The sequence below is a fragment of the Paenarthrobacter sp. AR 02 genome, assembly GCF_021538675.1.
Taxonomy (GTDB): domain Bacteria; phylum Actinomycetota; class Actinomycetes; order Actinomycetales; family Micrococcaceae; genus Arthrobacter.
The window spans coordinates 1,132,928-1,244,999 of the sequence record NZ_JAJUKH010000001.1 but is presented as its reverse complement, the minus strand read 5'-3'; the positions used below and the strand labels follow the sequence as shown (position 1 = coordinate 1,244,999).

General features: G+C 62.9%; 114 protein-coding genes, 1 tRNA gene and 1 pseudogene (2 of these 116 cut by a window edge). 50 read left to right on the top strand and 66 right to left on the bottom strand.

Going from position 1 to position 112,072, the window contains the following annotated elements:
* The 3 genes from LRQ04_RS05840 to LRQ04_RS05830 all read right to left on the bottom strand — a co-directional run.
* On the bottom strand, positions 1-1,393 hold the 5' portion of the coding sequence (locus LRQ04_RS05840; RefSeq protein ID WP_235518317.1) for an FG-GAP-like repeat-containing protein. The gene continues 1,280 nt to the left of window position 1, outside the view; only the first 1,393 of its 2,673 coding nucleotides appear in the window; its start codon is at positions 1,391-1,393; its stop codon lies beyond the left edge, outside the window.
* Between the two features lie 376 nt (positions 1,394-1,769).
* On the bottom strand, positions 1,770-1,919 hold the full coding sequence (locus LRQ04_RS05835) for a hypothetical protein (protein ID WP_235518314.1): 150 nt from the start codon (positions 1,917-1,919) through the stop codon (positions 1,770-1,772).
* A gap of 337 nt (positions 1,920-2,256) precedes the next feature.
* Complete coding sequence (locus LRQ04_RS05830; protein ID WP_235518312.1) at positions 2,257-2,811, bottom strand: hypothetical protein; 555 nt, start codon at positions 2,809-2,811, stop codon at positions 2,257-2,259.
* A gap of 229 nt (positions 2,812-3,040) precedes the next feature.
* Here LRQ04_RS05830 and LRQ04_RS05825 point away from each other — a divergent pair, with 229 nt between their 5' ends.
* Complete coding sequence (locus LRQ04_RS05825; RefSeq protein ID WP_235518311.1) at positions 3,041-7,477, top strand: RHS repeat domain-containing protein; 4,437 nt, start codon at positions 3,041-3,043, stop codon at positions 7,475-7,477.
* Positions 7,478-8,228: 751 nt separating this feature from the next.
* Here the strand turns inward: LRQ04_RS05825 and LRQ04_RS05820 are convergent.
* The 3 genes from LRQ04_RS05820 to LRQ04_RS05810 all read right to left on the bottom strand — a co-directional run bounded on the left by LRQ04_RS05820 (position 8,229) and on the right by LRQ04_RS05810 (position 11,050).
* Positions 8,229-8,465, bottom strand: a complete 237-nt coding sequence (locus LRQ04_RS05820; RefSeq protein ID WP_235518697.1) for a recombinase family protein — start codon at positions 8,463-8,465, stop codon at positions 8,229-8,231.
* Between the two features lie 442 nt (positions 8,466-8,907).
* Entirely contained in the window at positions 8,908-9,999 is a 1,092-nt protein-coding gene (locus LRQ04_RS05815; RefSeq protein ID WP_235518309.1) for a helicase-related protein, read from the bottom strand.
* Between the two features lie 277 nt (positions 10,000-10,276).
* On the bottom strand, positions 10,277-11,050 hold the full coding sequence (locus tag LRQ04_RS05810) for a cyclopropane-fatty-acyl-phospholipid synthase family protein (RefSeq protein ID WP_235518307.1): 774 nt from the start codon (positions 11,048-11,050) through the stop codon (positions 10,277-10,279).
* Positions 11,051-11,211: 161 nt separating this feature from the next.
* Between LRQ04_RS05810 and LRQ04_RS05805 the strand changes: the two genes are divergently transcribed.
* A complete protein-coding gene (locus LRQ04_RS05805; RefSeq protein WP_235518305.1) occupies positions 11,212-11,448 on the top strand; it encodes a hypothetical protein in 237 nt (78 codons plus the stop codon).
* Positions 11,449-11,471: 23 nt separating this feature from the next.
* Here the strand turns inward: LRQ04_RS05805 and LRQ04_RS05800 are convergent, their stop codons facing one another.
* On the bottom strand, positions 11,472-11,759 hold the full coding sequence (locus tag LRQ04_RS05800; RefSeq protein ID WP_211710084.1) for a MoaD/ThiS family protein: 288 nt from the start codon (positions 11,757-11,759) through the stop codon (positions 11,472-11,474).
* A 7-nt stretch (positions 11,760-11,766) separates the two neighbouring features.
* Positions 11,767-12,993, bottom strand: a complete 1,227-nt coding sequence (locus LRQ04_RS05795; protein WP_235518302.1) for an exo-alpha-sialidase — start codon at positions 12,991-12,993, stop codon at positions 11,767-11,769.
* A 256-nt stretch (positions 12,994-13,249) separates the two neighbouring features.
* Here LRQ04_RS05795 and LRQ04_RS05790 point away from each other — a divergent pair, with 256 nt between their 5' ends.
* Entirely contained in the window at positions 13,250-14,455 is a 1,206-nt protein-coding gene (locus LRQ04_RS05790) for a GGDEF domain-containing protein (RefSeq protein ID WP_235518301.1), read from the top strand.
* Between the two features lie 52 nt (positions 14,456-14,507).
* On the opposite strand, the gene LRQ04_RS05785 is transcribed toward LRQ04_RS05790, so the two are convergent.
* The gene (locus LRQ04_RS05785; protein WP_235518299.1) at positions 14,508-15,503 is read right to left on the bottom strand and encodes a S1C family serine protease; all 996 of its coding nucleotides are present in this window, start codon (positions 15,501-15,503) and stop codon (positions 14,508-14,510) included.
* 534 nt (positions 15,504-16,037) lie between these two features.
* On the opposite strand from LRQ04_RS05785, the gene LRQ04_RS05780 reads away from it, so the two are divergent.
* On the top strand, positions 16,038-16,817 hold the full coding sequence (locus tag LRQ04_RS05780; protein WP_235518297.1) for an isocitrate lyase/phosphoenolpyruvate mutase family protein: 780 nt from the start codon (positions 16,038-16,040) through the stop codon (positions 16,815-16,817).
* A 59-nt stretch (positions 16,818-16,876) separates the two neighbouring features.
* Here the strand turns inward: LRQ04_RS05780 and LRQ04_RS05775 are convergent, their stop codons facing one another.
* Positions 16,877-17,800: a LysR family transcriptional regulator gene (locus tag LRQ04_RS05775; protein ID WP_235518296.1), complete on the bottom strand. Its 924-nt coding sequence runs from the start codon at positions 17,798-17,800 to the stop codon at positions 16,877-16,879.
* 179 nt (positions 17,801-17,979) lie between these two features.
* Between LRQ04_RS05775 and LRQ04_RS05770 the strand changes: the two genes are divergently transcribed.
* Positions 17,980-18,321: a hypothetical protein gene (locus LRQ04_RS05770; protein ID WP_235518293.1), complete on the top strand. Its 342-nt coding sequence runs from the start codon at positions 17,980-17,982 to the stop codon at positions 18,319-18,321.
* A 95-nt stretch (positions 18,322-18,416) separates the two neighbouring features.
* On the top strand, positions 18,417-19,451 hold the full coding sequence (locus tag LRQ04_RS05765; protein ID WP_235518292.1) for an LLM class flavin-dependent oxidoreductase: 1,035 nt from the start codon (positions 18,417-18,419) through the stop codon (positions 19,449-19,451).
* Here LRQ04_RS05765 and LRQ04_RS05760 read toward each other — a convergent pair.
* On the bottom strand, positions 19,448-19,648 hold the full coding sequence (locus LRQ04_RS05760; protein WP_235518290.1) for a hypothetical protein: 201 nt from the start codon (positions 19,646-19,648) through the stop codon (positions 19,448-19,450). The two genes, LRQ04_RS05765 and LRQ04_RS05760, sit on opposite strands and share 4 nt — an antisense overlap.
* Positions 19,649-19,759: 111 nt before the next feature.
* Between LRQ04_RS05760 and LRQ04_RS05755 the strand changes: the two genes are divergently transcribed.
* Positions 19,760-20,260, top strand: coding sequence for a universal stress protein (locus tag LRQ04_RS05755; protein ID WP_235518288.1), 501 nt, complete (start codon positions 19,760-19,762; stop codon positions 20,258-20,260).
* A 315-nt stretch (positions 20,261-20,575) separates the two neighbouring features.
* Here LRQ04_RS05755 and LRQ04_RS05750 read toward each other — a convergent pair whose 3' ends face one another.
* Genes LRQ04_RS05750 through LRQ04_RS05735 form a run of 4 tightly spaced genes read right to left on the bottom strand, consistent with a single transcriptional unit; the run spans position 20,576 to position 25,586 of the window.
* On the bottom strand, positions 20,576-21,967 hold the full coding sequence (locus LRQ04_RS05750; RefSeq protein WP_235518287.1) for a GntP family permease: 1,392 nt from the start codon (positions 21,965-21,967) through the stop codon (positions 20,576-20,578).
* 23 nt (positions 21,968-21,990) lie between these two features.
* On the bottom strand, positions 21,991-22,626 hold the full coding sequence (locus LRQ04_RS05745; RefSeq protein ID WP_235518285.1) for a bifunctional 4-hydroxy-2-oxoglutarate aldolase/2-dehydro-3-deoxy-phosphogluconate aldolase: 636 nt from the start codon (positions 22,624-22,626) through the stop codon (positions 21,991-21,993).
* On the bottom strand, positions 22,623-24,260 hold the full coding sequence (locus tag LRQ04_RS05740) for an amidohydrolase family protein (protein ID WP_235518284.1): 1,638 nt from the start codon (positions 24,258-24,260) through the stop codon (positions 22,623-22,625). Before LRQ04_RS05740 ends, LRQ04_RS05745 begins: the two co-directional genes overlap by 4 nt.
* 6 nt (positions 24,261-24,266) lie before the next feature.
* A complete protein-coding gene (locus tag LRQ04_RS05735; RefSeq protein WP_235518283.1) occupies positions 24,267-25,586 on the bottom strand; it encodes an alanine racemase in 1,320 nt (439 codons plus the stop codon).
* A gap of 171 nt (positions 25,587-25,757) precedes the next feature.
* Between LRQ04_RS05735 and LRQ04_RS05730 the strand changes: the two genes are divergently transcribed.
* The 3 genes from LRQ04_RS05730 to LRQ04_RS05720 are packed head-to-tail and all read left to right on the top strand — an operon-like array spanning position 25,758 to position 27,960.
* Entirely contained in the window at positions 25,758-26,801 is a 1,044-nt protein-coding gene (locus LRQ04_RS05730) for a sugar kinase (RefSeq protein WP_235518282.1), read from the top strand.
* Positions 26,798-27,559 carry an IclR family transcriptional regulator gene (locus LRQ04_RS05725; protein WP_235518281.1) on the top strand — a complete coding sequence of 254 codons (762 nt, stop codon included), beginning with the start codon at positions 26,798-26,800 and terminating at the stop codon, positions 27,557-27,559. Before LRQ04_RS05730 ends, LRQ04_RS05725 begins: the two co-directional genes overlap by 4 nt.
* Positions 27,556-27,960, top strand: a complete 405-nt coding sequence (locus LRQ04_RS05720) for a RidA family protein (protein WP_235518280.1) — start codon at positions 27,556-27,558, stop codon at positions 27,958-27,960. The genes LRQ04_RS05725 and LRQ04_RS05720 overlap by 4 nt, the downstream gene beginning before the upstream one ends.
* A gap of 84 nt (positions 27,961-28,044) precedes the next feature.
* Here the strand turns inward: LRQ04_RS05720 and LRQ04_RS05715 are convergent, their stop codons facing one another.
* Together LRQ04_RS05715 and LRQ04_RS05710 are read right to left on the bottom strand one after the other, a co-directional pair.
* Complete coding sequence (locus LRQ04_RS05715) at positions 28,045-29,358, bottom strand: LssY C-terminal domain-containing protein (protein ID WP_235518279.1); 1,314 nt, start codon at positions 29,356-29,358, stop codon at positions 28,045-28,047.
* 67 nt (positions 29,359-29,425) lie between these two features.
* Positions 29,426-30,403, bottom strand: a complete 978-nt coding sequence (locus LRQ04_RS05710) for an NAD(P)-dependent oxidoreductase (protein WP_235518277.1) — start codon at positions 30,401-30,403, stop codon at positions 29,426-29,428.
* 127 nt (positions 30,404-30,530) lie between these two features.
* On the opposite strand from LRQ04_RS05710, the gene mtr reads away from it, so the two are divergent.
* Entirely contained in the window at positions 30,531-31,955 is a 1,425-nt protein-coding gene (gene mtr, locus LRQ04_RS05705) for a mycothione reductase (protein ID WP_235518275.1), read from the top strand.
* A 120-nt stretch (positions 31,956-32,075) separates the two neighbouring features.
* On the opposite strand, the gene LRQ04_RS05700 is transcribed toward mtr, so the two are convergent.
* Positions 32,076-32,429 carry a YciI family protein gene (locus LRQ04_RS05700; RefSeq protein WP_235518273.1) on the bottom strand — a complete coding sequence of 118 codons (354 nt, stop codon included), beginning with the start codon at positions 32,427-32,429 and terminating at the stop codon, positions 32,076-32,078.
* 373 nt (positions 32,430-32,802) lie between these two features.
* On the opposite strand from LRQ04_RS05700, the gene treS reads away from it, so the two are divergent.
* Positions 32,803-35,082 carry a maltose alpha-D-glucosyltransferase gene (gene treS / locus LRQ04_RS05695; RefSeq protein WP_374198917.1) on the top strand — a complete coding sequence of 760 codons (2,280 nt, stop codon included), beginning with the start codon at positions 32,803-32,805 and terminating at the stop codon, positions 35,080-35,082.
* Between the two features lie 13 nt (positions 35,083-35,095).
* On the opposite strand, the gene LRQ04_RS05690 is transcribed toward treS, so the two are convergent.
* From LRQ04_RS05690 to LRQ04_RS05680, 3 genes are all read right to left on the bottom strand, one after another.
* Positions 35,096-35,761, bottom strand: coding sequence for a hypothetical protein (locus tag LRQ04_RS05690; protein WP_235518271.1), 666 nt, complete (start codon positions 35,759-35,761; stop codon positions 35,096-35,098).
* Positions 35,758-36,282, bottom strand: coding sequence for an RNA polymerase sigma factor (locus LRQ04_RS05685; RefSeq protein WP_235518268.1), 525 nt, complete (start codon positions 36,280-36,282; stop codon positions 35,758-35,760). Before LRQ04_RS05685 ends, LRQ04_RS05690 begins: the two co-directional genes overlap by 4 nt.
* Before the next feature lie 172 nt (positions 36,283-36,454).
* Complete coding sequence (locus LRQ04_RS05680) at positions 36,455-36,991, bottom strand: GNAT family N-acetyltransferase (RefSeq protein WP_235518266.1); 537 nt, start codon at positions 36,989-36,991, stop codon at positions 36,455-36,457.
* A gap of 150 nt (positions 36,992-37,141) precedes the next feature.
* Here LRQ04_RS05680 and LRQ04_RS05675 point away from each other — a divergent pair, with 150 nt between their 5' ends.
* Positions 37,142-39,157: a glycoside hydrolase family 3 protein gene (locus LRQ04_RS05675; RefSeq protein WP_235518265.1), complete on the top strand. Its 2,016-nt coding sequence runs from the start codon at positions 37,142-37,144 to the stop codon at positions 39,155-39,157.
* Here LRQ04_RS05675 and LRQ04_RS05670 read toward each other — a convergent pair whose 3' ends face one another.
* Positions 39,158-40,168 (bottom strand): YdcF family protein, encoded by a 1,011-nt coding sequence (locus LRQ04_RS05670; RefSeq protein ID WP_235518264.1) that lies wholly within the window; start codon positions 40,166-40,168, stop codon positions 39,158-39,160.
* Between the two features lie 142 nt (positions 40,169-40,310).
* Between LRQ04_RS05670 and LRQ04_RS05665 the strand changes: the two genes are divergently transcribed.
* A complete protein-coding gene (locus tag LRQ04_RS05665; RefSeq protein ID WP_235518261.1) occupies positions 40,311-40,748 on the top strand; it encodes a VOC family protein in 438 nt (145 codons plus the stop codon).
* Between the two features lie 11 nt (positions 40,749-40,759).
* Here the strand turns inward: LRQ04_RS05665 and LRQ04_RS05660 are convergent, their stop codons facing one another.
* Genes LRQ04_RS05660 through LRQ04_RS05630 form a run of 7 tightly spaced genes read right to left on the bottom strand, consistent with a single transcriptional unit; the run spans position 40,760 to position 47,472 of the window.
* A complete protein-coding gene (locus LRQ04_RS05660) occupies positions 40,760-41,407 on the bottom strand; it encodes an alpha/beta fold hydrolase (RefSeq protein WP_235518260.1) in 648 nt (215 codons plus the stop codon).
* Positions 41,408-41,423: 16 nt separating this feature from the next.
* Positions 41,424-41,828, bottom strand: coding sequence for a rhodanese-like domain-containing protein (locus LRQ04_RS05655; RefSeq protein WP_235518259.1), 405 nt, complete (start codon positions 41,826-41,828; stop codon positions 41,424-41,426).
* Entirely contained in the window at positions 41,825-42,640 is an 816-nt protein-coding gene (locus LRQ04_RS05650; RefSeq protein ID WP_235518257.1) for an IclR family transcriptional regulator, read from the bottom strand. Before LRQ04_RS05650 ends, LRQ04_RS05655 begins: the two co-directional genes overlap by 4 nt.
* The gene (locus LRQ04_RS05645; RefSeq protein ID WP_235518256.1) at positions 42,641-44,251 is read right to left on the bottom strand and encodes a beta-N-acetylhexosaminidase; all 1,611 of its coding nucleotides are present in this window, start codon (positions 44,249-44,251) and stop codon (positions 42,641-42,643) included.
* Positions 44,248-45,156, bottom strand: coding sequence for a carbohydrate ABC transporter permease (locus LRQ04_RS05640; protein ID WP_235518255.1), 909 nt, complete (start codon positions 45,154-45,156; stop codon positions 44,248-44,250). The genes LRQ04_RS05645 and LRQ04_RS05640 overlap by 4 nt, the downstream gene beginning before the upstream one ends.
* Complete coding sequence (locus LRQ04_RS05635; RefSeq protein WP_235518253.1) at positions 45,153-46,145, bottom strand: carbohydrate ABC transporter permease; 993 nt, start codon at positions 46,143-46,145, stop codon at positions 45,153-45,155. The genes LRQ04_RS05640 and LRQ04_RS05635 overlap by 4 nt, the downstream gene beginning before the upstream one ends.
* A gap of 34 nt (positions 46,146-46,179) precedes the next feature.
* The gene (locus LRQ04_RS05630; protein ID WP_235518252.1) at positions 46,180-47,472 is read right to left on the bottom strand and encodes an extracellular solute-binding protein; all 1,293 of its coding nucleotides are present in this window, start codon (positions 47,470-47,472) and stop codon (positions 46,180-46,182) included.
* Between the two features lie 269 nt (positions 47,473-47,741).
* Here LRQ04_RS05630 and LRQ04_RS05625 point away from each other — a divergent pair, with 269 nt between their 5' ends.
* From LRQ04_RS05625 to LRQ04_RS05615, 3 genes are read left to right on the top strand one after another with little or no spacing between them, the layout of a single operon-like run.
* Positions 47,742-48,107 (top strand): metal-sensitive transcriptional regulator, encoded by a 366-nt coding sequence (locus tag LRQ04_RS05625; RefSeq protein WP_235518251.1) that lies wholly within the window; start codon positions 47,742-47,744, stop codon positions 48,105-48,107.
* A gap of 49 nt (positions 48,108-48,156) precedes the next feature.
* Positions 48,157-48,390 carry a heavy-metal-associated domain-containing protein gene (locus LRQ04_RS05620; protein ID WP_026541102.1) on the top strand — a complete coding sequence of 78 codons (234 nt, stop codon included), beginning with the start codon at positions 48,157-48,159 and terminating at the stop codon, positions 48,388-48,390.
* A 9-nt stretch (positions 48,391-48,399) separates the two neighbouring features.
* Positions 48,400-50,679, top strand: a complete 2,280-nt coding sequence (locus LRQ04_RS05615; RefSeq protein WP_235518249.1) for a cation-translocating P-type ATPase — start codon at positions 48,400-48,402, stop codon at positions 50,677-50,679.
* Positions 50,680-50,706: 27 nt separating this feature from the next.
* On the opposite strand, the gene LRQ04_RS05610 is transcribed toward LRQ04_RS05615, so the two are convergent.
* Positions 50,707-50,979: a DUF2277 domain-containing protein gene (locus tag LRQ04_RS05610; protein ID WP_211710125.1), complete on the bottom strand. Its 273-nt coding sequence runs from the start codon at positions 50,977-50,979 to the stop codon at positions 50,707-50,709.
* A gap of 157 nt (positions 50,980-51,136) precedes the next feature.
* Between LRQ04_RS05610 and LRQ04_RS05605 the strand changes: the two genes are divergently transcribed.
* Positions 51,137-51,400 carry a WXG100 family type VII secretion target gene (locus tag LRQ04_RS05605; RefSeq protein ID WP_018779397.1) on the top strand — a complete coding sequence of 88 codons (264 nt, stop codon included), beginning with the start codon at positions 51,137-51,139 and terminating at the stop codon, positions 51,398-51,400.
* 67 nt (positions 51,401-51,467) lie between these two features.
* On the opposite strand, the gene LRQ04_RS05600 is transcribed toward LRQ04_RS05605, so the two are convergent.
* Entirely contained in the window at positions 51,468-52,502 is a 1,035-nt protein-coding gene (locus LRQ04_RS05600) for a DMT family transporter (RefSeq protein ID WP_235518248.1), read from the bottom strand.
* Between the two features lie 71 nt (positions 52,503-52,573).
* On the opposite strand from LRQ04_RS05600, the gene LRQ04_RS05595 reads away from it, so the two are divergent.
* The 4 genes from LRQ04_RS05595 (at position 52,574) to LRQ04_RS05580 (ending at position 58,656) form a co-directional block, all read left to right on the top strand.
* Entirely contained in the window at positions 52,574-53,122 is a 549-nt protein-coding gene (locus LRQ04_RS05595) for a CGNR zinc finger domain-containing protein (protein ID WP_235518246.1), read from the top strand.
* Between the two features lie 154 nt (positions 53,123-53,276).
* Positions 53,277-56,018: a SpaA isopeptide-forming pilin-related protein gene (locus tag LRQ04_RS05590; RefSeq protein ID WP_235518244.1), complete on the top strand. Its 2,742-nt coding sequence runs from the start codon at positions 53,277-53,279 to the stop codon at positions 56,016-56,018.
* 89 nt (positions 56,019-56,107) lie between these two features.
* The gene (locus LRQ04_RS05585; RefSeq protein WP_235518242.1) at positions 56,108-57,592 is read left to right on the top strand and encodes a SpaH/EbpB family LPXTG-anchored major pilin; all 1,485 of its coding nucleotides are present in this window, start codon (positions 56,108-56,110) and stop codon (positions 57,590-57,592) included.
* 107 nt (positions 57,593-57,699) lie between these two features.
* On the top strand, positions 57,700-58,656 hold the full coding sequence (locus LRQ04_RS05580; RefSeq protein ID WP_235518239.1) for a class C sortase: 957 nt from the start codon (positions 57,700-57,702) through the stop codon (positions 58,654-58,656).
* On the opposite strand, the gene LRQ04_RS05575 is transcribed toward LRQ04_RS05580, so the two are convergent.
* The 4 genes from LRQ04_RS05575 to LRQ04_RS05560 all read right to left on the bottom strand — a co-directional run bounded on the left by LRQ04_RS05575 (position 58,653) and on the right by LRQ04_RS05560 (position 61,634).
* Positions 58,653-59,102 (bottom strand): hypothetical protein, encoded by a 450-nt coding sequence (locus tag LRQ04_RS05575; RefSeq protein ID WP_235518238.1) that lies wholly within the window; start codon positions 59,100-59,102, stop codon positions 58,653-58,655. The two genes, LRQ04_RS05580 and LRQ04_RS05575, sit on opposite strands and share 4 nt — an antisense overlap.
* A gap of 180 nt (positions 59,103-59,282) precedes the next feature.
* Positions 59,283-59,630 carry a hypothetical protein gene (locus tag LRQ04_RS05570; protein WP_235518236.1) on the bottom strand — a complete coding sequence of 116 codons (348 nt, stop codon included), beginning with the start codon at positions 59,628-59,630 and terminating at the stop codon, positions 59,283-59,285.
* A gap of 69 nt (positions 59,631-59,699) precedes the next feature.
* Positions 59,700-60,284, bottom strand: a complete 585-nt coding sequence (locus tag LRQ04_RS05565) for a DUF308 domain-containing protein (protein ID WP_235518235.1) — start codon at positions 60,282-60,284, stop codon at positions 59,700-59,702.
* A 9-nt stretch (positions 60,285-60,293) separates the two neighbouring features.
* Positions 60,294-61,634 carry an MATE family efflux transporter gene (locus LRQ04_RS05560; protein WP_235518234.1) on the bottom strand — a complete coding sequence of 447 codons (1,341 nt, stop codon included), beginning with the start codon at positions 61,632-61,634 and terminating at the stop codon, positions 60,294-60,296.
* Positions 61,635-61,676: 42 nt separating this feature from the next.
* On the opposite strand from LRQ04_RS05560, the gene LRQ04_RS05555 reads away from it, so the two are divergent.
* Positions 61,677-62,264 (top strand): antibiotic biosynthesis monooxygenase, encoded by a 588-nt coding sequence (locus tag LRQ04_RS05555; protein WP_235518232.1) that lies wholly within the window; start codon positions 61,677-61,679, stop codon positions 62,262-62,264.
* A gap of 69 nt (positions 62,265-62,333) precedes the next feature.
* On the top strand, positions 62,334-62,768 hold the full coding sequence (locus tag LRQ04_RS05550; RefSeq protein ID WP_235518231.1) for a DoxX family protein: 435 nt from the start codon (positions 62,334-62,336) through the stop codon (positions 62,766-62,768).
* A 143-nt stretch (positions 62,769-62,911) separates the two neighbouring features.
* Here the strand turns inward: LRQ04_RS05550 and aztD are convergent, their stop codons facing one another.
* A complete protein-coding gene (gene aztD, locus LRQ04_RS05545; RefSeq protein WP_235518230.1) occupies positions 62,912-64,225 on the bottom strand; it encodes a zinc metallochaperone AztD in 1,314 nt (437 codons plus the stop codon).
* A 112-nt stretch (positions 64,226-64,337) separates the two neighbouring features.
* Between aztD and LRQ04_RS05540 the strand changes: the two genes are divergently transcribed.
* From LRQ04_RS05540 to LRQ04_RS05525, 4 genes are all read left to right on the top strand, one after another.
* Positions 64,338-64,739, top strand: a complete 402-nt coding sequence (locus LRQ04_RS05540; RefSeq protein ID WP_235518229.1) for a hypothetical protein — start codon at positions 64,338-64,340, stop codon at positions 64,737-64,739.
* Positions 64,736-65,062 (top strand): PEP-utilizing enzyme, encoded by a 327-nt coding sequence (locus LRQ04_RS05535; RefSeq protein WP_235518228.1) that lies wholly within the window; start codon positions 64,736-64,738, stop codon positions 65,060-65,062. The genes LRQ04_RS05540 and LRQ04_RS05535 overlap by 4 nt, the downstream gene beginning before the upstream one ends.
* Positions 65,062-65,628, top strand: coding sequence for a hypothetical protein (locus LRQ04_RS05530; RefSeq protein ID WP_235518226.1), 567 nt, complete (start codon positions 65,062-65,064; stop codon positions 65,626-65,628). Before LRQ04_RS05535 ends, LRQ04_RS05530 begins: the two co-directional genes overlap by 1 nt.
* A gap of 73 nt (positions 65,629-65,701) precedes the next feature.
* Positions 65,702-66,682, top strand: coding sequence for an acyl-CoA thioesterase (locus LRQ04_RS05525; RefSeq protein ID WP_235518225.1), 981 nt, complete (start codon positions 65,702-65,704; stop codon positions 66,680-66,682).
* 67 nt (positions 66,683-66,749) lie between these two features.
* Here LRQ04_RS05525 and LRQ04_RS05520 read toward each other — a convergent pair whose 3' ends face one another.
* The 4 genes from LRQ04_RS05520 to LRQ04_RS05505 all read right to left on the bottom strand — a co-directional run bounded on the left by LRQ04_RS05520 (position 66,750) and on the right by LRQ04_RS05505 (position 70,824).
* Entirely contained in the window at positions 66,750-67,403 is a 654-nt protein-coding gene (locus LRQ04_RS05520; protein ID WP_235518223.1) for a GntR family transcriptional regulator, read from the bottom strand.
* Positions 67,404-67,514: 111 nt separating this feature from the next.
* Complete coding sequence (locus LRQ04_RS05515; protein ID WP_235518221.1) at positions 67,515-68,534, bottom strand: transketolase family protein; 1,020 nt, start codon at positions 68,532-68,534, stop codon at positions 67,515-67,517.
* Complete coding sequence (locus LRQ04_RS05510) at positions 68,531-69,424, bottom strand: transketolase (RefSeq protein WP_235518219.1); 894 nt, start codon at positions 69,422-69,424, stop codon at positions 68,531-68,533. Before LRQ04_RS05510 ends, LRQ04_RS05515 begins: the two co-directional genes overlap by 4 nt.
* Before the next feature lie 62 nt (positions 69,425-69,486).
* On the bottom strand, positions 69,487-70,824 hold the full coding sequence (locus LRQ04_RS05505) for an MFS transporter (protein ID WP_235518218.1): 1,338 nt from the start codon (positions 70,822-70,824) through the stop codon (positions 69,487-69,489).
* A gap of 203 nt (positions 70,825-71,027) precedes the next feature.
* Between LRQ04_RS05505 and LRQ04_RS05500 the strand changes: the two genes are divergently transcribed.
* The 4 genes from LRQ04_RS05500 to LRQ04_RS05485 are packed head-to-tail and all read left to right on the top strand — an operon-like array spanning position 71,028 to position 74,920.
* Positions 71,028-71,870 carry a sugar phosphate isomerase/epimerase gene (locus LRQ04_RS05500; protein WP_235518215.1) on the top strand — a complete coding sequence of 281 codons (843 nt, stop codon included), beginning with the start codon at positions 71,028-71,030 and terminating at the stop codon, positions 71,868-71,870.
* 29 nt (positions 71,871-71,899) lie between these two features.
* Positions 71,900-72,673: an SDR family NAD(P)-dependent oxidoreductase gene (locus tag LRQ04_RS05495; RefSeq protein ID WP_235518214.1), complete on the top strand. Its 774-nt coding sequence runs from the start codon at positions 71,900-71,902 to the stop codon at positions 72,671-72,673.
* Positions 72,674-72,709: 36 nt separating this feature from the next.
* A complete protein-coding gene (locus LRQ04_RS05490; protein WP_235518213.1) occupies positions 72,710-74,452 on the top strand; it encodes a dihydroxyacetone kinase family protein in 1,743 nt (580 codons plus the stop codon).
* Positions 74,453-74,461: 9 nt separating this feature from the next.
* Complete coding sequence (locus LRQ04_RS05485; protein ID WP_235518209.1) at positions 74,462-74,920, top strand: ribose-5-phosphate isomerase; 459 nt, start codon at positions 74,462-74,464, stop codon at positions 74,918-74,920.
* A 103-nt stretch (positions 74,921-75,023) separates the two neighbouring features.
* Here LRQ04_RS05485 and dnaB read toward each other — a convergent pair whose 3' ends face one another.
* On the bottom strand, positions 75,024-76,409 hold the full coding sequence (gene dnaB / locus LRQ04_RS05480) for a replicative DNA helicase (RefSeq protein WP_235518206.1): 1,386 nt from the start codon (positions 76,407-76,409) through the stop codon (positions 75,024-75,026).
* 593 nt (positions 76,410-77,002) lie between these two features.
* Between dnaB and LRQ04_RS05475 the strand changes: the two genes are divergently transcribed.
* The gene (locus LRQ04_RS05475; RefSeq protein WP_235518692.1) at positions 77,003-77,473 is read left to right on the top strand and encodes a hypothetical protein; all 471 of its coding nucleotides are present in this window, start codon (positions 77,003-77,005) and stop codon (positions 77,471-77,473) included.
* Between the two features lie 7 nt (positions 77,474-77,480).
* Entirely contained in the window at positions 77,481-78,050 is a 570-nt protein-coding gene (locus LRQ04_RS05470) for a hypothetical protein (RefSeq protein WP_235518205.1), read from the top strand.
* Between the two features lie 6 nt (positions 78,051-78,056).
* On the opposite strand, the gene LRQ04_RS05465 is transcribed toward LRQ04_RS05470, so the two are convergent.
* The 5 genes and pseudogenes from LRQ04_RS05465 to LRQ04_RS05445 all read right to left on the bottom strand — a co-directional run.
* On the bottom strand, positions 78,057-78,401 hold the full coding sequence (locus LRQ04_RS05465) for a zf-TFIIB domain-containing protein (RefSeq protein ID WP_235518204.1): 345 nt from the start codon (positions 78,399-78,401) through the stop codon (positions 78,057-78,059).
* Positions 78,402-78,478: 77 nt separating this feature from the next.
* Positions 78,479-79,105 (bottom strand): FMN reductase, encoded by a 627-nt coding sequence (locus LRQ04_RS05460; protein ID WP_235518202.1) that lies wholly within the window; start codon positions 79,103-79,105, stop codon positions 78,479-78,481.
* A gap of 92 nt (positions 79,106-79,197) precedes the next feature.
* Positions 79,198-80,151, bottom strand: coding sequence for an alpha/beta hydrolase (locus tag LRQ04_RS05455; RefSeq protein ID WP_235518201.1), 954 nt, complete (start codon positions 80,149-80,151; stop codon positions 79,198-79,200).
* A 58-nt stretch (positions 80,152-80,209) separates the two neighbouring features.
* The gene (locus LRQ04_RS05450) at positions 80,210-80,575 is read right to left on the bottom strand and encodes an alpha/beta hydrolase (protein ID WP_235518732.1); all 366 of its coding nucleotides are present in this window, start codon (positions 80,573-80,575) and stop codon (positions 80,210-80,212) included.
* Positions 80,576-80,697: 122 nt separating this feature from the next.
* Positions 80,698-81,024, bottom strand: a pseudogene (locus LRQ04_RS05445) (alpha/beta hydrolase); the annotation flags it as partial.
* 398 nt (positions 81,025-81,422) lie between these two features.
* Between LRQ04_RS05445 and LRQ04_RS05440 the strand changes: the two are divergent.
* On the top strand, positions 81,423-82,673 hold the full coding sequence (locus LRQ04_RS05440) for a CaiB/BaiF CoA-transferase family protein (protein ID WP_235518200.1): 1,251 nt from the start codon (positions 81,423-81,425) through the stop codon (positions 82,671-82,673).
* The gene (locus LRQ04_RS05435; RefSeq protein ID WP_235518198.1) at positions 82,670-83,611 is read left to right on the top strand and encodes a hydroxymethylglutaryl-CoA lyase; all 942 of its coding nucleotides are present in this window, start codon (positions 82,670-82,672) and stop codon (positions 83,609-83,611) included. The genes LRQ04_RS05440 and LRQ04_RS05435 overlap by 4 nt, the downstream gene beginning before the upstream one ends.
* Here LRQ04_RS05435 and LRQ04_RS05430 read toward each other — a convergent pair.
* Together LRQ04_RS05430 and LRQ04_RS05425 are read right to left on the bottom strand one after the other, a co-directional pair.
* Positions 83,608-84,057 (bottom strand): SRPBCC family protein, encoded by a 450-nt coding sequence (locus LRQ04_RS05430; protein WP_235518197.1) that lies wholly within the window; start codon positions 84,055-84,057, stop codon positions 83,608-83,610. The genes LRQ04_RS05435 and LRQ04_RS05430 overlap by 4 nt on opposite strands.
* 83 nt (positions 84,058-84,140) lie before the next feature.
* On the bottom strand, positions 84,141-84,434 hold the full coding sequence (locus LRQ04_RS05425; protein WP_235518195.1) for a DUF4287 domain-containing protein: 294 nt from the start codon (positions 84,432-84,434) through the stop codon (positions 84,141-84,143).
* Between the two features lie 119 nt (positions 84,435-84,553).
* On the opposite strand from LRQ04_RS05425, the gene LRQ04_RS05420 reads away from it, so the two are divergent.
* Complete coding sequence (locus LRQ04_RS05420; RefSeq protein ID WP_235518194.1) at positions 84,554-85,486, top strand: hypothetical protein; 933 nt, start codon at positions 84,554-84,556, stop codon at positions 85,484-85,486.
* A 7-nt stretch (positions 85,487-85,493) separates the two neighbouring features.
* On the opposite strand, the gene LRQ04_RS05415 is transcribed toward LRQ04_RS05420, so the two are convergent.
* Together LRQ04_RS05415 and LRQ04_RS05410 are read right to left on the bottom strand one after the other, a co-directional pair.
* Positions 85,494-86,231: a GAF and ANTAR domain-containing protein gene (locus LRQ04_RS05415; protein ID WP_235518193.1), complete on the bottom strand. Its 738-nt coding sequence runs from the start codon at positions 86,229-86,231 to the stop codon at positions 85,494-85,496.
* Positions 86,232-86,287: 56 nt separating this feature from the next.
* On the bottom strand, positions 86,288-87,205 hold the full coding sequence (locus LRQ04_RS05410) for a diacylglycerol kinase family protein (RefSeq protein ID WP_235518192.1): 918 nt from the start codon (positions 87,203-87,205) through the stop codon (positions 86,288-86,290).
* Between the two features lie 171 nt (positions 87,206-87,376).
* Between LRQ04_RS05410 and LRQ04_RS05405 the strand changes: the two genes are divergently transcribed.
* The 3 genes from LRQ04_RS05405 to LRQ04_RS05395 are packed head-to-tail and all read left to right on the top strand — an operon-like array spanning position 87,377 to position 89,838.
* Positions 87,377-87,586: a hypothetical protein gene (locus tag LRQ04_RS05405; RefSeq protein ID WP_235518190.1), complete on the top strand. Its 210-nt coding sequence runs from the start codon at positions 87,377-87,379 to the stop codon at positions 87,584-87,586.
* Positions 87,587-87,626: 40 nt separating this feature from the next.
* Positions 87,627-88,304 carry an ABC transporter ATP-binding protein gene (locus LRQ04_RS05400; protein ID WP_235518189.1) on the top strand — a complete coding sequence of 226 codons (678 nt, stop codon included), beginning with the start codon at positions 87,627-87,629 and terminating at the stop codon, positions 88,302-88,304.
* 4 nt (positions 88,305-88,308) lie between these two features.
* A complete protein-coding gene (locus LRQ04_RS05395) occupies positions 88,309-89,838 on the top strand; it encodes a DUF6297 family protein (RefSeq protein WP_235518188.1) in 1,530 nt (509 codons plus the stop codon).
* Positions 89,839-89,846: 8 nt separating this feature from the next.
* Here the strand turns inward: LRQ04_RS05395 and LRQ04_RS05390 are convergent, their stop codons facing one another.
* The gene (locus LRQ04_RS05390; RefSeq protein ID WP_235518185.1) at positions 89,847-90,698 is read right to left on the bottom strand and encodes a PhzF family phenazine biosynthesis protein; all 852 of its coding nucleotides are present in this window, start codon (positions 90,696-90,698) and stop codon (positions 89,847-89,849) included.
* 58 nt (positions 90,699-90,756) lie between these two features.
* Between LRQ04_RS05390 and LRQ04_RS05385 the strand changes: the two genes are divergently transcribed.
* Positions 90,757-91,179: a DUF1801 domain-containing protein gene (locus LRQ04_RS05385; protein ID WP_235518183.1), complete on the top strand. Its 423-nt coding sequence runs from the start codon at positions 90,757-90,759 to the stop codon at positions 91,177-91,179.
* Positions 91,180-91,279: 100 nt separating this feature from the next.
* Here LRQ04_RS05385 and rplI read toward each other — a convergent pair whose 3' ends face one another.
* From rplI to rpsF, 4 genes are all read right to left on the bottom strand, one after another.
* Complete coding sequence (gene rplI / locus LRQ04_RS05380; RefSeq protein WP_211710215.1) at positions 91,280-91,732, bottom strand: 50S ribosomal protein L9; 453 nt, start codon at positions 91,730-91,732, stop codon at positions 91,280-91,282.
* 18 nt (positions 91,733-91,750) lie between these two features.
* Positions 91,751-91,990, bottom strand: coding sequence for a 30S ribosomal protein S18 (gene rpsR, locus LRQ04_RS05375; RefSeq protein WP_003800144.1), 240 nt, complete (start codon positions 91,988-91,990; stop codon positions 91,751-91,753).
* A 128-nt stretch (positions 91,991-92,118) separates the two neighbouring features.
* Entirely contained in the window at positions 92,119-92,703 is a 585-nt protein-coding gene (locus LRQ04_RS05370; protein ID WP_211710216.1) for a single-stranded DNA-binding protein, read from the bottom strand.
* 50 nt (positions 92,704-92,753) lie between these two features.
* Positions 92,754-93,059: a 30S ribosomal protein S6 gene (gene rpsF / locus LRQ04_RS05365; protein WP_011776755.1), complete on the bottom strand. Its 306-nt coding sequence runs from the start codon at positions 93,057-93,059 to the stop codon at positions 92,754-92,756.
* A 230-nt stretch (positions 93,060-93,289) separates the two neighbouring features.
* Here rpsF and LRQ04_RS05360 point away from each other — a divergent pair, with 230 nt between their 5' ends.
* Positions 93,290-93,628 (top strand): YnfA family protein, encoded by a 339-nt coding sequence (locus LRQ04_RS05360; protein ID WP_235518182.1) that lies wholly within the window; start codon positions 93,290-93,292, stop codon positions 93,626-93,628.
* Between the two features lie 110 nt (positions 93,629-93,738).
* Here the strand turns inward: LRQ04_RS05360 and LRQ04_RS05355 are convergent.
* Positions 93,739-93,821, bottom strand: a tRNA-Leu gene (locus LRQ04_RS05355).
* A gap of 157 nt (positions 93,822-93,978) precedes the next feature.
* Between LRQ04_RS05355 and LRQ04_RS05350 the strand changes: the two genes are divergently transcribed.
* Positions 93,979-94,638, top strand: a complete 660-nt coding sequence (locus LRQ04_RS05350; protein WP_235518180.1) for a DUF1345 domain-containing protein — start codon at positions 93,979-93,981, stop codon at positions 94,636-94,638.
* 83 nt (positions 94,639-94,721) lie between these two features.
* Here the strand turns inward: LRQ04_RS05350 and LRQ04_RS05345 are convergent, their stop codons facing one another.
* Positions 94,722-96,137: an amino acid permease gene (locus LRQ04_RS05345; protein WP_235518177.1), complete on the bottom strand. Its 1,416-nt coding sequence runs from the start codon at positions 96,135-96,137 to the stop codon at positions 94,722-94,724.
* A gap of 224 nt (positions 96,138-96,361) precedes the next feature.
* Positions 96,362-97,669: a M18 family aminopeptidase gene (locus LRQ04_RS05340; protein ID WP_235518172.1), complete on the bottom strand. Its 1,308-nt coding sequence runs from the start codon at positions 97,667-97,669 to the stop codon at positions 96,362-96,364.
* Between the two features lie 177 nt (positions 97,670-97,846).
* Here LRQ04_RS05340 and LRQ04_RS05335 point away from each other — a divergent pair, with 177 nt between their 5' ends.
* The 3 genes from LRQ04_RS05335 to LRQ04_RS05325 are packed head-to-tail and all read left to right on the top strand — an operon-like array spanning position 97,847 to position 99,838.
* Positions 97,847-98,296, top strand: a complete 450-nt coding sequence (locus LRQ04_RS05335) for a hypothetical protein (protein ID WP_235518170.1) — start codon at positions 97,847-97,849, stop codon at positions 98,294-98,296.
* Positions 98,293-99,033, top strand: coding sequence for a cyclase family protein (locus LRQ04_RS05330; protein ID WP_235518168.1), 741 nt, complete (start codon positions 98,293-98,295; stop codon positions 99,031-99,033). Before LRQ04_RS05335 ends, LRQ04_RS05330 begins: the two co-directional genes overlap by 4 nt.
* A gap of 25 nt (positions 99,034-99,058) precedes the next feature.
* Complete coding sequence (locus LRQ04_RS05325) at positions 99,059-99,838, top strand: IclR family transcriptional regulator (protein WP_235518166.1); 780 nt, start codon at positions 99,059-99,061, stop codon at positions 99,836-99,838.
* On the opposite strand, the gene LRQ04_RS05320 is transcribed toward LRQ04_RS05325, so the two are convergent.
* From LRQ04_RS05320 to LRQ04_RS05310, 3 genes are all read right to left on the bottom strand, one after another.
* A complete protein-coding gene (locus tag LRQ04_RS05320) occupies positions 99,835-100,605 on the bottom strand; it encodes an IclR family transcriptional regulator (protein ID WP_235518165.1) in 771 nt (256 codons plus the stop codon). The genes LRQ04_RS05325 and LRQ04_RS05320 overlap by 4 nt on opposite strands.
* A gap of 35 nt (positions 100,606-100,640) precedes the next feature.
* Positions 100,641-101,783, bottom strand: coding sequence for an alanine racemase (gene alr / locus LRQ04_RS05315; protein ID WP_235518164.1), 1,143 nt, complete (start codon positions 101,781-101,783; stop codon positions 100,641-100,643).
* An 80-nt stretch (positions 101,784-101,863) separates the two neighbouring features.
* Positions 101,864-103,306, bottom strand: coding sequence for an amino acid permease (locus LRQ04_RS05310; RefSeq protein ID WP_235518163.1), 1,443 nt, complete (start codon positions 103,304-103,306; stop codon positions 101,864-101,866).
* 287 nt (positions 103,307-103,593) lie between these two features.
* Between LRQ04_RS05310 and LRQ04_RS05305 the strand changes: the two genes are divergently transcribed.
* From LRQ04_RS05305 to LRQ04_RS05295, 3 genes are read left to right on the top strand one after another with little or no spacing between them, the layout of a single operon-like run.
* Positions 103,594-104,640 carry a homoserine dehydrogenase gene (locus tag LRQ04_RS05305; protein ID WP_235518162.1) on the top strand — a complete coding sequence of 349 codons (1,047 nt, stop codon included), beginning with the start codon at positions 103,594-103,596 and terminating at the stop codon, positions 104,638-104,640.
* Positions 104,633-106,063 carry an aldehyde dehydrogenase family protein gene (locus LRQ04_RS05300; RefSeq protein ID WP_235518161.1) on the top strand — a complete coding sequence of 477 codons (1,431 nt, stop codon included), beginning with the start codon at positions 104,633-104,635 and terminating at the stop codon, positions 106,061-106,063. The genes LRQ04_RS05305 and LRQ04_RS05300 overlap by 8 nt, the downstream gene beginning before the upstream one ends.
* Positions 106,060-107,448, top strand: a complete 1,389-nt coding sequence (locus LRQ04_RS05295; protein WP_235518160.1) for an aspartate ammonia-lyase — start codon at positions 106,060-106,062, stop codon at positions 107,446-107,448. Before LRQ04_RS05300 ends, LRQ04_RS05295 begins: the two co-directional genes overlap by 4 nt.
* A gap of 1 nt (position 107,449) precedes the next feature.
* Here LRQ04_RS05295 and LRQ04_RS05290 read toward each other — a convergent pair whose 3' ends face one another.
* The gene (locus LRQ04_RS05290; protein WP_235518158.1) at positions 107,450-107,899 is read right to left on the bottom strand and encodes an Lrp/AsnC family transcriptional regulator; all 450 of its coding nucleotides are present in this window, start codon (positions 107,897-107,899) and stop codon (positions 107,450-107,452) included.
* 245 nt (positions 107,900-108,144) lie between these two features.
* Here LRQ04_RS05290 and LRQ04_RS05285 point away from each other — a divergent pair, with 245 nt between their 5' ends.
* Positions 108,145-108,519 carry an HAD hydrolase-like protein gene (locus LRQ04_RS05285; protein ID WP_308194878.1) on the top strand — a complete coding sequence of 125 codons (375 nt, stop codon included), beginning with the start codon at positions 108,145-108,147 and terminating at the stop codon, positions 108,517-108,519.
* Here LRQ04_RS05285 and LRQ04_RS05280 read toward each other — a convergent pair.
* The 4 genes in view from LRQ04_RS05280 to LRQ04_RS05265 are tightly spaced (at most 9 nt apart) and all read right to left on the bottom strand, a layout consistent with a single transcriptional unit that may run on beyond the window.
* Positions 108,513-109,205: a response regulator transcription factor gene (locus tag LRQ04_RS05280; protein ID WP_235518157.1), complete on the bottom strand. Its 693-nt coding sequence runs from the start codon at positions 109,203-109,205 to the stop codon at positions 108,513-108,515. The two genes, LRQ04_RS05285 and LRQ04_RS05280, sit on opposite strands and share 7 nt — an antisense overlap.
* On the bottom strand, positions 109,202-110,491 hold the full coding sequence (locus tag LRQ04_RS05275; RefSeq protein ID WP_235518156.1) for a sensor histidine kinase: 1,290 nt from the start codon (positions 110,489-110,491) through the stop codon (positions 109,202-109,204). Before LRQ04_RS05275 ends, LRQ04_RS05280 begins: the two co-directional genes overlap by 4 nt.
* Before the next feature lie 9 nt (positions 110,492-110,500).
* Positions 110,501-111,352 carry an ABC transporter permease gene (locus LRQ04_RS05270; protein ID WP_235518155.1) on the bottom strand — a complete coding sequence of 284 codons (852 nt, stop codon included), beginning with the start codon at positions 111,350-111,352 and terminating at the stop codon, positions 110,501-110,503.
* A gap of 2 nt (positions 111,353-111,354) precedes the next feature.
* On the bottom strand, positions 111,355-112,072 hold the 3' portion of the coding sequence (locus tag LRQ04_RS05265) for an ABC transporter ATP-binding protein (protein ID WP_235518154.1). The gene runs 227 nt beyond the window's last position; only the last 718 of its 945 coding nucleotides appear in the window; the start codon falls outside the window, past its right edge; the stop codon is at positions 111,355-111,357.

Below are 112,072 nucleotides of genomic sequence, written 5' to 3'. Positions count from 1 at the left end.
CCAGGATGTCCCCGCGGCCGTCGCCATCGAAGTCCGAGATTCCGGTGATGGCGTCGAAAATGTTCCATCCCGAGCCAACTTGGCGGGGATTGTCCAAGCGGTTGCCCGGCAAGCCCGCGTAAAGCATCAGGCTCCCGTCCGGCTCCCTGGACAGCACGTCGGCCAGTTTGTCGCCGTCGAAATCGCCCGCGGAGAAGCGGACTTTCGCAGTTAGTCTCGGATCAGCAAAGATAGTCACCGACGCCGATGTCTTGCTGACCGCGTTAATGGTCACCTGGGTCCCGGTGTACGTCGTGAATGTACTGCCCGCCTGCCATGCGTGGTTTTTGGCGTAATAAGGCTCGGTAAAGGGAACCGTTGACGGCATCAGGATCAGCGACGACGCAATGGTGGCACCGCCCCGCTGGACAACCTTTACGCCCATGTTGCCCTGCGGCCTGCCGGCGTCGCCCAAGTAGCTGTCGTAGCCGGCGGGTTCCCTCAACTCCAGGTAATAGACCTCTTTGCTGATGGGGTCGGTGAACTTGATGGCGCGTTGCGCATCGGTGCCGCCCCAGGGCTTCAGCGTGTAGGTCTTGGCCCCCGTTGCCACTCCGACGTCCCTGATTTCATCGCCACGCCCCAGTTTGGCGTAATCCCAGAACGTTGAACTGACCACGGGTTGGGCGTACTGCGCCGCGCCCATGAGGTCGGTGGTGTCGCCGTACTCGCGGATGTAGCAGGACGGGTCGGTGAAACGTCCGTCGCTGTTAACGCCGACGTCGGACGCGCCACTGCCGCACTGCAGTGCGTCTGCGTGCATCAGGCCGATGACGTGACCGAACTCGTGGCTCATCACGTTGTTCGAGAAGTCGCTGAGCTGCGGCATGAGAACCCGACCACTGTAGGCTCCGCTGCTGTACCCGGCGCCCAACGCGTTGCCGGACAGCGTGGACGTGGGGATGAAGATCACCAGCGCGGTGTACGGACTCGCCGACCATTGAAGTTCGCTGGTGATGGTGGAGATGATGGTGCCGTAGCTGTCCGTTGAGCGGGCCTTCGACTGGAAGCCCTCCACCCTGCTGTTGACGGTCATGGAGAGCTTGTTGTCCGTCATGGCCTTCCAGTAATTACTGGTGGACACCACGGCCTTTTCGGCCCCGGCCATGGAAACAGGGTTGCCGTTGTCTGCCAGCTTGGCCGTCACCAACCGCACACGGATGTCTCCGCTGGGCCCGGTGGCCGCCACCGTGTTGTCCGGCGCGGTGTCCAACGGCGAAGCGTCGGGTCCCTCGAAAGTATGGTCCGAGTGCGGCGTTCCCTCCACGAACCGGACATTCGGGTTGTCCGGCCCCGGAACCGGCACGGCCGTAGCCGGAGCCTGAACGAAAAACAGGCCAGTGGCAAAAACCATTAGACCTGTGGACAAAGCGATGGATCGCCGCAAAACTCCCATTGATTCTCCTGGGGAACGGAGCCTGTGGCCCCTGTGAGTCTCAAGAGCCACAGTCAGGTTACAGGCGGCTCGACAGTACCCTGTGCACATGCGGGCGTAACGTCGGCGAGTCTTGGGAGCTTCGGGCGGCACGCTGCGCCATCGCACATGCAGTCGCCGTAGGCGCCAAGATCTTAGAGCACATCCCTGATGATCCTCGACTCTTGGATGACTTGGGGTCGAGGTTGCTTTGAATCACTGTTCGGTACTTCGCGGCCGAGGGCCAGCAGACCAGCTCGGAGTAGATTTTCAAGCGGGATCTCCCCGTAAGGTTCCTTTAGTAGGAAGACGGGGGCTACATGCGCGTGGCGGATTTCAGGCTTCGAGTCACCGAGAAGCAGTACACGTTGGCACCAGCCTCGTTGAGCACTTCACCGACGTCTGAATCGAACTCCAATGTTTCCCAGCGCGGCTCGTCCTCGCCCTCTCGCAGCTGTCCGTGCATCCATTTATCACATGTAGAACCGAGGTGTTCGCCGACTGCAACCAGATCCCGCGGTGTCCCACTTCTTCCTACACGCTAGGCAATCACCCTAAGCGGGCCTCCCTGCTCTGGCGCGGTTTCGCTGTCCCACTTCCTTGGAAGTGGGACGCCTCCATTGGGACAATCCCCCACCCATTCGAATCCGCAAGATCCCGCGAAACAAAGCCGTCCCGTATGTAGTCCCAAAAGTCATGCAACAAATCCCTGTTACAGAGACAACTTTCGGTACGGTTCAAATCGGGTACGCAAGGGGCTCAACTACAACGCCCGTAAAGTGGGCGCCCTGGGCTGGGATTGATCAGACGCGGGCCTGCTCCATCGCTGCTGTTAGTCCTTCGACGTCCTCGACGTCGTAGAAAGCAACTGTTTGTCCCATGCCAAGGCGGAAAACGTCCATGCCCGTGTTTTGATACAGGCTTAGGAGCCCCCCGAAACTCTGGTACCCGAACGTGACGCTGATGTGGCGGCCGTCCTTGGTCATGTCTACTTTGGTGGGGATTCCGACGATGGGAGAATCACTGATCGATCTCTCCCCGTGGCAGACGATGGCTCTCGAGCTTGTGAGCGCGTAGACGGTTGCGAGCTTTCGTCTCTTTTTGACGATGAAACGGCCGAAGATGAAATACAGGCCCACAAGAACGAACGGTATGCCCCAGATGATGAAGAGTGGCTGCCTGACGACCGTAATGGCGGCGACCTCCCAAACAATCGCGAACCCTCCCCAGAGGATGCTGAACGGCACGAAGAACGCGTCCGCCGCGGTGAAGTGAACCTTGGGATCGGGCTCTCCGACCCACAACAGCTGCTCACCAGTGCCCAATTTCGGAAGAATGCGGTTTCGTGGATCGGTCATATTCCGAATTCTTGCACAGCAACCTTCCAATGGAGGCACTACGGAATTTGAGACCAATGACTCCTCGCACAATGACCCGCCGCCAGCCCCATGCTCGACCAGAAATGGTAGGGAGTCCTGGTCGGTCATAAAGAATAATAAGGCTACGTATTGCCTTCTGGGTGCGGGCCTGTGATGATCGTCCTTGTGCGCTCATCGGGGCGCAGGCATTTTATTGGGGGATAATTTCATGACCGGTCTACGGTCACTTTTCGCTGCCTTTGTTGTCTCGTTATTGGCCGTAGCCGGGCTCGCAGCCCCTGCCATGGCATCGCCCGTGGCGGTACCGGCGGCGCCTACGACCGTCCCGGCCGCGGTGCCGGCCCTGGCTCCTGCGGCCCTTCCCACGGTGGTGACCGACGCTTCCCAGGCTGGTGTGTTTGTCCCGGCCCAGGGCCGGTTGGTCGATACCCGTGATGGCTCCGGGGGTGTGGCCGGCCCGGTCGCAGCGAACACGTGGACACCGATCCAAGTGCTGGGGCAGGCTGGTATTCCCGCATCGGGCGCGAAGGCCGTGGTTCTGACGGTCACGACGGTCGCTTCCCCGGCGGATGGGTGGACGCAGCTGGCCTCCAACACGGACCGGCCAACGGCGCAGACCTACAACCTGTACAGCGGCTACAACGACACGTTGTCGAACACCTCGATCGTCACGATCGGCTCCGATGGGAAGATCGCGCTGCGGACCTCGGTGTCCCAGCATTACGTGATCGAGGTCCAGGGCTATTTCACCTCCGGTGACACGGTCGCCCCGGGTGGGTTCGTTTCTGTCCCTAACAAGCGCGTGGTCGACAGCCGGGACGGGACCGGCGTCACGGCCGGGGCATGGAACAACGACGACGTCAAGACCGTGAACCTGAAGAACGTTGGCGGGATCCCCGATACCGCTGGGGCGGTGTTCGCGAACGTCATCGTGGTCAGCGCCGATCCGAACAACCTCACCCCCACTTTGTACCCGTACCGGCCCGACGGCACGGACCCGAACGCTCCGCTGCACTACCGCGGTGGCGAGACCACCGGCGTGGGAACCACCCTGGACTTGAACGCCGAAGGTGACATCACCTTCCGGGTCGGGTGGAGCACCTCACCGATCCACGTCATCATCGATGTGCAGGGCTACTTCGACGGCCAGGCAAGCGACAGCACCTACCATTCCCTGAACACCCGCCTGTACGACAGCCGCAACACTGCCGTCGTCCCGGCCGGCGGCACGGTCCAGGTCCAGGTCGCCGGAGTGAACGGCCTCCCCGCCGCGGGTCCGGAACTGGCTGGTGTGACGATGAACATCACCGCCATCAACCCGAGCACCAGCACCGACACCGGCTGGTTCCGGGTCTTTCCCTCCGATGAGACGGAACCGCCGCTGAGCTACGTGAACTACGCCGAACCCGGCGACAAAGTCTCGAACGTGCTGATCGTCAGGCCCGGCACCACGGACGGGAAAATCAACGTCAAAAACATGGGCGTCGCACCGGCCCACTTCCTCATCGACACCCAGGGCTGGTTCACCAACGCCCACCTCCTCCCCCCGGCCACCGGACCAAATGGGGCCGTGTCCGGCCAGCGCGGGGCAGCGTCCATGGTCAACCACACCCTCTCCGACACCGCTTCCGTGGGTTGGAACCCCACCACCGGCAACACGGTCCTCACCGGCTCGCTGCTGCACCTGCGCGGCGTCGGACAGGACCTGAACCTGGGCTGGCGGTACAACAGCTACAACGACGCCCGGCCGACACTGAGCCTGGGCCGGCTCGAAGCCGCCCTGCGGGTCAACTCCACCACGAACGCCGTCACCTACACAGCCCCGGATGGCGGCTGGTACACCTTCGCCTCCAACGGGACAACCTGGACCATGCCCCCGGGCCTGAACGCGTCCCTGACGAAACCAAACCCCAACGAATACCGGATCCGGTTCAACGACACCGGCGTGACCAACGTCTACACCGACGACGGGGCGAACTACTCCCTGGCCCGGACCATCGACGCGAACCTCACAAACCCGAACACCATCACCTACGGGCACGTCAACGGCGTCCTGAACACCATCACAGACACCCAAGGCCGGGTCCTGAAGTTCCTCTACGAGGACACCCGTAACCTGAACCAGCCCTCCAAAGTCACCGACACCTCCCTGAACCGCTCCGTCACCCTCGAGTACAACGGCGGCCAGGGCCGGCTCTCGAAGATCACCGACGCCACCGGCACCACGACGGCGTTCACGTACAACACCGCCGGGAAGCTCTCGACCTACACCGACGGCAAAACAGTGAAGACCTCCTTCACCTACGACACCGCAAAACGCACCGCGACGATCACCTACGGCACCGGAACCACGGCCCAAAGCGTCTGGACCCCCGCCTACCCGTCCTCGACGACGACAACGCTGAAGGACCCGAACGGCAAGACCGCCACGTACACCTACAACGCGGCCAAGCAGATCACCAAGGTCCTGGACGCCAACGGCAACGACGTCCAGTCCACCTTCGACGGGCACGACAACCGACTCACCTCCACCGACGGGCTCGGCAAAACCACCACCAGGGCGTACAACGCGAACAACAGCCTCACCAAGATCACCTCACCCCTGGGCGGGGCATCCGGCACCGCCGGGGAAATCTCCTTCACCTACGCCTCCCTGTCCGGTGACCCGCTCTCGAACTACCGGCCCAACGCAGCCACGAACAGTGAAGAGAACACCTCCACCATCACCTACGACGCGAACACCAGCGCCGTGAAGCAAACAGCATCAGCCGGGGCAGTGAACGAACAAACAATCATCAAGAACTACTACCAGGGCGACACCCTGGGAACCACCTGTGGCGCCAAGCCCGGATCCCTGTGCAAGACCATCGACGGGAACGGCAACACCACCACCTACAGTTACAACGCCGCCGGAAACCCTGTCACGATCACCCGGCCGGCACCGCTCGGCGCTGTGACGAACACCTTCGATGCCGCCGGCCGGGTCGCAACGGTCAAGGACGGCAAGAACCAGACCGCCACCTACACCTACGACAACAACGACCGCATCACCGAAGTCCGCTACGGTGCCAGCTGCATCACCTCCACCTGTGTGGCGTACACCTATGACGCGAATGGGAACCTTACCCAACGCGTGGACGCGGCCGGCACCACCACATACGCCTATGACGCGCAGAACCGGGCGACGGGTAAGACCATCGGCGGCACCACCACGACCGTGACCTACGACGGGGCATCGAACATCCTGGCCTTCGTGGACCCCACCGGTACGGTCACCTACAAATACGACGCAGCCAACCGGCTCGCGTCCCTGGCAGAGCCCGGCGGGTCCTGCCCCGCAACACCGGCGTTCCCGAACAGCACCAAATGCACCGGCTTCGGATACGACAAAAACAACCGCCGCATCTCCACCAGCTACCCCAACGGCGTCACCAACACCACCGGCTATGACAACACCGGCAAAATCATGTCCATCACAGCGAAGAACAGCAGCGGCACCGTCCTGACCAAACGCGACTACACCTACACCACCACCCCATCCGGGAAGGAAGGTGGACTCCGCAAGACCATGGCCACCGAAGTAGCCGGCTCGCTGACCACCTACGGGTACGATGTCCAGAACCGGCTCACCAGCGCCACCCAAGGGGCCACGGTGGAGGGCTGGACGTACGACAAGAACAGCAACCGCATCAGCGCCTCCAAAACCGGTGTAGCCACCCAGTACTCCACGTATAACGCCGCGGACCAGCTGTGCTGGACCGCGACCACGAACGGCGCCTGCAGCACCGCGCCCACCGCCGCCACGTCGTACTCCTACGACGCGAACGGCAACACCACGGCGGCTGGTACGACCACGTCAGCGTTCAACGTCTTCAACCAAGTCACCTCCACCACGGTCGGCGCCACGACGACGAACTTCGCCTACGCCGGGCTCCGCAACGACGAACGCACCAGTGCCGGATCCACGAACTTCCTCAACGGATCCCTCGGCATCACTACCCAAACCACCGCAGGAGCGACCACCGCGTTCCTCCGCGACCCGGACGGTGGCCTGGTCAGCATGCGCACCGGCACCGGGGCAAGCCTCTACTACACCACCGATGCCCTCGGCTCCGTCATCCTCCTCACCGACAACACCCAGGCAAAAACCGCAACCTACAGCTACGACTCCTGGGGCAACACCACCGCCACCGGCACCCAAGCCGGGGCGAACCCCTGGCAATACGCCGGCGGCTACAAAGACACCCCCACCGGCTACACCAAATTCGGCGCCCGCTACTACAACCCAACCACCGGACGCTTCACCCAACCCGACCCATCCGACCAGGAACAAAATCGCTACCTCTACGGGGGTGCCAGCCGAGTAGCCAACACGGATCCCACCGGACTCCAATACGGTGACTCAGGAGACCCGTTGCCTTGCTCACCTGCCAATACTGCGACCTGTGCTGGATTCTCGCCTCCACTGATCAGTTCACCCGCCGATACCTTCGGATGTAGGCTCACTGCCATCTCGTGGTTTTTTGGGCCGGCAGCCCTACCACGCGTAGGGGGCCTTCTGTTTGGAGAGGCAGCAAACTGGGCAGCCGGCGTTATCGGAATCAGTGGTTTCGCTGGGGGCGGTCTCTGTTACGGCGGTCTTTGAGCTCATAGGTATCCGACGCTGATTTAGCGGACAAGATCAGGAGTAGATTGAAAACTTCAAGAAAAACTAGCGCGGAAAACCGACGCGATCGATTCTTTGCCGGTTCCGTCATTGTGCTTCTGTCAGTCATAAGCATTTTCTTTCTACTGCCGCAGATTATTTCGCCAGGCCCCTACCCAGTTCTCTTTTCATCGGTGTTCTGGCTACTGGCGCTTGTCGGAGCTTGGCGCCTATTTAGGGATCCTGAATATGTGGTGACGACTAAGACCTGGAAGATTGTGTCATTCGCTGGGTGCGCACTTTTGGCCCTCGGATGGTCGACGGCCGACGTCTTGGTAAGGCACTCGATCACTGTCCCTGGCTTATCAGCGGGGTTCATCGGTTACTTCATCTTTTTCCTGCTGTTTGAAAAGGAGGTACGCGCCCGCACCGCTTCAAACGACGGGGATCCCCTCCCGACGTCTTGAACGTGTCGTTATCGTCGTCTCGGAAGCGCGTGCTCGGGTCTGACAGAAGTTGCTTCTCTTGGCATCGCAGGGACGGGCTTGGCAGTGCCAAGAGTTGACGATCCTGCCGCTTTCCTGTGGATGGACGATTACTGTTGCTGGCATTGGTGTATTTTGCCCACGAGCCTCAAGAGCCCATGCCCAGGTAACGGTATACGGTCGTCGACTAGCCCCAATGATCTTTCCAATCTCTGATGGCTTGAGGCCACGGGCATTCAGCTCATACCCTCTTGACCTTCTCGTGGTCAGAAGTGACCTCCCTGTCGGCTGTCCTTTCTTCCGTTTGCAGCTGCAGCGGCCATGCCGGTCTTCGTCCGCTCGGAGAGTTGGTCTGGTTCCAGCTGGGCGAACGCGGAAATGATGGCGACCATTGCCTGAGCCATAGCTCCCTCAACTTCACTGGCCGGGTCAGTGGCGATGCCATCCCGTAGCGAACGGAACCTGATCCCACGCGCCTTAAAGTCATCTAGTAGCTCGAGCAAGTGTCTGGTGTTGCGTCCCAATCGGTCCAACTCCGGACGGCTGACCCGGGCACCGCTGATCCTTGGTCTTTAAAGATCTCGCACACCACCTGCCTCCAGTTCGCGGATCTGAAGATCAGTCTTTCGGTCCGCCAGGCTAACGAGGGCATATCCGAGGCGCACCATCGCTCTCCGTCTTATCAAAGGACAAAACTGATAATTCTGAGAATACGTCAGTGAGACACTTTGTTCGGACGAGGGAGGTGTAGTAGATCCGCGAGTCGGAATCGTCCTCAACGGTCGGCTTTTCGGTTCTTATCAAAGGATCCATTGATGGTATGACCACACAGAGGGCCATCACGGTGCGACTCGTACGTACATGCCTTGTCAGCCGGACAACACTTATCCTTGATCGGCGTTTTGCTGGCACGATGAGGGACCGGCTAACGGGCGGTCAGGGTGGTTAGGTTAGGTGCGACCGATCGCTTGAGCCACCGTTGCCCAGCAAAGTTGAGCAGGATTGCAGCTGAGACGACTTGCTTCCGCAGCGTCGGGCCTGTTGTCGAGGGTTTGGCCCCCGATGGTGGCTTTGAAGGCGTCCGCGGTGGTGTCCACTGTCCGTTCGACGGCGGCGTGGATCAGGGGCAGGTCTTGGGCTGCGGCGTCCGCTGCGGCTTGTTCTCCGCGTTTGGTGTGGTTTCACCGCGACCAGGTTGCGGTTGTAGGCCCGGTCCAGGCGGGACAGGCGGGCGAGTTCCTGGTCCGCGACGGCCTTTTCCAGGACGAGCGGGTTGCCGCTGGTGATGGCTTTGGCTTGGGCGAAGTTCAGGGTGTTGTCCCCGATGTCTTCGATTTCCCGGACGTCCAGGCGTCCTCGCATGATCTGGTTGATGAACCGGGATTTGCGTTCCAGGCCTTGCCACATGAAGGAATCGAAGGATTCCTTGGTGACGACCTGGGAGATGCGGACCTCGGGGTTCTGGTTGCCTTGGCGAAGGATGCGGCCGTGGCGTTGCTCGACGTCGGCGGGCCGCCAGGGGGCGTCCATGTCCACCAGGTGCACGGCACGTTTTTGGATGTTGGTGCCGACACCCATTTTTGAGGTTGATCCGACGAGGACGGCCATCTGTCCGGAACGGGCGGCTGCGAAGAGCCGGCCTTTCTCGTTGTCGTTTTTGGCTTCGTGGATGAACCGGACCATGTGTTCGGGCACTCCGCGCCGGCGGAGCTGGTCTTTGAGTTCGCCGTAGACGTTCCACTTCTCCGAGGGGGTGCCGAAGGCGCAGAACACCAGTTGCAGGGCACCGGGAACCGGGTCGGGTTCCCCGGTGGAGGGGTCGGTGTAGATGCGGTCTTTGAATTCTTCGTACACGCTGGCCAGCAGCTCGGCGGTGGCGGTGATCTTGGTGGGTCCGTGCTGGAACAGTGCCGGATCCACGAGCCTCATGTCCACGGCGGCCTTGCGGCCGTCCGAGGAGACTTTGAACATGTTGTCTTCCTCGGAAGCCACGAGGCGCTGCTGGATGGCGCCGATGCGGTTGCCGATGTCCTGCACCGACCTGGTGGACCAGCCCGCCGGCTGGTTCGGAAAGCATCCGTGCCAGAGCGGCGCGCTGGTGCGGACGCGGGGAGAAGTCTTTGGCCATCCTGGGCAGCGTCAGCCGCGCCCCCTCGGTGCTGTAGTCCCGGAGAACGACGGAGTTGAAGCGCCCGATGTCCCCGCCAACGAGCCGATTGCACGTTCGGGGTTTCCTCCCACGCCCACTCGCTGAAACGCTCCTGCAGCAACAGCACTTTTCCCTGGGAGGCCGGGGTTGAGGACCCCGCCCTCGTTACCCCCTAAGGCAGAAGTACGCCACCCCGAGGACGCCCCTGTACCCCTCTTCATAAGCAGCGCGCTGTTCCTCATATTGTCGACGGACCTGCTCTGCGGCGGGATGGTCGTCATCGTGTGCTTCCAACCAGCGGGTAAACCTGCCACGGAATCCGGCCTCGAAGACGTCCCACTCCTGAATGCTGGCCAGGTCCTCGTCTACCACTTCGAAACCAGCGGCCAGGATCTGCTCCCGCAAGTCAACACGGCTCAGGAACTCGTCATCGCGTCCCGCCAGAGGTGCGGTGGCGGCCGGATGAGGCGGTGACGACCAGATCGCCTCGCCGTAGACGAGCCGCCCGCCGGGAAGCACCAGGGCTCGAAGTGCGCGCAGCGCGGCTGCGTAATCGAGCGGCTTTGCGTCCTCCACAGGCGGCCCCCAGATCTGGCTCGCACCGATGCAGATCACTGCATCTGCGCGGCGATTCCGGACCTCCAGCCCCGGCATCGAATCGAACGTCGCCCTGTCGAGGAGTCCACGTTCCAATGCTTGTTGCCTCGCGCGGTCGATGGACTTGGACGAGGCGTCCACTCCGTGTCCCCGTGCCTGCGGGGCCGACGCCAAAACCCGAAGGAGCAATTCGCCCCAACCGCAGCCCATATCCAGGACCTCAGCGGGCGCGGGGTCGGACAGGAACGCCACAAGGTGCGCGGCGCGTTCCTCGGAGAGCGGAGTAAGCCAGGTCAGTGACTCGTAGAGGGGCGGCATTTCAGGCGAAGTAACGTGGGTCACCAAATGATGCTCTCACGGTCAGGGGCGCCACCCACCGCGAAACGCAACTACCCCGGAAAGCTAACCGGACCCTAACCACGCGGAAATACGGTGGCAACATTGCCGCGCCACACTGGAATAGCCGGCAAGTGCAGGCGCCCAGCTCCAGCCAGGAGGACACCATGCTGAAGGAAGTCCCAACTCACACAACACGTATACGCGCGATCAGCCAGCTCCACCGCGGAGACGAGATCGAAGCCCGCCTGTCGGTCGGCCCCGCCTACGATGACGTGGTCATCCGCCGCGGACGGGTCCAGGAAACGGCGCCGGGAATCGGTGTCGTCTGGATCATGGATCACGCTTCAGGCATGAGAAAAGCAATCAATACCGATGAATGCAGTGTTTGGCGCGTCGCCTGAACAGGGCTGGACCCCAACGCTCTTCAGCCGCCGGCCACGGACTGGATAATCAAGACCTCCTGGCCAGCCGCAACCTCCGTATCAAGCCCCTTCAGACGCCGGACTTCATCCCCGTTCACGTATATATTCACGAAACGGCGAAGCGCCCCGGTTTCATCACGCAAGCGCCTGGCCAGCACCGGATACTCTCCGGTGACTGAGTCCAGCAACTGTCCCACGGTCACAGCCCCGTCGGCGGACGCAGTCAGATAGGACTGTCCGCCGACGAGCGGCTGCAGGACGCCAGGCAACAGGACCGTAAAGTCAGCCACAGCGGACCTAACCAGGTACCGGGGCGTCGGGTTGGTCTTCGGGAGACACAGCCGTCTCGGCAGCCGCATCCACAATGACCGCGGCCTCCGCCAGCACTGTTGCTTCCGCTGCAGCCAGCGGGGCTTCCGCCCCTGCCGGGTTTCCAACCACGACGGCGGCACGCACGCTAAGTACGTCCGGCAAGTGTGCTGCCACTTCAGTGAAGGTCACGCCCTCATCGTCGCTGGCGTAGACGGTGCCGCCGCGGGTGCCGAAATACACGCCAACAGGCTCGGCCGTGTCCACCGATGCGGCGTCACGGAGGACCGCGTTGTATTCGTGGTCCGGGAGTCCGGCGTGGAGTTCCGTCCACGTATTTCCTGCATCATGGGTCCTGTGCACGCTGAGCTTGCTGTCCGGCGGGATACGTTCGCCGTCGGCTTTGAGGGGAATCACCCAGGCCGTACCCTCGCGCCGGGGATGCGTCAGCATCACGAACCCGAAGTCCGCGGGCAGGCCCTCGGCAATGGAATTCCAGTTCTCGCCGTCATCATCGGTCCGGTATACGCCGTGATGGTTCTGCGCATAAAGACGACCGTCGACGGCGGCGTCCGCAGCGATCTTGTGGACGCACTGGCCGAACTCGGGGTTGGGGTCGGGCATGAAGTAGGCCGATATCCCCTTGTTCCGGGGCTCCCAGGAGGCACCGCCGTCGAGCGATCTGTAAACGCCGCCGGTGCTCATGGCGACGTGGACCTTCTCCCCGCTCGGATCCACCACGATCGAGTGTGCCGCCGCGCCGCCATAGCCTGCACCCCACTCACTGCGATGGGGGTGGTCCCACAGTCCGCGGTTCAGCTCGAAGTGCTGGCCGCCGTCGGTCGATTTCCACAGCGAAATCGGCTCGCAACCGGCCCACACGACGCCTGGCCGGGAGTCGGCGTCGGGGTGGATCTGCCAAATGCGTTCCAGGGCCGCGTCAGTATCTTCGGGGAATTTGATGGCACCTTGTTCGGGCTCGGTCCATGTGGCGCCAAGGTCGTCGGAATGGACAACGGTGGGACCCCAATGTTCGGAGCGCACCCCCACCATGATCCGCGTTTTGCCGTCCCGGGTGTCTATTCCGATGCTTGGTATCTCACTCATCAGGAAATGTGGGCCGGAAAGGGACCATTCCTTGCGGTCCGTGCTGGTTGCCAGCCACAGGCCCTTCTTGGTCCCGATCGCTAAGAGGTAACTCTCTGGGGTAGCCATGAACCCATGCAACCATCCGCTGGATGGGGAGGGCAATGGTTTTTTCGAGGGAGGGTGCCTCTCCAGGCAGGGAAACTGCAGAGCGGCTCGCCGGGCCTATTCACTGTTGGGGAAAAACATGCTTGACTGATGACTTTGCGGCCGAATTCGGTCGCAGCAACAATCTTGGGGGATTAAAATGAAACACGGAGATGGCTGCCAATGATAATTCTGACTGGGAGCTCCTTGGTTACTGGCCGGTAGTGGGGCTGCGTTTATGAATTCGCTTGCATTGCAAGAGGGAACCATCGTCCTGGACCCCTTCGCCGTCCGAATCGTCCTTGGCTTGGTGACCTTGGCGCTGATTGTCATCTCGTGCCTTACCTCGCAACGGAAACGCACCCCGTACGCCGACTGGTGGCGGGCAGCCCTCTTCCTGTTTTTCGTGGGAAACGCCGCTTTCCTGTTAAACGGCACATCTTTACAATGGTGGGCCAACCCGGCGGGTAAGTTCCTGGTGGTGGCGGGCGCCTTCTGCGTCTGGGCGGGAGCGCGCACCCTCCGCGACCGAAAGGCCGCATTATGGCAGCTCCTGCCGGGACCCCTGCTGGCAGGAGCGGCCTCCATTCTGGATGACCCAGCTTCAAGCGTGTGGTCCGGCGGGATGGCTTATCTGGCGATGACCACCGCCGGAATCGCTTTTGCCGCAATTGAACTGTGGTTCACAAAATCAGCCCGGTCCAGAATCACCAAGTTTCTGTCCATCATGGCTGGGCTGACGGCCGCCTATTACCTGCTGCGCACCCTTACTTACATTTTGTACGGTGCTGAAAGCTGGCTGTTCCAGACATATTTCGGTTACGCTCCTGCAGCCTTGGTGCACCTAATGCTGCTGGTCGCGGTGTCATCCACCATGAATACCCTGAGCAACAGGCAACTCATCCGGCGCCTACGCGAGCGCGCGGAACGGGACCATTTGACGGGACTGCTCAACAGGGGTGCCTTCCTGGATTTGGCTGCCCGGGAACTTGCGCGCTCTTCACAGGACCGCGGCGCTGCCCTCATCCTGGCCGACCTGGACAACTTCAAGGCCGTCAACGACGAATATGGACATTCGGCGGGGGACGCCGCCCTCCGCGCCTTCGCCAAGGCCAGCTCAGCCGCCGTCAGGTCAACGGACCTCATTGGACGCTACGGCGGGGAGGAGTTCATCCTTTTCCTGCCTGGAGCCTCGCAACAAAGGGCCGAAGCCATCGCCTCGGATATCAGCGAGCGCCTGGCTGCGATGGACGGCACCGATGGCCTGCCCTTCCCGACGGTCAGCTACGGCGTTACCTCCACGGGAGCGGGGGCTCCGGACCTGGCGCTCATGATCAACGTGGCGGACGCCGCCCTGTACAGCGCCAAAGCCCAAGGCAGGAACCGGGTTGTGGGAGCGGACCCTTTGGACGCTGAATCGGCAGAGGACAAGGCAACACCGTAGGCATCGGATCTGGTGAGCGGCACGCACCCCTGAATGCGTGCCGCTCACAGCCCTAGCAGGCAGTCGGTTCCCCGAACGGCAGTGAGGTTCCGGCTATGCGCCAGAGGGAGCCGTCCCAATGCATCGCATACTGGATCCGCCAATTCGAGCAGGTCTGGCCGTTCCTGCCATGGGCCGCGTCCTGGATGGTCTGAAGGACTACGTTGGCGTTCAGGTCATCCGGGGACTGTGTATTGGTGACGTTGTAAAGTTCGGCGTTGGTCCAGTAGGACGAACCCAGCCCTTCGCTCCACTTGACCGAGTCTCCAAAGGTGGCCTGGAGTTCGGGGGTGAGAATCTTGAAGGCCGCGGCGTAAGCACCTTGGTTAATGCCTTGCCCGTGAAGAATCAAGCTCTGCCCTACGCTGCGGGCCTGATCGTGATTCGCCGAGACCGTGAAGGGGAAGAACCCGGAACCCGGTGCCGGTGCGTTGCCGCATTCGTCGAAGGCCACTGGCGTAGCCCGGGATTTCCATTCGTTGACCGCTGCGGAAACACGGGGTGCTGTTACTGCATAGGCGATTCCTTCTGCCCTGCCGTAGCCTTCGGGCTCAATGGTGACCACTACACCGGAAACCTCCCCGTCCTGGGTGATGAGCGGCCCTCCACTGTTGCCATGATTGATGGCGGCGTCTGTCTGGATAAGGTTCGGGAGAGTGCGGTCACCGATGTGTTGCTCGACGTCGAGCGCGCTCACCGTTCCCCTGGTCAAGGTGAACGGATGACCCAGGGGAAATCCGAGTGCCGCCACATCGCTCCCAACCGGGGGCTCGCTGCTTCGTAGTTGAAACTGATGCCCTTCCACAGGGCTTCGGGTTTTAACAACCGCGATGTCCGCCACGTCGTTCTTGCCGAGAACCGTGGCGTCTACGGAGGTCCGGCCGAAGGCGATGCTGATCGCGGATGCGTCACGGACAACGTGGGCGGCTGTGACCACCAGGTCCGGTCCCACAAGGAACCCCGTACCCGTTTGACCGGCGTCGCACGTCGTGACGGTCAGCTGCCCCACGCCCGACTGCACCCGGGCAACCACGTCAGGCCAAGCTCTTGGCTCAGGAGACGTACTGGGGGTCGTGTCAGCAGCAGAGCTTCCATTCGAGGTCGGAGTGCTCGGGGAAGGGCTGGGGACTTCCTGGCTGGTTGCTTGTGGTGGTGAAGAAGCTTGCGGAGACGGACTGGAGCCGCCAGTACAGCCCGTTGCCACAAGACACAGGCTTAGGGACGCTATGACAGTGCAACGGACAAAGGGGCTTGGTGTGCTGTTCATCAAGTACCTCCTGACGCTGAGCGCGGAGCAGCGGCATGGGCAGGATCCCCCCGCAACTGCGCACTCAAAAGAAAAAGTCGGGTAAGCCGCCGTCGTAAAAGATTGATCATGGAATGGATATGCGAGACCCATGATGCAAAATCGACGGCCGTTTACTCGACTCGTGTTTCCCAGCAAGCACATCGTAACGCCGGAAAAGCCGGCCAAGGAGAAACCGCCACGCCATAGGCCTAGGCTGAACGTGGCAAGATTCCCAGCCCACGACGGAGGAAACCCATGACAGAAGCAAACACCAACTCACGTGCGCAGCAGTTGAAGGCCCTGCACGAGGCTCCGGAAATCCTCAGCGTTGTCAACGTGTGGGATGCCATCAGTGCCTCCACGGTGGCAGCTCTTCCAGAGACCAAAGCCATCGCGACAGCCGGCCATTCCATTGCCGCCGCCTACGGCTATGCCGATGGGACCATGCCGCTGGACGTGGCGCTCAGCGGGGTGGAGCGGATCGTCAAAGCCGTGGACCTTCCCGTCACAGCCGACCTGGACGACGGATATGAAGACCCTGCCGAGACCATCCGCCGGGCCATCGCCATTGGTGTTGTCGGCGCGAACGTCGAGGACCGGTTGCGCCCCTTCAACGACGCCGTTGCCCGGGTTCAGGCGATCATCAAGGCCGCCGAGGAGGAGGGCATTGCCTTCCAACTGAACGCACGCACTGACGCGATCGTCCGCGGCGGCGACCGCCCCATCAAGGACAGCCTCGACGACGCCATCGCCCGCGGCCGGGCGTTCCTCGACGCCGGTGCTGCTTTGGTTTTCGTCCCGGGCGCACTGAACCGTGAAACCATCGAGCCCCTGGTTGAAGGCCTGGGACACGGAAAGCTCTCCGTGATTGGCGCGCCGGGAGCCCTTCCGGCGAACGAATTGCAGGAGCTCGGCGTTGCCCGCGTCTCCTACGGCCCGTTCACGCAACGCGTCGCCTTGCGCGCTCTCCAGGACCTGGCCATTGACCTCTACGGATCGGGTGTCATCCCTGCTGACACTCCTGCCTTGAACTAACCGCAGCAGCAAAAGCAACAACCGGGTCCCGCCGCATCACCACGCGGCGGGACCCGTCTTTATGAGCCGGCCCGGGTATCGAAAGCGGCCGCTGATTCCCGGAGAAGTCGAGCAACGGTGTCCAGGGGCAAACTCGTTGCCCTTCGCCGGTCGAACCTGCGCAGGGCAATGTGCCGGGTACCCAAACCAGGGACATCCAGGATGTCCACGTTGTCCTGGACCACGCCGGTCAGTGCCAAAGTGGGAACAATCGCGACACCCTCGCCGGCGGCAACCAGTGCGAATGCGGTGAGCGTGTCCTGGTACTGATGGACCGTCTCAATACGGGCACCGGTGGTGTGGCGAAGGCGCCCCAGCACGGCGTCGTTGGCTGCGGACGGCTCCACCCCAAGCCACGGCAGATGCAGCCGGCTGAGGTCGATGCTGTCCGTGGCCAGCAAGGATCCTGCCGGCACCACCAACTTCCACGGTTCATCGAGCAAGGGCTCCTCGACCATTCCGGCAGCAAGCGGGTGCTGGACCGCGGCCGCCGAATCCTGCTCGATGACCACCGCATCGAGCTGCCGTTGCCTGAACAGGCGCATGAGTGCTGGAAAACTGTCTTCCACGATCCTGATCTGCAATTCGGGGTACTGGCTGCGCCACTCGGGCAAGCGTGGAATCACCACGGTCCGCATGAAACTGGTGAATCCGCCGATGCGCACCACGCCTGCCACCTGGGCTTCCCCTTGCATCCGTGCCCGGGCAACATTGAGCGCTCGTTCGATCTCTTCGCCGGCTTCTGCCACCGCCAGTCCAGCTGGAGTCAGGACCGAGCCTTTGGGGGTTCGCATGACCAATGCCTGCCCTGCTTCGCTCTCAAGTTTGCTGAGTTGCTGGGACACTGCGGACGGCGTGATCCGCAGTTCATCGGCAGCGGCAAGAACGCCTCCAGTGCGCGCCACAGCAAGGAGGACAAGCAGCCGACGCGGGTCCATTTCCATGTTAAGAAATCCTAAATACGGGATTCAGCGGAATGCAATTGATCTAAAGAAGAATCTCCAGCAATATCTATCTCAGAGCTGCTGTTCAGCCCAACGAAGGATGAACCAGGGCAGACCCAAATCCAAGAAATTACGCCATCGGCAACCCCAGCCGGGCGCTTCATCCTGAAAGGAATCCGATGGAACTGCTGTGGGAAATGACCGGTTGGGCTGGCGCTGCCGCGATGCTCGGGTCGTACCTGTCGGTGTCCATGGGTTGGTTGAAGCCGGGCATCAGCTTCCAGACCGCGAACCTCTTCGGATCATGCGCTTTCATCATCAATGGCACGCTGCACGGAGCCTGGCCGTCGGTAGCCACCAACGTGGCGTGGTTCCTCATTTCAGCGGTGGCACTGCACCGCCTGCGGGCAGCGCAACAGCCTGCCCGCGTGGAGGTTCCGGAGCAGCGATCACCGCTGACAACCGACACTGGCACCCACCTGGTCATTCCGGTCCCCCAAGCAGTGGTGAACTGCCCCTAGCTTGCGGCATCACACAAGGTAACCTCCCGCCGTCGTCGTACTGTCCACCGCATAAGGTGGGCAATAACCGCTGACCGACAGCTAAGGAGAGCCCCATGCCCGCCCCCGAACGCCCGTTGAAAAAGCTGGGATTCCTCACCATCGGACTGTTCGATCCCGCGGACCCGGCCGCAGGCCACCAGTCCACGCTGGACATCATCGAGCTGGGCGAGAAATTGGGCTTCGACAGTGCCTGGTTGCGTCACCGCCACCTGCAGTTCGGCATCTCGTCGCCCGTCGCAGTGATGGCTGCGGCCAGCCAGCGCACTTCCAGGATTGAGCTCGGCACCGCCGTCACTCCGCTGGGGTGGGAGAACCCCTTGCGACTCGCTGAGGACCTGGCAACTGTGGACATCCTGGCGGGCGGGCGTATCAATCCGGGGCTGAGCGTGGGCGAACCCATGAACTTCGACACCATAAAGCATGAGCTCTACCCCGACTCTGCGGACGTCGAAGACTTCAGCTATGCCCGCGTCGAACGGCTGGCACGGCTGATCGCAGGGGAAAAGGTCCGGGAGTTCTCCGGTAAGCAGGGTGTGGTGGAGGAGTTCTCCAACCGCGTGGAGCCGCACTCCCCCGGGTTGCGGGACCGTCTTTGGTACGGAGCGGCCAGCCTGAAATCGGCCCTGTGGGCCGGCGAAAACGGCTTCAATTTGCTCTCCAGCAGCGTGGTCTTTCCCTCCCCCGATGAAGAGCCGGACTTCGCCCGCGTCCAGCAAAAGCAGATCCGCTCCTACCGTGAGGCCGCCGCGGCACAGGGGCACAAGCCGGCGCGGGTCTCGCAGGGCCTGGTGGTGATCCCCACCGATTCGGCATCGGCAACGCAGCGGGAGAAATACCAGCGCTACGTCGATGAGCGCACACCCCGCACCAGTGCGCCGCAAGGGCCCAAGGGCATGCTGTTCGCGAAGGACCTCATAGGCACCAGTGAGCAGATCGCCGAGCAGCTGTACGCGCACGCCGGCTTCCAGGAAGTCGACGAAGTCGCGTTTGCCCTGCCATTCAGCTTCGACCACGAGGACTATGTCCAGATCCTCACCGATATTGCAGGCACGCTCGCCCCGGCACTTGGATGGCGCCCGGAAGGCTAGTCCACGAACTCCGACTGCGTCTGGATGAACGTCCAATCGGCGTCGGTGAGCACTCCGCTCACCTTGTCCGGATGCGGGCCGCCCGCCTCGGCAATGTGCTGCAGCACCTGCAAGGGGAGTTCGTCGGCGCGCAGGTTCTCGCGCAGCCACTCCTTGCTGTCCAGGTGCAGATCAAGCCACCACATGTAAATTTCCATCGCAGACCACCCTCCTAGAATTAACCGTAGGCCCGGGCAAACAGTGTCTACAAGAGCCAACGGCGGCCGGATGACCTGTTCAACGCCACGCTGCGGCGCAACAATGAGGGTATGGCTGCGGAAGATTTCAGCGGACCGATTCCCTTGGTGGTGGGCGTGCTGCCGGACCAGCATGTGGAAGTCCTCCAGACCGCACGCACCTTGGCCGAACAACTCGGCGTGCCGCTGGTCTGTGCGTACGTGGACGAGGCCAGCTACCTCGTCGAATGGGATCCGGCGCGTGACGCGCACCGATTGTCGTTGCACCCCGAGAAGGACCAGGCCGACGTCGAGGCTGTTCGCGGTGATTTGGGCAAGCTCATCGGCGACGCGCTGGACGGTGGCACCGCCGACTGGACCCTGCGTCTTCTTGCCGGTGATCCGGCCCGCGCCCTTGGCCGGCTCGCGGAGGACATCAAAGCGTCGATGATCATTGTGGGCACCCCGGAGCCTGGTTTGGGGCACCGCATTTCCGAGGCCCTCAACGGTTCTGTGGCCGCTTGGCTCAGCCACCACCAGCGCCGCCCGGTGCTGATCGTGCCGCAGAAAAAGAGGACGGAAGGGGGCCGTTGAAACTAAAGCGAAAGTAGTTATTCGAGGTGGTGGCAATGGGGTCCCGGGCAACGTAGAGTAATTACTGCAGGCCGGTGAAAGCCCCTGCTCAAAGGCTGCTCCGGAGTGCGTATCCCCCAATAACGCACTCCGGAGCTCTTTTGTTTAAGCCCGGGTTTTCTGCCCGTGCGGCCACCACCTTCTTTGACGCAGAAACGGCCCCGACACACCCATGATCAGGTGTGTCGGGGCCGTTTTGGTCTCAAAGCTGGTGGGGCCGGCACGGCTCGCAGGATGAAGAGCACGACGCCGGCACCCACCTTGGGTGAGGAAAGGTCACCTCACGAAGGTGTACAGCAATGCCGCCATCCCGAAGCCCACAATGGACAGCACGGTCTCCAGCACGGTCCACGTCTTCAAAGTGTCCTTAACGGACATGTTGAAGTACTTGGAAATGATCCAGAACCCACCATCATTCACGTGGCTGGCGATGATGGAGCCGGAGGAGATGGCCACCACGATCAGCGCGAGCTGCGGCTGCGAGTAGCCGGTAGCCAGGCTGGGCGCCAGGATGCCGCCCGTGGTCACGATCGCCACCGTTGCCGAACCCTGCGCGATACGCATCCCTGCACTGATCACGAAGGCGGAGAGGATGATCGGCAGGCCGGCCTGGGACAGCGAATCCGCCACGGCCTTGCCTACACCGGTGGCCGACAGCACCGCTCCGAAGAACGCACCGGCGCCCACAACCAGCAGGATCATGCCCACGGGCCGCAGCGACGAGCCCGTAATTTCGCTGAGCTCGGCGGAGGTCATGCCGCGGCGAATGCCCAACAACCACATGGCGAGGAGCACGGCGACGGTGAGAGCGATGGCCGGGTTGCCAAAGAACTGCAGGATGTCCCGGAAAACACCGGCGGGAGCGAAGATGTTGCCGAACGTGCCGCCGAGGATGAGGATCATGGGCAGACCGATGGCAAGCAGGACCAGGCCGATGGACGGTTCGTCGCCCTTGGCGGTGTCCGATTCGGCAACGATCCGGTCCTCGGGCACGTTCACCATGACGCGCTTGCCGATGTAGGTGCCCCACAAAATACCGGAGGCGAACCAGGCAGGAATACCGCAGATCAGGCCCATGAGGATGATCCAACCAAGGTCAACGTGGAACAACCCGGCAGCGGCCACAGGACCGGGGTGCGGGGGCAGGAAAGCGTGCGTCACTGACAGGCCTGCCAGCAACGGCAGCGCGTACAGGGCCAAGGACTTGCCGCCGCGGATAGCCGCGACGTACACCAGCGGCGCCAGGACGAAGATGCCGATGTCGAAGAACACCGGGATACCCAGCACGAAGCCGGTGATGCCCATGGCCAGCGGGGTGCCCTTTTCGCCGAAGATCTTCACAAGCCTCGCCAGCAGCACCTCGGCGCCACCGGACCGCTCCAGGATGGCACCAAGGACGGTACCCAGGCCAATGATCACTGTGATGTGGCCAAGGATGCCCGCGAAGCCCTTCTCAATCAGGGCGTCACTGCTCTTGGTGGCCGAACCGACCAGTGCCTCCACGGAGATCCCGCCAACCAAGGCTACGATCACACCCGTTCCCACCAGGGCGATAAACGGCTCGAGCTTGACCTTGATGATCAGGAACAGCAGAAGGGCTATGCCTGCGCCCGCCAGGAGCAGCAGGCCGGCGGTGTCGTGCCGCAGCCATTCAAGGAAGTCATTCATGGGCGTATCTTTCTGGGTGAGTCCTACTTGAGGGTGCCGGTGAAGGCGGCGGCACGTGCCGCGATGTCTGCCCAGTCGCCTGCAGCAATTGCCGCGGGCGGGACTACGCTGGTGCCGCAGCAGACTGCGGCAGCACCGGCGTCGAGGTAGCTCTTGGCGTTGGAGGCATCGATGCCTCCCGAAGGCAGCAGGCGGATCCCGGGGTAGGGGCCCTGCAAGTCCTTCAAATACGCCGGTCCGAGCTGCCGGGCGGGGAAAATCTTGACGGCTGCAGAACCCAGGTCCAGGGCCTGCGCCACCTCGGTGGGAGTCATGGCGCCGAGGCTGAAGGGGATTCCCGCGGCCGCGGCGACGGCGGCGACCTCGGGCCGCAGGCCTGGCGTCACCAGGAACTGCGCGCCGGCGTCGATCGCTGCCCGGGCCTGGTCGGCGGTCATCACCGTTCCGATTCCGACGGCGGCACCGTGATCCGCCGCGGTTTCCGCCGCGCGCTTGACGTGCTTGAGCGCATCCGGGGTGGTGAACGTCAGCTCAACACTGCGGATGCCGCCGTCGGCCAGTGCCCTGCAGAGGTCCGCTGCGTCCGTGATGGAGGGTGCGCGAACCACGGCAAGGGTGCGGTCTGCTTCAAGCTGCTGGAGGAACTGTTCGGGGGTCATAGCTGTCCTTCTCGGGTGAGGCCGTCGCTGTGGCGGCGGAGGGCGCGTCCGGCGCGGGCGCCGGTAGGCTGGCCGCCGTCGATCGCGGCCGCGCCGTTCACGAAGACGTAGTGGATGCCGCTGGCGGCTTGGCGGGGGTTCTCGAAAGTGGCTTCGTCCCGGATTGTTTCCGGGTCAAAGAGCACGACGTCGGCCGCGTAGCCTTCGCGGACAAGTCCCCTGTTGTGGAGCTTGAGTCGCGCGGCAGGCCGGCCACTGAGGTGATGGACCATTTCCTCTAGCCCCAGCAGCCCCAGGTCGCGGGAGTAATGGCCGAGGTAGCGGGGGAACGTGCCCCAGGCACGCGGATGCGGCTTGGCACCGACCAGGAGGCCGTCGCTGCCGCCGGTGTGGGTGCGATGCTTCATGATTGCCTGCACGTTTTCTTCGTGGCCCACATGCTGCAGGATGCCGGTGCCGAGGCGGTCTTCCATGAGGATGTGCACGAAGACGTCGAAAGGCTCCTGCCCCGTTGCCGTTGCGATGTCCCTGATGGTCTGGCCCACGAAGCCTGCGAGCGCCGGGGTCTGGACGCCGCTGATTTCCAGGGTGTCCCACTCGGCAACCACGCCGTGGCAGCCGTCCGAGCCGTAGATTTCCACGGCCTCACGGATTCGTGCGCGGGTTTCCGGGTCGGCCAGCCGGGCCAGGGTGGCATCGGTCCCGCCCGACGACGCCCAACTGGGCAGGATGGCGCTCAGCGTGGTGGCACCCGGGAGGTACGGGTAGGTGTCCAGGGTGATGTCCACACCTTGGTCGAGAGCGGAGTCGATCAGGTCAAGCAGTTCGCCGGCGCGGCCCTTGTTCTCCGCGAAGTTCATGGTGGCGTGGGACAGGTGGAGTGCGCAGCCCGTGTCCCGGCTGAGGGCGATCATCTCGGCGTAGGCGTCCAGCGCACCCTTGCCGTAGGAGCGGTGGTGCGGCGCGTAGAAGCCGCCCAGCTCACCCACTGTCCGGCACAGGCCGGCGAGTTCTTCGGTCTGCGCGTACATGCCCGGGGTGTAGGTCAGCCCGGAGCTCATGCCCACGGCGCCTTCCTGCATCGCCGTGCGGATGACGTCCTGCATCTGCTGCTGTTGCTCCGGGGTGGGGTCACCCTCGGCGAAGCCCATCACCATGGCCCGCACGGTTCCTTGGGGCACCAGGTAGGCGGCGTTGGTGGCGATGCGGCCGCCGTGTTCTTCCTCGTCGAGCCGGTCGAGGTACTCCCCCACTGTTCGCCAGTTCCAGTCGAAATCGGCCGGGTTGTCATTCCAGCCAGCGATCTTCTCCCGGACACCTGCCAGCGTGGCGTCATCAACCGGTGCGTAGGACAATCCGTCCTGGCCGAGGAGTTCCGTGGTGACGCCCTGGCTGACCTTGGCGTAGTGGTCCCTGTTGACCAGCAGTTGCAGGTCCGAGTGCGCGTGCATGTCGATGAATCCCGGACTCAGCACCATGCCGGTGGCATCGATGACGCGGTCCGCTTCCGCAGCGGTGAGGGTCCCGGCGTCGGCGATGGTGGCAATCACCGGACCATCCAGGAGGACGTCCGCAGGGCGGCGGTCCTCTCCGGTTCCGTCCACCAGGGTGGCGTTGCTGATCAGGGTCTTCATGGCGTCCTAGAAGAAGGTGTGGATAAGGTCGACGACGGTTTGGTCACCTGTGCTGTCTGCGGATGCAGCGCCCGCGAGGACCGGGATGATGGTCCATTTGTCGAACGCGGTGCACGGGTGGGACAGGCCCAGGCGCACCACGTCGCCGGGGCGCACGGTGGTGGTTTTGGGATCAAAGGTCATGAAAGAGTGCTGATCGTTGACGGACGTGATGTCAGCTCCGACCAGCGGCGTCATGGGGCCACCCAGGGCCGGCCCGATGAGCTGTGGTTCGGGCAGGCCCTCATCGAAGGGGAGGTCACGCTTGCCGGCATCCAGGATGGCCAGGCCGGGCTCTGTTTGGGAGACGACGCGCGCCCAACCGTGCATTCCGGCGGTGAACGGCTGACCACCTTCGCGGGAGAACGGGGAGATCCCGCGGTAGAAGCCGTCGTCGTGGATGATGTAGGCGCCGCTGCGGATCATGAGGTCCACGCGCTTGCCTGTGGACGGCGAGCCCTCGCTGATGCACGGGGACAGGACCGCCACCACGTCGTCGAAGTATGCGCTCCCGCCGGCCGTGAGGATCACGGAATCCGTGCCGTACAACCCGTCCGCGAGCAGGTTCTCGTGAAGCAGCCGCATCTGGGCGAGGTAGCCGCGGACGGCGGCCAGTCCGGCGTCGTCCGCTGTGTGCGCGAGCGAGCCTTCGTATCCGCTGACCCCCACCAGGCGCAGGTTGGGCGAGGCAGCAATGGCGCGGGCCACCTCCATGGCAGCGTCCACACCGCGGGCGCCGGTCCTGCCGCCGTGGGCACCGAGTTCCACCAGGACCTCCAGGACGGCGTCGCTGCCGGCCAGGGTCCGGTTGATGATGTCGACAGTTCCCAGGGAGTCGATCCAGGACAGGATCCGGGTGTCCGGGGACGCCTCTGCCACCCACTTAATCGCGTGCGGATCCGTGAGGCTGTTGGCGAGCTGCAGGTTCCGGACTCCAAATCCGCGGGCCACGCGAAGCTGGGCGAAATTGGCCAGCGTGATGCCCCATGCGCCGCGGTTCAGCTGCTCGGTCCAGAGCTGCGGGGCCATGGTGGTTTTCCCATGCGGGGCAAGGAGCACACCCTTTTCGGCGCACCAGCTGGCAAGACGGTCGGCGTTGGCGGTCAGCGCCGCTGCGTCGAGGGTCAGCAGCGGGGTTTGGAGGTCTGCCAGTGAGTGCTGGGCGGCCAGGAAGTCCGCGTGGGTGGTCCCGTTTTCGCTTGCCGGCACGGCTTTGTGGCGCCAGTCGAGGCGGCGTTCGGCAAGGTCCTTCACGGCGGAGGCCGAGATGGCTTCGGAGGTGTTCACGCGTTTCGTTCCCTTCGCGGTGCTGCGATAGTGCGGCTGCGGGATGGTGACCGCTTGTTCTTGCGTTGCGTATTTTGCAACGCTGGTTGCAAACCTGATGGTGATATGTCTAACATGGTGGCGGATCGAGAGTCAAGGCCGCCTGGCGGCACGAACAAGTGCGGGAGAACGATGCTTTCAGCTGTATGCGTTGGCGAAACCATGGCCATGCTTACCCCTGTCAACGCCGTTCCTCTGCACCTCGCAACCGAACTGCACTTCGGGATTGGCGGCGCTGAATCCAACGTCGCCATGGGCCTCGCAGCCATGGGCCTGGACACGCATTGGGTCAGCCGCGTGGGCCGCGACGGCTTCGGCACCCGCATCCTGGACGAACTCCGCGACCACTACGTTGGGGTCTCCGGCGTCGAGGTCGACCCCATGCGTCCCACGGGCCTGTACGTCAAAGTGCCGGCGCAGGATTCAGCCTCCGACGGCGGCAGTTCCGTTTTGTACTACCGGCAAGGCTCTGCGGCCTCGGCCATGGGACGGGACACGCTCGCCAACCCGGAGGTGTCCTCGCTGCTGGAGGACGCTGCACTCATTCACCTCAGCGGGATCACTGCGGCCCTCTCCCCCGAATGCCTCTCCCTGCTTGAAGCCATCCTGACCGCACCCCGGAACGGCCGCACCATCAGCTTCGACGTCAACTGGCGTTCCGCCTTGTGGGCCGGCCAGGACCGCTCCGTCCTGCAACGATTGGCGAACCTCGCCGACGTCGTGTTGGTAGGCAAGGACGAGGCCGAGCACGCCTTCGGCACCACTGACGAAGCCGAACTCCGCCGCCTGATGCCAGACCCGGACGTGCTGGTCATCAAGAACGAGGCGATCAGCGCCATCGCGCTCACCCGTTCGGACACCGACCCGGGTGGCTCGGCTAGCCCGGGCGGCAGCCGGGAAGAGGTTCCCGCCTTGTCCGTTGCCGTCGTCGAGCCCGTTGGCGCCGGCGACTCGTTCGCCGCCGGTTACCTCAGCGGCATGCTGTTCGGGCTCGGCCAAAAGGAGAGCCTGCGCCGGGGCCATGTTGCCGCGGCCTGCACCTTGACCGTCCATGGCGACCGCGGACCGCTTCCGGACGCCGCGGAACTCGCAGCCATCCTCGATTCTTCGGATGACGCCTGGGCTGCTATCCATGTTGAAGACGGACAATTCAGCAAACGGAGCGTGACACCTTGAGCCAGAGCCTCATGCGGGCCATCGACCTGCTCGGCGAACTCGCCGCCAAACCCGCAACCCTGGACGAACTCGCGTCCAAGGCCGCCGTGCACAAGACCACCGTGATGCGGCTCCTGCACGCCATGGAGGAGAAACGCTTCGTGGTCCGGGACGAGGACCAGCGGTTCATGCTCGGCTCCAAGCTGTTCGAGCTGTCCTCGCTTGCGCTGGAGCAGCGGGACATCCGCCAGGTGGCGCACCCGCACCTGGCCGAGCTCAACGGAAAAACGGGGCACACGGTGCACCTCGCCGCCTTCGAAGGGAGCGAGGTGGTGTACATCGACAAGTTCGAATCGCACCACCCCGTCCGCATGTACTCGCGCATCGGCCTGACTGCATCGCTGCACTCGGCCGCCGTGTCCAAAGTCCTCCTCGCCGACATGCCGCGCAGCCGGCAGGAAATGATCGCGGCGGGGCTGGACTACATCAAAGTTACCGAGAACACTTTGACTTCGCCGGAGGCCTTGCTGGCCGAACTTGAGCGGGTCAAGGACCAAGGCTGGGCCCACGACAACGCCGAGCACGAAGCGTTCGTGCACTGCATCGCGGCCCCCATCCGCGACGCCAGCGGAGCCGTCGTAGCCGCAGCATCTTGTTCGGTACCGGTAGTCATGCTCAGCTATGAAGGCCTGCTTGAGCTGCTGCCCGACCTTAAAGCCAGCACCGAGGCCATCTCCAACGACCTCGGCTGGATCAGCCACGAAAGGAACTCAGCATGAGTGAAAAGACCGTAGTACTGACCGAAAACGCCCCCGCCCCGGCGCACGTATTCTCCCAGGGCATCAAGAAGGGCGGCATGTTCCAGGTTTCCGGCCAAGGACCCATGGATCCCGCCACCAACCAGTACATCGGCGAAGGCGACGTCCGCGTGCAGACCCGCCGCACCCTGGACAACGTCAAGGCCATCCTCGAAGCCGGCGGATCCTCCGTTGAAGACGTCCTCATGTTCCGCGTCTACCTCACCACCCGCGACGATTTCGCCGCCATGAACGAGGTCTACGGCGAATTCATCCGCGAAAACGTCCCCTCCGGCCAGCTCCCGAGCCGCACCACGGTTTTCGTAAACCTGCCGCACGAGGTCATGCTGGTGGAAATCGACGCCCTGGCCGTCACCGCCTAGCACTACTCCGTCGCTGCCCCGCTCTTCCGTCGTTGCCCAGCAACGGAACTGCGGGGCAGCCACGTCCGACGGCGGCACTCACCTTTACGAGGGAACCCGCCGCCCAACCACCGACGTCGGTACCGCCGGAACACGCTGCCGTTTGGCGTACACCCTGGCCCGTTGGCTCGACAACGCCAGGAGCACCAGGATGTCCGTCGCCAGGCCGGACAGGCCGGCTTCGAGCGTGAGGTTGGCGCTCCCCGTGGAGTAGTCAACGGCCTGGGCCAGGATGGAGATGGAGCTCAAACCCATCGCAATCACACGGGCACCATTGCTGCCCAGGAAGATCCGCCACGCAAGGAATACTTCGCCGAGTCCGAAGAGCAGCACCACAACCGCCACGGTGACCAGTGCCGCCGTCGTGGTTTGTGGGTCTGTTGAGCCGTCATCAAAAGTGATGCCGTCAACGTCACCGCCCGAGGCCAGCAGGATGAAGGCCAGCACGAAGGCTGCCAATGACCTCGCTACAACCAATGCTGCGCCCACCATGGTTGGCGCAGGACGCCTGTCGCGGCTGTCCGTCTGACGAGGCAGCTGATCGGTGGGAGCCCGGACGTTGCGGGCGTCGACAATGGGAAGGTCGCCGTCCGTGGAAATCGAATCGCCGCCGCCGTTGCGCGAGTGGTAACCCGTGGAAAAGTCCTCGATGACCTGCACCTCGACGGCCGGCGACGCAGCCGAAACTGTCGAGACAATATGGTCCCGTTCCACGTCGGTGTTCTGCTCGATCTTGTGCGTGATCTGCAGCGTGAAGAGCGAGAAGCCGACGCTGCGGTCGTAGGTTCCGGCGGCGAGCCAGTCCACTTTGTGCCCGCCCGGGAGGAGCCACCCTTCGGGGCAGCGCCAAAAACGGACATGGTGGCGTTTGCCCGGATTGTTGTCCACTTCCTGCTGGTAGGCGAAGTCCTGCTGGCGGTCGAACAGGTAGAGGGGACTCACCGGGGCCTCGGGGTAGCTCTGCCGGAAGATCGTCGAACTGATGATGCGGCGGCTGCTCTGCAGCGTGACGTCGTCCGCCTTCGTCCAGCCGGCGGCCCGCATGATGGCATGGATCTGGGGTTCATCCCCCAGCAGCGCCACGTTCACGGGATCGCCCAGCAGTCCGTCACTGGTCCTGGCGCGCCCAATGAAATAGCCGGGAACGTAGATCGTGGTGAGGATGCGATGCAGCCGCGGCAAGAGCAAGTACGCAAGGAACGCCCAGAAGAGGATGTAGAACCAGATCTGGCCCCACCCCAGCTGGAAGCTTTCGCCCACCAACAGGAAAGCGAGCCACACTGCAGCTGCGCCGCCCAGGACGAAGAACGCGTGATCCAGCCAGCTGTCGGTCACGTTGAGGCGTGGTGTCTTAGCCATGCAGCTCCCCCTTTTGCTACTTAAGCTTCGAGGTTGGGGGACGGGTTGTACATGGGGGTGGGCTGGTTTAGGCCATGATTGGGCTCTCAACGTGCAGCTTGTTGTTCTTGATGAGCCACTGCACGGACTCGCGGACAGCCTGTTCCGGTTCATACCGTGGCGCATAGCCCAGCAGTGCCTTGGCCTTTTCGATGCTGACGCAGTGGTTGCGGGAGAGGTGGGCCCAGCTGGTGTCCGCGTGTTCCGGCGTGGTTGTCTCCCGGAAGTCGTCCCAACTGACCATGTCCGAGTGTGGCTCCTGGCCGAACCACGACGCCGCAATCTCCAGGTAGCCGCGAACAGTCAGGGCGGATGGAGCAACGATGTTGAAGTCCTCCCCGGCCGCCGCCTCACGCCGGTCGATGGCCTTTTCAAACGCCTGGGCGAGGTCGTCTGCATGCACATGGTGCATCAGCTCCGTGCCCCCACCCGGAATCTGGAGGGGCTGTCCGGCGGAGATCCTTTCCCACACCGAGGGATCGAAATTCCCCAGCGGGCCAACCGGATGCCAGCCCGGCCCTACGATATGTCCGGGGTGCAGGGACGTGGTGACCAAACCGCCGTCGGCCGTTTCTTCTTTCAGCATCCGTGCGATGTCGCGTTTTTGGATACCGTATTCGTCCAGCGGCTCCGCGGTGGAGTGCGAGCCCTCTGAGATGGGCAGCTTCCGGCTCGCGCCGTAACGCCAGATGGACCCGCAATGCAGCAGATGCCCCGCCTCGCCCCGGAGACTGTTCACCAGGGCGGTGGCGGATTCGAGCGTGAAGCACAGCAGGTCAACCACGACGTCGGCACCCAGGCCAGCGACCCGGTCACCAAAAGTGCCCTCCCGGTCCTCCTTCGCGCGGTCCGCGGTGACCTGACGGACCTGCTGCCACTCGCGTGCGTCAATGTACGCAGCGCTGGTTCCCCGGGTGATGGAGATGACCTCATGGCCGCTGCGCACCAGCCTGGGGACAAGGAACGAGCCGATGTGGCCACTGCCACCGATGACGACGATTTTCATGGTTCTCCTGCGCTGGGTGGGGCGTGGGTGTTCACTGTACGTGACCGGAACCTGGTGCGCGATCCCCCGGCCCATCCGCCATCGGTTCACTAGGGTGGGGATAAGCCAAGAGTGAGGATCATCAAAAATGGACACCGCTGCCAGCGACATAGCCGTGGACCGGCACTACGACCTGATCATCATCGGCACCGGGTCCGGGAACTCGATTCCCGGACCGGAGTTCGAAGACCGGTCGATCGCGATCATCGAAGAAGGAACATTCGGCGGTACCTGCCTGAACGTCGGCTGCATCCCGTCAAAGATGTACGTTCACACTGCCGACACCGCACTGGACATCGTTGGATCCAAGCAGCTGGGCCTCGACGCCCAGGTCAACTCCGTGGACTGGCCGGGCATAGTGGACCGTATCTTTGAAAAGCGGATCGACCCCATTGCCGCTTCAGGCGAGGATTACCGCCGTGGCCCGCGGAGCCCGAACATCGACGTCTACGACCACCACGCCGTCTTCATCGGAGAACGCGTTTTGCGCATCGGCGAAGGTGACCCCCAGAGAACCATCTCCGGTGACCAGGTGGTGATCGCCGCCGGCTCCAGGCCCATGATTCCGGATGCCATCGCAGCTTCAGGCGTGCGGTATTACACCAACGAGGACATCATGCGGCTGCCGGAGTTGCCCAAATCCTTGGTGATCATTGGCGGGGGCTACATCGCCATGGAGTTCGGCCACGTGTTCGACGCCCTCGGCAGCGACGTCACCATCATTCCCCGCTCGACGCTCTTGCGGCATCTGGACCACGACCTCCACGACCGGTTCAACGCCCTGGCCGCCAAACGCTTCGACATCCGGCCTGGCCGGACCACCGTAGGTGCCGAGCAGACAGACGAAGGCATAACAGTCAGGCTCGACGATGGCACCTCAGTGACAGGGGAAGTACTGCTCGTAGCCACGGGGCGCATCCCCAACGGGGACCTGCTGGACCTGGCCGCCGGCGGGATCGAGATGACCGGGCACGGTCGCGTCAAGGTGGACGAGTACGGGCGGTCAACCTCCGCGCCCGGTGTCTGGGCCCTTGGCGACGTCTCTTCCCCCTACATGCTCAAGCACGTCGCCAACGCCGAGATGCGCTCCGTGCGCCACAATCTGCTGAACCCGGACAACCTCCAAAAAATGCCGCACGACCATGTTCCCGCGGCTACGTTCACCAACCCGCAAATCGCCACCGTGGGCATGACCGAAGCCCAAGCCCGCGAACACGGCCACGACGTGACCATCAAAATCCAGGACTACGGGGACGTCGCATACGGCTGGGCCTTGGAGGACACCACCGGGATATGCAAACTCATCGCCGACCGCGACACCGGCAAACTCCTCGGCGCGCACTACATGGGGCCCCAGGCATCAACCCTCATCCAACAGATGATCACCGTCCTGGCCTTCGACCTCGACGTGCGCGACTTCGCCGCCAAACAATACTGGATCCACCCCGCACTGCCCGAGGTCACCGAAAATGCGTTGCTCGGCCTCACGTTCAACGGGACGGGAGCGGGGTGATGTGGGTGGCGGCTGGAACCCATGGTTGGTCACGCCCACTCCCGGTCGGGGAACTTACCAGCCGGCCCCTGGTAAGGATCGGTCAGCGCGCAGTGGGGCGTGCTGTGATTTCGCCCGTGTTTATGGGGTTCGGTTGACGACGCCACCACTATGCACAGGACGGATCTCCACCCCGCCGCCTGTGAGGATGGAAGGATCTTTGCTGGCCAAGTCCATCGCTTCGTCGATATCCGTCGCGTTCAGGATGTAGAAGCCGGCCACGACTTGACCAGCGGCGTTGTAAGGGCCGTCAGCAGTACCGGCCTCTCGGACGGTGCGCGCGTGGTCCCTCGGCGTGAGCGCATACGCGATATGCATGCGGCCGCTGGCGACCAGGGCGTCAAAGTGCTCGTCGCACTCTTTGAGGTCCTCTTTCGATGCATCGGGCGCATGCCTCGAGTCGTTTGCGTAGATCAGGACTGCAAATTCAGGCATGCGTTCCTTTCAGGCTGATAGCCCGGACGTATGTCCATCAGCCCGTCGATAGCGATGGGAGGCTCTTCAATTTGGGCTGCTGCGTGGACACTCGGCTCCGAGGCTATCAAGTCGGTAGCGGTCAAACCATACTTCGAAGCCGAGAAACTGTGGCGGGTAACTGGAGGAAGGGTGTTCGGCGAGGGAGGCAACCACCGAACCCCGCCCACCGCCGTCGAGCCTCAACCGGAACGACTCACTTCTCCCCGAGGTCGACAAACAGCTGCCAAGGATGCTTAGCATGATTACGCCGGGTACGCCCGGGTACGTGACCTCTTGAATGACCCCCTCGGAAGGTCGGCGCTGGAGCGGCGACCACGTAAAGGAGAATGCTGTGCGGGAGCCTGTAGTCAACGAGAGCGCGGCAGAAGTCGGCTCTGATCACAACGGAACGCAGGAAGAAGTACAGGAAGCGGTTACCGAATCACCTGAGCCCGAGATCACCTTCGACGAGCAGTTCTACCCCGCCCGCCCCAAGGCGCTGAGGCCCATTGCCCGGCGTCGGCAGTTCTTCGCGGCCCGTCCGTCGCTGGAATTCGACGGCCTTAACAAAACGTATGTGGATTGGCTGCGCAACCAGTCGATGCTGGGGGACGCCAACACCATGGCACGGCAGCTTTCCGGGCAGGCCAGCATGTGGCAGAACTCGTATGCCAGGCCCAATCCCCGGGCAGCTGTGGAGCGCGCGCCCGTCTGGTTCACGGCGTATCCGCTGTCCTTCATCACCAAGGACGGTCAGTCCTTCCTGTCGGCACTCGGTGACCCGGAACTGTGGGATGCCTTCCGGGAAATCGGCATCCGCGGACTGCACACAGGGCCTGTGAAGTTGGCCGGCGGCATCAGCGGCTGGTCGCAAACACCCAGTGTTGACGGGCACTTTGACCGGATCTCCATGGCGATCGATCCCGCTTTCGGCACCGAGGAGGAGTTCCGACAGATGTGTGAGGTCGCCGTGGACCACGGCGGCACGGTCATTGACGACATCGTTCCCGGCCACACAGGCAAGGGCGCCGACTTCCGGCTGGCAGAGATGAACTTCCGGGACTACCCCGGCATCTATCACATGGTGGATATCCCCGAAGAAGACTGGCACCTGTTGCCGGACGTCCCGGAGAACCAGGACTCTGTCAACATCAGCCCCGAGGCGGAGAAGGCCCTCCAAGAGGCGGGTTATATCATCGGCCGGCTCCAGCGCGTGATTTTCTACGAACCCGGGGTCAAGGAAACCAACTGGAGTGCCACCAAGCCGATCATTGACACCACAGGCAAGAAGCGCCGCTGGGTCTACCTCCACTACTTCAAGTCCGGCCAGCCCTCCATCAACTGGCTGGACCCCACCTTCGCCGGCATGCGCCTGGTGGTGGGCGATGCCCTGCACTCGTTGCTGGACCTCGGCACAGGCGCCCTGCGCCTTGACGCCAACGGCTTCCTTGGCGTTGAGAAAAGCGCGGAGGAAGAGCCGGGCTGGTCCGAAGGACACCCGTTGTCGGAGGCAGCCAACCAGCTGATCGGCTCGATGATCCGCAAGGTGGGCGGGTTCTCTTTCCAGGAGCTCAACCTCACCATCGATGACATCAAGTCCCAGTCTGAGTCCGGCCCGGACCTCTCCTACGACTTCATCACCCGGCCCGCGTACCACTACGCGCTGGTCACCGGCGACACCGAGTTCCTCCGCCTTACGCTCAAGCTGGCCATGGAGATCGGCGTGGACCAGGCGTCCTTGGTCCACGCACTCCAGAACCACGACGAACTCACCTACGAGCTGCTTCACTTCGCAGCCGGCCACCGGGAGGATATTTTCGAGCTCGGAGGCGAGGAACTGACCGGCGCTGAGGTTGCCGAGAAGGTCCAGAACACCATGCGGGAACGCCTCACAGGTGAGAACGGACCGTACAACGCGGTCTTCACCACCAACGGCATCGCCTGCACCACGGTGAGCTTCCTAATGGCGGCGTTGGGCGTCAAGGACCCGGATGCCATCACTCCCGAGCAGGAATCCCAGGTCCTGGACGCGCATGTGCTCCTGTCCATGTACAACGCGCTGCAGCCGGGTGTTTTCGCTTTGTCCGGCTGGGATCTCACCGGCATCACGGCGCTGGACCGCCAAACAGTGGGCGAGCTGACCTCCCAGGGCGATACCCGTTGGATCAACCGCGGCGCCCACGACCTGATGGGCACCAGCCCGGACGCTACAACCTCGCTGGCGGGGATGCCCCGGGCCCGGAGCCTTTACGGTCCGCTGCCCGAGCAGCTGAAGGACTCCAACTCCTATGCGCGGCGGCTCCAGCAGATCCTCTCCGTGCGGGAAGAGTCGGGGATTGCCACCAGCACACTTCTGGACGTGCCGGACGTGTCGAACAAGGGACTGCTGGTCCTGGTGAACCAGCTCGCTGACGGAGCCCTGCAGGTCACGGTCCTGAACTTCTCGGACCAGGACATCGCGGGCAGCATTCAGTCCTCGCACCTTGTTCCAGGCGCGACTGTCCACGACCTGTTCAGCGGCGAGGACGTGGGCCAGGTGGACGACCTCTGCAGCTTCTTCCTGGAGCTCCGCCCGTTCCAGGGCACCGCCCTGCTGCTGAAGGACCCCGTGGAGGAAGAAGTCACCGAATAGGAGGCCCGAGAGCCTACTTCGAGGGAAGCGCGTCCCAGTTCTGGACCAGGAAAGCCGTGCCGGTTGGGGCGCACTCTCCCAGCTCCGTGTTTTCCGGTGAGTTGCCTCCACCGAATGCGAATTGCTGCCCAAGGCTGATGGCTGTTCCGTCGGGCAGAACCACCCCGGTCCCTGTGATGAGGGTTCCGCGGGGGAAAATGAGGCCGCTGGAACTGCCGTCGGGGTCCACACGGGCTATGCATCCGCCACCGTTCAGGCCGAGCGTTCCCGTGTTGAGGGCATCCATCTGGTTCTCCGCTTCCGGGTCCGTAGCCACGGCCGCTTTGTTGCCGTTGGCGCCGGTGACGATCCGGGCTTCGAAAGTCGGCATCCGGACGCCCGTGACTTCAGGCAGGGGGGAGCTGACGGCGGGCTCCGCCGGCTGGACCACTTGCGAGGATGTCTCGGTGACCGCCACCCCAACGATCACGGCAGCGGCAACGGCTACCAGGCCGAGCCCTGCCACCAGCCTGAGCCGACGGGGAGGCGACTGCTCTCCGGAGCTGCCGACGGCGAGTTGTTCCGCATCAGTGCGCATGACTGCGAGGCTTCTTTCCCGGCTTCGGGCCAGGTCTTCTTCGGTGACTGCCAAGGCGGGGTCGGCTGCGGAGAGGCGAGCCAGCGTTTCCTTGCTGTTCATTGCTGCACGTCCTCTATGACTGGATCTGTCCGAAGTAGCTGGCTTAGTGACTTCCGCGCCCTGTGGAGACGCATCCGGACGGCCGTGCCACTGACACCGAGGAGCGCTGAAACCTCGGCCGAGCTGAACCCGTCCCAATAGGTCAGGAGCAGCACCTCCCGCTCCTCCGGCTTGAGCTGGTCCAACACCTCAGAGAGGGTGCCGTCTTCAGAACCCGGGAAGGGCATCCGCTGTTGCTCCAACTGATGGCTGAGGTTGAGGGAGCGCAGGTTTGAACGGTAGTGGTTGCGGAGGACGTTCCGGGCTATGCCGAACACCATCAGGACGGATAGTTCCTGGTCAAGGGACTTCTCCCATGCGATCCGAAAAACCTCTGCGCATAGGTCCTCCGCCGCGGCTACCCCTTCCGTTCGACGAAGGAAGTACCGGTAAACCTGGTCATGGCAGGCCGCGTGTGCTGCCAGGAAATGCTCTTGCCTGGCCGACTCCACACGATCCCCCTGCTCCGTTTGCGAGCTCATACCCGGTTAATGTCCGGCAGTAGGAAGAATGTAACCAACTTCCGAAAAATAGGCGGAAGGCACGACGTCGGCACCCAGTGGGTTTGCCTCCGTCATGCGGTCCTCCTGGTCAGCCGGGTAGTGCCGGGCAGCCTAACAGCGCCGGGTGACGGGAGGGTGAACAGGCCCCGGATCAGCTAAGCGACGCCGGTATCCCGATCCAGTAGCGCCGGAAGTCCCGTCCGTCCGTTCCGGTCCGGACGTCCTCAAGCACTCCGCCGCAGCGCTCAATCGTCTTTGCGGAAGCTTCGTTGGTGTCATCACAGGTCAGGAGAACGCGCTCCGGCTCCCCCTGAACCGACAACCGGTCACAGACCTCCCGCAAAGCCCACGACGCCGCTCCCCTCCCCCTATCGGACGGCCGCACGCCGTAGCCTATGTGGCCCCCGGAGTTGAGGAGGTACGGGGTCAGGTAGTGACGGAAGGCAATGGCTCCCACATATCTTTCGCCCTCCGTAATCCAGCGGTAAGTGCACGGAACAAAGCCGTCCTTCTCGGGCGCATGCTCGGCATCGGTCAGCCGTTTCACCCAGGCCGCGAAGCCTTCCCGGGTGGTGACGTCGTCGTCCGGGAACAGTCCCGCACCGTCCTGGTGGGCGCCGTCCCATTCGCCGTGGGACTCAATGAAGGACTGGTGGAAGGACACGTCGGGAGCTACAAGTTCGAACATGCAGACGACTCTATACGGAGAGCAATCCCGCGCCGACCCACCCTTTGGAGACAAATCTACTTTCTTGTCATATACATGACTTATCCCGTAAATACATCGCTGCTCCACTAACCGATCGGAATGCAGATGCCCGGAAAAGGAACTACCCTCTTGACGGCGGCCACCACAGTACTGCTCATGACGGCCGCAGGCACTGCGGTTGCGGCCGTGCCCACCACGGCGGAACGCACGGCGGAACCCACGACGGCGGCCAGCACCGCACCTGACATCGAGGCGATGATTGCGCGAATGTCCCTGGACGAAAAGATCGGCCAGATGACCTGGACCCATGTCTACGGCTCGTCGGCAGATGACACGTCCATGGCGGCAAGCAACCAGGAACGGTACGGCGTCAACACCCCCGGCGAAGTGGTGGAAAAGTACAACCTCGGCGGCGTCCTCTATTTCGCGTGGTCCGGCAATACCAACAACCCCCGGCAAGTCGCAGGACTTTCCGACGGCCTGCAGAAAAGGGCGATGGGAGCTGACGGAAACGGCATTCCCCTGGCGGTAACCATCGACCAGGAAGGCGGCCCCGTTGCCCGCATCGGACCCCCTGCCACAGTCCTCCCCGGGAATATGGCCCTCGGCGCCACGGCGGACAAGGACCTCGCCCAGGCACAGGGAACGATTCTCGGGTCTGAGATGCGTGCCATGGGTATCAACGTGGACTTCGCCCCGGTGCTTGACCTGAACTCCAACCCCGACAACCCGGTCATCGGAATCCGCTCCATGGGTGAGGACCCCGCCCTTGTCAGCTCCTTGGGTGTCGCGCAAATCAATGGGATGCAATCGCAGGACGTCGGAGCCGCCGCCAAGCACTTCCCCGGACACGGCGACACCTCAGTGGACTCCCACTACGGCCTTCCCACGGTCAGCTACGACCGCGAAACGCTGAACAAGCACCTTCAGCCGTTCAAAGCCGCCATCGATGCCGGCGTGGACATGGTCATGACAGCCCACATCATCGTCCAGGCCATCGATCCGGAAATGCCCGGAACCCTTTCCCACAAGGTGCTGACCGGATTGCTGCGCGACGAACTCGGGTTCAAGGGCCTGGTGACCACGGACGCCCTGGACATGGCAGCCATGGCAGCGGAGTGGCCTCAGGAAGAAATAGCGGTCAAAGCCATCCAGGCCGGCTCGGACATCCTCCTGAACTCCCCCGACGTGGACGCGTCGTTCGCAGGGGTTCGCGCCGCCGTCGGGTCCGGTGAACTGAGCGAAAGCCGCCTCGACGAATCCGTCCGGCGGATCCTCGAATGGAAGGTCAAGCGGGGAGTGTTCAAGCAACCCCTTACGGATACCGCCAGCGTGGACAGTCGGGTCGGCACGGCAGGGAACCTGGCAACGGCCAAGCAGATCTCGGACCGCGCCGTTACCTTGCTGCGGAACCAGGATCGCGTGTTGCCGCTGGCCCCGGGCACTTCGGTACTGATGGTGGGGTCCGGTTCAGGTTGGCCCGAACTGGTAGGGCCCCAACTGAAGGATCAGGGATTTGCTGTCACCGAAGACTACGAAAACGGGAGTTCGCCCTCCAACGCATATAGGGCGCGAGCTGTAGCGGCCGCTAACACGGTGGACGCAGTCGTCTTCACCTCGTACAACGCCACGTCCAACGCGGCCCAGCAACAGATGGTGGCCGAGCTCGCCGCGACCGGTAAACCCGTTATCGTCATCGCCACCCGCAATCCCTATGACATCAGCGTTTTCCCGGGTGCTGCGGCAGTGCTGAACAGCTATGGGACAACGAACGTCAATTTCCACGGGGTGGTGCGGGCCATCGCCGGCACAGTGAACCCCGCCGGCAAGCTGCCGGTCAACATACCAGCAGCCGACGGCGGCGGCACCCTTCTGCCGCTGGGCTTCGGTTTGAGTTACGACACCGCGACGCCGGCGGCCGTCACCTTTACGGACAAGCCCGGTCGCGGGCAAGACTCGTACGCCATCCCCGCGGCGGTGGGGGTCAACTACGTGATTGATGGCAAGGTGATCGCCGCCGGGACCTACAGGAAGCCCGACGGCAACGTGACCGTCACGGCAGTCCCCATGAAGGGGTACGTCTTCACCGAGGGCGCCGTGACCCGGTGGAGCCACACGTTCACCACCGGACGCCCCACCCCGTAGCTAAACCACGGAAGAGTTTGCCAGAGCCACCGTGATGAGCAGGGCAATCCCGAACATCGGCAGGCAAAGGACCATGTTTGTCAGGCGGTTGTCCCTCATCACGGCCACGAACTCCCGGAGGAAAGCACTGGGGACGAAGTACCTGGCCGTCGGGGCACCCACCACTTCCGCGTCGATCTTCTGCCGACGGGACAGGAGCGCCGCGCGGAGCACGTGGTAGTTGTTGGTGCACACCAGCAGTGGACCGTGGATGCCCTTTGCCGCCAGGAGTGCGACGGAATTTGCCAGGTTTTCTCGGGTGGTGGTGGCCTGGTTTTCCTCCAGGACGTCGCCGTCCGCGGCACCTTTCGATACCAGGTACTCCTTCATTGCCGCAGACTCCGGCCGGGGTTCGTCCGGGCCTTGGCCCCCGGAAGGCACCAGTACAGGCCTGACGGGAGTGACGCCGTCGTAGATTTCCAGGGCCTTGTTCAAGCGCGCGGCGAGAAGCGGGGGGACCTTGCCGTCGATCAGACCGGAACCCAGGACGATCACAGCTGCCGGGTTGGGACTGAAACGCATCCTCGAGTACACCAAGGCGTATCCAAGGAACACCACAAATGCACAGCCAAGGTAGGCGCAGAGGAAGAACGCCAAGGCGGCGATACCGGCCAGGACGGGTTGCCCGCTCAGCACAAAAAGGAAGGCGATCACCGGGGCCAGGAACACCGCCAACCCCACGGCGATCGGGAGGAAGCTGGTGATACCTGGACCTTCCCTGCGGACCATCGTCAGGCCGTTGGCGATCAGGAAGGCCGCAAACACGAAGATGCTCACGACGGGAACCACCAGAACCACCAGGTTTAGCCATTCGAACCAAGGGTTAAGGGCAACCAGGAAGTCCAGGATCGCCTGGAGGAGGAACCAGGCGGACACCAGCAGCAGCACGCCGTTGCGCAACCGCCGCCGGTCCGACTGGTAGGAGGCGAGGAAGAGGCCCGCGAAAAGAAGTCCAAGGACCAGGTTCAGCATGCTCCAAGCCTATTCGGTGCCGCTAATCTGGTCTCGTGGTGGCCCCCTGTGAGCGATGGTGCACACCCGATCCTATTCCCGGCCGGGTGTTGCGCCGATTCGCCACTAGAGCTATTCCGCATGCCTTGGTAGCTTCGAACCCATGGCCATCAAACTTGAGAACGTCGGCATTGCAGTCCGGGACATCGAAGAAACCATCGCGTTCTTCACCGACCTGGGCCTGACGGTCCTGGGGCGGGACACCGTCAGCGGCGAGTGGGCCGATACCGCCGTCGGGCTTGATGGCAACCACGCGAAGATCGCGGTGCTTCAAACCCCTGATGGTCAGGGACAACTGGAACTCTTCGAATACATCCACCCGGATGCGATCGAGACACACCCCACCCTTCCGAACGAGATCGGAATGCACCGGGTGGCCTTCTCCGTTGACGACATCGACGAAGCTCTTAGGATCGCCGCCAAGCACGGATGCACTCCGCTTCGCGGTGTGGCCACCTACGGGGACGTCTACAAGCTCACGTACCTCCGCGGACCCAGTGGAATACTCGTGATGCTCGCGCAGGAACTGAAGAAGGACTGAACCGCAGCTATCTAGCCGCGAGCAATCTGGCGGGCGAAGTCGTTGAGAGCGGCAGCTACAGCGTCCGGATTGCTCAACGTGGCGTAGTGACCGCCGGGGATCTCCACCGGTTCGATTCCGAGTCGCTCGCGAATCTGGCGCCTCATGAACGACCGTGGAAAGAACAGATCGTCACGGCACAGAATCCCCAAGGTTGGCACGTCCGGATGATTGCCGGGCCACGGTCCTGACATCCAGGCACCCTGCTGATCGCGCTCCCTGTTGGTGGCTTCCTGCGCTAAATTGTCGGGGACCAGATTGAAATATGGCTCATCGGGAATGGTCTCGCGGTCATGCCCGGTGTTGGTCCACCAGTCCCCGAAGGTCTCGCCCGGCATCGGGATCATTGCCGAGAGGTACACCAGGCCGTCGGACTGGAGTTCTTCGCAGGCCAAAGGTGCCGTGAAGCCTCCCAGCGAGTGCCCCACCACGATAGTGCGCTGAGCTTCGCCAACCGCTTCCTTTACAGCGCGGGTGTAGTCCTCAAGTCCGGCATCGACATCTTCGATGGGTAAGTCGACGGCCACTACGCCATGCCCGGACGCTTCAAGCAGAAGGCTGACCAGATGCCAGTCCCACGCCGTGGAACCACCACCGTGAATCAGTACGAATACCGCCATCGTGCCACCCTTCAACTCAAGCCGGGTGTGCTGTCACCAGCGCATCCGGCTTATCCTGAACGACACCCGCTGCTGTTTCCACCGGCAGTCCGTTCCGGATCCAGTACTCGATGCCACCGATCATCTCCTTGACCGGATACCCCAACTCGGCAAAGGCGAGCGCAGCGAACTTGCTGCCGTTGCATCCTGGACCCCAGGAATAGACCACTACTTGTGATCCGGCCGGGATCAGCTCGGCTGCCAGCTCCGGGATCCGTGCGGTAGGGATATGTACGGCACCGGGAATATGTCCGTGGTCCCACGACGACTGCCGGCGGGTATCCACTACCACCAGGGATCCCAGTGAGGCTTCGGCGACATCCATGACGTCAATCTCGCACTGCAGCTTTGCCCGGAAATACGCTGCGGGATCCAGTGTCATGCGAGCTTCGCCAGCTTTGCGCTTGCCCTGCGGGAACCCAGTTTCGCGGAAATGCGAAGGCTCGTTTCGGCTGCCATCGGTCCCACTTCACGTACGCGCTTGGCAGTCATCCGTGACGACAGGGAAGACACGGACAAAGCGGCCACCACATGATCATCATGGCCGAAGATGGGGGCCGCGACGCAGCGGACCTCCGGCTCGTTCTCACGGTCATCAATGGAGTAGCCCCTGCGCCTTATGGCCTCGAAATCGGCCCGCAACAGGGCCGGGTCGGTGATGGTCTTATCCGTGAGGGGCACCAAATCGCCCGCGAGGATGGGACCCACCACCTCCTCGGGGCTGAAGGCGAGCATGGCCTTGCCGACGGCGGTGCAATAGGCCGGCATGGTGGCGCCGACCCTCGATGCCATGCGTACCGTAGCCTCATCCTCCACCTTGTCCAGGTACACGACGTCGTGCCCGGAAAGCACCACCAGGTGGCAGGTGCTTTCCGTGGCACGCATGAGGGCGCGGAGTTCTCCGTTGGCAACGCTGCGCAGGTCAACCCGGTCAAGGTAGGACTGCCCCAGCCGGAGGCAGCCGTGGCCCAGCCGGAACTTGCCCGTCTCATGGTCACGCTCCAACAGGTTTTCCTCGAGCAGCGGCGCGGCCAAACGCAGCAACGTGCTCTTGTTCAACCCGGATAGCCGGGCAAGCTCCACCAGCGCCAGGCCATCGCCGTTGCCGGGCTCCTCGGCCACGACTGTCAGCAGAGCCAAAGCCTTGCGCAGCGAGGCCGAGGAGTTACGGATCTCTTTGCCTTCAGTAGTCACTCAGTTCCTCACGAGTTGCTCTGCGTCGTAATCGCGTTTCCAGCCCTCAACACCAGGGCGCTTCTGCCATGGCGCGGGGCCCTCCAAAGGACGGTACTCCACACCCATGGCCTCAAGCCGTGCCAGGTGTGCACCTGAGAGCCGGTTCAGGAACTCATCGTAGTCCCGGTTTTCCGGGTTCGACCAGAACACTTCGGCGATGGCGCTAAGGCGGGGAAACGCTGCGAACTGCACGCGGCGCGGCGAGTCCAGATGCTCGGTCCAAATGTTGGCTTGCGCTCCCAGCAGGCGGCCGGGGAGGTCCTCGTTCCCAACTCCGGGCAGCGGCTCGAACTCATAGACGGCCTGAAGCGTCGTCACGAAACCCACGGGCACCGGCTCGTCGTCGCCATCGGCTTGCCGATGGTCCAGGTACAGCTTGTGCTCGGGGCACATCACCACGTCATAGCCCTTGCGGAGGGCATCAATCCCACCCTCGTATCCCCGCCAGGACGCCACGAGCGCGCCGTCCGGGAGGCCGCCGTCGCCGATTTCATCCCAGACGGAGGTGGCGCGGCCGTGGCTCTGCAGGTGCAAAGCGAGCTGCCCGACGAACCAGCTGTGCAGGCCCGAGACGTCGTCCAGGCCCAAGGCGGCAGCCTTGGCTTGCGCCTGGGCGCTGGCTTGCCATTGGGTGAGCGGCACTTCGTCTCCGCCAAGGCTTATCCACGGTGAGGGGAAGATGTCCACCACTTCGTCCAGGACGTTGCGATAGAACTCCAGCGAAGTCTCAGAAACTTCAAGCACCGTTTCGTTGATACCCCAGCGCGTCCAGACCTCCACCGGCCCATCGCCCGCCCCAAGCTCCGGATACGCAGCGATCGCGGCTTGGCTGTGCCCCGGAACATCGATCTCCGGAATGACCGTGATGTGCCTTTCAGCGGCGAAAGCCACGATTTCGCGAAGGTCATCCTGGGTGTAGAAGCCCCCATGCGGACGGCCGTCGAAAACGCCGGCACGCCAGGAACCCAGCGAAGACTCACGGCGCCAAGCACCCGTTTCAGTGAGCTTGGGATAGCGGTTAATCTGAACTCGCCACCCTTGGTCATCCGTCAGGTGCAGGTGCAGGACATTGAGTTTGTGCATGGCCATGACCTCGATGAACCTCAGCACATTGTCCTTGGGCATGAAGTGCCGTGCGACGTCCAACATGGTCCCGCGGTAACCGAAGCGCGGCTTGTCCTCCACCCGTACCCGCGGCAGTGGCCACGCCTCGGCAGGAGCAACCGGGGCCTGGCGCAACGCTGCCGGTCCCATCAGCTGCAGGAGGGTTTGAGCAGCATAGAAGGCGCCAGCGGCACCACCGGCGGAAATCACGACGGCGTCCCCCACCTCCAGGCGATACGCCTCGGCATCGAGCGCGGGGGCAAGCAGGAGTCGGATGCCCGCCTCCTGGGGCGGCACAGGTGCGAGGTCCCACCCGGTGGCTGCCCCCAAAGCCCGGGAGAGCCAACGCCTCGCCCCGCTCAGTTCAGGGTCGGCACCCACCGTTGTTCCGGCGTCGAGCACCAGCTCGCCAGTCCCCGCGGAGAAGGACCACGGCGCAGGGACCAACTGATGGAGCGCGCTCATCCCTTCACCGCCCCAGCCAGTCCGGATACCAGCTTGCGCTGGACGGACACGAAGAAGATCAGCACGGGAATGGTCATGATGACCGAGCCGGCCATGATGGCGCCCCAATCGTTTTGGTCAGGCTTGAAGAACGTCAGGAGTGCCATGGGCAGCGTCTGGTTCTCCTGCGCGGAAATGATGAACGTCTTGGCAAAAAGGAAGTCGTTCCACGTGGAAATGAACGAGAACACCGAACACGCCACCACACCGGGGGCCACCAGCGGGAACAGGATGGAGCGGACAAACCGGAAGCTGCTGGCACCGTCTAGGCGGGCAGCCTCCTCCACTTCCAAAGGAACAGCCGCCACGAAGCCCCGCAGCATCCAGATGGCGAACGGAATGCTGAAGCCAACATGCACCAGCACCAGCGAACCCAACTGGTTCAGGCCCACCAGCGGGATGGCCTCGCCGGCGTTGCGGAGCAGGAAAAACAGCGGAATCGTCAGGGCTTCAACGGGCACCATCTGCGAAACCAGGATGATGACCAGGAGCTTGGTCCGCATCTTGAAGTTGTAGCGGGTCAGGGCCACCGCAGCGAGGAACGCAAGGACCGTTGACAGCACAACCACCACGAGTGCCACGATCACGCTGTTCAGGAAGTACTGGCCAAAATTGTTGACACCCAGGACGCGCCCGAACGAGTCCAGCGACGGCTCCAGCGTGTACGGAGCTGCATCACCGGCGTCGAGCGCTGTCTTGGGTTTCAACGCGGACAGCACCATCCAGAACAGCGGGAAGGCAACGATCAACGCGATGACGATCGCGGCCGCATCGGCGCCGAAACGGCGTTTGCCCTGCTTGCGCAGCTTCTGCGGGGCGGCCTTGGTATTGTTGCGGGCGGCCAATGAAACGTCGACGGCGGTCATAGGGCTTCGCCTGTTCTCTTGAGGATCCGGAGGTAGACAAGCGTGATGACCATGAGCAGTGCGGTCATGATCACGCCGAGCGCAGAACCCAGGCCATAGAGGCTCGCAGCGAACGCCTGCTGGTAGCCGTAGACGTTGAGCACCAGGTTCTGCCCGGCAATGCCACCACCATTGGTCATGATGTAGATCTGCGAGAAGATCTTGAAGTTCCAAATGATGGACTGGATGGTCACCACGATCACGATCGGACGCAGCATCGGGAGCATGATGCTGCGGGCGATGCGCGGCATGGAAGCGCCATCGATCCTGGCGGCCTCAATGACCTCGGTGGGAATTGCCTGGATGCCCGCGTAGACAGTGACAAGGACGAACGGGAACGAGCACCACACCACTTCGCTGGCCACGAGTCCGAAAGCCGACCATTTGTCGTACGTCCAGGAGTAGCCCTGGAACTGAGTCAAGCCGATTGAGACCAGCGTCTTGTTGACCAAGCCGAGAGTAGGGTCGAACAGGAACAGCCACACGGCACTGCCCGTAACTGCAGGGGTGGCCCAGGCTCCGAGCGACACTACGAAAAGCATCGAACGGACCCAGGGACGCAACCTTGTTGCCAGCACAGCCAGCGAACTGCCCACCAACAACGTGAAGACCACGCAGGCGGTAGCGAACACCACGGTGTTGCCCAGGACGGTCCAGAACTGCGGATCAGCGAAGAGCTTCTGGTAGTTCCCGAGGCCAACGAAGTTCAGTGGTGCTTTGCCGCTGACCTGGGCTTGGCGGTAGTCGTACAGCGAGACGTTGATCAGTTGGAAGATCGGATAGCCCAGCAGTGCGATCAGGACAATGAAGGCCGGGGCAAGGTAGAGCCAAGGCTCCAGCCCACGCTTTCCGTTGGAGAAACGCTGGGACTTGCGTGCCGCCGTCGTCGATCCTTTTCCCGGCGTACCGCCCTGTGGCGCGTCGGGCAGGACCGGGGTGAGCGCTGTCATGCTGCGCCTCCGGGATGTGATGGGGTGCAGGGCATTACTTTGACCCGAATGCCGTATTCATGGCCGTTGCAGCCTCGGTGGTAGCGGTGTTGACGTCAGCCTTGCCCGTCACGACCTTCTGGTACATGCCGGTGAAGACACCCTGGGCATCGATCGTGGACCAGTTCTCCGTGACCGGGACAAACTTGGTGCCCGCGCCCAGGGTGTTGATGAACGGCTCAACCTGCTTGTTGTTCTCCGCCACGGATTTCTGGACGTCACTGAACGTGGGGAGGTTGCCCATGGAGTCGAACATCTTCTGCTGGTACTTCTTGCTGGCGAGCAGCTTCACGAAGTCGGCGGCGAGCGTGCGCCGTTCGCTGCTGTTGAAGACGCCCAGGTTGTTGCCGCCGGCGAACGCCGGGGCGATGGAGCCGGCGGTCTTGCCGGGAACCGGAACGACGGCGAACTTGTCCTTGATGGCGCTGGCGGCAACGGCCTTGTAGTTGAAGTCTCCGCCGATGGTCATTGCGGACTTGCCGGCAATAAACTGCTGGACGCTGGCATTACCGCCGAACTCCGCGCAGGTCTGGGCCGGGCAAATGTCGTCCTTGAGGAGGCGGGCATAAGCGGCAACACCTTCGCGGGATTCGGCAGAGTCCAGTTTGGAGACGAACTTGTCGCCTTCCTTAGTGGCGATCTCGCCGCCATTGGCCCACAGGTACGGCATCGCGGAGAACTGCGCGGCTCCGCCTACGGAGATTCCCAGCAGGTCCGGATTGGCTGCCCGGATTGCGCGGGCAACGGTTTCGACCTCATCCAAGGTCTTAGGTACCTGGAGACCGAGCTGCTGCAGGAGGTCCGTGCGGTAATAGAGGGCACGGACGCCGACAAACCACGGGACACCATAGTTCTTGCCGTCGATTTCGGTGGTGTCCAGGATTTTTTGGTCAAGGTCCTTGGCCTCATCCCAGGACTTGATGTCCTCCGTGACATCCGCCAAGCCGCCGGAGGCGACATAGCTGGCCAGGTCCGTGTTGCCGAACTCGGCGACATCCGGCGCGCTGGAAGGATCATTGAACGCGGCCTTGAAACGTTCGGCGCGGCTGTCCACTGGGATGTACTGGACGTCGATCTTGGCACCATTGTGTGCCGCTTCGAACTCAGTGACGGCTTCCTTCACTACGGCGGACTTGGGATCCTGGTTGACCTCGGAGAACAGCCAGACACGGACGGTTCCGGTCTGCTCGTCCGAGCTTGATGCAGCGTTGTTCGAGGTGGGTGGGGCGCAGGCGGTCAGTGCGAGCGCTGCGATGGCGATTGCCGCGGCGGAGCGTGCGAGTTTCAAGTGTCCTCCATGGAGAAAGTTGGGTTCCGCGGGACTTCCCCCTCCGCGGCTATGAGACCAAACACTATGAACGCCAGGGTGTGGGCGGAAGCACATTTACCGAAAGGTTTGCATTGCAAAACAAGAATCCAGATTTCGGGCTTTTTGGTCTATACCTAACGAGGTGGTTGGTCTAGTCCTTTGTCCTGCGGCCCAGCGTGTAGGGCTTCGTCACTTATACCCCCTGGGGGTACTTGACCAGATACCCCCTATGGGTATAGGTTCAATTCATGAGCACGCCAGAGCTGAGAATGAGCCATCCGGATGCGCCCGTCATCGAGGCGGATCTGGAAACTGTGGCACCTCACGGCTACACCAGCAACAAGGACGCGTACCTCAAACGCTTAAAAAGGATTGAGGGGCAGGTCCGCGGTATCGCACGCATGGTTGAGGAGGACAAATACTGCATCGACATCCTCACCCAGGTAGCCGCTGCCACCAAGGCCCTCCATGCGGTCAGCCTCGGGCTTGTAGAAGAGCACATCGGCCACTGCGTCGTCGGTGCCGCCTCCGAGCCAAACCCCGAAACCAGGGCCCAACAGATTGACGCCAAGGTGAAGGAAGCCACCGATGCCATCGGGCGCCTGCTGCACTAACTCCGGCACCAAACACCATCCCATCCAACTCGTCACCAGGGAGAGCACCATGAGCCAGACCATCCAGACCAACGTCAACGTATCCGGCATGACCTGCGGCCACTGCGTCTCAAGCGTGAGCGAAGAACTCGAGTCGCTCAACGGCGTCGAAAACGTGGCCGTTGACCTCAACCCCGGCGGATTGTCCACCGTGACCATCACATCAACCAAGGAGCTCTCGCCGTCTGAAATAGGCGAGGCCGTGGCAGAAGCCGGCTACCTGGTGGTAGCCAACGAAGCTTAGGAGTCCCTTTTGAGTCACCAGGAGACTTTCAACCAACCCGCACCCCGGGTTATCGAACTGGACATCGAGGGCATGACCTGCGCCTCGTGCGTCAACCGGGTGGAACGAAAACTGGGCAAGCTCGAAGGCGTCGAGGCCACCGTTAACCTGCCCCTCGAATCTGCGCACGTGACGGTCCCGGCTGGGGTGACGGATCAGCAAATCGTGGACACGGTCAACGCCACGGGCTACAAAGCCACCATCAGGCAGGCTCCCGTACGGCATACCCACACTGAGGATCACGACGCCCACGAAAACCACATGGAGCATGGTCCGTCCGCCTCAACGCTCCGCCCGCGCCTGATCGTTGCGGCGGTGCTGACCGTTCCCGTCTTCGCGATCTCAATGATCCCCGCCCTCCAGTTTGCCAACTGGGGTTGGGTAGTCGGGGCCCTGGCACTGCCGGTGGTGAGTTGGGCGGCTTGGCCCTTCCACAGGGCCGCAGCCATCAACGCCCGGCACTTCGCTTCCACCATGGACACCTTGGTTTCCATCGGTGTCATCGCCGCATACCTGTACTCGGCCTGGCAGCTGTTCGCTGACCCGCGGATGACCGAACACCCCGGCATGGAAAGCATGTCCGGCGGGGGACTTTACTTCGAAGTCGCGGCAGTGGTCACCTCATTCCTGCTCCTGGGCCGGTACCTTGAGGCCAACGCCAAAGCAAAAGCCGGCGATGCCCTGAAGGCACTCCTGAATCTGGGCGCCAAGGATGCAACCATCCTGGTGGACGGCCGGGAGCAAAGAATTCCTGCGGACCAGCTTCTTGTGGGTGACGTCATTGTTGTCCGTCCCGGCGAGAAAATCGCCACTGATGGTGTTGTCACAGATGGCGCATCGGCCGTTGACGCTTCACTGGTGACCGGGGAATCCGTGCCGGTCGAGGTAGGGCCCGGAAGCGCAGTAACCGGTGCGACGATCAACACATCCGGGCGCTTGTTGGTCCGGGCCACGCGCGTCGGCTCAGATACGACCCTTGCCCAGATGGGACGCCTGGTCAGCCAGGCTCAGACGGGCAAGGCTCCCATAGCCAGGCTCGCGGACAGGATCAGCTCAGTCTTCGTTCCGATCGTCCTGATCATCGCCCTGGTGACATTCCTTCTGTGGTTGTTCTTCACCGGCGACCTCAACGCAGCTTTCACCGCCGCTGTTGCCGTCCTGGTGATCGCATGCCCTTGCGCTTTGGGCTTGGCCACTCCAGTTGGTCTCCTGACCGGAACTGGCCGCGGAGCCCAGCTCGGCATCCTGATCAAAGGCCCACAGGTACTCGAAGACACCCGGCACGTGGACACCATCCTGCTGGATAAGACAGGCACCGTCACCAGTGGCAAGCTCTCCGTAGACCACACTGTGGCCCTGAACGGCTACTCCCCTGAAACGGTCCTCACGTTGGCAGGCGCAGTTGAGTCAGCATCCGAGCACCCGATCGCCCACGCGATCGCCTCCGCAGCCAAGGACGCAATGCCCGACGCCGGCGCACTTCCACGCGTTGACGGCTTCAGTTCCGCTCCCGGCGGCGGAGTCAGGGGAACCGTGGCTTTCGACGGCACCACCCGGACGGTGGTGGTTGGGCGCTCCGGCTGGCTCCAGGAGAACGGCATCCCGCTCGATTCGAATCAGCGGGAAGTCCTGTTGGCCGAGGAAAACGGCGGCGCCACCGCAATTTGGGTCGCAGTGGATGGGCAGCCTGCCGGAATTGTGAGCTTGAGCGACACCATCAAGCCGGGTTCGGCCGCAGCCATCCTGAGATTGAAGGAGCTGGGCATCCGCCCCATCCTGTTGACCGGAGATAACGCTGCCGTAGCCGCGCAGGTGGCAGCCGCCGTCGAAATTTCACCTGACGATGTTTACGCAGGAGTGCTGCCCCAGGGCAAGGTCGAGGCCGTTCGTAAGCTCCAGGAGTCGGGGGCAACAGTGGCCATGGCCGGGGACGGGGTCAATGACGCTGCAGCCCTGGCGCAATCTGACCTGGGAATCGCCATGGGCTCCGGGACTGACGTCGCAATCGAGGCCTCTGACCTGACGGTGATGGGAAGCGACCTTGGCCAGCTGGTTCAGGCCATCGAGCTTTCGCGCAAGACCCTGTCCACCATCAAGACCAACCTGTTCTGGGCCTTCTTCTACAACGCGATCGGCATCCCGGTGGCGGCGCTGGGCTTCCTGAACCCGATGATTGCCGGCGCGGCCATGGCCGCCAGCTCCGTGCTGGTCGTGGCCAACTCCCTGCGGCTCCGGTCCTTCGGCAAGTAGACCAAGACAGTCAGCCGGAAACCAGACCTACGCGGTGCCGAACCGGACCGCTGCCCTGGCCCTCGCCTTGGCTGCTTCCTCGTCACGGTTCTTCGCCGGGGCGTGGCTCACCAGGGAGTCCAGGAGATGTTGCGTAATGTGCGCGATCTCGTGGACGGCCTCGGCGAAGGCTTCCTCGTTGTCTTTGGACGGCTTGGTGGACCCGCTGATTTTGCGCACATACTGCAGCGCTGCGGCCTCCACTTCAGCGGTCGTGGCATGCGGTTCAAAGTTATGAAGGGTCCTGATGTTGCGGCACATAACCCCATGCTAACTATGGGCAGTGCTGCATGGGGAGGGGTGCCCATCGACGGGTTTGCGATTGCCGGGATAGGTTTTAGCTATTGGATCTTCCGGATGAGCCGGAGGCCGCTGGGGATGCCGAAGAGCTCGGGTCCGAACAATGAAGGAGAATCTCATGGCTATTTGGGGTGCAGATGTTGATCAGCTTCGTCAGCTCGGTAATAAGCTGAAGGCCGGTGCTGAGCACATCGAGCAGCAGCGTTCCCAGCTCAAGGGTGCCCTTGACGGCACCGACTGGAAGGGCCCGGACGCTGACAAGTTCCGCGGTGAGTGGGACAGCCAGCACGCTTCGAACCTGAAGAAGGTTGCCGACGCACTTCGCGAAGCCGGCGATCGCGCTCAGAAGAACGCTGAGCAGCAGCAGCAGGCTTCCAACTAAGACAGTTGGAGAAAGGCCCGGACGCATACGCGTCCGGGCCTTTTGCTCTTAAGCCGAGGTGGTTCCGTTAGTTCCGGGGCGCCTCGGTGACGGATCCGGAGGGAACAGGTTCGACGTCGTTCGGATGGTCCAGGACGGACGGCAACTGTGCGCGGGCCGCCCTGCGGTCACCACGCAACTCGTCAACGCGGACAAGCACTACCCCGCCCACAATGAGGAGACCGCCCAGCAACTGGATCGGCCCCGGCAACTCACCCAGGAGCAACCAAGCCCAAACCACGGCGAACAACACTTCCGTGAGGGACACGAAGGACGCCACCTTGGAGCCAAGGCTGCGGGCAGCCATGATGCCGGAAACGTACGCGAGCACTGTCGCCAGGACGATCAGGCCCACGGCGGATACCCACCAAGGTGTGGTCCACGGTCCCAGGGTGGTGTCTGCAGCACTGAAGGTCATGGGGAGTATCCCGGACAGGCCCACCAGCCACATCACAATGGCCCCGACCAGGAGCCCGCCTGAAGCGAGTACCAGCGGAGGGAGCGTGTCATTTTCCTTGGCGGTAATGAAGAAGTAGATCACCAGGCAAACGGCGGCGGCCATGCCCCAGAGGACACCAATGAAGTCCACCTTCACCGAACCCGTCAGGTCGAGCACCAGAACCAGCCCACCCAACGACAACAGTGCGCCCGCAGCAGTGAGGGCGCGCGGGCGTCGTCGGCTGGCGATCCACAACCACAGCACGATCATCACCGGGGCAAGGTACTCAAGCAGCAGCGCCACCCCCACGGACAAGCGGGCAACGGCGTTGAAATAGAAAAGCTGGCAGCCTGCGACCCCGATAAGCCCGAAAAGGAGGATGGTGAGCCAGTTGTCCTTGAGTTGGTGCCAACGGCCGCGAAGAACCACGACGGCGGGAATCACCAGGATCAGGGCGGCACCAGTCAGACGCACGGCAACCGCGGCCCCGGGTGACCATCCGGTCTCCAGCATCGATTTGGCGAATGAGCCGGATGTACCGAAAACAGCGGAAGAAAAGAGCGCGATGCCGAGTCCTGATGCGAGGAATCCCTTTGCATCAGCCTTCGTCGTTGGAGCTGACACAGCAGCCTCCTGTCAGGAGTAAAGTGGGCTTATGGTCATGACAGTACTCCCGAGCCTTGTAAGGAGTCAAAGTGCTTTTTGCGCCTGACACCGAGGTTGCCCTCCGTAGCGTCGTCAATCTGATCAATACCGCGGCCAACGGAGAAGAAGCGCTGGCCACGCTGGAGGACCTCGACGCGTTCCTGGACGCCGAAGAATTCACGGGCTCCCGTACCAACTCACCCGCGGAGCTGAGCAGCATCAAACGGCTCCGGAGCGAGTTGGCTGCACTCTGGAGTTCCGACGAAGACACTGCGGCCAAGTCCGTCAACAAGCTCCTCGCCGACGCCAAAGCACTCCCCCAACTGGTGAAGCATGACCATTGGGACTGGCACCTCCACGCCACCACCCCGGAAGCCCCCCTGGCCGACCGCATGGGGACAGAGGCCGCCATGGCCATCATCGACGTGATCCGCAGCAGGGAAATGGAGCGGATGCGGGTGTGCGCGGCTGAGGACTGCGACGCCGCCGTGCTGGACCTCAGCCGCAACCGCTCCAAGCTTTACTGCGACACGGGCAATTGCGCCAACCGCGCCCATGTTGCGGCGTACCGTGCGCGGAAGGCCGCGGAAAGCGAGTAGGTCGCGGGGGTTTCAGCCGCCCCATCGCCTGTGACCGAGGTCACATTTATTACAGCATCACGATTCCCTACCCCGCCCTACCTACCCCTCAGAAAGAAAATTCGGGCGGCTCCCAAAAGCTTGCCCGGCGAGGGTGCCAGGGAAAAGGAATCGTATGCGGAAGCAATCGGAGCACACACATGCTCGCGTTCGGGGCAGGTGGGGTGGCGAGACTGCGCATGCGGTGCTTGGCTTCCTGGCCTGCCTGCTTCTCGTTCTTGTAGGGATGACAGCGTACGGAGTGGTCAACCCGTCCGTGCCCGCGTCGGCAGCTCCTGGCTCGCCCGGGGTCACCCAACCGGGCAGCCTCATCTACAGCGAAGACTTTTCCAACCAGAACGCTGCCGCAGCCCCCATCCCCCTCGGTTCCTATGCCGGCGGGACTGCCGCGGGTAACGAGCAATACACGGCAGATGCGGCATGGCTTCCGGGGGCACAGGCGTGTAACGGCTGGATCCTGCGGCAAGGTACGCCCGTGCCAACCAACGGCGGCCTCCTGAACATCCTGACGAACGACCAGTGCGCGCGTAACAGCGCCTTCACTATCTTGGGCAACATGGCCTTCGCCATGGGCAAGTACCAGGGCATGACCGACGCCCAGGCTGCCCAGAACCAGATCCTCAGCGAGTACACGAACAGCACCACTGGCATCCAAACCGCAGGTCTGCAGCTTCAAACAACCAAGAACAGCATCCCTACCATCGCCGGTCATTTCTACGCGGTCTCCGGCATCTTCGGCGAAACAAATTGCTTCTCGAACCACGCCCGCCAGGAGTTCTCCATCCTGGTCAACGGCGTGGCCACGGTGGTAGGCACCAACTTGGACCCGTGCCTGGACCCCAGCCGCCAGACCATCACCATCAACGCAACTGATTTCAGCATCGCGAAGCTCCAGTCCGGGGCGATCCAGGTACCGGTCACCGGCACCACGCCCACCCTGGGCATCCGGGTGCGGAACCTGACCGCCAATGGCAACGGCAACGACGTCGGCTTCGATCTCCCGCAATTGGTTGACGTCACGCCGCAACTGGACAAGGCGTTCAACCCGACGAGCATGTACCAAGGTCAAAACACCACCTTGACCTACACGGTGACCAACACCAGCGACTTGATGGCCAAGAACGGCTGGCACTTCGTTGACACGCTCCCCACCGGCCTGACGGCTGTTGGCTCGCTCGGTGGCACCTGTGTGCGCACAGCCGAAACCGTCTCGGGCCGCACCGTCGATGTGACCGGAAACCTGACTCAGGGCAGCGCTTCCTGCACCATTACGGTGACGGTCACCAGCAACACCCCCGGCGTTTACAACAACTCCGGATGCGTGGCCAACAACGGCTCCGCCGTTCCCAACTGCACCAACAACTTCCCCACCATCACGGGGCTGTACTCCCCAGGAACCGCGCCCCTGACTGTTCTTCCCGTGGTTGACCTGTCCATCACCAAGACCGCCAACATCACCGCTTACATCCCAGGGCAGCCCATTACCTACACGGTTGCTGTCCACAACAACGGTCCCAGCGATGCCGTCAATGCCGTGTTCACTGATCCCCTGCCCGCTTCCATAACCGGTGCTACGTGGACTTGTGCCGTGACGGCAGCCGGATCCTCGAACCTGCCGCCGACCGGTCCCACAGCCTGCAATGCGCCCAACGGCACCGGCAGCGTCTCCGGCACGGTTCGGATCAACGTCGGCGGAACCCTGACATACACCGTCAAGGGAACTGTGGCACCCGGCACAACGGGAACCATCTCCAACACAGCCACGATTGTTCCGGCCGCGACCACAGCCGTGCCGAACATGCCAGGCGGCGGCCCCATTCCGGTTCCGGGATCGACCACCAACGTTCCCACAGTCGACACCGCCTGCCCGCCTTCACCCGGCGTGGGCTGTTCGGCGACCGTGACTACTCCGGTAGATCCGCAGTGGACCCTTGCGAAGACGGCCACCGTCAACGGAACCACCTCCGACAACCCGTCCGTGAAGCCCGGCGACACGATCACGTACACCGTGACCGCCACCAGCAACCGCGGGCAGATCAACAACGTCGTCCTCACCGATAACCTGGCCGATGTCCTGGACCAGGCAACCTTTGTTCCCGGCTCCGCTGTCCTGACCATCGGTACGGCCGCCCCGGTGCCGGTAGCAAACCCGATAGCGCCTTCGATCACCCTGACGACACAACCGTTCACGCTTCCTGCCGGGCAGGTCGCCACTCTCACCTACAAGGTGACCGTCAAGCAGGATGCCTGGAGCTCCCAGCTGGTCAACTTCGCCACGGGGTCAGGCAGCGTCACCCCGGTCCGATGCGCCACTGGCAGCACACCCTTGGCACCTGAGTGCTCCACCACGCACCACACCCCAGCCAAGATCCTCATCGAGAAAGTCGGTGAGTCCTCGGCTGGAACGTGGGTGCCCATGTCTGGCTCTACGTGGGCCATCCTCAATGACGCAGCCGGGGCTCCCGGCACCGTCATCAACAGCTACACGGTGTCACCCATCGCTGCCCAGACCGGGCAGTTCCAACTCGAAGGCATCGAGCCGGGCGTCTATTGGCTGGAAGAAACAGCTGCCCCGAAGGGATTCAGCCTGCTGGCGGAGGCCGTGCAGTTCACGGTGGCTGCCAACGGTTCCGTGACGCTGGGCCAAGGCAGCGGATCCGGTGTCGTTACAGCGAGCGATACCGACGCCAACGGCATCTACCTGGTAACCGTCCGGGACGTGCCGGCCCTGAAACTGCCGGAATCAGGAGGGATTGGGTGGTGGCCCTTCACTGCGGGCGGGGCGTCCCTGCTTCTGGTCGCCGTCGCCCTCGCTTCCCGGAACCTGCGCCGCACCCGAATCCACAACTCAGCATGACTTCAATCATGGCCCGCCGCAGATAGGCGTGGCCACCACCCCGGAATGTTCGCTCCCGAGCATCGCACCATCACAAGAAAGAGGAAAAAGTGAGTAATCACAGTTCCCGGCGTCTTTGGAAGACCGCCGCCGCCACCATTGCCGGGGCGGTGTTGGCAATGTCCTTCTCCGTGGCTCCCGCAACGGCGGCACCACTGGTTGACGACACCAAGACCGGCTCCATCACCGTCCACAAGTTTGAGCGCCCTTCCACGCCCACCGGACTCCCCAACAATGGCACGGCTGTTGACACCACCGGCCTCAAGCCGTTGGCAGGAATCCAGTTCACCATCCAGCAGGTCAACACCATCGACCTCTCCACCAACGCTGGCTGGGACAAAGCAAACAACCTGAGCGGTTCCTTCACCCCGTCCAACCCCACAGGTTCCATCACCGGCGCGGGTTACACCTTGGGCACGGCTCAGGCCAAGACCACCGACGCCGCGGGAACCGCGGCATTCGGCACCCTGCCGCTGGGCCTCTACCTCGTCACTGAAACCAACTACCCTGCCGGCGTAACGCCGTCAGCTCCGTTCTTGGTTTCCGTGCCGTTGACGGACCCGAACAACAAGAACAACTGGATCTACGACGTCAACGTCTACCCGAAAAACTCCGTGACCGGTGCACAGAAGACCGTCACCGATGCCCCCGCGGTCAAGTTCGGCGACCAGGTCAACTTCACCATCACAGGTGACATCCCCAACGAGGCCGTCATCGATGGTTACAAGGTCACGGATAAGCTTGATTCCAAACTGACCTACGTCGGCGCTACCGCCACTCTGGTTGACGGAACCGTCATCACCAACGGGACCGATTACACCGTTGCTTTCGACGCTGCCACCAACACCGTCTCGGTTGTGTTCACCCCCGCAGGCCGCCTGATCCTCGCAGCCCACAACACCACCAGCGTTCAGGTTGTTGTCAACACCACCGTCAACACCATCGGTGAAATCGAAAACGTCGCTGTGGTCTACCCCAATGCGGGTAGCTTCACCGGGACCCCGGGCCAGCCCGGCGGCCCCATCGTCACTCCCCCGGTTGTCACCAAGTGGGGTGCCCTGACTCTCAAGAAGGTCGACCAGAACGGGGCAGCCCTGTCCGGCGCTTCCTTCTCGGTGTACGCCAACCAGGCTGACGCCAAGGCAGGCACCAACCCCATCAACCTCGGCGGCAAGACCACGTTCACCGTGGCCGCTGACGGCACGCTGACCCTGACCGGCCTGCGTTACTCGGACTGGGCCAACGGCGCTGCTGTAGCTCCGGGCTCCGCCGATTACCGGACCTACTACCTGGTTGAAACCACCGCCCCGGCAGGCTACGAACTGCTCGCTGAGCCGATCTCCTTCCTGATCAACCAGGCTTCCACCGCCGTCGGCGTTGACCTGCAGGTCAAGAACATCCCGTCCAACGGCGGCTTCCAGCTGCCGCTGACCGGTGGTGTCGGTACCGGTGTCCTGTATGCCGCTGGCGCACTCCTTGTCGTCGGCGCGGCTCTCCTGCTGGTTCGTTCACGCCGGAGCACCAATAACAGCTAGTAACTGAGGACCGTGGGTCCCCAGCCTGAACACCAAAGTGGGGAAGAACGCCGGTTAAGCGCTCTTCCCCACTTTGCTTCCCCAGAGCACACCCCCCCAGGATCTTCATGTCAAAGCCTCAAACCTCCAAGCCGCGGGCGCGGCGGACCCTCCGCGACACGTGGAGCACACAGCGAATCCTCATCGTTGTGGCCGCGATCCTGGGCATCGGGATCCTTCTGTATCCCACGGCTGCCGCCTGGTTCTCGGACCGCGTCCACGCCACGGAGATCAGCGGGTACGTGAACACCGTTGAAAGCCTTTCACCGTCCGCGCAGGAAGCCCTTCTGGATGAGGCACGACAGTTCAACAAGGAACTGCCTTCAGGACCACTCCGTGATCCCTACTCGCTGAATGAAAACGGCGAGCAGACAGTTGTTGGCGCAGGCTCCGAGGCGTATAAGAAACTGCTCGACGTCGGCCCCGAAGGCATGATGGGACGCATCAGCATTCCCTCCATCCACGCAGACCTGCCCATCTTCCACGACACCGATGACGAAACCCTGTCCAAGGGCGCCGGACACCTCTTCGGGTCCGGGCTCCCGGTAGGCGGACCTGACACGCACAGTGTCCTCACCGCCCACTCCGGCTTCGTCAACGCCACGCTTTTCGACAATTTGGACAAAGTTGTGGAAGGCGACGTCTTCTCTGTGACCGTGCTCGGAGAAACCATCTACTACAAAGTCGATCAAATCCTGAAAGTGCTCCCGGAGGACACCGACGCACTCCGAAAGGTCCCCGGCAAGGACTTGATCACCTTGGTCACGTGCACGCCCAAGGGCATCAACAGCCACCGCCTACTGGTCCGCGGACAGCGCATCGACCCCCCTTCGGGTGACTCCGCGCAAACGGTTCCCAGCCAGGCGCTGGACCCCGGGTTCCCCTGGTGGGCTCTTGGCCTGCTCGGCAGCTCCATCGTGATGGTGGTGGTTACCAAGCCACGAAAGGCTCCGTCAGAAGAATCGGAGGAATCGGTAACCCCGGATACCCCCACGGATGACCTCGCGGACACGCTGCTTGGCTAAGCCGCATTCTCCGGCCAAGTGACGCGGTCCCCTGCCACCAAGGACATTCTTCCAAGGCTTACGTCCCTGCCTGGAACCAGGAGGTATGGCTGAACCAGTCCCAGCGCAAAGCCAGCCGAGTGTTCCAAGGCAAAATGCATGGCGTCACCGCCCAGCCCGGCAAGCCGGACGTCTGAAACAACGACGGCGGCCCGTAGGTCCTCCCGCTGCGCGGCGAGTGCGTCGTAGCACTCCGCGATCACGGACGTGGCCGGTAGGTGCTGATCGGCCAACATTGCTTCCGTGGCAAGGTACACCTGGTCGCCGTCTTCCTTTATCGCTGCCGCGAACGGATACAGCTCCCCGTAGGCAGAAAGACAGCGAACGGCAAATGGAAGGGCAGCACTGAGCAGGCAATCCACATCATCCTGCGCTGTCTGATCTGCGGTTTCCCGCCATGAAGCCATCAGTTCCCCCAAGAAACGTCATCCGGCCGGTTGCCGTGCGGTTCACCCTACTCCCGGTGGTCCTTCAAGAAAATGCCTTGCGGAACCAGGATGAACTGGGCGGGCGCAGATCCAGCCTGCCAGGGGGATCGTGCGCGCAACAAAAACGCTCCCCCACCTCGGTGGGGAAGCGTTTGAAACTTAGCGTCCGGCGTCGGGCGTTTCCGTGTCATCGGGCGAGCTGGGGACATCGGACGCACCGTGGCCCCGTTTGGAACTGAGGTTCACGCCGGAACCCTTGCCGAGATAGTCGGCGTTCTCTTTATGGCTCATGGACAGCATGGCCGCGACAACCAGGCTCACGATGAACGCGATGCCGGCGCCGGTGAAGGCGAGATCGAACCGGGGCGCCCGTGCGCTGCCGCCCGAAGCGAAGATGAGTACGGCAACGAAGGCCAGCACTGCGAAGAACGCGGAGAACATGAGGGGTCCCTTGACCGAGGTCCGCATCTTGCGCGGTTCTCCTGGTGTCTGGTCTGCCACGGTCATTCCTCCAATGGTGGCGGTGGGTGTCCCGCCGGTCTGCAAAAGTTCTACAACGAGTAGAACGTCCAGCTACTAGTTTACGGCCTCCGGCGAAGCTCCCGGCGCAGAGGCCGTCGCAGCCCCAGGGTTAGCCGTCCGGGCGTCGTGCCTCAGGGTCAAACCGGAGAGCATCCACAGCACTCCCGAAAGGATGGCGCCGCCCCCGGCCACACCAAGCAACGCGTGGGCACCCAAGGCGGTGAAGAACGGCAACAGCGCAGCGGTGCCGACGGAAATAATGCCCGAAAAGAGCCAGTCGCGGGCCACAACATCCCGCTTACGGAAACCGTGGACCAGCTCAAGCAGGCCCATAACCAGCAACGCCAGCATGGCCGACAAAGCGACGCCCGCATCCGACTGGGTGGCCAATGCAGCCGCACCGCCAGCAGCGACAACCACGGGTACGGCAATCGGAAGGGCCCGCGCCATCCACAAGGCCGCTGCTGTGCCCAGCAGGTACAACCCCACGGCCCAGGCAAGGACCTGCACAGAAGGCGAAGCCCAGAAGATCGTGACGGCCCCGAAGACCAGCGCAACCGTGGCACGGATCAGCACGGGTTTCCAGAGCCCCGCCGCAGCGTCAGAAGGAGTCTTGGCGGGAGTTGTTGGAAGAGTCACCCATCCAGTTTAGTGCGAACCCAACACCATCCAGCGATCGGTCCGCGCCCGCAATCCCAACGTCACTCCGCGGGCCAGCATGTAGCCCAGCGCAAAGGCGGCCCACAGCCACAGCAGCCCCGCCTCGCCGTCGGGCCTTACTTGGTGGATGACATACAGGAGCGGCAAGTAGACGGCCAGATTTACGACGCCGGCAATCGCCAGATAGCGCGCGTCACCGGCACCGATAAGGACCCCGTCGAGAACGAACACATATCCGGCCAACGGCTGCCCGAGCGCCAGTACCCAGAGCGCCACCGTCAAAGCGGAGCGCACCCCGGCATCGGAGGTGAAAAGATAACCCGCCCAAGGGGCCGCCACGGCGAGCAAGACCCCCGTGATCACGCCGAATCCGAGCCCCCAGCGGACCATGGTGCGCGTTAACTCCCGGACCCGGCCAGCGTTCCCGGCGCCGAGTTCCTTGCCAATCAGGGCCTGCGCGGCAATTGCCAGGGCATCGAGGGCAAAAGCAAGGAAGGAAAAGATCGTCATGGCCAACTGGTGCGCGGCCAGGTTGACGGCCCCCTGGGCGGTGACAACAAGAACTGTCGCGAGGATGGCGAGCCGCAAGCTGAGCGTTCGCAGCATGAGCCAGGAGCCGACCCTGGTCATGGCCCTGATTCCGTGCCAGTCGGGTCGCAGGGAAACGCCGTGTCGCCGCGCGTTCCGGCCGACCATCACCAGATAGACCGCGGCCATGGCCCACTGGGCGATGCTGGTGCCGATCGCCGAGCCCGCAACGGACAGGTTCAACCCATAGACCAGGAACCAGTTGAGGGCGATGTTCAGCGCAAACCCCGCCGTTGCTACCAGCAAAGGCGTGCGGGTGTCCTGGAGCCCGCGGAGAACGCCTGTCCCGGCAAAGATCAGGAGCATGGCGGCCAAGCCGGGCATGGACCACCGCAGGTAGTCGACGGCGAATGCGCGCACATCCCCGGTGGCACCCATGAAACCCACCAGGGGCTCGGCGGCAACAAAGCCGACCACCGCGAGCGCCAAACCGAGCAGCAGCGCCAGCCAGACTCCGTCGCGCCCTGCTGCCAAAGCCTTCCCCAGCTTGCCGTCGCCGATCGCCCGGGCGACTGCCGGCGTCGTCGAGTAGGCCAGGAAGACCATGAGACCCACTGCAGTGTGCAAAACAGTGGACGCGAGCCCGACGCCAGCCAGCTGGTCGACCCCCAAATGTCCCACGATCGCGGAGTCGGCCAGGAGGAACAGGGGCTCGGCGATCAGCGCGCCAAAGGCGGGAACAGCCAGGCGCAGGATCTCGCGGGCGTTGGAGCGGGGTGTGGTGGTTGTGGTCTCAGGCACTAAACCAGCCTAGTGGGCCGTGTGGCGGGTACATTTGAGGCCGTGTCCAACGAGCATCCCGTCACAGTTTCCGTGGCCCGCACTATCCTTCCCGGCTATACCCGGCAGGCGAATGCGTGGGCGCACGCCGGCCAGGAATTGGCACGCGAATGGCCAGGCTACCTCGGATCCGGGTGGGTGCGGAACGGCGAGGACTCGAATGAGTGGCACATGCTGTACCGCTTCGCGGATGCCGGCGCGCTGCAGGCTTGGGAGGATTCCGAGGAGCGTCGCTGGTGGATAGACAGCGCCAGGGACATGATGGAGACAACCCGGGTGGAACGGCACACGGGAATCGAGGGCTGGTTTTCCCGGCCGGGCGATGTTTCGGTGGTGGTCCCCGAGACCGTTGCGCCACCCCGCTGGAAGCAGGCCATCAGCATCTTCCTGCCGTTCTTTCCGCTCAGCCTGCTGGCGAATTTCCTGCTGCACCCGGTCACCCAACATTGGCCTTTGGTGTTCGCGGTACTGCTTAACATCGTCATCCTGACCCCGCTGATGACTTATATTTTCCTGCCAATCACTACCCGTTTGCTTCAACCGTGGCTGCAGAAGCCGCCACGGAAGCGCCGGGTACGGCTGAATTCCTAGTTCGCGGCGTTAGTCACAATCGGCCATGATTAGTTGACACTTCAACTTATCTTCGGAAGTGTTGGATACATGAACAAGTCCAGCTTGACCACCACAGCCCTGACCGTCCTGCGCGTTATTGCAGGATTCCTCTTCGCCGCGCACGGTTGGCAGAAGTTCAACGAATTCACCATCGCCGGTACCCAGGCATCCTTCGCACAAATGGGCGTTCCGGGTGCTTCCGCAGTCGCCCCGATCGTCGCGACCCTCGAGCTCGTCGGCGGCATCGCGCTGATCATCGGCTTCCTTACACGCGTCTTCGCCGCCCTCCTGGCCGTCGACATGCTCGGTGCACTGTTCCTGGTACACGCCCCGGCCGGCATCTTTGTCGGCAACGGTGGGTACGAGCTTGTGCTGCTCTTCGCCGGCGCCGCCTTGGCACTCGCGCTGGCAGGCGCGGGCCGGATCTCAGCCGACGCCGCCGTCTTCGGCCGAAAAGGATCGAAGCTCCGCGTCCTCGCATAAGCCCCGGACGCTCTCTCACGAAACACCCCATTCCCCCAGACGCTCTCTCACTTCCCCAAAGAAAGTGAGAGAGCGTTAGGTGTTTAAGGGACGGGTCGTGAGAGAGCGTTAGGTGTCTAAGTGGCGGGTCGTGAGAGAGGGTCCTAGCCCGTGATGCCGGTGAGCTCGTTCGGGACGTGGTGGAGCTTCGCCGATTTGGTCACCTTGCCGGACTTCAGGTCCACAGCGTGAAGTGACTGCGAGGCAGGTTCGGTGACGAACGCCGTCGAACCTTGAACGAAGAGCGTCGGGCGCGGGTCCTGCCATGTTGCCGGCTCTTCCCATGCGGCCACGACGGGGATGGAGGATGTGACGGCGCCGGAGAGCGGGTCAATGACCCGCAGCCCGCCATCCGTGCCGAGTACCAGCGCTTCGCCCGCCGGGCCGCGGCCGAGTGAGCGGAAGGAGTAGCTGGTGCCGATGTCGACGAGCTGCATGGTGGCGGTTTCGGTATTGACCAGCGAGACCCGGGTGGGCCGTTCAGGTTTTGCGGCCTTGTCCACCTTGTAATCGCCCAGGATCACCGGGGATTTTTCCGAGCCTGCCTGATTTCCCATCCGACCGTAGGCATCGGGGCTGGCGACCTTGGTGATCGCGCCGTCCTTGTAGATCAGCATCCCGTTTTCGCACCCCACCACAACGGCTTCACCTGCGGCGACGGCCTCGCCATGAACACCAGGGCAGTCCTCGTTGCGCACGACTTCCGTCCGCTCCTGCCCCTTGCCAGCTGAGAGCACTGCGATTCCGGAGCGGCTTTCCTCGTTGCCGAGGGTCACCAGCAGCTTGCCGTCCTCCAGCTCAACAGCCACCCCATGGTGCGCCTCCGGCGTCACGTAGGTGTCCGTCGTCGGCAGTTTCCCATCCTCCACCGCGGCGGCCAGGGCCGATGTTTCGAAGCCTTCCACCTTGCCCGAGCCGTCATTGAAGAGCACGGTCTTGCCTGCGTGCAACACCACGTGGCCGGCCTTATCCGCCTCAAAGGCCAGCTCGGTCAGCTTGGGGTCTGCCACATAATGATGGCTGTGATCGCCATGCGGCTCGGTCCAGGCCCCTGCGTCGAACAGCCGGAAAGCGTCGCCTGTGGAGACAAAAACGTGTCGGCCGTCCCCGGCAGGATTGAGCCGGTTGAATCCGGACATTTCCGCACTTCCCACCTGCTCAAGGGAGGTGGGATCGAGGACTCCAATGCCTGCGTCGTGAGTATAGACGAGCCGCGGCGTCGGTGCACCCGCCTCCTTCGGGCTCGTTTCCGAGGCAGCTGAAGGCGACGCCTCCACGGCGTTGCCGGCGGAGCCGCCGGGGGCTGCGCAAGCGGTCAGCAACAGGGCTGAAAGTCCGACGGCGGCAATCGGCTGCGCGTGCACACGGCGCCGGCGGGTGGGGCGGACGGGGGGCATGGGGGTTGAGTGATCTGGCATGGCTTAAATGATATTGATTCTCATTTAGACCGCAACTTGCGACGGAAACATGTCGCCTCGGGGGCATCAACATGATGTTGACAACAGATTGTTGATGTTCGAGGCTGGAGCAATGACCCACCCCAGTGACGCCGAGGCGGCTGACCTTCAAATGCGAGCAACTCGGCTGCTTCTGGACAGGGGCGGTTCGGATCTCCCCGCCCGTCCATGGCTTCATAAAGACCAGCCACCCTCCGCGACGGACCTCATTCAGCACGTTCTGTGGCGTTCCCGGCGCACAGACGCCGCTCCTGAACCTGATGCCCTGGACCTCCGCGCGGCCCTCGCGTTGGTGTCCGCCGCGCGGGGCGAGATGGACGCCGTCGAATCCGCGCTATTGTTCCTTGCCAGAGCGGAAGGCCTGACGTGGCAGCACATCGCGGACAGCCTCGGGCTCCGCTCCGCGCAGGCGGCGCAGCAGCGGCTGGACCGGCTGGCAGACCGCCCGCACACAACTGCAAGGAGCGCTCGTTGACCGTCCTGGCAGGAACTGCTGCTTGCGCCGGGACCGCCCGGGGAAGTGCCCGGCTCATTCACGGATCCGACGAGTTCGGCCTTTTCCAGGCAGGCGAGGTCCTGGTCTGCCGCACCACGGACCCTGCGTGGACGCCGCTCTTCGGGCTGGCATCGGCGGTGGTCACGGAGACCGGCGGAATGTTGTCGCACGCCGCGATCGTCGCCCGGGAGTTTGGCATTCCTGCCGTGCTGGGCGTGCGTGACGCGCTGGCATTGCTCACTGACGGTGGCGCGATAGCCGTGGACGGAGCGCGGGGAACCGTCACCCTGATGGACGCCTGATGATGATGCTGACCCTGCACGCCGTTCGCCTCCTTGGGTTCGCTGATACGGAGGCCGTAGCGGCCCGCTTCGCCCAAGACGCTGGCCTGGTGGAGGCCCAGCTCATCGACGCCGGAGTGAACGGTTTCGTTTCGCGCAACACTTTCGCTGGGTTCAGTGGTTGGTTGTTGTCGGGTGCCGGCAGGGTCGAGAATGAACAGCTTCTCGCTGATGAGCTGGACCGGACGGGTGCGCGAAGCCTGGTGCTGGCTGTGCACGACGATTTCGCGGAATCCAACACGAGAGTCGTCAGCGCGTGCGGTGCCATCCAGCTTCAGGCATCGAGCAGCGCCGATGCCATGCACCTCCTGGCGGAGGCCGTGACAGCGTGGCGCCCTCTCGAAGCCCGGCTAATTGAAGTGCTGCCTCGTTTTGGGGGCTACTCGGGGCGCTTGCTACACGCACTCCAACAGGCAGCAAGGGACCCCACATGGATTACCGCCACCAATCGCGATTCCTTCCACCGCGCCTGGTTCGAATTGCACGAAGACCTCATTGCCACCCTCGGCATCCAGCGTGGGCAGTGAAGCGTCTGCCCGCCGAGACGTCCGGCGCTGACTTAGTCACGTAACAGAAACCTGCCAACAGTAAACTTCCAGCATGAGCGACGCTGCCGGCAATTCCGTGACCCTCCGCTTCCTTGCGGCACCCACCGACGTCGGGCACAGCGGGTCCGTCGACGCCGGCACCGTCCTCGAGTGGGTGGACAAAGCGGCGTACGCCGCGGCGGTTGGGTGGGCCAAGTCCTACTGCGTCACGGCCTATGTGGGCAACATCCACTTCACGGATCCGGTGAACAGCGGCGACATGGTGGAAGTGACTTCCACGATTGTTTACACAGGGCGCTCCTCCATGCACATCCACACCGTGGTCAGCTCGCGCGACCCCAAGGGCGGCCCGGGCCCGGAGACGATGCACAGCCAATGCATGGTGATCTTCGTGGCCGTGGGTCCGGACGGCAAGCCGATTCCCGTCCCCCAGTTTGAGCCGTCCACTCCTGAAGAGGTCGAGCAACGGGACCACGCACTGGCACGCATCGAGGTCCGCGAGCAGATCGTCAACGCGATGAACGCACAGGAGTATACCGACGCCGGGACAGCCGAGCGCGTCACCCTGCGGTTCATGGCGTCCCCCACTGATGTGAACTGGGGCGGCAAGGTCCACGGCGGCATCGTCATGAAGTGGATCGACGAAGCCGCCTACGTGTGCGCCTCGCGATACTGCGGCAAAGATACTGTGGCCGTGTTCTCAGGCGGCGTTCGCTTCTACAGGCCTCTGCTGATCGGTCATGTCGTGGAGGTCGAAGCGCGACTTGTCTACACCGGTGCCAAGGGCATGCACGTCGCCGTCCACGTACGTTCCGGTGATCCGAAGACCCGCGAAATGAACCTGACCACGTACTGCCTCACGGTGATGGTGGCCCGGGACGAGACCGGGACGGCCGTGCCCATCCCGGCCTGGGAACCGGTGACTGACGAGGACAAGAAGTTGCACGCGCACGCCCGTGAACTGCTGGAAATCCGTGGCCACGCACCGGGAAACCGCCTGCCGGATCACCTTTTGAAGGCAGCCGGCGCCTAAGCCCGTCGCTGCCCGCTCCTACGTCGTTGCCCAACAACGGCAAAGCGGGTTAGGAACGCGCTAGAGCTCAGCCGACCAAATTCTCCGCGGCACCATCCATGTGCGCGATGATCGTCTCGCGTGCTTTGGCTGCATTCCCGGTTTCGATGGCCGCAACAATGTCGTGATGCCGCCCGACACTCATGTTCCGGGTTGCGCGTTCCAGGCCGGCGAACATGATGGACATCCGGATGGAACCCTCCAAGGATTCCCACGAGTGCAGCAGGGTTTCGTTTCCGGACAGGCGGCAGAGCGTGCGGTGGAACTCGAGGTCGGATTCGATCCGCTCCTCCAAGGACGATTTGGCGGCCTTTTCCATGGTGTCGACGGCGGCACGCAACTCTGCCAGCGCGGCCTCCTTGTCCGGCATGTCGCTCAAGGTCCGGGCAGCCAGCGATTCCAGGACGCCGCGGACGGCGAAGATGTCCCGGATTTCCTTGACGTCCAGGTGCCGGACGGACATCCGGCCGCGTGCCCCGGCTGAAATCAGGCCTTCCTGTTCCAGCTGGCGCAGGGCTTCCCGGAGCGTGCCGCGGCTGATCTGGAGCATCTCCGACAGCTCGGTTTCGACGAGGTGCCGCCCGGGTTCGAGTTCACCACTCGTGATGGCGGTCCGCAGTGCTGCGAGCGCCTGTTCGCGCAGGCTCTTCTTCTCAAGTCCCAGCAGGGATGCGGTGGCCATGGTGTGTCCTCGGTTCTATGGGCGACTGCTGACAGTCCGGTGTTAACTGTCGATACTACGGGCAGGAGTGCGGGACGGGCAGTTATGGCCGTCCCGCATTCCCCAAGAAACTCAGCCGAGTTCCGCCAGCACCTTGGCCACAATCCGGTCCACGGACAGGCCGTACCGTTCGTGCAGCGTAGGCAGCGCGCCAGCGTCGAGGAACTGGTCCGGAAGGCCGATGGGCACCACACGCTTCCCGAGACCGGCGGTGACGACGGCGGATGCAACGGTTTCGAACAAACCGCCAACAACCGTGTGGTTCTCCAGCGTGACGGCAAGACGGTCCGTGTTCAGTTCTGCAAGCACGGTGGCGGCGTCGAAGGGTTTGATGGTGGGAGTGTGCACCACGGCCACATCCACGTTGTGCTTCGCCAACGCATCCGCCGCCTGCAAGGCACGCATGGTCATCAGGCCGGACGATACGAAGACGACGTCGTTGCCGCCGCGCAGGACCTTGGCTTTGCCGAGCTCGAACGTGTAGTCGTACTCGTCCAGCACTGTGGGCACGTTCCCTCGGAGCAGGCGCAGGTACGTCGGCCCTTCAGATGCAGCGAGTTGGGGAACTGCCTGCTCGATGTCCACGGAATCGCAGGGGTCCACGATGGTCAGGTTGGGCATGCCGCGGAAGATCGCCATGTCCTCGGTGGCCTGGTGGCTGGGGCCATAGCCCGTGGTGAGCCCGGGCAGACCGCCGATGATGTTGACGTTCAGGTTCGGTTCGGCGATGTCCAGGCAAAGGAAGTCGTAGGCGCGTCGGGCGGCGAACACCGAGTAGGTGGAGGCGAACGGGATCAGTCCGGTTTCGGCCATGCCCGCGGCCGCGCCAAAGAGGAGCTGCTCGGCCATGCCCATCTGGAAGAACCGCTCCGGGAACGCCTTGGCGAAGATGTGCATATCGGTATATTTGCCGAGGTCCGCGGTCAAACCCACGATCTTCGGATTAGCTTCCGCTGCGGCAACGAGCGCGTGCCCGAAAGGAGCGGATGTGGTCTTCTGCCCCGGGTCAGCAAAGGACGCGATCATGGCCGAGGTTTTGAGCTTCGGCTTCCCCACTGAAACCGCGCCCGCCGCCGTCGTAACTGTGCTCATGCTGAAGCCGTCCCTTCGTATCCTGCGGTCAACTGGTCGCGGCAGATCTGCCATTCGTTTTCTTCGATGCGCATGAAATGCGCCTTTTCGCGGGTTTCCAGCAGCGGGACGCCCCGCCCCACCTTGGTGTCGCAGAGGATCACAGAAGGTCGCCCGACCGCACCGGAAACCGAGGCGATGTTGTCGAACGCCGCCAGCAGCGCACCGACGTCGTTCCCGTCCACGCGCTGGGTGTACCAGCCGAACGATTCCCACTTCTCGGTGACCGGTTCGGTGCGCAGCACCGTGTTGGTGGCGCCGTCGGCCTGTAGGGCGTTGATGTCCACCATGGCGGTCAGGTTGCCCAGTTGGTGGTGGTGCGCACCCATGGCGGCTTCCCACGTGGAGCCCTCATCAAGTTCACCGTCGGAAAGGAAGTTGATGACTCGGGATGCGGAGCCCTGAAGACGCAGCCCCAAGGCCATGCCGACGGCGATGGTCAGGCCGTGCCCCAGCGAACCTCCGGAGATTTCCATGCCGGGCGTATAGGTGGACATGCCGGACATCGGCAGGCGGGAGTCATCGGAGCCGTACGTTTCGAGCTCGGCCACGGGCACGATTCCGGCCTCGGCGAGGGCTGCGTAGTGTCCGATTGCGTAGTGTCCCGTGGAGAGCAGGAACCGGTCGCGGTCAGCCCAGTGCGGGTCCTCGGCGCGGTAGTTGAGCTGGTCGGCGTAGACGGCGGCGAGCATGTCTGCCGCTCCTAGCGCCTGGCCAACGTACCCCTGACCTTGGACCTCGCCCATGTTCAGGGCGTGGTGCCGGATTCGGTAGGCGGCGGCACGGAGGCGGTCAACGCGTTCGCGGGCGGGAGCGGACGCGGTGGCCGCTTCGACTGATGAGAGTGTCACGTGGAATTCCTTTCGGAGCCGGGCGTGTACCGCTGGGGTGACGCCCGACGTCGAGGGCTGCTTTAGGCGTTTATGGTCTGGGGAGTTTTGCTGGCGGCTTCTTCGGCGAGCTTCCGCTCACGCTTGCCCCAGGTTTCCCTCGTGGAGAGCGCTGCCCACAGGCCGATGGCTGCGTAGGCGCTGAAGAGCAGGGCCGGCCCCATCCACCCCATGCTGACGAAGAGCAAGGTGGTGATGAACGGGGTGAAGCCGGACACCATGGCGGAGATCTGGTAGGCCAGTGAAGCACCGGAGGAACGGGTCTTGGCCTGGAAGAGCTCCGGGAACCACGCACCCTGGGCGCCGGCGAGGGAGTTCTGGCAGACGGCGTAGGCAACCACGATCGTGGCGATGATCAGGAAGAACAGTCCGGTGTTGACCAGCATGAACATGGGGATGCCAAAGACGACTGCAAACGCCGTGGACCAGATGTAGACAGGGCGGCGGCCTACTTTGTCGGTGAGCTTGCCCCAGTAGTAGGTAGCGAAGATGCCTATGCCTGCCGCGATGCAGAGGGCCACCAGGGTCTCGGTCTTGTCCGCCAGCTTGTTGGTGTGGAGATAGGAAATCATGTACGTCACGGACACGGCGTAGCCGGCAGTTTCAGCGATGCGAAGGCCGATGCCGCGGACGATGTTGCGCCAGTCGGTCTTAATGACCTCGATGATGGGGGCCTTCACGATGTCGCCCTTGGACTTGACGTCCTCGAAGACCGGGGACTCCGGAACCTTGGAACGGATGATGAGGCCGACGGCAACCAGCACGATGCTGGCCAGGAACGGCACACGCCATGCCCACTCACTGCCGAGCCCCACGCTGCTGAGGAACACCAGGTTGGCGAGCAGGAGGCCAACGGGGAAGCCGGCCTGAACAATGCCCGTGAATTGGCCCTTCTTGCGCCACGGTGCGTGTTCGTAGCTCATCAGGATGGCTCCACCCCATTCAGCGCCGAAAGCCAGACCTTGGATCACACGGACCAGTACCAACAGCGCTGGCGCCAACAGGCCCACCTGCTGGTAGGTGGGCAGCAGGCCTATGGCAAAGGTAGCCAGGCCCATGAGGACCAGGGACGCCACCAGCACAGGTTTGCGGCCCAGCTTGTCGCCGAGATGACCACCGATAATACCGCCCAGGGGACGGGCAGCGAAGCCGACGCCGAGGGTCGCGAAGGAGGCTAGGGTGCCGGTCACCGGGTCGGCGCCCGGGAAGAATGCCGTACCGAAATACAGTGCAGCCGCGGTGCCGAAACCGATGAAGTCATAGGTTTCGATGACTGCGCCGACGCCGGATCCGACGGCGACGCGCTTTGCTTCCTTGGTTCCATGAACCGGACCACGCATGGTCAGAGCTTCGTTGCTCATAGTGTCTTTCCCTTTCAAGAGTGCGGCGCTTCTTGGGCTACCCCACTGTCGACAGTCAACATAATACGTCAACTGTGACCCACGACACCAGCAATGTCAACAGTCGACTCTAAAGGTTGACTGTTGACAGTCAACGGCCTTAACGTGGTTTACATCACTAAGGCGTCTCACCGATGAGGCCCCGACTTAGAGGATCAACGACGATGTTTCATCAACGACTGGGCTGTTCGTCCATCAGCTTCCGCCACCAGGAGCTGGCCACCGCCCTGCACACCATGCGCGACGCAGGCTTCGAGGAGATCGACCTCGGCGCCCTCCCTGGCGTGTGCGATCATGTGCCCTACGTGCTGGACGCCGGGGCAGTCGAGGCAGTTACCGCCGTCGTTCTTCAATCAGGCATGAGCGTCCGTTCGGTGAACGGCGATGTCGGGGACCTGAACGCAACGCTCGACGCCGGGGCCCGGGAAGGCCGGGAACGTCACCTCGAGATGTTGCTGGCTTTGGCCTCGAAGACCGGGGCGAAGGCACTGGTCCTCCCCTGCGGGGCAATAGACCACGAGCCCAAGCGCGGCCTGACTGAAGATATCGAGCTTGTAGCCGCCGAACTGATCCACGCCTCGCAGCGTGCGGCGGAGTTCGGCGTCGAACTCTGGACGGAGTCCCTCCACTACTTCCGGCTCTGCTGGAACACCGAACGCGCGCAACTGCTCGCGGACCGGTTGGCCGGTTCCGACGTTGGAATCGTCATGGACTTCAGCCACATCGTCGCCTCAGGCGGGAACCCTGTGGATTTTGTGTCCCGCTTCGGCGAGCGCATCAAACACGTCCACCTCCGTGACGCCGTGCCGGCAACAGACTCCGAGCCCGGCAACATCAACCTCAGCATCGGCAACGGCCAGGCAGACTTCGCCGCGGGGCTTTCCGCGCTTCGGGACTTTGGCTACATCGGCCACTTCTCGTTGGAACTCGAAACCCGGGACGTCACCCATGACGAACGCCCGGCGGCGGCCGCCAAGGCAGCCAGCTTCATTACAGACCTCATCTAGTCCGCGTCACCTCATATTCAAGGAGCACCATGACCACCATCCAGCGCACCGCCGTCCTCACCGGAGCAACCTCCGATCGCGGCATCGGCCTGACGACTGCCCGCCGCTACGCAACCCAGGGCTGGGGCATCGTCATCCTGGACCTCGACGGCGAGAAGTCCGCCAAGGTTGCCGCCGAGATCGCCAACGAATTCAACGTTCCGGCGTTCGGCTACGAAATCGACGTCGCCAACGAGGCCTCCGTCACCGCAGCCCAGGCCGCCGTCGCCGCAGAGGTTGCCGCCGGAAACCTCCCGCCCGTCGGGGCCCTGGCCAACATCGCCGGCATCACCTCACCGGTTCCATTCCTGGAAACCACGCTTGAGCTGTGGCACAAGGTCATGGACGTCAACGCCACGGGCACCTACCTGGTCACCAAAGCCTTCCTGCCGGACATGATCGCCAACGGCTGGGGCCGCATCGTCAACATGTCCTCGGTCTCAGCGCAGCGTGGCGGAGGCGTGTTCGGCAAGGTTCCCTACTCTGCAGCAAAGGCCGCCATCCTCGGCTTCACCAAGGCACTTGCCCGGGAAATCGGCGAGACCGGCGTGACAGTCAACGCCATCACCCCCGGTGCCGTGGACACCAACATCCGGGTTGGCAGCACCGAAGAACAGGAAGCCGCCATCAATGCAGGCATCCCCCTGGGACGGAATGCCACCACCGAGGAAGTCGCCGCGGTCATCACTTTCCTGTCCTCCGAGGACTCTGCGTACCTGACCGGCACCACCATCGACATCAACGGCGGCAGCCACATCCACTAAGTCCCCGGCCGCCGGAAACCAGAACCAGGACCCACCATGACCAGAATCTTCAACGATCCCGCCGACTTCGCTGACGAAGCCCTCGCCGGTTTCTGTGACGCCCACTCGGACCTCGTCCGCCAGGTGGAGGGTGGCGCAGTCCGCCGCGGCCGCCCTTCCACGCCCAAAGTGGCTGTCGTCACCGGCGGCGGCTCAGGACACTACCCGGCATTCGCAGGCATCATCGGGCCGGGATTCGCTGACGGTGCCGTGGTGGGCAACATCTTCACCTCACCCTCCACCCAGCAGGCTTACTCCGTGGCGAAGGCGGCAAACTCCGGCGCCGGCGTGGTGTTCACCTACGGCAACTACGCCGGGGACGTCATGAACTTCGGCATGGCCAGCGAACGGCTCAACGCCGAGGGCATAGCGACGGAGAACGTGCTGGTCACCGACGATATTGCCAGCGCTTCCCCCGCCGAGATCGAAAAACGACGCGGTATCGCCGGTGACTTCGTGGTCTTCAAAGTCATGGGCGCCGCTGCCGAAGCCGGCTTGGACCTTGCTTCCGTTGTCCGGGTGGGACGGAAGGCCAACGATGCCACGCGGACCATCGGCACGGCATTCAGCGGTTGCACCTTCCCGGGGGCCGAGCAGCCGTTGTTCCGCCTTCCCAAGGGGAAGATGGGCCTGGGCCTGGGCATCCACGGCGAGCCTGGACTGTTCGATACCGAGCTGCCGACCGCCGTCGAACTAGGCCAGGAACTGGTCCGCCGCGTGCTGGCGGAGACTCCGGCATCCGGTGCGACGCGACTGGCCGTCATACTCAACGGCCTTGGCTCCACCAAACACGAAGAACTCTTCGTCCTGTGGCGGACGGTTGCTCCCCTGCTGCGCGAGGCCGGTTACACCCTGGTAATGCCGGAGGTAGGCGAGTTGGTGACGTCCCTGGACATGGCCGGTGCCTCGCTGACGCTCACCTGGTTGGATGACGAGCTCGAGCAGTACTGGACGGCTCCGGCACTGACGCCGGCCTACCGCCGCGGTGCGGTTGGCTTCGAGGCCTCTTCCGCTGTATACACCGAAGCCGATCCCGACCACGTCGCGGAGGCTGACTACTCCTCCACGGCCGAATCCCGCGCCTACGCCGCCCACTGCCTCCAGGCCCTGGACACGACGGCGGCACTGCTTCGCGATTCCGAATCGATGCTGGGTGACATGGATGCGATTGCCGGCGACGGCGACCATGGTCGCGGCATGGTGCGCGGATCGGCTGCAGCGTTGGACGCCGCACGCGAAGCCTTCGAACTCGGCGCCGGAGCCGGATCACTGCTCGCTGCCGCCGGCGACGCGTGGGCCGATAAGGCAGGCGGCACGTCAGGCGTCCTGTGGGGTGCCGGTTTGCGCGCCTTGGGCGAGCGGCTCGGAGACGCAGAAACCCCGACGCCGGCGGCCCTCGCCGAATCCGTCCGCGCCTTTGCCGAGCGGCTCTCCAGCCTGGGCAAGGCTGAAATCGGCGACAAGACCATGATGGACGCCCTGCTGCCCTTCGCTGCCTCGCTTGAGGACCGCGTTGGATCAGGCACTGCAGTGGAAGAGGCCTGGTCCGCTGCTGCCGCCGATGCCACCGCAGCAGCCGGGGCAACCGCCGAACTGCGTCCTTTGAAGGGGCGCGCCCGGCCGCTTGCCGAGAAGAGCATCGGCACACCCGACCCCGGGGCGACCTCGCTCGCCATGGTGTTCACCGCCGTCGGGCCCCATTTCACCGCAGTTCCCGTACCCGCTGCAGCAAATAACTAGGAGAATTCCATGCGCATCATTGTGGGCGCCGACGAAGCCGGCGTTGACTACAAAGACCGAATCCTGGCCGACCTCCAGACCGACTCCCGGATCACCGAAGTGATCGATATCGGTGTCAACAGGGCAGACGAGGACTTCACCAGGCCCTACCCGTATGTGGGCATTGCGGCAGGCGAGATGATCCGCGATGGCAAAGCAGAGCGGGCCATCCTCTTCTGCGGGACGGGTATCGGCGTGGCCATTGCCGCCAACAAGGTTCCTGGGATCCGCGCCACGGCGGCCCACGATTCGTTCTCGGTGGAACGCTCCATCCTCTCCAACGACTGCCAGGTGCTCACCATGGGCCAGCGAGTGGTGGGCGTGGAGCTGGCACGACGCTTGGCCAAGGAGTGGATCGGCTACGCATTCGATCCGTCATCCGGGTCTGCCGCCAAAGTAAAGGTCTTGAGCGACTTCGAAGGCTGCTAGGCACCCGATTCGAAGGCCAGGACCCTGCGCTAAGCGTGAGGCCCTGGCCTTTGGCGGACTCCAGCCCAGGCAGTTGCCGGTCCTCGATTGAAGTGCAACCGTCCTAGAACCCGCCGCCACCACCGGCGTCGCCCGCCATGTTGGCAAAGCGCGAGTAGTGGCCCTGGAATGCGACAACGATGTCCTTGGTAGGACCGTTACGGTGCTTGGCGATGAGGATGTCAGCTTCGCCGGCCCTGGGTGATTCTTTGTCGTAGACGTCTTCACGGTGCAACAGGATGACCATATCGGCGTCCTGCTCGATGGAGCCGGATTCACGAAGGTCGGACACCATAGGGCGCTTGTCCTGACGCTGCTCGGAACCACGGTTCAGCTGCGAGAGCGCAATAACGGGAACCTGCAGCTCCTTGGCCAGCAGCTTGAGCGCGCGGGAGAACTCGGAAACTTCCTGCTGGCGTGACTCCACCTTCTTGCCGGAGCTCATGAGCTGGAGGTAGTCAAGGATCACGAGCTTGAGGTCGTGCTGCTGCTTGAGGCGGCGGCATTTGGCCCGGATCTCCATAAGCGACATGTTGGGGCTGTCATCGATGAACAGCGGCGCATCATTCATGCGGCCCATGGTGGTGGCGATCTTGGACCATTGCTCGTCCTTGATGGTGCCCTTGCGGAGATCCTGCAGGCCGATGGTGGCTTCCGCGGAGAGAAGGCGCATGGCGATCTCATTCCGACCCATTTCCAGGGAGAACATGACCGTGGCCAGGTTGTTCTTGATCGCGGCGGAACGGGCAAAGTCCAGGGCGAACGTGGACTTACCCACTGCGGGACGCGCAGCGATAACGATCATCTGGCCGGGGTGGAGGCCGTGGGTCAACTCGTCCAACTCGTAGAAACCGGTGGGAACACCGGTCATGCCTTCGCCTCGGTGACCCGAGGCCTCGATCTCGTCCACGGTGGATTCCATGACGTCCTTCAACGCCACGTAATCCTCGGCCGTACGCTTTTCCGCAACAGCGTAGACCTCTGCCTGGGCCTGGTTGACCAAGTCTTCCACTTCGCCATCCTGGCCGTAGCCCATCTGGACGATCTTGGTACCGGCATTAACCAAGCGGCGAAGGACTGCACGCTCGGCGACGATCTCAGCGTAATAGCCGGCGTTCGCCGCGGTGGGGACGGTTTGGATGAGCTCGTGCAGGTAAGCGGGACCGCCGATCCTGTTGATCTCACCGCGCTTGGTCAGCTCATCGGAGACCGTGACGGCATCGGCAGGTTCACCTCGTCCGTAGAGGTCGATGATGGATTCGTAAATGGTCTCGTGCGCCGGACGGTAGAAGTCGTGCCCGCGGACGATTTCGACGACGTCGGCGATCGCGTCCTTGGACAGCATCATGCCGCCCAGCACGGACTGTTCAGCCGGGATGTCCTGCGGGGGTTTCCGGCTCGAGTCTGAAGCGCGTGTGCCCTCGATTGAGTCCAAGTGCGTAACTGACAAAGCCGTCCTCCATTTGTGTACCGCTGCGGGTGTGCAATCCCGGCGGTCCTTAAAGCGCTGTATGCGGGTAGGGATCCCGCCGGTTGAACCTGACACTGTCAGGCACGTCCGACAAAATAGCGATCCTTATCCACAAGTTATCCACAGCCAGCTCCGCAGAGGCGCTTCAATCGTTCATGATTTCGGGGCCTGGGGATCCCGGCAGTGAATAAACGTGCCCAAAATGGACACTTCAGACACGTTACAGCAGGTGCCGGAACACCCCTGTGGATAACCTGTGGAGTAGCACCCCCACGTTGTGCACAGACTGTGGGTTACTCTGTGGATAGAGAAATTCTTTCTGCGGAAACAAGCCTCTGACCTGCGGAAACATCGCAATTCGACTGTGGACTAAAGAAAGATTTGGCACAAAATCATCCACAGACAATCGGCCGAATCGAGCCCATCAAGCACTAAAGCGTCGCTAAACATGCCGAAAATGTGATGCATCTTACAGTCGCGCCTCGAATTTGACAGAGCTCTCTCAGAAGCCTATGCCCCAAACGGAATGTGCTGTGGATAACCAACTTCTGGCATAAGCTCTAGGCATGGGGATGAACTTTGGTGACGTGCTGACGGTTGTCCTTCCACTCCTGATCCTGGTGGGCCTGCTCTGGGCCTTAACTGCGGCCTTCAAACCCCGCGACACAGGAGTGTCCGACGCCGAAAGGTACCAGCGCGAATTGGCCGCACGCTCCGCCGCGCACCAAGCCGCCCAGGCACAGGCTGCCTTGGCACTGCGCGCCCGCATAGAGGCGTCCACCAAGCCCAGCCAGAACGTTGCCAGCCACAATGAGCAAGCGCAGCAGCGGGCACCCATCCAGGCCCAAACCGGACCGTCCCAGCCGGCCGGGCGTCCGAATCAGCAGCCCGCAGTCCTTCCCAATGGCGAACTAAACCCGCAACTGGCTTTTGAATTGCAAAACCTTGTCCGCAGCGGCAAGAAGATCGAAGCCATCAAAGTCCTACGCCAGGCCACGCACTCAGATTTGCTTACCGCCAAGAACTACGTAGATCGGCTCTGACACCGCCATGGATTCCATCCTTATTCCGCTGCTTATCCTGATTGCGGTCATCGCAGGCGTACTCCTGCTCATTCGATCCTTCACCAAGCGCGCCGCCGAAACGAAGGCAGGTGGCGCAGCAGCTTCGAAGGACCCGGTGGAGTTGGCCAAGGAGTCCGCAGCCAAACTCAACCAGGAGCAGCATCGCCAGATCTACTCACTGATCGCCCGGGGACAGGGAATGGCGGCCATCAAGCTGTACCTGCAGGCGACTGGTGAAGGACTGCGGGCCTCACGTGATGCTGTCGGCGCACTGGCAGCCCACCCGCAACCGTTTACCCCTGAAGTTCCCGCCAAGGACCTGCTGGCCGACGACGACGATGAGCCCGAGCGCTTCCCGTACAGGTACCGGGCAATCGTCAGCAAGGGCGACGTGACCCGCGAGGTAAGCAGCAACATGCTCAACGACGAGATTTACGGCCGCATCCGGACCCTGGCGAAGAGCGGTGACGTCGAAGGTGCAGCTGTGGCACTCACGCGCCATTCTGATATCACCATCAAGCAAGCGCGCGAGTTTATCGAACTCCTGGACGACTAGAAATCGTTAGAAGTCGAATAGCTCGCCGAGGAAGCCTTCCTTCTTCTTGCGCTTGCGGCCGTGCTGGTCGCGACGGTCGTAGTCGCCCCGGCGGTCGTAATCCCGCCTGTCCCGATCGTCGTAGCGCGGCTGCTGGGGACGGGACTCGAACGGGTTGTACAGGGGCGGCGGGGCGATCGGGGGCTGGGGCGGTGCTGCTGCCGATCGGGCCGGGGCCGGGCCGGTCTCAGCCGAAACGCGGTCAATGATCTTGTCCAGCTCCCCGCGGTCCAGCCACACTCCCCTGCATTGCGGGCAATAGTCGATCTCTACGCCGCCCCGCTCGCTCATCACCAGGTCAATTGAATCCACGGGACACTTCATGCCTGCCCCAACGTTCGGCGGAACGGAATAGTTCGGGCCCGGCCAGCCCCGGCCGCTTGGCCGGGCTACCTTCCAGCCGAAATTCCAGCCAGCAACTGCTCGAACGGGAGTGATTCCAGCGCATCGTTTTTGCGGTGAGGCTGGTCTCCGCTGAGCAACTGCACCAGCTCGCCCGCCGCCCGGTCTACCCGCGACGAAAGGGGCGAGCCGCCGTCGTCGGTGTTCCCCCAGTCCTGGGGCCCCGCGAAGACGCCGGTCGAAGCAATCCTGGTCCGCAGGTAGCTGAAGAGTGGGCGCATCGCGTAGTCAAGGACCATCTGGTGGCGGTCGGTGCCACCGGTGGCGCCGAGCAGAACAGCCTTGCCGTCCAGGGATTTGGGATCGAGAACATCAATGAAGGACTTGAACAACCCGCTGTAGGAGGCGCTGAAGACGGGGCTGACGGCGATGATGGCGTCGGAATCCTCGACGCCGGCAATCACCTCAGCGAGGCGCGGCGCGGCGTAACCGGTCACGAAGTTGTTGGCGATGTCCACGGCAAGGTCGCGCAGTTCGACGATGTCGATCCTGGCCTCGTAACCGGCCGCGCGCAGCTGCCGCTCCGTGGACGCTGCCAACTGGTCAGCCAGCAGGCGGCTCGACGACGGGACGCCCAGACCGGCGGAAAGTACGGTGATGCGGCGGGTTTCCATGGCATTCTCCTATTGCTCGTTCATTCAGTTTACATGCATTTGCATCTACATCAATGAACCGAGGCGACTCTCCATGTATTCCCGCGGTTGCGCTAACTGGCCCCGAGTCCCGCCAGGAAAGCCGTGGTGGCAGACGATATCTGCTTCTGGGCTACGTCCCGGGCCACAGCGGGCTCACCATCGCCGGGCTGCTCGCCGTAGTCCCCGAAGTAGGCGTGGTTCCCGCCCTGTACCGCCAGGAAGGCGGCGTCGGAGGGAAGCAGTTGACGGGATGCGTCTATTTTGCCCGGCGTACTCAGCCCGTCCTCGGTGCCGGAAATAGACAGCACCTTCAGGTCGGCACGATCCCGCAGGGAGTCAAGCGGATAGGAAGCAAAGAGCAGCAATCCCTCGACATCCTTGTTGTTCAAAGCGAAGGAGCTCGCACTGACGCCACCAAGGGAATGTCCCCCCACGGCCCACGTAGTGATGCCCGGATTGTCCGACATGGCACCCCTGGCCTGGTTGCCGTCGAGAAGGCTGAGATTAAGGGGTTCCTTGAGGATGACTACCAGGATTCCGGCGTCGACAGCGGGCCTGAGAATGTCCGCATAGGCCCTCGCCTCGACCTTGGCGCCTGGATAGAAAACCAGGCCGCGGGTTGCCTGCCTGCCCACCGGCGACATGGTGATCGCCGTCGGGGTTTCCGCCACGGAAATTTCCGACGCCGCCACCGCCGAGGCCGCTTGGTAAGCGAAGGGGTTGAGCCAGGCCAGGGCTGCCACCAGCGCCAGGACCACGGCCCGGCCTAACCACGCGCCTGCAGCGCGAAGGGCGGAGCGACGACGGCGCACCTCGCGCCCTCGCCAGAGCAGGACACCCCAAAGAAGCCCGACGACGACGGCAGCCACCAATATTGACGGCAGCAGCGGGTGTCCTCGCAGCACGGCCGGATTGCCGATCAGCATTCCCGCCGGCACCAAAACCAGGGCCGCCGCGCAAAGCCAGGAGGCCCAGAAAAGGGCAGGGCGGTTGGTGGTTTCCAGGTGGGCCGAATGTATGGTCATATCTGAATAATAGTTCCATCATGGAGATAATTCCCGGCGTGATGGCCCGCACCCGGAATTACGGCTTCCTGGCGGCGTTCGTGGACAGGAAATCGAGCAGCTTGTCGCGGGCCTCCCGGGCCTCGGCAAAGTTCAGATGGAACTGGTACTCATGGGGAAGTTCTGGCTGATGGTCAGCAGGCCAGAACAGCTCCGTCACCGGAACGCCGGCATCTTTCAAACGATTGCTGTAAGGAACCGACTGAAGCCACGTCAGCCCGTCACCGTTTCCTCCGCTGATGAACGTCGGTGGGAAGTCCTTCTGGACGAAGTCGATGGTGGACATGGTTGCGCCGGCGTAGGTTGCGGACCAGTCCTTGGTGCCGGTGTAGGCCCAGAGCGAAGTCTTGAAGCCCCAGGCCACAATGCCGTTGAGATCTGCCATGGCCCGGAGATCGTACAACCGCAGTGCAGGATGGTAGCGGCCAAGTCTGATTTCTGCAGGGCGGGCTGGATTCCCAGAAGGTCGGCATACGCGGGGTTCACGGTGAGCGTCGTCAACTGGCTGGCCAATTGCGCACCGGCGGAATCTCCTGCCAGGACGATCCGTCCCGGGTCCACGTTCAGCTCCGGAGCATGTGCCTTGATATAGGCGAGGGCGTCGTTGATGTCGCGCACGGCTGTGGGATACGTCGCCTCAGGGGCGATCGGGTAACCCAATCCGATGGTGGTGTAGCCCTCAGCTGCCAGAATCCGGAGGTACGGCTCAACATCCCGTTGCGCGCCGGAAATCCATGCGCCTCCGTGGATCCATACGATCGCGGGAAGCGCTGCGGTAGTCCCGGCAGGAGTGAAGGCATCGAAAGTCGATCCAGGCTTGTAGGCGATCCCCATGTGGGTCTGCAGCGGAGTATCGGGGATGTACGGCGTCATTTCGTCGATGGTGGCCTGCGCGCCGCGTTCAAAAACGCTTCGAATCACCATCGCCGAGGGCCATGGCATTGCGGAAAGCGCCAAAAGCAGAACCAACACCACGAGGATCGCCAGATCGAGTTTCCGGAGGCGCCTTGTGCGCTTTGGACGGACCCGCGGACCGGCAGCTGTTGCCGCCTCCTTCTCCGCGCTGGCCTGAAGTGATTCCAACGGTCCCATCACACACTCCCCTGTCGGTGCACCTGTGGACCATGCTAAGGGCAAAGACTGCCACGCAGGGGGCACCCGCCACAGTCATGTTTCCAGCCTAGTTGCGGCGAAATCTTGCAGTACGAGCCCAAGATCATAGTCTGGGAGGCATGACACAGGAAGCAATCGCCCCGCTGGACGGCGTCCGGGTCCTTGAGCTCGGAAATTACATAGCCGCCCCCACCGCCGGCAGGCTGCTGGCCGATTTCGGCGCGGAAGTCATCAAGGTGGAGCGCCCGGGGACCGGCGATGAGCTCCGCAACTGGCGCCTCCACAAGGGCACCACGTCCATGCTGTACCGCACGTTGAACCGCAACAAGAAGTCCGTGGTCCTGGACCTGCGCACTGAGGCGGGAAAGCAGGCCGTGCTGGAGCTCGCCGCCCACTCCGACATACTGCTGGAAAACTTTCGGCCCGGCACCTTGGAAAGGTGGGGCCTGGGGCCGGAGGTCCTCAACGAGGCCAACCCGGACCTCATCGTCACGCGCATCTCTGCCTTCGGGCAGACGGGGCCGCTGTCCGGGCGGCCCGGTTTTGCCGCCGTCGCCGAAGCCTACGGCGGGTTCCGAAACCTGGTGGGCGACCCGCACCGGGCACCAGTGCGGGTGGGTGTTTCCATTGGTGACTCGATCGCCGGCCTTTATGCCGCCTTCGGCTCCGTGATGAGCCTGTACCAGCGTGAAGCACGACGCCGGGACGCGGCTGGTGCGGTTCCGCTCGCCGAACGCATCATCGACGTCGCGTTGAATGAGGCAATGTTCTCCATGATGGAGTCACTGATCCCGGACTTCCAGGCCTACGGCGTGGACCGGCAACGCGTCGGTGGCCGCATGGAAGGTATTGCCCCCTCGAATGCCTATGTGTGCGGGGACGGGGCGAGCATCGTGGTGGCGGGAAATGGCGACTCGATTTTCCAGCGGTACATGCACACCATTGGGCGGCCCGACCTTGCCGGGGATCCCGGGCTGCAGTCCAATGCAGGCCGCTGGGCCAAACGTGAAGAGTTGGACCAGGCCATCGGTGAGTGGGCCTCGACCCTGGGCGCTCCGGAGGCCCTTGCCGTCCTTGAGGCCGCCGGAGTCCCGGCCGGACCTATCTATACAGCGGCCGATATCAGTGCGGACGGCCAGTACGCTGCACGCAACATGATCCAGAAATTCGACGTCTCCACAGGCGAGGAAATCCTCTCCGACGTAGGTTTCCCCGGCATTGTTCCCGTGATCGGTGAGCAGTCCTTGCCCATCCGGAACTTGGGGCCGGACCTCGGCGAGCATACCCAGGAGGTACTGGGTGGCCTCCTGAACATGGACGCGGCCCAGATCAAAGCGGCTTCAGGAAGCGACGAGGTAATACAGCCATGAACTCCCTTTCCAGCCCGTTCGGCAACGCAATCCTGCGGGATGTGACGCTGCGCGACGGACTCCAACTCACCGGTAAAATCCTGCCGACGGAACGGAAGGTCGAGACGGTCCGGGAGCTCCTGCGCCTGGGCGTACCAGCGATCGAGCTGGGTTCAATGGCACGGGCCGACCTGGTGCCCACCATGGCCAACACCCTTGAAGTTGTCCAAGCACTGACCGCTGACGAACTGGAAAAGTGCTGGATCTGGGTGGCGACGCCTGGCCATGTAGCAAAGGCATCGGCTGCGGGAGCACGGAATTTCCAGTACTGCCTGTCGGCCTCGGATTCCCACAACAAGGCAAACATTGGCCGGACCACTGACCAGAGCCTGGGTACCTTGCCGGAAGCCGTCGACATTGCCAGATCGGTCGGTGGAGCGATTCAACTGTGCATCGCAACGTCTTTCACGTGTCCGTTCGAAGGATATGTTCCGGAAGAGCGCGTCCTGTCGATCGCCAACGACCCCCGGGCGGCGGGCACCACGGACATCGTCATTTGCGACACCTTGGGCCAAGCAGTTCCGGCCCAAGTGGCCAGCCTGGTCACCCGGGTGCGGGAAGAATCCCCTGCCCGCCGGATCGTCTACCACGGCCACGACACCTGGGGGCTGGGCGTGGCCAACACGCTGGCAGCGATCCAAGCCGGTGCCGCGATGGTGGACGGCGCTCTCGGCGGTTTGGGAGGATGCCCGTTTGCACCAGGCGCCAGCGGCAACACCTCCAGCGAAGACCTCCTGTTTGCCACCCGGCCCGGCTGGTTGAACCCGGAGGTCTTCGGCGAACTGGTGCGCCTGTCCGGTAAGTTGCTGGAGGAGCTGGGAGAACCCAACCGCTCCAAGGCGGCACAGGGTGCCCAATCCAAAGCCGCAGCATTCGAATGGGTAATGCCCGGACTTTAGGCTTTGCGTCCAGCTCCGCCCACGGCCATCAATCCCAGGCGCTTGAGGGTTTCACGGTTCCGAACGCCGATCACTGGATCCCGTAACGCCTTGGGCACGATCTTTCCGGGGCCGCGGACGGCGTCTTCGGAGATGGAGACCCTGCATTGGCCGCTTCCGGTGGGCTCCAAAGTAATGAGCACCTCCGCCTCGCCCATGGGCCAACCCCTTGCCAGGAGCTTGAGTTCCCTGGCGGGCTCCATGCCGGTGACGCTGGTGTTGTCGTCGATGAGGAACGGCCAGGAGCCTACTGAATGGTGGAGCCGGGCACCTACCTGCGGCCATTGATCGTCCACGGCGCGGATCCGCGATGCGCCTACCACCCAGCCGGAGTAAAGCCACCCGTCGGCCATCACATCCCAAATGCGGTCGGCCGATGAGTCAAGAACTTCGGTCACTGTCGACATCTTTAGCCCTTCCACGCGTTGCCCGGCCTCATCGCTACCACAAGCTAAGCATGCTTACTGTCCGCCTACCAGCGATTGCGCAATTATGGCGAGGGCTTGCTGGCCTTTCCATCGAGCCAGAGCAGGTCCGAGTCGTCACGGTGCGGGCCATCCGAGCCCACGTGCTTGCTGTCGATTTTCGGGCCGTTCTTGATGACATGAACCATCGCCATCCCGTGTCCACGCCCCAGACCATAATCAGCCTTCAACCATTCAAGGATGGTTCCCGCCTTAACGGACGGGTCGTTGAAGCCCTTGCTTTCCGCGATCTCCACCAATTGCCTGGGCGTCAGCCCTGTCTTGTCCTCGACGGCGTCGAGGTATGCCTGGAAGGACATGAATAGTGCCTTTCGTCAGTCGCGGCTGCCCTCGTGGCGAGGTCCGCGGGGAAGAAAATTCCAAGTACGCGCGACTCTACTGGATGCCGCCGACAACGAGACAGGAGAAGGGTGTCCGGGTGTCTGCAACCACCTACACTGGCAGCATGCGCGGAGAGCTGACGATGCGGGCTTCGGCTTCAGTCGTGACCTTCTTCAGCACCGTGGCCCTCCTGGCCGGATGCACCGGACCTGGCACCGGCGCACCTGCCGTTGAAACACCCTCCGCCACCTCGCAGAAACCCATCACCGTTGAGGTCAACCAGTCCCGGGACCAGTACGGCAAACAGGCCATCCAAATCCAGCTGACCAACACCACGGATGCGTCGCTCACCGTGAGCAGCGCCCGGCTGAAATCACCCCTGTTCGAGCAGGACATCGTGTGGAGGCCGTCGGAGGGCGGACTGGTCCTGCCGCCCAAGCAACCCAAGAGTGTTCCCACGGCCCTGCCCGCGCCGGCCTGCGACACACCAAAAGACACCAGCACGGACCTCACCGCGAAAATCGACTATGCAGAAGCAGGCAAGGACCCCGTTCCGCAAACCTCCGACGCATCCGACCCCTTCGGCGTCCTCCCCCGGAACGCAGGCGAGCTGTGCCTCGCAGCCCAAGCAGCCGACGTCGCCAGCATGGTCCTGGACCCGAAACTGGAGGTTGCAGCTGACGGCGGCACCGCCGTCGTACGCCTTCTGATAACGCCAGCAGCCGACGGCGGCTCCCATCGGACGCTGACCATCCAGGGCATCGACGGCACACCCCTGCTGGCCGAAGCCGACAACCAGCCGTGGCCGCGGGACGTCAAAATCAGGCAAGGCACTGCGCTCATGGAACTCGCATTGGGAATCCGTCCGGCACGCTGCGATCCGCACGCCGTGGCGGAGGACAAAGTAGGGACATTGCTGCCACTCAGGGTCAAAGTGGGTGACCGCGAAGGCCTGCTGAAAATCGCGGCGTCAGTTGACCTGCGGGGCCGCATCTACGACTTCGTTACTGCTGCGTGCGGTGACGGATAACGCGGATTCAGTCGTCGAAGTGGGCCACGACATCCGGCTGCCCGGAAATACGGTCCACCATCGACTGCGCAACGGAATGGAGTTTTTGGTTGCGATCGCTCGAAGCCCGCCGCAGTACCTCGAATGCCTCACCCTGGGTGCATCGGTTTTGGGCCATGATCATTCCGCAGGCGAGATCTATGACTGTCCTGGTGTCCATGGCGGCTTTTAGATCGTCCCCGCGCTGATCAGCGGCCGCAATCCTGATGGCCAGCCGCATTGCTTTACTCGACATCTCCACGAAAAGCACAGCATCGGCAATTCTCTCCTCCGTGAAGACCCCCGGGGTAGGGGAGAAGAAATTCAACACCGCGGCCGAATCCGGGCCCAAGGTCATGGGGACGCCCAGAGCACTTTTGATCCCTGCCGCGTCCAGCGCGCTCCGATACTCCGGCCAGCGCGGATCGGAATCAACATCTCCCAGAAGGACCGGCACACCACTGTCCAGTGCGTCGACGCACGGCCCCGAACCCAAGGACTGTTCAATCCGGTCCAACATCAGGGCACGTTCGCTGCTGCCTCCAATCGTGGCAGTCCGTTTACGGCGCCTCAGTGTCACCGCACACTCAATGTGCGTGGCGCACACCCTGGTCATCATGCCTGCGGCGAAGCCGGTCAGTCCGTCCAGGAACGCCTTGACGTCCTCGGTCCCGGCAATGAGGTCGACCAACCGCTCGAATTCTCCCGCCCAGTCTCCTTCACCCATGACCTCAATCTAGAGAACCCCGCCGCTTGCCACAACAGTCCGGCAGGAATGCTTGGCTAGCCGATGATCGGGAGCGCTAATGGCGCGCTTTCCACCCTGACCGTAACGTTCGCTTCCACCCTCTTGACTTCACCGTCCATTTGGTACGGCAACGGCTTGAGGGTGGTGAACTCGTAGCTGCTGACGCTCGGTTGATCCCCCAAACCCTGGGTGGTGGCACGCAGCGCTGTCAGCAGGACGCGCCACTTGGGCATGTGCGGAAAAACGATGACCTCGAATTTACCGTCCTTGGGCAGGTTGTCCGCTTCGCTCAGCGTGGCGTACTTGGCCATCTCCGGAATATTGGCGAAAACCAGGCTATCGAATTTATGCCGCTTACCGTCCTCCAGGCGGATGGCGAAAGGCTCGAATTTGGAGAAAGTCTGTATTACCGTGACCATTTCCTTGAGCGCGCCCTTGCTGCCTTTTTCCAGTTCGGTGGCTACAACCGGGGTCAGGCCAAATCCGATATAGGAGTGCGCATATTCCAGGGTTTCATGGTCTTTTTGGCCCGTGTGGATCCGGAGAAGATCGATCGAGTGGACCCGACCCTCGGCAATGGCCTCTTCCAAGGGTTTTGAGGCGGTAATACGGCTATGGTCGTTGGCATTACCTGCAGCCCTCACGGCACAGACGGCCCGCGGGTTGCCGGCCTGCATGACACCGTTCACCACCTCGTTGTATCCGCCGTCGCCACTCACGGAAACCACAAGGACGTCCCCTCCCTTCGCCGCTGCTTCGCGCGCCAAATCAACTGCGTGGCCTGCATGCTCAGTGGGCTGGAGGATGATCTCGGGCTGGTATGTGAGGAGACTCTTTAACTTGTCGTGCAGCTGCTGCGCCAACTCAGGCGCGTCCCCCGTGCTGTTGGGATTGAAAATAATGACGATCGACTCAAAGGTCCGGGCAGAATCCACGATGTGCTCCTGATTCATTGCGAGGGCCTTACTGGCGGCTGTTTTCCTCGAAGCTCCCATAGTATTCGCAAACGTGACGGGGTTCCGGATGGAGCGTGAACGTGAAAGCATGAAACGTGCCGTAGAAGCCGGGGTACACGACAATCAGCCTGACGCAGTCCGGTGCTGTGTCAGCGGTGGGGGGCTCGAATGCAAGACTCACGGGAAACAGCGAGATCGCTTGTCCTGGATCATGAAATCGCCCTTGAGGATTTATGGGCCTGGTACTGGGCCAATGGTGGAAATGCCAAACAGTGGGACTTTGACGCCTACCTGTTCGGAATCGAAGAGCGCGATCCGTTCGACTTGAAGATTCTTGCCTGGGCCATGGAAGACCTCGAGGCCCGACCAGTTCTGTGACCTGGCAACCGGGACCAAACACCCCCGGTAGGGTTACACCATGGGGACGGTTCTTGAGGTTGAAAACCTGAGTGTGGGCTATGCCGGCGATCCTGTATGTGGCGAGGTATCGGCCTCTGTGGCGGCCGGAGAAGTACTGGGAATCGTAGGCGTCAACGGCGCAGGGAAGTCGACCGTGGCACGGACCATCGCCGGTCGGCAGTCTCCGCTTGCAGGGGACGTCAAGGTCAATGGCCTCTTGATTGATCCAGACGCCGTTCCGTTCCGCCGCCAGGTCGCGGCCGTCTTCGATGACGACCTCTTCTTTCCCTCCCTCACAGTCCGGGAGCACCTGCTCCTGATCGCCCGCGGGCATTCGCTGGAGAACCCCGAGACCAGGGTTGACGAGGAATTGGAGTTCTTCGGCCTCCTGGGAAGGGCCCACGCGATACCCGACGCCTTGTCATCGGGCCAGCGACGGCGACTGCTCCTGGCTGCCGGTTTGATCCGCCCGTCGTCCATCCTGATCCTGGACGAGCCCGAACAGCGGCTCGATCCCCGGATGCGCGTCGCCGTGGGTGCGCGCATCGCGGAACACGCCGATCAGGGTGGAGCGGTGGTCCTTGTCACCCATGATCCGCAACTGCTGCTCGCCATTGCTTCCACCTGCCTGGTTATTGGTGATGAGGTCCGGGAACTTGATCCTGAGCACGGCGCTTCGGTCATTTCCGGATCCTGAAGCGATGAGTACTGACGTCTCCCGGCAGGGCCGGATACTCTCGGCCGAGATCGTGCGGTTCACCCGCCGGTCCGCCCGACGCTACCGGCGCAGTCGATCCTCGTTAGGTGACCGCTTCGTTGACGCCTACAGCTGGGGCCTGGGCATAGGTGTTTCCCTGACTATTGCGGCATCGTTTGTCCTGGCGCTGCGCAACGAAATTGCCGGCAGGGCCTCGACCTCGGGCAGCATCGTCCGGGAACAGTGGCTCGTCCTACCGGAACCTGTCCTGTGGACATGCCTGACCTTCGTTGTCCTCCTCGCTGTGGGCAACCTCGCCGGGAAGCTTGGCCCATTGGCAGTCAACGGACCAGAGAGCTCCTGGTGGCTACCCCTCCCCCTGGACCGCCGCCCCATGGTCCTGCCTCCATTCCTCCGCAAGACTGCCCTTGCCGCCGCCGGATCCGTGATCGCCTACGTAGCCTTCAGCATGGTGACAGCCGCGGACCGGAACCCCCTGGAGCACCTTTGCTCTGCGCTGACTTTCGGAGCAGCTGCCGTGATCGCGGTGGTCATGGCCGCCTTTAAGCAGCTCGGTTTGCTGGGTCGTTGGACCGGCCGGATAGTGTCCGCGGCGCTACTTGCGGCCTGCTCGGCCGCCACGTTGATATCGGCCTCACCATGGCCGGCAGCGTTAGCCGCTGTCGTCGCCGTCGGACTCGCCGCCGTGGTGGGGCCGCGCGCCGGCAGGGTGGCCGGTGAGGAGCTGGTGCGGGGCGGTGCCGTCGCCGGCCACGCCGGCGCATCGTTGTTCATGATGGATTCCAATGAGGTACTCCGTGCCCTCGGCGCCGGGCGGAAGAAGGTCGACGGCGGCCGGGCGGCCAGGTTCTATACCCGCCCGCCGCGTGGCCCGCTCGGGGCATTGATCCGAGCCGATGTTGTGGCCTTCCTCAGGCTGAACCCGCCACTGGTCCCGCCGGTCATGTGGTTTGCAGGCAGCGTTGCGTTGCTCCTGGTGGAAGGCGGGCTGCCCGGGTTCGTCCAACTGGCAGTGCTGGTCATCGCCGGCTGCGCCACGGCTTCGGGCATGGCGACGGTGTCGCGCAAGACGGCCATGCTTCCCGAAATCGACGCGCTGTTGCCTCTCCACCCGGCGCTGGTACGAATCAGTCGGATGCTCATGCCGTGCTTGGCCATGGCCGCCTGGATGGGCCTCCTGAGCGTCGTCCTGGTCTCCCTGGGCGCCTCCACTCCAGCATTGATTGCAGTGGGTGCCATGGCAGGAATCGGCATGGGCGCCGGCAGTATCCGGGCGGCGATCCGCACACAGCCGGACTGGTCCGCACCACCGGTGGAGACCCCCTTTGGTCCCGTCCCCCGCGCCCAGCTGGGATCCCTGCTCCGGGGACTGGACGTGACCATCCTGGCCATGATTCCGCTCATGGTGGCTTTGTACCTTGGATACGTACCGTCACTCGTGGCTGGTGCGCAGCTGGTGTTCAGTGCGGGCATAGTCCTGGTGGTTGCGCTATCCCGCCCTAAGCACTCGTAAACGACGCATTACAAGAGCACGGTCCCTTGGATGCAAGTAGCTGAGGCCCCGCCAACCCAAATTTCGCCGTCTTCAGCCTTGACGTGGACGCGTCCAGCGCGGCCCAACACCGTGCCCTGAGCCGCTGTGTACTCGTCCGGTGCGCGCCCGCTGCCTATCAACCATTGGGCTGCGCCCGCATTAAAACTGCCCGTCACCGGGTCTTCGGTCATCGCGTCGTGGGCAATGAAAGTCCGGACTTCAAAATCGACGTCGGAACCCGCCTCGTGCGGGCCGATCACGCCCACCTTCAAATCACCCATTGCTGCGAGGTCGGGCTCGATGCCCAACACCTGCCGCGCCGATTCCAGGAGCACGCCGATCCACGCCGGACCGTTGACCAGCCACGACGTATCCAGCAGCGCTTCCTCAGGAAGCCGCAAACCGGCTGCGAGCTGCGCGCGAACCTCGTCCGAAACCGGCCCGGAGCGCGTCAGCGGCGGCGCAGCAAAAGCCAACCGCCCGGCGTCGTGCTTCACCCGGACCAAGCCTGCCCCGCACTCCTGCACCACTACGCCATCCGTCTTGGGCACTCCCCCGGCTTGGAGCCAGGTGTGCGCGGATCCCAGGGTGGGGTGCCCGGCAAAGGGGAACTCCTCGCTGGCTGTGAAGATCCGAACCTTGTAGTCGGCAGCGGGGTCGCTGGGCGGCAGGAGGAACGTGGTCTCGGAAAGGTTGGTCCAGTTGGCGAAGTGCTGCATGGTCTCGCCGCTGAGCCCTTCCGCATCCACGACGACGGCGAGGGGGTTGCCGAGGTAAGGACGGTCGGAAAAGACGTCTACCTGATGGAATGGTCGGTTACGGGGGGCGCCGGAAGTCACTGATGCAGGCTATCACCGGGTGGTGGCCGGTCCACGCCTGGTCTGGGAGACTACGGGCATGGCAGAGAACAAGACACAGCCCACGGACGTCTCCGTGGAAGACTTCCTGGCAGCGGTGGAACATCCCCAACGGCGGAAAGACGGCTTGGAACTGCTGGACATGATGCGCCAGGCCACCGGCCAGGAAGCGGTGATGTGGGGGCCAACGATCGTAGGATTTGGCAGCTACCACTACAGATACAGCAGTGGCCGCGAGGGCAACGCCGCCGCCGTCGGCTTTTCTCCCCGCAAGGCGAACCTGGTGGTGTACGGACTCACCGGCAGCCCCGAGGCGGAGGATCTGTTGCCGAAACTTGGGAAATACAAAACAAGCACTGCCTGTGTCTACATCAACAAGCTGGACGACGTGGACGGGAGCGTCTTGTCAGAACTGGTCCACGCCGGCTACCAACACGTCATGAGCGAACTGCACACCCCCTGACATCCCGCGCCCCTGCCCCGCCACCCCGCCGAGATATAGGGGCACAGAAAAGCCCCCACCACCGGAAACCGGAAGTGGGGGCCTTCTTTGTAGTCAGGGACTACTTGCTGGCTACGACCTCGAGGTCGATGACAGCGGAAACGTCCTCGTGCAGGCGAACGTTGGCCTGGTACGAACCGACAGACTTGATGTGGTTCGGCAGTTCAACGTTGCGCTTGTCGATGGAGCCGAGGCCAGCGGCCTCAACAGCAGCAGCGACATCAGCAGGCTTGACGGTGCCGAAGAGACGACCGGACTCGCCGGCCTTCACCTCGAGCTTGACCTTCTTGGAGGACAGTGCCTGAGCCTGGGCCTGTGCAGCTTCAACGGAAGCGTGCGCACGAGCAGCGCGTGCAGCCTTGATGGACTCAACCTGCTTCTCGCCACCCTTGGACCAGGTCAGAGCGAAGCCGCGGGGCAGCAGGAAGTTACGTGCGTAACCGTCCTTGACCTCGACAACGTCGCCAGCAGCACCGAGACCGGTTACTTCGTGGGTCAGAATGAGCTTTGCCATGTTAGTTAATCCCTTCCCTTAGCCGCGGCCAGCGCCGGAGTAAGGCAGCAGAGCAACTTCGCGGGCGTTCTTGATTGCCTGGGCGATCTTGCGCTGTTCCTGAACGGTAACGCCAGTGACGCGACGAGCGCGGATCTTTCCGCGGTCGGAGATGAACTTGCGCAGCAGTGCTACGTCCTTGTAGTCGATGACAGTGATGTCAGCGGCCTTCAAGGGGTTGGACTTTGGTTTGGGCTTACGGAGTTCAGCCTTAGCCATCGTGGAGCTCCTTTTCTATGGAGCCCGTGGATATTGATCCACGGGATGGTGGTGTTCGACGGCGGTGATCGCCAAGGTGCCTTTCGGCAGTCCCGGTGAGCGACCGGCGTCGGACGTTTATGTGTTGTTTAGAAGGGAGGTTCGGAATCAGGGCCGTTGCCCCAACCGCCGCCTGCATTGCTGACCCCGGGCGTGGCCCAGGGATCATCCTGCTGTGCGGGCTGGTTGTTGCCGCCCCAGTTTCCACCGGAGTTGCCGCCGCCCTGGTTTCCACCAGGAGCGCCACCTCCAAAGCCACCGGAATTACCGGCGTTACCGCCACCGAAGCCGCCCTGGCCACCGCCGGAGCGCTGGGTACGGTTGACTTTGGCGTTGGCGTAACGCAGGCTGGGGCCGATTTCGTCGACCTCAAGCTCGATAACGGTGCGCTTCTCGCCTTCTTTGGTTTCGTAGGAACGGCTCTTCAAACGACCGGAAACGATGACGCGCATACCCTTGGTCAGGGATTCGGCCACGTTCTCGGCTGCTTCGCGCCATACCGATGCGCGGAGGAACAGGGTTTCCCCGTCCTTCCACTCATTGGACTGGCGGTCAAAGGTCCGGGGAGTAGAAGCGATGGTGAAGTTCGCTACTGCTGAGCCAGACGGGGTGAACCGCAGCTCGGGGTCATTGGTGAGATTACCGATGACCGTAATAGTGGTTTCGCCTGCCATCTACTGCCTCCTTGTTCGTTCCTGCGGGGTAAAGATCTGAAAGGGGCTGATTACTCAGCAACAACCTTCTGGTCTTCAGGGCGGATGATCTTGGTGCGCATGATCGTCTCGTTGAGAGACAGCTGGCGATCAAGTTCCTTGGCGGTAGCCGGAGCAGCGGTGAAGTTCACCACGGCGTAGATACCTTCGGACTTCTTCTTGATGTCGTACGCCAGACGGCGACGGCCCCAGATGTCTACCTTTTCGATGGTTCCACCATCGGTGGTGATGACATTGAGGAACTTCTGAAGCGACGACTCTACGGTACGTTCTTCGACCTCGGGGTCGATGATTACCATCAATTCGTAAGGACGCATATGTGAACCCACCTCCTTTGGGCTAAGCGGTTACGGTATTTCCGTAACAGGAGGTTCATTTGCGATGCCGTGCCAGCTCCCCACCGAAAATTCCGCGGGAGGGCGTAACACAGACTTCAATATCTTAGTGCATCTCCTGCACTCAAAGCTATTCGGCCGGATCCTCGGCGGAAACCGGGAAGCTGTCCTATGTGGATAACACCGGTGGCCATGCAGTGAATACTTGATCCATGACCGTCCTGAAGCCGATTGTTCTGTTCGTTTTGGCCGCTGTCGCAGAGATCGGCGGAGCCTGGTTGATCTGGCAGGCCGTTCGTGAAGGACGCGCGTGGTGGTGGGCCGGGCTGGGGATCATCGCGCTGGGAATCTACGGATTCTTCGCAGCCTTCCAGCCGGACGCCCACTTCGGTCGGGTCCTTGCCGCGTACGGCGGCGTCTTTATTATCGGCTCGCTGGCATGGGGCATGCTGGTTGACGGCTTCCGCCCCGACCGCTGGGACGTCATCGGAGCCGCAGTCTGCCTTGTGGGGGTGGGCGTGATCATGTTCGCACCCCGCTCCGGCGCCTAGGCGCATAGAGGCGTGCGGCGCGAAGAGGCGCGCGCCCATGGAGGCGTGCGCCCCGGCGCGCGCGGCATGGAACGACAAAACCCCCGGTCCGAAGACCGGGGGTTTCATTGTGCGCGGAGGGGGACTTGAACCCCCACCCCCTTTCGAGGACTAGCACCTCAAGCTAGCGCGTCTGCCATTCCGCCACCCGCGCAAGGTGATCAGGGGGAAAACAGTGTTTCGTTTTTCTCCTCGACAGCGACAAAGACACTAACACGAGGAACGCCAATACGTGGATTCCTGCTCGTTTGATGGCATCCGGTCGGGCGTGGTTCGCGCGGGGGTCCGCAGCGGCTAACTATGGTGGGCAAATGAGCAACGTCAGAGTCAGACGCAGCAGGTTGCGCTTCCTCGTCATGATCATCGCTGGAGCGGCAGCTGTTATTGCCACGGGTATCGCTGGGAATTGGGTGGACGCCCCTGCAGTCGGATGGGCCACGGCCGCGTTCATCTACGTCGCATGGGTGTGGCTGGTGATCGGCCGCATGGATCCCGATGACACCCGCCGGCACGCCACCAGTGAAGACCCGTCCCGCGGCGTCACCGACCTGCTGATCCTGGTGGCGAACCTTGCCAGCATCGCGGCTGCTGCGGCCGTAATCGTCAATTCACACGCTGAGTCCGACAGCAGCAGACTGGGCTCCGGTGCACTTGCCTTGGCCTGCGTCGCCTTCTCCTGGATGCTCGTCCAGACTCTTTTCACCCTGCGCTATGCCGAGCTCTACTACAGCCCCAAACCGGATGCCGGAGGTGCGGTGGGTGGGATCGGCTTTAACCAGGACAGGCCACCCCAGTACACGGATTTTGCCTACCTCGCCACCAGCTTGGGCATGACCTACCAGGTATCCGACACCAACCTGGGCAACCACCGGATCCGCTTCGAGGCGCTGAAACACAGCTTGTTGTCGTACCTCTTCGGCACGGTCATCCTGGCCGCAACCATCAACCTGGTTATCGGGCTGGCCCAGTAGCCGGCACCCAGGCCGCCGTTAACCACAAAGTGGGGCAGCCGCCGTCGGATGCTGACGGTGGCTGCCCCACTGCGGAAAGACTGTTACGACGCCGGCCCGGAACCGATGTCTGCGCGCTCGGCTTCGGTGGTGGTCGCCTCGACGCCGGCGGCCCCACGCTTGCGGTACCGCCACACGCCGATAGCCACGACTACCGCGGCCAGCCCCAGCGAGAGGAACAGCGACTCACGCGTGGAGTCGATGATGACCATGCCGATGACGAGGGCCACGATGGCACCAATGGCAATCCAGGTGAGGTAGGGGAAGAACCACATTTTGAGTTCCAGGTCCTTCGCGGCAGCGCCCATGCGGCGCCGGAGGATCAGCTGCGATACCGAAATGACCAGCCATACGAACAGGGCGATGGCACCGGAGGTGTTCACCAGGAACAGGAACACGGTATCAGGAGCGATGTAGTTCAGGCCCACGGTGATGAATCCGACCACGGTGGATGCCAGTACCGCTGCGGCCGGAACACCCCGCTTGGAGATCTTCATCCAGGACTTGGGGGCGTCGCCCCGCTGTGAGAGTGAGAACAGCATGCGGCTTGCCGTGTAAAGGCCGGAGTTCAAGCAAGAGAGCACGGACGTGAGGACAACGATGTCCATGATGGTGCCGGCGCCCGGAATTCCGTACAGCTCAATGACTGCAACGTAGGGGCTCTTGGCAACGGAGGCGTCATTCCAGGGCAGGAGGGTGACCACTATGGCGATGGAACCGATGTAGAAGATCAGGATGCGCCATACGGTGGACTTCACGGCCTTCTTGACGGCATCCACGGGGTTCTCGGATTCACCAGCGGCGATCGTGGCGATTTCCGCGCCGAAGAAGGAGAAGACGACTACGAGGATGCCTGCCAAAACGGCTCCGGGGCCGTTGGGCATGAATCCACCCTGGTCCAGGAGGTTGCTGACGCCCGGAGCGGACACGCCCGGCATCAGACCAAGGATCGCGGCGATGCCCGCCAGAAGGAAGATGACAATGGCTGCGACCTTGATGGAAGCGAACCAGAATTCGAACTCACCGTAGGACTTCACCGAACCGAGGTTGGTCAGTGTCAGCAGGACCATGAGGACCAACGCCCAGACCCACTGATCGACGCCGGGAACCCAGCGGTGCATGATGGCGGCACCGGCCGTCGCTTCGATACCGAGCACAATGATCCAGAACCATGCATAGAGCCAGCCAATACTAAAGCCCGCCCAGCGGCCGAGGGCCTTGTCTGCGTATGTGGAAAACGAGCCTGTTTCCGGGTTCGCCGCAGCCATTTCACCGAGCATGCGCATGACGAGGATGACTACCAGGCCTGCGGCCAGGTATGCCACGAGGATGCCCGGACCGGCCTGCTGGATGGCAGCGCCGGAGCCGACGAACAAGCCGGCTCCGATGACGCCGGCGATGGCGATCATGGAGAGGTGTCGGGGCTTCAGGGACTTCGATAGTTGTTGGTCAGCGTGCATGGATCGGCGCCGTCCTTCAGGTCTTGGAGGTTGGCCACTGTGGTGTGCCACGGGCCACATGACTCAATCACGTTAACCTGCTACACCGACGACTTTCCTGTGCAACCGAACATTTTGTGCTTCCCGAAAACAGAGAGACGCACAAAATGTAAACCTTTAGGCATCCAAAGTTTCCTCAGGGGAACTTCCGCAACACCCTTGAAATGAGTGCTTGAGGCTTTGGCTTAGAGGGTGCTCCCAAAGAACAATTGCGAAACTGTCGCGAGGCTCTTGGGATCTTCCACGCCGCAGAGCTCCCGCGCCGAGTGCATGGACAGCAGCGGAATGCCCACGTCCACAGTCCTGATGCCGAGGCGGGTGGCGGTCAGCGGACCGATGGTGGAACCGCAGGGCAGGTCGTTGTTTGACACGTATTCCTGGTACGGCACGTTGGATTCCTTGCACAGACGCGCCCACAGGGCGGCGCCGGTGGCATCCGTGGCGTAACGCTGGTTGGCGTTGATCTTCAGCAAGGGGCCGCCGTTGAGCACCGGCTTGTTGGCGGGATCGTGCTTTTCCGCGTAGTTCGGGTGGACGGCGTGGCCAGCATCCGCGGAAACGCAGAACGACGCCGCCAGCGCCTGTCGCCGCTGGCTCACCGAAGCGCCGAGACCGTCAGAGATGCGCACCAGGATGTCCTCCAGCAACGGCCCGCAGGCACCTGAGCGGGAGTTGGACCCGATCTCTTCATGGTCAAAGGCTGCAAGGACGGCAATCGGGCCGTCACTCGGGGCGGCTGCAGCATGCCCCATCAAGGCCACCAGGCCAGCGTGTGTGGAGGAAAGGTTGTCCATCCGCCCAGACGCAAAGAACTCACTCTTGGCCCCGAAAACCGCGGGGGCCTGCGTGTCTGCAACCACGACGTCGTATCCGCCGATGTCCGCGGCATCAACAGTGGCGCCCTCGACGCGTTCGGCCAGCAGTGCCAGGAGATCCTCGCCTGCAGGGTCTCCTTGTCCAAAGACGGGATTCATGTGTTGCTGCTTGGACAGGTGCAGGCCGTTGTCGTTGACCCCACGGTCCAGGTGAATGGCCAATTGCGGGAAGCGCAGAAGGGGTCCCGTGGCGGTCAGGTGCTGCGTGCCATCGTGCAGTACCAAACGCCCCGCGAGCTCCAGTTCGCGGTCCAGCCAGGAGTTCAGGAGCGGTCCGCCATAAACCTCGACGCCGGCCTGGAGCCATCCGTATTTTCCCGTAGTGGGCTTGGGCTTGAGCTTGAAGGAAGGCGAGTCGGTGTGTGCACCCAGGATGTTGAATCCGGTGGTGGGGCCTGCGTTTTCGGGGGTCACCCACGCGATGAGTGCACCATCCCGGATCACATAGAACCTGCCAGCGCCCCCCTCCCACGGTTGCAGTTCGTCCAGGGAAGTAAAGCCGGCATCGTCCAGCCGCCGCGCGGCCTCGTGCACGGCGTGGAAGCTCGAGGGAGACGCCGAAACGTAAGCGCCAAGGTCCTTGATGTGGTCAACTGCGGCTGAGGCATTCGAAGGCATGCCCCCGAGTCTAGCCCCGCTCGGGACGGCGGCCGGGCGGCTGTACAGGGGAAGTGACCCCGTCCTTGAGCCGCAAATCCCAGCCGTGTGCAATATAAGCAAATACATATGCTTGTAATGAACGTCACCTTGTGCCACTATGGCTCTCAGAAGGCACACCCACGGAAGGCTCCTCCCATGAAGATCCAATTGAAACCGGTGCGAAAGCTCCGCATCCACTGGCCCATCCGGGTCGAAACCATGACCCAACTGGCCGGAGGCAACCTCGCCGCCTTGGAAGCGGACAGCGGCATCTCATCCCTTCTGCAGGAGCTTACGGAGTGCCCCGAGCTGGGCGGGTTCGGAAACTACCACCACGTCTTCGAGTCCTCCGTGGGTTACGAGGGTTTCACCGTTGCTGAAGGGGCAAACCCCACGCTGGGAAGCGTGGGGCAACGGACCATCTCGCCGACCTTCGTCTTCACCTCCTACTTTGATGACTGCCTGGATGAAGACGCCGTTCACCGCCTGGTCCAGCGGATTGTGGACATCCACCCTTGGGAGGTCCCGGTGATCGAAGTGTCCGGTCCCCTGAACGTCTCCAGCAGCGTGCTGACCCCCGTAGGCGAAAGCCGGGTGGCGTCATGACCACAGGACTCTGGCAGGAACTCGCGCCGCTGCTCCGCGACCGAACGTTCACGGACCTCACCCACGCGTTCCATCCCGGCCAGCCCCGGTTTGCTGCTTTCCCGGATGAATCCCGCGAGGCGCTCTTCGATATGGAGAAGGGCGACGGCTTCACGGCCCACCGCTACTCAATAGTGGGCCAATGGGGTACCCACGTGGATCCGCCATCGCATTTTGTGCGTGGTGGCCGGACCCTGGACCAGATACCCGTGGACCAGATGGTGCTTCCGCTGGTTGTCTTGGACATCAGCCACCGCGTGCGCAGGGACCCTGATGCCACGCCCACACTGGGCGACATCAAGGATTGGGAATCACGATGCGGCACCATTCCCGCTGGTTCGTTCGTCGCCCTCCGCACAGGATGGAGCCAACGGTGGCCCGACCCTGAGGCCATGGCCAACAAGGACGAATCCGGAACGAGCCATACTCCCGGGTGGTCGCAAGAGGTCCTCCAGTGCCTGATCGAAGAGCGGGGAGTGGCTGCGGTTGGACACGAACAGACCGACACGGACCCTGGCATGGCCACGTCCCGGCAGGACTTCAGCCTGGAAACCTACGTCCTTGCACAGGACAAATGGCAGATCGAACTCCTGGCGCATCTTGACGGCCTGCCGGAATCCGGTGGCGTCCTGGTGGCAAGCTGGGCCAAACCCCTGGACGGGAGCGGCTTCCCGGCAAGGGTCTTCGCCATTCACTAGGGCTGCGAGTCGCTAGACTCGTTCCATGTCAAAGACCTCCAGCATGGGCCGCGGGATGATGGCCATCCTTGCGGTGGGGGCGCGCCACGCGCAAGGGCACGACGGCGGTACGGTTGCCGACGTCGCTGCCCACCTGGAGAAGGACCGCAGCCAGGTTTCCCGAAGCCTCAAGGGGGCTTTGCAGGAGGGCTTCCTTGCCCGCACCGACAACAGGGAGTACCGCTTGGACTGGTCAGTCCTGGCAGACGCCCAGCTGGTCACCGAGCAACGACTGAAGACCGACGGACTCTCCGCGCTGGAAGGATTGGCCGCCGAAACCAACGAAGCTTGCTTCCTGGGCGTGCTGAGCGGAAACAGTACGGTCACCATTGGCGAGCAGGTACCTGCCAGCGCCAACCTGGTGGGTTCCTGGCTGGGCCGGCCCTATCCGGCCTACTGCAGTGACGCCGGCCAGGCGCTCCTCTGGGATGCGCCGGATGATGAAGTCCGGACGCTTTTCAAGACCGTGGAATTCGTCAAGCACGGACCCAACACGCCCTCTTCCGTGGACGACTTCCTGGACCGGCTCAACCAAGCCCGGGCACGCGGGTACTCGATCGTTGATGAAGAAGCCGAACCCGGACTCTATTCACTGGCCGCGCCAGTCCGCGATTTCAAAAATGAGATCGTTGCCGCGCTCCAGATCGTTGGCCCCAGGACGCGGGTTGAGCCGCAACGTGAAAGCCACGCCATGGCACTCCGCTCATGGTGCGAGTGGCTGGAAGCAATGGTGGGTGGCCCGGCCGCGTCTCCACACCGGCCCTAAGTCAGTACCGTGCCGTGGGCACCAAGTCCTTGGGATGTTTCATGGAGCACTCCGGCGATTTCCGGCGCCGCCTTCTCGATACTGGAACGGTTGCCCAGGACGCTAAGGGCGGCGACGATGTTCCCGCCGTCGGCCCGGACCGGTACGGCCAATTCCCACACGTCATGCTCGAATTCCTCGGCGGCGACAACAAATCCGCGGGACTTGTCACGGTCCATGAGGTCACGGACTTCCGGCGCGGAATGTGCCGCCGCGGGACCGCCCACACCGATGAAATTCACGTCGCGGAGAAGGGATTCCAGCTCATTGGGCGAGTGATCCCACAGCAAGGCCCTGCCCGCTCCGGTGCACCAGACGGGCGTCACCATACCCGGCTTTGCGTAGCCGCCCGGGAATGAGTTGTTCGTGGATGCACGCAAGAGGAGGACCCTGACTCCGTCGCGGACGGAGAGCCGCGATCGCAAGCCAAAGGCGGAGACCAGCTCCTCCAGCTTTGCCCGTGACTTCTGCACCCAGCCGCTGTTGAGCGAAGCTGCCAGGCCCAGGAAGCCCGAGCCCGCGCGGAACGGGCCCCTGTCCACCCGTTCCAGCAAGCCAAGATCACACAACTCCTGGGCCAAGCGGGAAACCCTGCTTTGCTCCATATCCAATTCGGCGGCCAGTTGAGAGACGCCCAGGAGCTGACGGCCCTGCTTTTCGCGGTCCGTGATCAGGCGAACGAGGCGAAGGCCTTGGGCCAAAGAGGACGCTTCGGGTGATGTATCCACAAATCCACTCCTTCCACCACGCGCTCACGCCATTCTCACATGGGCGTGTCTGCCACAAGGACTCGGGAGTCCTTCGCCCACACCGTGTACAGGTCCGCGAGTATCCCGCGATTTGCCGACTCCAGTTCCCCTACGGAAATTTCCGCGCCATTCTGGCTGCCGAACAGCACCACTTCGTCACCTGGCCGCGCCTCCAGCACTGCGGAGACGTCGATCACCATGGAATTCATGGAGATTGCATCAACAACCGGCACCCGCTGGCCACGCACCACAACGGATCCGCCCACGCCAAGTGCACGCCGGTATCCGTCGCCGTACCCCGCCGTGACGGTGGCCAGCTTTGAATCCGATTGCAGGGTATGAGTGTGGCCGTAGCCCACCCTGCTTCCCGCCGGATAATGGTTCACGGATCCGATCCGCGCCTTGAAGGCCAGGCAGCGCCGGAACCCCGGGTGGCTTGGGTCCGAATCGCCGTATAGAACGGCCCCTGTCCGCACCATGTCCAGCCAGGTTGCCGGCGCATTCAGCGTGGCAAACGAATTTGCTGTATGGAGCAGAACCTGGCTGCGGGGCACCTTTGCCAATCGCAAAACGGCCATGGACTCGGCCTTGAAGCGCGACAGCCCTTGCTCAATGTGTTCAACATCGTCCAAGGGGAAATGGGTCATGATCCCAGCGAGCTCCAACTGCGGATGGCCAACTACTGCCACGGCACTGGCCCGGCCCAGCGGCGACGATACGTCCAGGCTGTGCCTGCTCATGCCGGAGGAGTTGATGTCCAGGTGGATCCTGATCTTCCGTCCGGTCTCGGCGGCAATCCGGCTCATTTCCCAAGCACTCTGAGGATCCGCCACAAGTTCTTCCACATCATGGGCCATGGCCGCGGCTATTTCCTGGGGCGCAGCAGCGCGGACCCGCAACAACCTCCCTGTGTAGCCATTGGCGCGAGCCGCCTCTGCTTCGGAATTCGAGCCCACACCGATGTACGGCACGCCCAGGCGCACCAGGAAAGGAATCAGGAGGCCGGCCCCGTGGCCGTACGCGTCGGACTTGACCACGGCGCAGAGCATGGCCCGGTCCTGCAGCATTCCCAGCACCGTCCGGACATTGGACTCGAAGGCGTTGCCGTTGATTTCGAGCCAGCTGGCAAGGTTTTCGATCCTTGGCTGGTGGTTCACGACCTGCATCTTCAATTCCCCCGAATCAGCACCTTGCGGCCGGGTCAAGGACCCGGCCGCGAGGCTCAGTGGATGTGGATTCACGACGCCGGACTGGACTTCGCGGGGCGGCGGTACCTGAAGTGGAAGTAGGCGTAGCAAGCCCCGACAAAAGGAACACCAAAGTACAAGGCGGCGACCTGCTGTGGGTCAAACGCAATGCCCACCAGCGAAAACAAGCAGAGCGCGAAGGCCAGGATCGGGACCAATGGGAAGAGGGGCGCTTTGTAAGCAAGGTCCTTCACGCTTCCGCCGTTGCGCACAAAGGCCCGGCGGTGGAAGAAGTGGGACGCAGTGATGGACATCCACACACCGACGACCGCGAAACCGGCCACGGAGACCAAGGCGAGGTACACGGTTTCCGGTGCAACCACGCTGCTGATCAGCGATGCAATGCCGCCAACCATGCTGACCGAGAGAGCCACCAGCGGTATTCCGCGTCGAGTGAGCCTTTTCAAAGCCTTCGGCGCATGCCCCTCGTCTGCCAAGGAGTAGAGCATCCGGGCACAGGAGAACAATCCGCTGTTCCCGGCCGACAGCAGGGCCGTGATGATGACGAAGTTCATGATGTCAGCGGCATAGGGAATTCCAACGGACGAGAACACTGTCACGAAGGGGCTCTCGTCCAGTCCCACCTGGTCAAACGGGACGGTTGCGGCAATGACCGCGATGGCACCAACAAAGAAGATCAGCAGCCGGATGACTGTGCTGCGCATGGCCTTGGGAATGTTCCGCGCGGGATCAGTTGTCTCCCCGGCCGCCACGCCAATGAGTTCAGATCCGGAGAAGGCGTAGAAGACCGCCAGGGCTGTCACCAGGACTCCGGTAAAGCCGTTGGGGAACAATCCCCCGGAGGTGTTGAAGTTCTCAAGCAGGAAGGGATGGTTGCCGGAATCGGAGAGGGGATGGAATCCAAAAAGGGCTGCGCCACCCAACACGATCAGGGCAATGATCGCGCCCACTTTGATGATGGCGAACCAGAACTCGGATTCCCCGAAGAACTTGGAAGATACGGCATTGAATCCGAACAGCATGGCTGCGAAGACGAGGCACCACACCCACACCTCGACGTCCGGAAACCAGCGCTGCATGAGGAGCCCTGATGCCGTGAATTCCGAGCCGATGGCCACTGCCCAGCAGAGCCAGTAGAGCCAAGCCGTGGCAAAGCCGGTGGCTGGGCCGATGGATCGGGATGCGTAGATGTGGAAGGCACCTGAGACGGGGTAGGCGATGGCCAACTCGCCAAGGCATGCCATCACGAGGTAGACCACGAATGCACCCACCAAGTAGGCGATGACAGCCCCGAGGGGACCGGCCTGGGAGATCGTGTAGCCGGAGCTCAGGAACAAACCGGATCCAATGACACCTCCCATCGCGATCATGATGAGGTGTCGTGGCCCCATCGATCGGCGCAGTCCGGTTTCGGCCGGAGCGTCGACCGCCTCAGGTTGATGGTCAAGTTGCACGGGTGCTGAAGATTCCATGTGGTGTCTCCGGGATATGAGTCGGATGCGAACGGTACGCCTTGAAGTCCGGGGTCGGGGTGCCAGGATGGCGTTTGTAGTGATGAAGGTAACACAGAATCCCGCTGAGTGGTCATTAAAAACATTTGTTAATGCGTATAGCGCACATAGATCCCGCCCGAGGTCGCAGTCAGATCGGCAGTCAAATGGTCAGATTGCCCATTCTTTAGGGCGATTCAGCATGGCTGGACGGACATCAGGGGCCCGCAGGATTGAAGCATCACCCCTCCACCAACCTGAGGAGCACCATGAAAACCTACGACCTCGCGCTGATCGGCTTTGGCGGCGTCAACCGGACACTCGCCGAAATCATCGCCACCCGCGGAGATGCCCTCCGCTCGGAATTGGGATTCGGCCTCAGGGTTGTGGCCATCACCGATCTCAGGCTCGGCTCCCTGGTCCAGGCCGAAGGCATCGACATTGAGATGGCACTCAACCTTGGCGCCAACGAAACGTTTGCAGACCACGGCGGCTCCCGGGATACCAACAACGAAGCCGTGATCCGTTCCTGCACGGCAGATATCGTCTGCGAAGCCACCTTCACAAATCCCGACGACGGCGAACCTGCCGTCTCGCACGTCCGCTGGGCCCTGGAATCAGGCAAAAGCGTCTGCACAACCAACAAGGGACCCGTCGCACTCCGAGGCCCTGAACTTGCTGCGCTGGCCGCCAGCAATGGGGTCCACTTCGAATTCGAAGGCGCAGTCATGAGTGGCACCCCGGTCATCCGCCTCGCCAAGAAGATGTTTGCCGGCCTGAAGATCGACGGCTTCGAAGGAATCCTGAACGGAACCAGCAACTACGTGCTCGGTCGCATGGAATCAGGCCTCGACCTGGACGCCGCTATTCGGGAAGCCCAGGACCTGGGGTACGCAGAAGCCAACCCTGCGGCAGACATCGAGGGCTACGATGTCCGGCTCAAAGTGCTCATCCTGGCCAACCAACTGCTCGGGGCAGACATCACCTTGCAGGACGTCTCCTGCGAGGGCATCTCCTCCCTTAGCCGCGATGACATTGAGCATGCTGCCAGCCAAGGACTCCGCTGGAAGCTCATCGGCTCCGCGAAGAGGTCCGCGAACGGGGCAGTGACAGCCGGCGTGAAGGCCGTAGCTGTGCCCTTGGCCCATGAACTTGCCGGAATCTCCGGCGCCACCAACGCGGTTTCGTTCAACACCGATCTTTTGGGCCCTGTGATGGTTTCCGGGCCCGGGGCCGGACGCGTCGAAACTGCCTACGCCTTGCTCTCTGACATCATCGCCATGCACCACACCTCGGAGGTTCTCTCCCATGCCTAAGTCCGCACCCAGCACCGTTGAGGCATCAGCCCTGCCGATGTTCCAGAATGTCACCAGCCCCTACGACCAGCGCGTTGTTGGCGCCGTTCCGCTGACCGATGCCACCGCCGTCGACAGTGTCCTGGACGCTGCCCGCGCGGGCGCCAAAGTGGCAGCGGGCCTGTCCCGCGACGCGCGCGGAAAAATACTCGATCGGGCTGCCAACCTGGTGGAAGACCGTGGCGAACTCTTTGCCGAAACCATCGTCGCTGAGGCCGGCAAGACCATAAGGCAGGCCCGCAAGGAGGTTCTGCGCGCAGTCAACACACTGCGGCTGTCGGCGGCAGAAACGCGCCGCAATGCCGGTGAAGTCGTTCCTTTTGACGCCTATGAAGGATCAGAGGACCGACTTGGTTGGTTCTCGCGCGAGCCGCTGGGCATCATCCTTGCAATCACGCCCTTCAACGACCCCCTCAACCTCGTAGCCCACAAGATCGGACCCGCCATCGCGGGCGGAAACGCCGTCATCCTCAAGCCCTCGGCCCTCACGCCCCTTTCGGCACAGCTGCTGACCGAGGCACTCCTGGAGGCCGGACTCCCGCAGGAAGTCCTCACAGTTGTTCATGGGGACCGCGACATTGCCCAGAAGATCATCACTGCCCGGGACGTGCGCATGGTGTCATTCACCGGCGGCTTCTCCACCGGAGAGGCCATCGCCTCGACAGCCGGACTCAAGAAGCTCTCCATGGACCTGGGCGGCAATGCGCCGGTCATCATCATGGCGGACGCAGACCTCCAGGAAGCGGTGGCATCCTGCGTTTCCGGTGCGTTCTGGGCCGCCGGCCAGAACTGCGTCGGTGTCCAGAGGATCCTGGTAGACAAGCTCGTCTACGCCGAATTCCGGGAGCTCTTCATCGCCGCGACCAAGGAACTGGTGGTTGGCGACCCGTCCGATGAACGGACGGACGTAGGGCCCATGATCACCCCACGGCCCCTGCAGGATGTCCAGGTGAAAGTCCACGAGGCAGTGGAGCACGGCGCCGTTGTCCTGACAGGCAACGTGGCTACCGGGAACATCCTCCACCCCACGGTTCTTGAGGAGGTGCCGGAAGACAGCCGGTTGTGGTCTGAGGAAGTATTCGGCCCTCTGGTGATGCTCCGCCCTGTGGACAGCCTCGAGGAAGCGATCGGGATCGCCAACTCAATCGAGTTCAGTCTCCATGCCGGAATCTTCACTGCATCCCTTGGGGACGCGATGAAGGCAGCCAAGGAGATCCAGGCCGGTGGTGTCATGATCAACGACTCGTCGGACTACCGCTTCGACGGCATGCCCTTTGGCGGGTTCAAGTACGGAAGCCTGGGCCGTGAAGGCGTTCACTTCGCCTACGAGGAAATGACCCAGCCCAAGGTCATCTGCATCAAGAACAGCACGGCCCGGCTATGACGTATCGAATCGAATCAGATTCCCTTGGGTCCATGCGCATACCCGCCGACGCCCTGTGGGGAGTGCACACTGCCCGGGCCCTGGACAATTTCCCCATCAGCGGGACCCCTGTCTCACGGTATTCCGGGCTGGTAGTGGCCCTGGCGCAGGTAAAACGGGCAGCGGCACGCGCCAACTCCAGCCTCGGGGTGTTGGAACCCGCCGTGGCCGACGCGATCGGCCTAGCCTGCCAGGACATCGAAGAAGGGCAGCACCACCAGCACTTCTGCGTGGACATGATCCAGGGCGGCGCCGGGACCAGCACCAATATGAACGCCAACGAGGTGATCGCAAACCTGGCGTTGGAAACCATGGGGCACCCCCGTGGCAGCTACCAGTATCTGCATCCCGTCGACCACGTGAACAAATGCCAGTCAACCAACGATGTCTACCCCACGGCCATCAAGCTCGCACTGATCACCGCCGTCCAGGAGCTCGACCACGAACTCGGCCACTTGACGGCGTCCATGCGGGAGAAGGGAGCAGCATTCGCCCACGTGGCCAAAATAGGGCGCACCCAACTGCAGGACGCCGTCCCCATGACGTTGGGTCAAGAGTTTGGGGCCTTCGCCGCCACGATTGAAGAAGACAGATGCAGGTTGCGGGAGTCCGCGGCGCTCATGCTCGAATGCAGTCTGGGAGCCACCGCGATCGGCACAGGGATTACTGCCGAGCCCGGTTACCGGGAGCGGGCTATTGAAGCCCTCGCCGAAATTACCGGGCTGCCCCTGGTACCGGCGGCCGACCTGCTCGAGGCGACATCCGACGTCGGGGTTTTCATGCATGTGTCCGGGATGCTGAAGCGCTCCGCCATCAAGATCTCCAAGATCAGCAGCGACCTAAGATTGCTGTCCAGCGGACCGCAAAATGGCTTCGGGGAGATCCAACTGCCACCCCGCCAGGCTGGATCATCGATCATGCCCGGCAAGGTAAATCCGGTTATTCCCGAGACCCTGAACCAGATCGCCTTTGCTGTCGCGGGTGCGGACACCACCGTCACCATGGCCGCGGACAACGGCCAATTGCAACTGAACGCCTTTGAACCCGTCATGGCTCATGCGTTGCTGCAGGGCTTTTCCTGGCTCACCAACGGCGCGCGGATCCTCAGGACCCACTGCATTCAAGGCATCACGGCAAACGAGGAACTGCTTGGCGGGCGGGCCGCGGGCTCGGCGGGTCTGGCCACCGCGCTGATACCCGCCCTGGGCTACGCCGCCGCGGCGGAGGTGGCCAACAGGGCACTGAAGGGACGCGTAACGGTGATCGACGCCGTCACGTCGATGGGACTCATGGAACGGGACGCTGCCGCACTGATTCTGGAGGGAGCTTCCACGCGTGCACGCTGAGTTACTGCGACACCCGCCGGATCACATTCGATAACGTCATGGCCGTGACGGTGTCCGTGACACCGGGGAGGGAAGAAATCTGTTCCCAAATTTCCTGCACCCTGCCGTGGGAGCGGGCTTCGACGCGAACCATCAAATCAAAGTCACCGCTGAGGACATCACAGAGAACGACTTCGGGGATCGCCCTGAGCTCACTCAGGACATCGGCCCCGCGCATGCGGTCCTTGCGGTAAACCATCAGGAAGGCGGACACAAGATCCTGGGTCTCGGCTCCGGCGACGATGGTATAGCCCTGGATGTAACCCTGCCGCTCCATGCGCTCGATCCGCTGACGGACAGCGTTCCTGGAAAGCAGGACCTTCCCTGCCAGCTCCGCGTGCGGTACGCGGGCGTTCCTGGTGAGTTCTGAAAGGATCCTCTGATCGATGCCGTCGAGGCCCGCTCGCTCCATGAATCCCTTCCAAGAAATAACCCGCCAGGAGCCCCGAGGCTCCTGTCTTTTGACCGAAAGGCCACGAAGAAGATGATACGTCCCGAGCACCACAAACCACTCCCGGAACGCTACTCATGCGTCTTGTTCGACATGGATGGAACACTGGTGGACTCGGCCAGGGGCGTCACGGCAAGTGCGGCGGAAGCGCTGACGTCCGTAGGAGCAACCGTCCCGGGTCCGGACCAGTTGCGCACTCACTGGGCATGCCGATGGCCGTGGCTACGTCAAAAGTGGAAGATCAAGCCATCCGGCTCACCCGGCATTTCGGTGTGGACCATTACTTTACGGATGTCTGCGGCGCCTCGGATGCCTTGGGGCGGTGTCGGAAGGACGCTGTGATCGCGGAGTCGCTGCGGAGGCTCCGCTCACGCGGCGTCGACACCTCGCGGCCCGTCATGGTGGGCGACCGCATATACGACGTCGAGGGAGCGGCCACACTCGGGATGCCAACCGTTTTTGCGCTCTGGGGCTACGGTGAGCCACACGAATCCGCGAACGCCATTGCTGCAGCTTCGTCTCCCAGCGGGCTCTTACCGTTGCTCCAAGGAACCATGCAGCATTCGACGACGGGTCAGTAGTCCGGGTTGCTCGGTACCACCAGGCCGGTTTCGTAGGCATAGACCACGACCTGGACCCGATCCCGCAGTTGCAGCTTGCTCAGGATCCGGCGGACGTGGGTTTTGACCGTGGCCTCGGAGAGGAAGAACTTATGGGCGATCTCCGCGTTGGACAGGCCCTCGGCGATGGTAGTGAGGATCTCGGTTTCGCGCGGGGTGAGCTCGTCCAGGAGCGGATCACGGTGCGGGCTGGCTGAATGGCCGGGCAGGGCTCCTCCACGGACGTACGTTTCCAGGAGTCTCTGGGTCACCCGCGGGGCCACTACGGCATCGCCGCTGGCTACGAGGCGCACAGCGTGAACCAGCTCAGCCGGGGCCACGTCTTTGAGCAGGAATGCCGATGCCCCGGCCTGCAGGCCGCTGAAGGCGTATTCGTCGAGATCGAAAGTGGTGAGGATGATGACCCGTGCATCCGACCCCGAACTGGAGATGCGACGTGTCGCCTCAATCCCGTCCATGGCGGGCATGCGGACATCCATCAGCACAACGTCGGGCTGAAGCGCCTCAACCTGCCGGACGGCCTCCAGGCCATCCGAAGCCTCGCCCACTACCGTGAAGTCGGCTTCGCCTTCCAGGATGAGCCGGAAGCCCATCCGCAGCAGCGGCTGATCGTCCACCAGCAGCACTTTGATGATGTCACCTGTCATGATTCCCCCTTGTCGCCGTTCCAGCGGAGCTCGGCGTGGACCGCCCAGCCACCCCTTTTTCCTGGACCGGCAGTAACGATTCCAGCATAGATTCCGGCGCGTTCATTCATTCCGGCGATTCCTTGCCCAGTGCCCAGGCTGCCCGCGGGTTCGCTGCCGCCGTCGCGGGTTCCGCGGCCGTCGTCGTTGACGTCGATGGTGACCAAATCGCCGTCGCGCGCCACCTGCACGTCAACCCGGCTGAGCGAGCGGCCGTATCGCAAGACGTTGGTGAGCGACTCCTGCACGATCCTGTAGACGGTGATCTGGAACGCCGGATCGGACGGCAATCCCGGACCCGTGTGCGCGTAATGCAGCGGGAGCCCGGCGGTCCGGAATCCCTCCAGGAGGTTGGCCAGGTTATGACCCGACTCCAGTGGCGCGAGGGGCGCCGGCCGTCCCGAATCGTCACGCAGTACACCCAACACGCGACGCATGTCAGCCAGGGCCGCCCGACCGGTCCGCGACAGTTCGTTCAGGACTTCGCCCGCCCGTTCCGGGTCTTTCTTGACCACTACGGCTGCGCCGTCGGACAGGCTGATCATCACCGTCAGGGAGTGGGCCACGACGTCGTGCATCTCGCGCGCTATCCGGTTTCGTTCAGTAACCTTGCCCAACTGGGTGGTCCTTGCAGCCCAAGCGGCAATCTCGCCCTCATGTTCCCTTCGTTGGCGCACTGAAATGCCGATCCCGGTAGCCAGGAGGTTGGAGAGCATGATGGTTATTGCCGTGGCAATATTGTTGATCAGGTGGAAGTTCTCGGGCACTTCCTGCAGCGTGTTCATCTGGCTCGGACTTGTCCACATGAACAGGTAGAGCAAGCTGAGCGGCAGGCTGGCAACGGCAAAAACCACCAGCGCAACCGCCCGGCGCTTGAGCGATGCCAGCGCATAAAGGGCGAACCATAGCCCCACCGAGACGTTCGAACCCCACGGGTTCACGATGGCTGCCGCAACCTCCAGGAGCGCGACGGCGGCTACCACCGGCACGGGGTAACGGCGCCTGAAGACCAAGGCCACGGCGATCATCAGCAGCAGCGCCACCACGAACCATTTGGAGTCGATGACCGAGGTGATGATGGTGGGGAGGGCAAGCAACACGTAGCAGAGCACCACCACGGCATCCATCGCCAGTGGGTGCTTGTAGAAGTACCGGCGGAGCCTGCCCCTGCGGCGCTGGGCGATTTCAGCGAAGGACGCGTCAGCCAGGGTGGCCGACGCGTCCTTCGCCTGCAGAGCTTCAGTCATGGATCGAGCCTAGACGTCCCGCTTCTTCAGCAGGATCATGGCCAGGGCCACCGGCACCACTACCCAAGCGCCCAGGACCAGTCCGGCCTGCCACGCCTCAAGCGTGTCCGGGACGTGCTCGACGGCGGTCAGCGGGCTGATGGTGTTGCCGGGAAGGTACTTGCTGGCCTCTTTGAAGAAATCGCCGGGGATCAGCTGGAAGGCGATGGGCGCCACGAAGAACAGTCCCACCAGGCTCATGATGCCGCCGGCGGAGTTCCGGACCAGGGTGCCAAGGGCCATGCCGATGGCTGCCACGGCCGCCACGTAGATGCTGTTGACCAGCAGGAGCTTGACCGATTGTGAGCTGCCGAGGTCAAGTTTGAGATCGTAGTTGTTCAGGATGGGCAGCGCCACAAGTCCGGCAACGTAGGTCGCCACTGCGGTGAGGACGAAAGCGCTCACCATCACCACAACGAGCTTTGCCAGGAACGGGGACAGCCGCCGGGGTACGGCTGCGAAGGTGGAGCGGGCCATCCCCGTGGTGAATTCGGAGCTCATGAGGAGCACGCCCAGGGAACCAAGAATCAACTGGGCAAACACGATGCCGGACGTAGGTACCGTGACAGCCAGGTCCCCACCCTGTGCGGCGATCGCTGCTGCGGCCTGGGGATCCTCCGCCGCCTGCTTGGTGATTTGGCCGGTTCCCCACGCGCCAAGGGCGGAGAAGCCCACCATCACCACTGCGGTGGAAGCCAGCAGGATCAGCGTGGACATCAAAGTGCGGAACTTGATGAATTCCGAGTTGAGGACGCGGTGGAAGGCCGGTCCCGGACCCACGGAGTTGCGGATGGACTTACGGTCCAAAGTGGTGGTGCTCATGTCTATTTCCCTCCGGCCTGAGCGGGAACCGAGGCCCCGGTGGTGATGTGCGAGTGGTATTCGACCTCGTCCTTGGTCAGTTCCATGTAAGCCTCTTCCAGGCTCGCCTGGAGCGGGGTCAGCTCATAGACCATGACCTGGTTGTCCAGGGCCGCCCGGGCGATCCCACGGGGATCCAGGCCGGAAACTTCCAGGAGCTCGCGTTCGTGGACTTCCACGGAGACTCCGGTTCCGGCGAGCAGCTGCATGAGCCGTTCCGGCTGGTCGGTGCGGACACGTGTCCGTACCTGGCCCTTGCCCGAGATGATGTCTGCGATGGGGGCGTCGGCAATGATTTTGCCGCGGCCGATGACGATCAGGTGGTCTGCCGTGAGCGCCATTTCACTCATGAGGTGGCTGGACAGGAAGACTGTGCGGCCTTCCGAGGCCAGGTACTTGACCAGATTGCGGACCCAGACCACACCTTCAGGATCGAGGCCATTCACCGGCTCATCCAGAATGATGGTCTGCGGATCGCCCAGCAGCGCGGCGGCGATCCCGAGGCGCTGACCCATTCCGAGCGAGAAGCCTTTGACCTTCTTCTTGGCAACGTCACCCAAACCGGTCATTTCGATGACTTCGCGCACCCGGCTTTTCGGAATGCTGTGCGTCGCGGCCATGGCAAGCAGGTGGTTGTAGGCGGTGCGGCTGGTGTGGACTGCCTTGGCGTCCAGGAGGGCA

Coding starts and splice junctions, on each gene's coding strand:
- LRQ04_RS05835 (WP_235518314.1), bottom strand. CDS start 1,919: ATGCACGGACAGCTGCGAGAGGGCGAGGACGAGCCGCGCTGGGAAACA.
- LRQ04_RS05830 (WP_235518312.1), bottom strand. CDS start 2,811: ATGACCGATCCACGAAACCGCATTCTTCCGAAATTGGGCACTGGTGAG.
- LRQ04_RS05825 (WP_235518311.1), top strand. CDS start 3,041: ATGACCGGTCTACGGTCACTTTTCGCTGCCTTTGTTGTCTCGTTATTG.
- LRQ04_RS05805 (WP_235518305.1), top strand. CDS start 11,212: ATGCTGAAGGAAGTCCCAACTCACACAACACGTATACGCGCGATCAGC.
- LRQ04_RS05795 (WP_235518302.1), bottom strand. CDS start 12,993: ATGGCTACCCCAGAGAGTTACCTCTTAGCGATCGGGACCAAGAAGGGC.
- LRQ04_RS05790 (WP_235518301.1), top strand. CDS start 13,250: ATGAATTCGCTTGCATTGCAAGAGGGAACCATCGTCCTGGACCCCTTC.
- LRQ04_RS05780 (WP_235518297.1), top strand. CDS start 16,038: ATGACAGAAGCAAACACCAACTCACGTGCGCAGCAGTTGAAGGCCCTG.
- LRQ04_RS05775 (WP_235518296.1), bottom strand. CDS start 17,800: ATGGAAATGGACCCGCGTCGGCTGCTTGTCCTCCTTGCTGTGGCGCGC.
- LRQ04_RS05770 (WP_235518293.1), top strand. CDS start 17,980: ATGGAACTGCTGTGGGAAATGACCGGTTGGGCTGGCGCTGCCGCGATG.
- LRQ04_RS05765 (WP_235518292.1), top strand. CDS start 18,417: ATGCCCGCCCCCGAACGCCCGTTGAAAAAGCTGGGATTCCTCACCATC.
- LRQ04_RS05760 (WP_235518290.1), bottom strand. CDS start 19,648: ATGGAAATTTACATGTGGTGGCTTGATCTGCACCTGGACAGCAAGGAG.
- LRQ04_RS05755 (WP_235518288.1), top strand. CDS start 19,760: ATGGCTGCGGAAGATTTCAGCGGACCGATTCCCTTGGTGGTGGGCGTG.
- LRQ04_RS05750 (WP_235518287.1), bottom strand. CDS start 21,967: ATGAATGACTTCCTTGAATGGCTGCGGCACGACACCGCCGGCCTGCTG.
- LRQ04_RS05745 (WP_235518285.1), bottom strand. CDS start 22,626: ATGACCCCCGAACAGTTCCTCCAGCAGCTTGAAGCAGACCGCACCCTT.
- LRQ04_RS05740 (WP_235518284.1), bottom strand. CDS start 24,260: ATGAAGACCCTGATCAGCAACGCCACCCTGGTGGACGGAACCGGAGAG.
- LRQ04_RS05730 (WP_235518282.1), top strand. CDS start 25,758: ATGCTTTCAGCTGTATGCGTTGGCGAAACCATGGCCATGCTTACCCCT.
- LRQ04_RS05720 (WP_235518280.1), top strand. CDS start 27,556: ATGAGTGAAAAGACCGTAGTACTGACCGAAAACGCCCCCGCCCCGGCG.
- LRQ04_RS05715 (WP_235518279.1), bottom strand. CDS start 29,358: ATGGCTAAGACACCACGCCTCAACGTGACCGACAGCTGGCTGGATCAC.
- LRQ04_RS05710 (WP_235518277.1), bottom strand. CDS start 30,403: ATGAAAATCGTCGTCATCGGTGGCAGTGGCCACATCGGCTCGTTCCTT.
- mtr (WP_235518275.1), top strand. CDS start 30,531: ATGGACACCGCTGCCAGCGACATAGCCGTGGACCGGCACTACGACCTG.
- LRQ04_RS05700 (WP_235518273.1), bottom strand. CDS start 32,429: ATGCCTGAATTTGCAGTCCTGATCTACGCAAACGACTCGAGGCATGCG.
- LRQ04_RS05690 (WP_235518271.1), bottom strand. CDS start 35,761: ATGAACAGCAAGGAAACGCTGGCTCGCCTCTCCGCAGCCGACCCCGCC.
- LRQ04_RS05685 (WP_235518268.1), bottom strand. CDS start 36,282: ATGAGCTCGCAAACGGAGCAGGGGGATCGTGTGGAGTCGGCCAGGCAA.
- LRQ04_RS05680 (WP_235518266.1), bottom strand. CDS start 36,991: ATGTTCGAACTTGTAGCTCCCGACGTGTCCTTCCACCAGTCCTTCATT.
- LRQ04_RS05670 (WP_235518264.1), bottom strand. CDS start 40,168: ATGCTGAACCTGGTCCTTGGACTTCTTTTCGCGGGCCTCTTCCTCGCC.
- LRQ04_RS05665 (WP_235518261.1), top strand. CDS start 40,311: ATGGCCATCAAACTTGAGAACGTCGGCATTGCAGTCCGGGACATCGAA.
- LRQ04_RS05660 (WP_235518260.1), bottom strand. CDS start 41,407: ATGGCGGTATTCGTACTGATTCACGGTGGTGGTTCCACGGCGTGGGAC.
- LRQ04_RS05655 (WP_235518259.1), bottom strand. CDS start 41,828: ATGACACTGGATCCCGCAGCGTATTTCCGGGCAAAGCTGCAGTGCGAG.
- LRQ04_RS05645 (WP_235518256.1), bottom strand. CDS start 44,251: ATGAGCGCGCTCCATCAGTTGGTCCCTGCGCCGTGGTCCTTCTCCGCG.
- LRQ04_RS05640 (WP_235518255.1), bottom strand. CDS start 45,156: ATGACCGCCGTCGACGTTTCATTGGCCGCCCGCAACAATACCAAGGCC.
- LRQ04_RS05635 (WP_235518253.1), bottom strand. CDS start 46,145: ATGACAGCGCTCACCCCGGTCCTGCCCGACGCGCCACAGGGCGGTACG.
- LRQ04_RS05625 (WP_235518251.1), top strand. CDS start 47,742: ATGAGCACGCCAGAGCTGAGAATGAGCCATCCGGATGCGCCCGTCATC.
- LRQ04_RS05620 (WP_026541102.1), top strand. CDS start 48,157: ATGAGCCAGACCATCCAGACCAACGTCAACGTATCCGGCATGACCTGC.
- LRQ04_RS05610 (WP_211710125.1), bottom strand. CDS start 50,979: ATGTGCCGCAACATCAGGACCCTTCATAACTTTGAACCGCATGCCACG.
- LRQ04_RS05605 (WP_018779397.1), top strand. CDS start 51,137: ATGGCTATTTGGGGTGCAGATGTTGATCAGCTTCGTCAGCTCGGTAAT.
- LRQ04_RS05590 (WP_235518244.1), top strand. CDS start 53,277: ATGCGGAAGCAATCGGAGCACACACATGCTCGCGTTCGGGGCAGGTGG.
- LRQ04_RS05580 (WP_235518239.1), top strand. CDS start 57,700: ATGTCAAAGCCTCAAACCTCCAAGCCGCGGGCGCGGCGGACCCTCCGC.
- LRQ04_RS05575 (WP_235518238.1), bottom strand. CDS start 59,102: ATGGCTTCATGGCGGGAAACCGCAGATCAGACAGCGCAGGATGATGTG.
- LRQ04_RS05570 (WP_235518236.1), bottom strand. CDS start 59,630: ATGACCGTGGCAGACCAGACACCAGGAGAACCGCGCAAGATGCGGACC.
- LRQ04_RS05550 (WP_235518231.1), top strand. CDS start 62,334: ATGAACAAGTCCAGCTTGACCACCACAGCCCTGACCGTCCTGCGCGTT.
- aztD (WP_235518230.1), bottom strand. CDS start 64,225: ATGCCAGATCACTCAACCCCCATGCCCCCCGTCCGCCCCACCCGCCGG.
- LRQ04_RS05540 (WP_235518229.1), top strand. CDS start 64,338: ATGACCCACCCCAGTGACGCCGAGGCGGCTGACCTTCAAATGCGAGCA.
- LRQ04_RS05530 (WP_235518226.1), top strand. CDS start 65,062: ATGATGATGCTGACCCTGCACGCCGTTCGCCTCCTTGGGTTCGCTGAT.
- LRQ04_RS05525 (WP_235518225.1), top strand. CDS start 65,702: ATGAGCGACGCTGCCGGCAATTCCGTGACCCTCCGCTTCCTTGCGGCA.
- LRQ04_RS05520 (WP_235518223.1), bottom strand. CDS start 67,403: ATGGCCACCGCATCCCTGCTGGGACTTGAGAAGAAGAGCCTGCGCGAA.
- LRQ04_RS05515 (WP_235518221.1), bottom strand. CDS start 68,534: ATGAGCACAGTTACGACGGCGGCGGGCGCGGTTTCAGTGGGGAAGCCG.
- LRQ04_RS05505 (WP_235518218.1), bottom strand. CDS start 70,824: ATGAGCAACGAAGCTCTGACCATGCGTGGTCCGGTTCATGGAACCAAG.
- LRQ04_RS05500 (WP_235518215.1), top strand. CDS start 71,028: ATGTTTCATCAACGACTGGGCTGTTCGTCCATCAGCTTCCGCCACCAG.
- LRQ04_RS05495 (WP_235518214.1), top strand. CDS start 71,900: ATGACCACCATCCAGCGCACCGCCGTCCTCACCGGAGCAACCTCCGAT.
- LRQ04_RS05490 (WP_235518213.1), top strand. CDS start 72,710: ATGACCAGAATCTTCAACGATCCCGCCGACTTCGCTGACGAAGCCCTC.
- LRQ04_RS05485 (WP_235518209.1), top strand. CDS start 74,462: ATGCGCATCATTGTGGGCGCCGACGAAGCCGGCGTTGACTACAAAGAC.
- LRQ04_RS05475 (WP_235518692.1), top strand. CDS start 77,003: ATGAACTTTGGTGACGTGCTGACGGTTGTCCTTCCACTCCTGATCCTG.
- LRQ04_RS05470 (WP_235518205.1), top strand. CDS start 77,481: ATGGATTCCATCCTTATTCCGCTGCTTATCCTGATTGCGGTCATCGCA.
- LRQ04_RS05460 (WP_235518202.1), bottom strand. CDS start 79,105: ATGGAAACCCGCCGCATCACCGTACTTTCCGCCGGTCTGGGCGTCCCG.
- LRQ04_RS05455 (WP_235518201.1), bottom strand. CDS start 80,151: ATGACCATACATTCGGCCCACCTGGAAACCACCAACCGCCCTGCCCTT.
- LRQ04_RS05450 (WP_235518732.1), bottom strand. CDS start 80,575: ATGGCAGATCTCAACGGCATTGTGGCCTGGGGCTTCAAGACTTCGCTC.
- LRQ04_RS05440 (WP_235518200.1), top strand. CDS start 81,423: ATGACACAGGAAGCAATCGCCCCGCTGGACGGCGTCCGGGTCCTTGAG.
- LRQ04_RS05435 (WP_235518198.1), top strand. CDS start 82,670: ATGAACTCCCTTTCCAGCCCGTTCGGCAACGCAATCCTGCGGGATGTG.
- LRQ04_RS05430 (WP_235518197.1), bottom strand. CDS start 84,057: ATGTCGACAGTGACCGAAGTTCTTGACTCATCGGCCGACCGCATTTGG.
- LRQ04_RS05425 (WP_235518195.1), bottom strand. CDS start 84,434: ATGTCCTTCCAGGCATACCTCGACGCCGTCGAGGACAAGACAGGGCTG.
- LRQ04_RS05415 (WP_235518193.1), bottom strand. CDS start 86,231: ATGGGTGAAGGAGACTGGGCGGGAGAATTCGAGCGGTTGGTCGACCTC.
- LRQ04_RS05410 (WP_235518192.1), bottom strand. CDS start 87,205: ATGAATCAGGAGCACATCGTGGATTCTGCCCGGACCTTTGAGTCGATC.
- LRQ04_RS05405 (WP_235518190.1), top strand. CDS start 87,377: ATGCAAGACTCACGGGAAACAGCGAGATCGCTTGTCCTGGATCATGAA.
- LRQ04_RS05400 (WP_235518189.1), top strand. CDS start 87,627: ATGGGGACGGTTCTTGAGGTTGAAAACCTGAGTGTGGGCTATGCCGGC.
- LRQ04_RS05395 (WP_235518188.1), top strand. CDS start 88,309: ATGAGTACTGACGTCTCCCGGCAGGGCCGGATACTCTCGGCCGAGATC.
- LRQ04_RS05385 (WP_235518183.1), top strand. CDS start 90,757: ATGGCAGAGAACAAGACACAGCCCACGGACGTCTCCGTGGAAGACTTC.
- rplI (WP_211710215.1), bottom strand. CDS start 91,732: ATGGCAAAGCTCATTCTGACCCACGAAGTAACCGGTCTCGGTGCTGCT.
- rpsR (WP_003800144.1), bottom strand. CDS start 91,990: ATGGCTAAGGCTGAACTCCGTAAGCCCAAACCAAAGTCCAACCCCTTG.
- LRQ04_RS05370 (WP_211710216.1), bottom strand. CDS start 92,703: ATGGCAGGCGAAACCACTATTACGGTCATCGGTAATCTCACCAATGAC.
- rpsF (WP_011776755.1), bottom strand. CDS start 93,059: ATGCGTCCTTACGAATTGATGGTAATCATCGACCCCGAGGTCGAAGAA.
- LRQ04_RS05360 (WP_235518182.1), top strand. CDS start 93,290: ATGACCGTCCTGAAGCCGATTGTTCTGTTCGTTTTGGCCGCTGTCGCA.
- LRQ04_RS05350 (WP_235518180.1), top strand. CDS start 93,979: ATGAGCAACGTCAGAGTCAGACGCAGCAGGTTGCGCTTCCTCGTCATG.
- LRQ04_RS05345 (WP_235518177.1), bottom strand. CDS start 96,137: ATGCACGCTGACCAACAACTATCGAAGTCCCTGAAGCCCCGACACCTC.
- LRQ04_RS05340 (WP_235518172.1), bottom strand. CDS start 97,669: ATGCCTTCGAATGCCTCAGCCGCAGTTGACCACATCAAGGACCTTGGC.
- LRQ04_RS05335 (WP_235518170.1), top strand. CDS start 97,847: ATGAAGATCCAATTGAAACCGGTGCGAAAGCTCCGCATCCACTGGCCC.
- LRQ04_RS05330 (WP_235518168.1), top strand. CDS start 98,293: ATGACCACAGGACTCTGGCAGGAACTCGCGCCGCTGCTCCGCGACCGA.
- LRQ04_RS05325 (WP_235518166.1), top strand. CDS start 99,059: ATGTCAAAGACCTCCAGCATGGGCCGCGGGATGATGGCCATCCTTGCG.
- LRQ04_RS05310 (WP_235518163.1), bottom strand. CDS start 103,306: ATGGAATCTTCAGCACCCGTGCAACTTGACCATCAACCTGAGGCGGTC.
- LRQ04_RS05305 (WP_235518162.1), top strand. CDS start 103,594: ATGAAAACCTACGACCTCGCGCTGATCGGCTTTGGCGGCGTCAACCGG.
- LRQ04_RS05300 (WP_235518161.1), top strand. CDS start 104,633: ATGCCTAAGTCCGCACCCAGCACCGTTGAGGCATCAGCCCTGCCGATG.
- LRQ04_RS05295 (WP_235518160.1), top strand. CDS start 106,060: ATGACGTATCGAATCGAATCAGATTCCCTTGGGTCCATGCGCATACCC.
- LRQ04_RS05290 (WP_235518158.1), bottom strand. CDS start 107,899: ATGGAGCGAGCGGGCCTCGACGGCATCGATCAGAGGATCCTTTCAGAA.
- LRQ04_RS05285 (WP_308194878.1), top strand. CDS start 108,145: ATGCCGATGGCCGTGGCTACGTCAAAAGTGGAAGATCAAGCCATCCGG.
- LRQ04_RS05280 (WP_235518157.1), bottom strand. CDS start 109,205: ATGACAGGTGACATCATCAAAGTGCTGCTGGTGGACGATCAGCCGCTG.
- LRQ04_RS05275 (WP_235518156.1), bottom strand. CDS start 110,491: ATGACTGAAGCTCTGCAGGCGAAGGACGCGTCGGCCACCCTGGCTGAC.
- LRQ04_RS05270 (WP_235518155.1), bottom strand. CDS start 111,352: ATGAGCACCACCACTTTGGACCGTAAGTCCATCCGCAACTCCGTGGGT.